The 102,183-nt window shown below is 46.6% G+C and carries 96 protein-coding genes, 1 other RNA gene and 2 pseudogenes (1 of these 99 only partly in view); 79 read left to right on the top strand and 20 right to left on the bottom strand.

The window, feature by feature from the left end:
- Window positions 1–152, bottom strand: a pseudogene (locus tag BUB43_RS11620) (IS982 family transposase); the annotation flags it as partial.
- Between the two features lie 127 nt (window positions 153–279).
- On the opposite strand from BUB43_RS11620, the gene BUB43_RS07640 reads away from it, so the two are divergent.
- The 3 genes from BUB43_RS07640 to BUB43_RS07630 all read left to right on the top strand — a co-directional run bounded on the left by BUB43_RS07640 (window position 280) and on the right by BUB43_RS07630 (window position 3,354).
- Window positions 280–684, top strand: coding sequence for a hypothetical protein (locus BUB43_RS07640; RefSeq protein WP_143154069.1), 405 nt, complete (start codon window positions 280–282; stop codon window positions 682–684).
- Window positions 685–1,171: 487 nt separating this feature from the next.
- Entirely contained in the window at window positions 1,172–1,411 is a 240-nt protein-coding gene (locus BUB43_RS07635; protein WP_073179847.1) for a hypothetical protein, read from the top strand.
- 566 nt (window positions 1,412–1,977) lie between these two features.
- Window positions 1,978–3,354: a trigger factor gene (locus BUB43_RS07630; protein WP_073179845.1), complete on the top strand. Its 1,377-nt coding sequence runs from the start codon at window positions 1,978–1,980 to the stop codon at window positions 3,352–3,354.
- 48 nt (window positions 3,355–3,402) lie between these two features.
- Here the strand turns inward: BUB43_RS07630 and aceA are convergent, their stop codons facing one another.
- Entirely contained in the window at window positions 3,403–4,689 is a 1,287-nt protein-coding gene (gene aceA, locus BUB43_RS07625; protein WP_073179837.1) for an isocitrate lyase, read from the bottom strand.
- A gap of 34 nt (window positions 4,690–4,723) precedes the next feature.
- Window positions 4,724–6,292, bottom strand: a complete 1,569-nt coding sequence (gene aceB, locus BUB43_RS07620; protein ID WP_073179830.1) for a malate synthase A — start codon at window positions 6,290–6,292, stop codon at window positions 4,724–4,726.
- Window positions 6,293–6,398: 106 nt separating this feature from the next.
- Between aceB and BUB43_RS07615 the strand changes: the two genes are divergently transcribed.
- Window positions 6,399–7,865, top strand: coding sequence for a helix-turn-helix domain-containing protein (locus BUB43_RS07615; RefSeq protein ID WP_073179828.1), 1,467 nt, complete (start codon window positions 6,399–6,401; stop codon window positions 7,863–7,865).
- Here BUB43_RS07615 and BUB43_RS07610 read toward each other — a convergent pair.
- Window positions 7,862–8,452 carry a DUF3109 family protein gene (locus BUB43_RS07610; RefSeq protein ID WP_073179826.1) on the bottom strand — a complete coding sequence of 197 codons (591 nt, stop codon included), beginning with the start codon at window positions 8,450–8,452 and terminating at the stop codon, window positions 7,862–7,864. The two genes, BUB43_RS07615 and BUB43_RS07610, sit on opposite strands and share 4 nt — an antisense overlap.
- Window positions 8,449–9,360 carry a DUF6427 family protein gene (locus BUB43_RS07605; protein WP_073179825.1) on the bottom strand — a complete coding sequence of 304 codons (912 nt, stop codon included), beginning with the start codon at window positions 9,358–9,360 and terminating at the stop codon, window positions 8,449–8,451. Before BUB43_RS07605 ends, BUB43_RS07610 begins: the two co-directional genes overlap by 4 nt.
- Window positions 9,361–9,402: 42 nt before the next feature.
- On the opposite strand from BUB43_RS07605, the gene BUB43_RS07600 reads away from it, so the two are divergent.
- Window positions 9,403–9,633: a hypothetical protein gene (locus BUB43_RS07600; protein WP_073179823.1), complete on the top strand. Its 231-nt coding sequence runs from the start codon at window positions 9,403–9,405 to the stop codon at window positions 9,631–9,633.
- A gap of 55 nt (window positions 9,634–9,688) precedes the next feature.
- Here the strand turns inward: BUB43_RS07600 and BUB43_RS07595 are convergent, their stop codons facing one another.
- The 6 genes from BUB43_RS07595 to BUB43_RS07570 all read right to left on the bottom strand — a co-directional run bounded on the left by BUB43_RS07595 (window position 9,689) and on the right by BUB43_RS07570 (window position 14,144).
- Window positions 9,689–10,126, bottom strand: a complete 438-nt coding sequence (locus tag BUB43_RS07595) for a universal stress protein (RefSeq protein ID WP_073179822.1) — start codon at window positions 10,124–10,126, stop codon at window positions 9,689–9,691.
- A gap of 42 nt (window positions 10,127–10,168) precedes the next feature.
- A complete protein-coding gene (locus tag BUB43_RS07590; RefSeq protein ID WP_073179820.1) occupies window positions 10,169–10,774 on the bottom strand; it encodes a fumarylacetoacetate hydrolase family protein in 606 nt (201 codons plus the stop codon).
- 72 nt (window positions 10,775–10,846) lie between these two features.
- Complete coding sequence (locus BUB43_RS07585; RefSeq protein ID WP_073179818.1) at window positions 10,847–11,611, bottom strand: 3'-5' exonuclease; 765 nt, start codon at window positions 11,609–11,611, stop codon at window positions 10,847–10,849.
- Window positions 11,612–11,639: 28 nt separating this feature from the next.
- Complete coding sequence (locus tag BUB43_RS07580; protein ID WP_073179816.1) at window positions 11,640–12,350, bottom strand: CDP-alcohol phosphatidyltransferase family protein; 711 nt, start codon at window positions 12,348–12,350, stop codon at window positions 11,640–11,642.
- Entirely contained in the window at window positions 12,350–13,210 is an 861-nt protein-coding gene (locus tag BUB43_RS07575) for a lysylphosphatidylglycerol synthase transmembrane domain-containing protein (protein ID WP_073179814.1), read from the bottom strand. Before BUB43_RS07575 ends, BUB43_RS07580 begins: the two co-directional genes overlap by 1 nt.
- On the bottom strand, window positions 13,191–14,144 hold the full coding sequence (locus BUB43_RS07570; protein WP_073179812.1) for a glycosyltransferase family 2 protein: 954 nt from the start codon (window positions 14,142–14,144) through the stop codon (window positions 13,191–13,193). Before BUB43_RS07570 ends, BUB43_RS07575 begins: the two co-directional genes overlap by 20 nt.
- A gap of 38 nt (window positions 14,145–14,182) precedes the next feature.
- Here BUB43_RS07570 and BUB43_RS07565 point away from each other — a divergent pair, with 38 nt between their 5' ends.
- The 9 genes from BUB43_RS07565 (at window position 14,183) to BUB43_RS07525 (ending at window position 24,289) form a co-directional block, all read left to right on the top strand.
- Entirely contained in the window at window positions 14,183–15,808 is a 1,626-nt protein-coding gene (locus BUB43_RS07565) for an ArnT family glycosyltransferase (protein WP_083541211.1), read from the top strand.
- Between the two features lie 110 nt (window positions 15,809–15,918).
- Window positions 15,919–16,335 (top strand): DUF2147 domain-containing protein, encoded by a 417-nt coding sequence (locus tag BUB43_RS07560; protein WP_073179810.1) that lies wholly within the window; start codon window positions 15,919–15,921, stop codon window positions 16,333–16,335.
- A 109-nt stretch (window positions 16,336–16,444) separates the two neighbouring features.
- A complete protein-coding gene (locus BUB43_RS07555; protein WP_073179808.1) occupies window positions 16,445–17,428 on the top strand; it encodes a pyruvate dehydrogenase complex E1 component subunit beta in 984 nt (327 codons plus the stop codon).
- 93 nt (window positions 17,429–17,521) lie between these two features.
- Window positions 17,522–19,501, top strand: coding sequence for a KUP/HAK/KT family potassium transporter (locus BUB43_RS07550; RefSeq protein ID WP_073179806.1), 1,980 nt, complete (start codon window positions 17,522–17,524; stop codon window positions 19,499–19,501).
- A gap of 56 nt (window positions 19,502–19,557) precedes the next feature.
- The gene (locus tag BUB43_RS07545; protein WP_073179805.1) at window positions 19,558–20,028 is read left to right on the top strand and encodes a Fur family transcriptional regulator; all 471 of its coding nucleotides are present in this window, start codon (window positions 19,558–19,560) and stop codon (window positions 20,026–20,028) included.
- Window positions 20,028–21,746 (top strand): OstA-like protein, encoded by a 1,719-nt coding sequence (locus tag BUB43_RS07540; protein ID WP_073179803.1) that lies wholly within the window; start codon window positions 20,028–20,030, stop codon window positions 21,744–21,746. The genes BUB43_RS07545 and BUB43_RS07540 overlap by 1 nt, the downstream gene beginning before the upstream one ends.
- 2 nt (window positions 21,747–21,748) lie before the next feature.
- Entirely contained in the window at window positions 21,749–22,930 is a 1,182-nt protein-coding gene (locus tag BUB43_RS07535; RefSeq protein ID WP_073179801.1) for an aspartate aminotransferase family protein, read from the top strand.
- A gap of 105 nt (window positions 22,931–23,035) precedes the next feature.
- On the top strand, window positions 23,036–23,422 hold the full coding sequence (locus BUB43_RS07530) for an START-like domain-containing protein (protein WP_073179799.1): 387 nt from the start codon (window positions 23,036–23,038) through the stop codon (window positions 23,420–23,422).
- A gap of 60 nt (window positions 23,423–23,482) precedes the next feature.
- Window positions 23,483–24,289 (top strand): aminotransferase class IV, encoded by an 807-nt coding sequence (locus BUB43_RS07525; protein WP_073179797.1) that lies wholly within the window; start codon window positions 23,483–23,485, stop codon window positions 24,287–24,289.
- Here BUB43_RS07525 and BUB43_RS07520 read toward each other — a convergent pair.
- Window positions 24,286–24,834, bottom strand: coding sequence for a YqgE/AlgH family protein (locus BUB43_RS07520; RefSeq protein ID WP_073179795.1), 549 nt, complete (start codon window positions 24,832–24,834; stop codon window positions 24,286–24,288). The two genes, BUB43_RS07525 and BUB43_RS07520, sit on opposite strands and share 4 nt — an antisense overlap.
- Before the next feature lie 27 nt (window positions 24,835–24,861).
- On the opposite strand from BUB43_RS07520, the gene pdxH reads away from it, so the two are divergent.
- Window positions 24,862–25,503, top strand: coding sequence for a pyridoxamine 5'-phosphate oxidase (gene pdxH, locus BUB43_RS07515; protein WP_073179793.1), 642 nt, complete (start codon window positions 24,862–24,864; stop codon window positions 25,501–25,503).
- A 39-nt stretch (window positions 25,504–25,542) separates the two neighbouring features.
- Here the strand turns inward: pdxH and BUB43_RS07510 are convergent, their stop codons facing one another.
- Window positions 25,543–25,854: an HU family DNA-binding protein gene (locus BUB43_RS07510; RefSeq protein ID WP_073179791.1), complete on the bottom strand. Its 312-nt coding sequence runs from the start codon at window positions 25,852–25,854 to the stop codon at window positions 25,543–25,545.
- 114 nt (window positions 25,855–25,968) lie between these two features.
- The gene (locus BUB43_RS07505; protein WP_073179790.1) at window positions 25,969–26,940 is read right to left on the bottom strand and encodes a two-component regulator propeller domain-containing protein; all 972 of its coding nucleotides are present in this window, start codon (window positions 26,938–26,940) and stop codon (window positions 25,969–25,971) included.
- A gap of 200 nt (window positions 26,941–27,140) precedes the next feature.
- Between BUB43_RS07505 and BUB43_RS07500 the strand changes: the two genes are divergently transcribed.
- From BUB43_RS07500 to BUB43_RS07490, 3 genes are all read left to right on the top strand, one after another.
- Entirely contained in the window at window positions 27,141–29,201 is a 2,061-nt protein-coding gene (locus BUB43_RS07500; protein WP_083541210.1) for an alkaline phosphatase, read from the top strand.
- A 207-nt stretch (window positions 29,202–29,408) separates the two neighbouring features.
- The gene (panD, locus tag BUB43_RS07495) at window positions 29,409–29,759 is read left to right on the top strand and encodes an aspartate 1-decarboxylase (RefSeq protein ID WP_073179786.1); all 351 of its coding nucleotides are present in this window, start codon (window positions 29,409–29,411) and stop codon (window positions 29,757–29,759) included.
- Window positions 29,759–30,784 carry a lysylphosphatidylglycerol synthase transmembrane domain-containing protein gene (locus tag BUB43_RS07490; RefSeq protein WP_073179784.1) on the top strand — a complete coding sequence of 342 codons (1,026 nt, stop codon included), beginning with the start codon at window positions 29,759–29,761 and terminating at the stop codon, window positions 30,782–30,784. Before panD ends, BUB43_RS07490 begins: the two co-directional genes overlap by 1 nt.
- A 106-nt stretch (window positions 30,785–30,890) precedes the next feature.
- Here BUB43_RS07490 and BUB43_RS07485 read toward each other — a convergent pair whose 3' ends face one another.
- Window positions 30,891–32,915, bottom strand: a complete 2,025-nt coding sequence (locus tag BUB43_RS07485; RefSeq protein ID WP_073179782.1) for a M3 family metallopeptidase — start codon at window positions 32,913–32,915, stop codon at window positions 30,891–30,893.
- Window positions 32,916–33,029: 114 nt separating this feature from the next.
- Here BUB43_RS07485 and BUB43_RS07480 point away from each other — a divergent pair, with 114 nt between their 5' ends.
- The 5 genes and pseudogenes from BUB43_RS07480 to rnpB all read left to right on the top strand — a co-directional run bounded on the left by BUB43_RS07480 (window position 33,030) and on the right by rnpB (window position 37,069).
- Window positions 33,030–34,625 (top strand): Na+/H+ antiporter, encoded by a 1,596-nt coding sequence (locus BUB43_RS07480; RefSeq protein ID WP_073179780.1) that lies wholly within the window; start codon window positions 33,030–33,032, stop codon window positions 34,623–34,625.
- Between the two features lie 3 nt (window positions 34,626–34,628).
- Window positions 34,629–35,078 carry a hypothetical protein gene (locus tag BUB43_RS07475; protein WP_073179778.1) on the top strand — a complete coding sequence of 150 codons (450 nt, stop codon included), beginning with the start codon at window positions 34,629–34,631 and terminating at the stop codon, window positions 35,076–35,078.
- Between the two features lie 176 nt (window positions 35,079–35,254).
- Window positions 35,255–35,818: pseudogene (locus BUB43_RS07470) on the top strand (30S ribosomal protein S16); the annotation flags it as partial.
- Window positions 35,819–36,146: 328 nt separating this feature from the next.
- On the top strand, window positions 36,147–36,665 hold the full coding sequence (rimM, locus tag BUB43_RS07465; protein ID WP_073179774.1) for a ribosome maturation factor RimM: 519 nt from the start codon (window positions 36,147–36,149) through the stop codon (window positions 36,663–36,665).
- Window positions 36,666–36,754: 89 nt separating this feature from the next.
- An RNA gene (gene rnpB / locus BUB43_RS07460) (RNase P RNA component class A) lies at window positions 36,755–37,069 on the top strand.
- Window position 37,070: 1 nt separating this feature from the next.
- Here rnpB and BUB43_RS07455 read toward each other — a convergent pair.
- Window positions 37,071–37,943 (bottom strand): PPK2 family polyphosphate kinase, encoded by an 873-nt coding sequence (locus BUB43_RS07455; protein WP_073179773.1) that lies wholly within the window; start codon window positions 37,941–37,943, stop codon window positions 37,071–37,073.
- 61 nt (window positions 37,944–38,004) lie between these two features.
- Entirely contained in the window at window positions 38,005–38,484 is a 480-nt protein-coding gene (locus tag BUB43_RS07450) for a DUF1573 domain-containing protein (RefSeq protein ID WP_073179771.1), read from the bottom strand.
- A gap of 126 nt (window positions 38,485–38,610) precedes the next feature.
- On the opposite strand from BUB43_RS07450, the gene BUB43_RS07445 reads away from it, so the two are divergent.
- The 12 genes from BUB43_RS07445 to BUB43_RS07390 all read left to right on the top strand — a co-directional run bounded on the left by BUB43_RS07445 (window position 38,611) and on the right by BUB43_RS07390 (window position 50,497).
- The gene (locus BUB43_RS07445) at window positions 38,611–41,229 is read left to right on the top strand and encodes a valine--tRNA ligase (protein ID WP_073179769.1); all 2,619 of its coding nucleotides are present in this window, start codon (window positions 38,611–38,613) and stop codon (window positions 41,227–41,229) included.
- Between the two features lie 26 nt (window positions 41,230–41,255).
- Complete coding sequence (locus tag BUB43_RS07440; RefSeq protein WP_073179767.1) at window positions 41,256–42,164, top strand: PfkB family carbohydrate kinase; 909 nt, start codon at window positions 41,256–41,258, stop codon at window positions 42,162–42,164.
- Window positions 42,152–43,009 carry an alpha/beta hydrolase family protein gene (locus BUB43_RS07435; RefSeq protein ID WP_073179765.1) on the top strand — a complete coding sequence of 286 codons (858 nt, stop codon included), beginning with the start codon at window positions 42,152–42,154 and terminating at the stop codon, window positions 43,007–43,009. Before BUB43_RS07440 ends, BUB43_RS07435 begins: the two co-directional genes overlap by 13 nt.
- Window positions 43,010–43,021: 12 nt before the next feature.
- Entirely contained in the window at window positions 43,022–43,609 is a 588-nt protein-coding gene (locus BUB43_RS07430) for a hypothetical protein (RefSeq protein WP_073179763.1), read from the top strand.
- 184 nt (window positions 43,610–43,793) lie between these two features.
- Window positions 43,794–44,768 (top strand): ribonucleotide-diphosphate reductase subunit beta, encoded by a 975-nt coding sequence (locus BUB43_RS07425; RefSeq protein WP_073179762.1) that lies wholly within the window; start codon window positions 43,794–43,796, stop codon window positions 44,766–44,768.
- A gap of 36 nt (window positions 44,769–44,804) precedes the next feature.
- On the top strand, window positions 44,805–45,008 hold the full coding sequence (locus BUB43_RS07420; protein ID WP_073179760.1) for a hypothetical protein: 204 nt from the start codon (window positions 44,805–44,807) through the stop codon (window positions 45,006–45,008).
- On the top strand, window positions 45,005–45,427 hold the full coding sequence (locus BUB43_RS07415; protein ID WP_159430235.1) for a PIN domain-containing protein: 423 nt from the start codon (window positions 45,005–45,007) through the stop codon (window positions 45,425–45,427). Before BUB43_RS07420 ends, BUB43_RS07415 begins: the two co-directional genes overlap by 4 nt.
- 2 nt (window positions 45,428–45,429) lie before the next feature.
- Entirely contained in the window at window positions 45,430–47,088 is a 1,659-nt protein-coding gene (locus BUB43_RS07410; protein WP_073179757.1) for a ribonucleoside-diphosphate reductase subunit alpha, read from the top strand.
- 83 nt (window positions 47,089–47,171) lie between these two features.
- Window positions 47,172–48,056, top strand: a complete 885-nt coding sequence (locus BUB43_RS07405; protein WP_073179755.1) for a DUF72 domain-containing protein — start codon at window positions 47,172–47,174, stop codon at window positions 48,054–48,056.
- A gap of 274 nt (window positions 48,057–48,330) precedes the next feature.
- Complete coding sequence (gene glyA, locus BUB43_RS07400) at window positions 48,331–49,599, top strand: serine hydroxymethyltransferase (RefSeq protein WP_073179753.1); 1,269 nt, start codon at window positions 48,331–48,333, stop codon at window positions 49,597–49,599.
- 42 nt (window positions 49,600–49,641) lie between these two features.
- A complete protein-coding gene (locus BUB43_RS07395) occupies window positions 49,642–50,007 on the top strand; it encodes a four helix bundle protein (RefSeq protein ID WP_073179752.1) in 366 nt (121 codons plus the stop codon).
- A 76-nt stretch (window positions 50,008–50,083) separates the two neighbouring features.
- A complete protein-coding gene (locus BUB43_RS07390; protein ID WP_073179869.1) occupies window positions 50,084–50,497 on the top strand; it encodes a regulatory protein RecX in 414 nt (137 codons plus the stop codon).
- A 68-nt stretch (window positions 50,498–50,565) separates the two neighbouring features.
- Here BUB43_RS07390 and BUB43_RS07385 read toward each other — a convergent pair whose 3' ends face one another.
- Window positions 50,566–50,820: a hypothetical protein gene (locus BUB43_RS07385; protein WP_143154068.1), complete on the bottom strand. Its 255-nt coding sequence runs from the start codon at window positions 50,818–50,820 to the stop codon at window positions 50,566–50,568.
- 4 nt (window positions 50,821–50,824) lie between these two features.
- Window positions 50,825–52,435, bottom strand: a complete 1,611-nt coding sequence (locus BUB43_RS07380; protein ID WP_143154067.1) for a hypothetical protein — start codon at window positions 52,433–52,435, stop codon at window positions 50,825–50,827.
- Window positions 52,436–52,891: 456 nt separating this feature from the next.
- On the opposite strand from BUB43_RS07380, the gene BUB43_RS07375 reads away from it, so the two are divergent.
- The 25 genes from BUB43_RS07375 to BUB43_RS07255 all read left to right on the top strand — a co-directional run bounded on the left by BUB43_RS07375 (window position 52,892) and on the right by BUB43_RS07255 (window position 81,610).
- Complete coding sequence (locus BUB43_RS07375; protein WP_073179746.1) at window positions 52,892–56,431, top strand: putative Ig domain-containing protein; 3,540 nt, start codon at window positions 52,892–52,894, stop codon at window positions 56,429–56,431.
- A gap of 17 nt (window positions 56,432–56,448) precedes the next feature.
- On the top strand, window positions 56,449–56,691 hold the full coding sequence (locus BUB43_RS07370; protein WP_073179744.1) for a hypothetical protein: 243 nt from the start codon (window positions 56,449–56,451) through the stop codon (window positions 56,689–56,691).
- A gap of 195 nt (window positions 56,692–56,886) precedes the next feature.
- Window positions 56,887–57,960, top strand: a complete 1,074-nt coding sequence (locus tag BUB43_RS07365; protein WP_073179742.1) for a Gfo/Idh/MocA family protein — start codon at window positions 56,887–56,889, stop codon at window positions 57,958–57,960.
- Complete coding sequence (locus tag BUB43_RS07360) at window positions 57,950–59,086, top strand: DegT/DnrJ/EryC1/StrS family aminotransferase (protein WP_143154065.1); 1,137 nt, start codon at window positions 57,950–57,952, stop codon at window positions 59,084–59,086. Before BUB43_RS07365 ends, BUB43_RS07360 begins: the two co-directional genes overlap by 11 nt.
- 32 nt (window positions 59,087–59,118) lie before the next feature.
- Window positions 59,119–61,053, top strand: a complete 1,935-nt coding sequence (locus BUB43_RS07355) for a polysaccharide biosynthesis protein (protein WP_073179741.1) — start codon at window positions 59,119–59,121, stop codon at window positions 61,051–61,053.
- A gap of 31 nt (window positions 61,054–61,084) precedes the next feature.
- A complete protein-coding gene (locus tag BUB43_RS07350) occupies window positions 61,085–61,891 on the top strand; it encodes a polysaccharide biosynthesis/export family protein (protein WP_073179739.1) in 807 nt (268 codons plus the stop codon).
- 6 nt (window positions 61,892–61,897) lie between these two features.
- Window positions 61,898–64,276, top strand: a complete 2,379-nt coding sequence (locus BUB43_RS07345) for a GumC family protein (protein ID WP_260200529.1) — start codon at window positions 61,898–61,900, stop codon at window positions 64,274–64,276.
- Window positions 64,276–64,617 carry a phosphomannose isomerase type II C-terminal cupin domain gene (locus tag BUB43_RS07340; RefSeq protein ID WP_073179737.1) on the top strand — a complete coding sequence of 114 codons (342 nt, stop codon included), beginning with the start codon at window positions 64,276–64,278 and terminating at the stop codon, window positions 64,615–64,617. The genes BUB43_RS07345 and BUB43_RS07340 overlap by 1 nt, the downstream gene beginning before the upstream one ends.
- A gap of 22 nt (window positions 64,618–64,639) precedes the next feature.
- A complete protein-coding gene (locus BUB43_RS07335) occupies window positions 64,640–65,629 on the top strand; it encodes a glycosyltransferase family protein (protein ID WP_143154064.1) in 990 nt (329 codons plus the stop codon).
- 7 nt (window positions 65,630–65,636) lie between these two features.
- Window positions 65,637–66,044, top strand: a complete 408-nt coding sequence (locus BUB43_RS07330; protein WP_073179734.1) for a sugar 3,4-ketoisomerase — start codon at window positions 65,637–65,639, stop codon at window positions 66,042–66,044.
- Complete coding sequence (locus BUB43_RS07325) at window positions 66,037–66,495, top strand: acyltransferase (RefSeq protein ID WP_073179732.1); 459 nt, start codon at window positions 66,037–66,039, stop codon at window positions 66,493–66,495. Before BUB43_RS07330 ends, BUB43_RS07325 begins: the two co-directional genes overlap by 8 nt.
- 4 nt (window positions 66,496–66,499) lie before the next feature.
- A complete protein-coding gene (locus tag BUB43_RS07320; protein ID WP_073179730.1) occupies window positions 66,500–67,600 on the top strand; it encodes a DegT/DnrJ/EryC1/StrS family aminotransferase in 1,101 nt (366 codons plus the stop codon).
- On the top strand, window positions 67,601–69,082 hold the full coding sequence (locus BUB43_RS07315) for an O-antigen translocase (RefSeq protein WP_073179728.1): 1,482 nt from the start codon (window positions 67,601–67,603) through the stop codon (window positions 69,080–69,082). It begins immediately after the preceding gene.
- 18 nt (window positions 69,083–69,100) lie between these two features.
- Window positions 69,101–70,030, top strand: a complete 930-nt coding sequence (locus BUB43_RS07310; protein WP_073179727.1) for a glycosyltransferase — start codon at window positions 69,101–69,103, stop codon at window positions 70,028–70,030.
- Window positions 70,027–71,112 carry a glycosyltransferase family 4 protein gene (locus tag BUB43_RS07305; protein ID WP_083541208.1) on the top strand — a complete coding sequence of 362 codons (1,086 nt, stop codon included), beginning with the start codon at window positions 70,027–70,029 and terminating at the stop codon, window positions 71,110–71,112. The genes BUB43_RS07310 and BUB43_RS07305 overlap by 4 nt, the downstream gene beginning before the upstream one ends.
- 22 nt (window positions 71,113–71,134) lie before the next feature.
- Complete coding sequence (locus tag BUB43_RS07300; RefSeq protein WP_073179723.1) at window positions 71,135–72,349, top strand: glycosyltransferase family 4 protein; 1,215 nt, start codon at window positions 71,135–71,137, stop codon at window positions 72,347–72,349.
- 3 nt (window positions 72,350–72,352) lie between these two features.
- Window positions 72,353–73,618, top strand: a complete 1,266-nt coding sequence (locus BUB43_RS07295; RefSeq protein WP_073179721.1) for an O-antigen polysaccharide polymerase Wzy — start codon at window positions 72,353–72,355, stop codon at window positions 73,616–73,618.
- Window positions 73,566–74,696: a glycosyltransferase family 4 protein gene (locus BUB43_RS07290; RefSeq protein ID WP_073179719.1), complete on the top strand. Its 1,131-nt coding sequence runs from the start codon at window positions 73,566–73,568 to the stop codon at window positions 74,694–74,696. The genes BUB43_RS07295 and BUB43_RS07290 overlap by 53 nt, the downstream gene beginning before the upstream one ends.
- Window positions 74,696–75,820, top strand: coding sequence for a glycosyltransferase (locus BUB43_RS07285; RefSeq protein ID WP_073179718.1), 1,125 nt, complete (start codon window positions 74,696–74,698; stop codon window positions 75,818–75,820). The genes BUB43_RS07290 and BUB43_RS07285 overlap by 1 nt, the downstream gene beginning before the upstream one ends.
- Window positions 75,801–76,838, top strand: a complete 1,038-nt coding sequence (locus BUB43_RS07280; protein WP_073179716.1) for a polysaccharide biosynthesis protein — start codon at window positions 75,801–75,803, stop codon at window positions 76,836–76,838. Before BUB43_RS07285 ends, BUB43_RS07280 begins: the two co-directional genes overlap by 20 nt.
- A gap of 18 nt (window positions 76,839–76,856) precedes the next feature.
- Window positions 76,857–77,972, top strand: a complete 1,116-nt coding sequence (locus BUB43_RS07275) for a polysaccharide biosynthesis C-terminal domain-containing protein (RefSeq protein ID WP_073179714.1) — start codon at window positions 76,857–76,859, stop codon at window positions 77,970–77,972.
- A gap of 20 nt (window positions 77,973–77,992) precedes the next feature.
- Entirely contained in the window at window positions 77,993–79,150 is a 1,158-nt protein-coding gene (gene wecB, locus BUB43_RS07270) for a non-hydrolyzing UDP-N-acetylglucosamine 2-epimerase (RefSeq protein ID WP_073179712.1), read from the top strand.
- A gap of 17 nt (window positions 79,151–79,167) precedes the next feature.
- Window positions 79,168–80,367: a glycosyltransferase family 4 protein gene (locus BUB43_RS07265; protein ID WP_073179710.1), complete on the top strand. Its 1,200-nt coding sequence runs from the start codon at window positions 79,168–79,170 to the stop codon at window positions 80,365–80,367.
- Window positions 80,368–80,408: 41 nt separating this feature from the next.
- A complete protein-coding gene (locus BUB43_RS07260; RefSeq protein WP_073179708.1) occupies window positions 80,409–81,017 on the top strand; it encodes a sugar transferase in 609 nt (202 codons plus the stop codon).
- Window positions 81,017–81,610, top strand: coding sequence for an acetyltransferase (locus tag BUB43_RS07255; RefSeq protein WP_073179707.1), 594 nt, complete (start codon window positions 81,017–81,019; stop codon window positions 81,608–81,610). The genes BUB43_RS07260 and BUB43_RS07255 overlap by 1 nt, the downstream gene beginning before the upstream one ends.
- Window positions 81,611–81,618: 8 nt before the next feature.
- Here the strand turns inward: BUB43_RS07255 and BUB43_RS07250 are convergent, their stop codons facing one another.
- The gene (locus tag BUB43_RS07250) at window positions 81,619–82,428 is read right to left on the bottom strand and encodes a polysaccharide biosynthesis/export family protein (RefSeq protein WP_073179705.1); all 810 of its coding nucleotides are present in this window, start codon (window positions 82,426–82,428) and stop codon (window positions 81,619–81,621) included.
- Between the two features lie 155 nt (window positions 82,429–82,583).
- Between BUB43_RS07250 and BUB43_RS07245 the strand changes: the two genes are divergently transcribed.
- The 19 genes from BUB43_RS07245 to BUB43_RS07155 all read left to right on the top strand — a co-directional run.
- Complete coding sequence (locus BUB43_RS07245) at window positions 82,584–84,959, top strand: GumC family protein (RefSeq protein WP_073179864.1); 2,376 nt, start codon at window positions 82,584–82,586, stop codon at window positions 84,957–84,959.
- 42 nt (window positions 84,960–85,001) lie between these two features.
- Complete coding sequence (locus BUB43_RS07240) at window positions 85,002–85,349, top strand: phosphomannose isomerase type II C-terminal cupin domain (protein WP_073179703.1); 348 nt, start codon at window positions 85,002–85,004, stop codon at window positions 85,347–85,349.
- Window positions 85,346–86,455 (top strand): GDP-mannose 4,6-dehydratase, encoded by a 1,110-nt coding sequence (gene gmd / locus BUB43_RS07235; RefSeq protein WP_073179701.1) that lies wholly within the window; start codon window positions 85,346–85,348, stop codon window positions 86,453–86,455. The genes BUB43_RS07240 and gmd overlap by 4 nt, the downstream gene beginning before the upstream one ends.
- On the top strand, window positions 86,439–87,509 hold the full coding sequence (locus BUB43_RS07230; RefSeq protein ID WP_073179699.1) for a GDP-L-fucose synthase family protein: 1,071 nt from the start codon (window positions 86,439–86,441) through the stop codon (window positions 87,507–87,509). Before gmd ends, BUB43_RS07230 begins: the two co-directional genes overlap by 17 nt.
- Window positions 87,510–87,543: 34 nt before the next feature.
- A complete protein-coding gene (locus tag BUB43_RS07225; RefSeq protein WP_073179698.1) occupies window positions 87,544–88,908 on the top strand; it encodes a hypothetical protein in 1,365 nt (454 codons plus the stop codon).
- Window positions 88,880–90,163, top strand: coding sequence for an oligosaccharide flippase family protein (locus BUB43_RS07220; protein ID WP_143154062.1), 1,284 nt, complete (start codon window positions 88,880–88,882; stop codon window positions 90,161–90,163). The genes BUB43_RS07225 and BUB43_RS07220 overlap by 29 nt, the downstream gene beginning before the upstream one ends.
- Window positions 90,144–91,355 (top strand): glycosyltransferase, encoded by a 1,212-nt coding sequence (locus tag BUB43_RS07215; protein WP_073179694.1) that lies wholly within the window; start codon window positions 90,144–90,146, stop codon window positions 91,353–91,355. Before BUB43_RS07220 ends, BUB43_RS07215 begins: the two co-directional genes overlap by 20 nt.
- A gap of 9 nt (window positions 91,356–91,364) precedes the next feature.
- Window positions 91,365–93,305, top strand: a complete 1,941-nt coding sequence (locus tag BUB43_RS07210; RefSeq protein WP_083541204.1) for a right-handed parallel beta-helix repeat-containing protein — start codon at window positions 91,365–91,367, stop codon at window positions 93,303–93,305.
- A 15-nt stretch (window positions 93,306–93,320) separates the two neighbouring features.
- The gene (locus BUB43_RS07205) at window positions 93,321–94,097 is read left to right on the top strand and encodes a glycosyltransferase family 2 protein (protein ID WP_073179690.1); all 777 of its coding nucleotides are present in this window, start codon (window positions 93,321–93,323) and stop codon (window positions 94,095–94,097) included.
- A 60-nt stretch (window positions 94,098–94,157) separates the two neighbouring features.
- Window positions 94,158–95,528, top strand: coding sequence for an exopolysaccharide biosynthesis polyprenyl glycosylphosphotransferase (locus tag BUB43_RS07200; RefSeq protein ID WP_073179680.1), 1,371 nt, complete (start codon window positions 94,158–94,160; stop codon window positions 95,526–95,528).
- Window positions 95,529–95,598: 70 nt separating this feature from the next.
- Window positions 95,599–96,051, top strand: a complete 453-nt coding sequence (locus tag BUB43_RS07195) for an adenylyltransferase/cytidyltransferase family protein (RefSeq protein ID WP_073179678.1) — start codon at window positions 95,599–95,601, stop codon at window positions 96,049–96,051.
- Between the two features lie 10 nt (window positions 96,052–96,061).
- Complete coding sequence (rfbC, locus tag BUB43_RS07190; RefSeq protein ID WP_073179677.1) at window positions 96,062–96,607, top strand: dTDP-4-dehydrorhamnose 3,5-epimerase; 546 nt, start codon at window positions 96,062–96,064, stop codon at window positions 96,605–96,607.
- A 105-nt stretch (window positions 96,608–96,712) separates the two neighbouring features.
- Window positions 96,713–97,807 carry a dTDP-glucose 4,6-dehydratase gene (gene rfbB / locus BUB43_RS07185; protein WP_073179675.1) on the top strand — a complete coding sequence of 365 codons (1,095 nt, stop codon included), beginning with the start codon at window positions 96,713–96,715 and terminating at the stop codon, window positions 97,805–97,807.
- Window positions 97,808–97,868: 61 nt separating this feature from the next.
- Window positions 97,869–98,732 (top strand): glucose-1-phosphate thymidylyltransferase RfbA, encoded by an 864-nt coding sequence (rfbA, locus tag BUB43_RS07180; protein WP_073179673.1) that lies wholly within the window; start codon window positions 97,869–97,871, stop codon window positions 98,730–98,732.
- 40 nt (window positions 98,733–98,772) lie between these two features.
- Window positions 98,773–99,939, top strand: coding sequence for a thioredoxin family protein (locus BUB43_RS07175; protein ID WP_073179671.1), 1,167 nt, complete (start codon window positions 98,773–98,775; stop codon window positions 99,937–99,939).
- Window positions 99,929–100,555: a DUF3575 domain-containing protein gene (locus tag BUB43_RS07170; protein ID WP_083541201.1), complete on the top strand. Its 627-nt coding sequence runs from the start codon at window positions 99,929–99,931 to the stop codon at window positions 100,553–100,555. Before BUB43_RS07175 ends, BUB43_RS07170 begins: the two co-directional genes overlap by 11 nt.
- 1 nt (window position 100,556) lies before the next feature.
- Window positions 100,557–100,760: a hypothetical protein gene (locus BUB43_RS07165; protein ID WP_073179669.1), complete on the top strand. Its 204-nt coding sequence runs from the start codon at window positions 100,557–100,559 to the stop codon at window positions 100,758–100,760.
- Between the two features lie 12 nt (window positions 100,761–100,772).
- The gene (locus tag BUB43_RS07160; RefSeq protein ID WP_073179667.1) at window positions 100,773–102,002 is read left to right on the top strand and encodes an ABC transporter permease; all 1,230 of its coding nucleotides are present in this window, start codon (window positions 100,773–100,775) and stop codon (window positions 102,000–102,002) included.
- Between the two features lie 37 nt (window positions 102,003–102,039).
- Window positions 102,040–102,183, top strand: partial view of a PLP-dependent cysteine synthase family protein gene (locus BUB43_RS07155; RefSeq protein ID WP_073179666.1) — the beginning only. The gene runs 837 nt beyond the window's last position; only the first 144 of its 981 coding nucleotides appear in the window; it begins with the start codon at window positions 102,040–102,042; its stop codon lies beyond the right edge, outside the window.

The raw sequence follows: 102,183 nt of genomic DNA, 5'->3' as shown, positions 1-102,183 counted from the left end.
TCAATGGACTTAAATTCAGCCAAAATAATCAAGCCAATCAACTCTATATCAGATAGTTTTGGTTTTATAGGTTTAAAATAAAAATCTTCAGTTTCGGAAATGTCTCTTAAATTATTTAAAATTAAGTTGTAACTTGCCTCAAGGTTGCTCATAATTGTATTTGATTGGTAGTCAATACAATATACTAATTTTTAGTCACTTGAGCAACCTATTTTATAATGCACTACGGGTTTTACATTTAACATTTATGGTGAAAGTGGTTGCTAAGCATTAAATTCTTTGAAAAAACTACTTGTCATTTGCATTTTGGTATGCTCATCTGCTCAGGCACAATACACCAAATATTCAATACGTAATATCGGAACTATAACTATTTCCAACGATCTGGAACCAAGAGGTGGTTCCTACAAAAAATTTTTGGATGAGGTTTCTAAGCAAATAGTTGTCAAACAGGATGCTGACAGGGTGGTGTTTCAGCAGAAAGGCTTGAATGAATTTACCGAAAAAGGTTTCTCGGAATATGTGAGAGTTATTATTGAAACAGAATATGGCAGACCTGGCGATTTCGAGAAAAGCACCAGAACCGCAGCACTTCCATCAAGTGAATTGACCGTGCTAAATAATGAAACCCGAAATTATATCAGTCAATCCTTCCGTGGCACTGGACTGAAACTTTTGAAATGAAAAGGTGCATCTGCAATCAAAATTAATGGTGTTTTCGCTCTGAAAATATCATATCTCAGGCAGCTGAATGATAATCCGCCGGTTACTGTAAATATGTATCACTTTCCTAACAACGACAGGGCGTACACCATCACATTGTCCTTCCGTCAAAATAAAGCAGCAGTATGGTAGTCAAAAATGAATAATATGATCAGCAGCTTTGTGCTGACAAATGTGCGTTAAAGATTATAAAATAAACAATTTTGCTTACTTTTACAGGTATGGAAGCGGCAAAATTAAAGGGAATTCCTGCGCACGTATTTCTTAAGAGAGAAATGAAGAGAAGGGGGTTTAGCCAAAGGAATCTGGCATTGATAGTAAACGAACATCCGCAAACACTTAACTCCATTCTGAAAGGTAGGTGAAGAATTCCGGTTAGTTTAGCTCTGAAAGTCGAAAGGGCAATCGGCATAGAAGAGGGCGCTCTATCCGTCCTGCAAACATTGATTTGTTCAGCGATGTACCGTATGGCACAATAGATTTTGTTGAGATAAACAATTATTTAGAGGAGGTATTCTCTTATGTGGATCCCCACCAGATTGCGGCGGCTTTAGGAAAATTGTACCGGATAGGAAATTCCTGGGATGAATCCGTGAAGCTGGATATTTTTTATACCGATGACTTCATTTTTGAACGGTGGAAATTGATGGAATTAGAATGGCATCAGTTAAAGAGATTGCCGCAATGAAGATGGAGGTAGTGCAGAAGCGGAAGAGAAAAGGATTTCTGGGATTTGCATAAAATTTTGGAGGAGGTGCCCTTAAAAAATCTAATTGCACTGCACGAAAAAAGGTACCCTTACCATCATGATAAGAGTTTGCTGGTTAAAAGCTTTCAAACTTTACAATTGCAGACAACGAACCAGATCCCATATGCCTTGAAGGAAAATATAGAGAACTGATAAAGCTGGATTTGCCGGAAGTAGCTAAAAATGTTTGAGCTGTGGCTGGAATTTCCTTCATTTTTCATCTCCATCTCTTCCCCACCATTGTAATCATTGGTGCTTTTAAATGATAGCTGATGACAACTTTAAATTTATTAATTGATTGATTTCAGCCATTTACTTATATTAGGTTTTCATAATAGATCATTCGTCTCTCCCTGTGGGTCTACTCAATCACTCGCAACGCCTTGATTTTCAGGGCGTTTTTATTTATTTCACTAGCAGAATTTTATTATCTGATATCCGATTGATATTTTTGAAGAAAGATAATTGAAAAAATCATTATTTTTGCAAACTAAAATTTTGAACATATGAATGTTACAGCTACTAATCATGACGATGTCAGCGCTAAGTTGACCGTGACGATTGATAACGCAGATTATAAAGATAAAGTTGAAAAGCAGCTCCATAACTATGCGAAAAATGCACAGGTCCCTGGTTTCCGCAAAGGAAAGGTGCCGATGAGTATGGTGCGCCGCCAGTTTGAGGCTAATGCGGCGCTGGAAGAAATCAACAAGCTGGTTTCCGAAGCTGTAAATAACTATATTTCTGAGAATAATCTGCGGCTCGTAGGCCAGCCGGTCCCCAATCCTGTGGAAGATTTTGATTACAAAAAGGATCAGCTGAGCGTTGAATTTGAAGTTGGTTTTGAACCGAACATCACGATAGACCTTGCAAAATATGAGGCGCCGTATTTCAAGGTGGAAGCTTCTGATAAGGAGATCAATACCTCGATAGAAAATATGCAGAAGCGCTTCGCGGAGCAGGTTCCGCAGGAAGAAATAGGCGAGGAATCTTTCGTCAACCTAGAAATTCAGCAGGTGGTGGAAGATGATGCGGAGGGAGAGCATCACCACGCTCCAAAAAACGCCACGATAAATGCGCAGACTAAAGAGGCTTTTGAGCTGGTAAAAGGTAAAAAGATGGATGAGGTTTTCCGGATTTCAAAAGAAGAATTGGTTAACAATGAAGATCTTGCGAAGCAGCTGGGTTTCAGCAAAAATGAGGTTGATCATCTACATCATAATGAGCTGGAAATCAAAATTAAAGATTTTTACGGCCTGAAAGATCACGAGCTGAATCAGGAACTTTTCGATAAGGTTTATGGTGAGGGCAACATTGCGTCCGAAGAAGCTTTGAGGGAAAAAGTAAAATCCGAGCTGGATGAGTATTTCCAGCAGAATGCCGATGTGCATTTCGTGAACAAAATTCTTGAGCAAATTGTAAAAACAGAAGAAATACAGCTGCCTGAAAATTTCCTTGTGAAGCATCTGATGTTTACCAACCAAAATGTAACCTCCGAGCAACAGGCACGCGAAATTCTTGAAAGGGAAAAAGACCAGCTGAAATATCAGATCATCGAGGGTAAGCTGATGAATGATAATGAGGTAAAGATCGATTACAGCGATGTTCTGGAGCAAGCGGAGCAGTTGGTGAGAAACCAGATGGCGATGTATGGCATTCACAACCTGGCGGATGAAGAAGTTCAGAAATACGCAGTGGAGATCTTGAAAGATCAGAACCAGCTGCAGCAGATTTCCAGCGAGGTGGCGATGGCCAAGCTAAAAGATGTAATTCTTGAAAAGGCAAAAAAAAATGAAAAAGCCATCTCCCACGATGAGTTCCTAGAAGAGATAAAAAATAAAGTGGAGGATACAGCTGACAATGCTGAAACTTCAGGAAACTAAAAAAACCGCCTCAAAAGAGGCGGTTTTCATTTTGAAAAGAGGCAGTTTTTAGTGGAACTGCTCGGTTTCAGTGGAGCCTGCCATCGCCTTTACCGACGACTGACCTGCAGTGACCACAGTCTGGATTTCATCAAAGAAAGATGTACCCACGAAGTTTTGGTGTTTTACGGCGCGGAACCCTTTTTCCTGAAGTTTGAATTCTCTCTCCTGCAGTTCGCTGTAGCCTGCCATTCCGCGGTTTTTGTAGGATAGGGCCAGCTCAAACATTGAGGTGTTCAGCGCGTGGAAACCGGCAAGCGTGATGAACTGGAATTTATAGCCCATTTTAGCAAGTTCCTCGCGGAATGTTTCCATCTCCGGAACGGAAAGCTTTGCCGCCCAGTTGAAAGAAGGCGAACAGTTGTAAGCAAGCATCTTCCCAGGGAATTTTGCGTGGATACCTTCAGCAAATCTGCGTGCCTGCTCTAGGTCCGGGTTGGAGGTTTCCATCCAGAGCAGGTCGGCATACGGCGCATAAGACAGCCCGCGGTCGATGCCTTGCTCCACTCCGTTTTTCACGCGGTAAAAGCCTTCAGAAGTTCTTTCACCGGTGATAAATTTGTGGTCTCTCTCGTCGATGTCGGAGGTGAGGAGGTCGGCAGCATCCGCATCAGTCCTGGCGATTAGCACGGTTGGTACTCCGCAAACATCCGCGGCAAGCCTTGCAGCAATCAGCTTATTGATGGCCTCCTGAGTAGGTACAAGAACCTTCCCGCCGAGGTGTCCGCATTTTTTCGCAGAAGAAAGCTGGTCTTCAAAGTGAACGCCTGCAGCGCCGGACTCAATCATTTGCTTCATAAGCTCGTAGGCATTCAGGTTGCCGCCAAAGCCGGCTTCAGCATCCGCAACGATTGGAACGAGGTATTCTTTCCGCTGGTCCTCGCTTACCCCGTTTACGCTTTGTATTTGATCAGCACGGAGCAATGCGTTGTTAATTCTTTTCACTACTGCAGGTACGGAATTAGCAGGGTAGAGCGACTGGTCCGGATACATCTCACCGGAAAGGTTGGCATCTGCCGCTACCTGCCACCCGGACAGGTATATCGCCTCGAGCCCGGCATCCACTTCCTGAACCGCCTGGTTGCCTGTAAGCGCTCCCAGGCCAGCTACGAAGTCTTTCGAATTTAGCTTGCTCCAAAGCGTTTCAGACATTTTGGTGGCAATGGTGTAGTCCAGCTTATAGGAGCCTCTAAGTTTCAGCACATCCTCCGCGCTGTACGGTCTTTCCACGCCTTTCCATCTCGGGCTCTCGTTCCATTCCTGCTGCAGTTTTGCAGCTTCATCCTTGTTGGTCATTTTATAAATTATTTTATGTTAAAATATGGTTGATTTAAATATATTGGTAGGCTTTAGTGGTGAGGAATTCCTCAAAATCATCATCCAGAACCAGCTCGTTAAAAAGCTCAGTGGCGAGTTGGAATCTGCCGTTTTCGAAGCGCGATTCACCAACATAATCCTTTATTTTTTCTAATTCCTCATTTTCCCATTCTTTCACTATTTCAGGGCTAAGGATTCTTCCATCGTCCAGCTTGGCATTGTTTTTCAGCCATTGCCACACCTGGGTGCGGGAAATTTCGGCTGTGGCAGCATCCTCCATGAGGTTGTAGATTGCTGCGGCGCCGGCTCCCATAAGCCAGGATTCGATGTAGAGGATGCCTACATTGATGTTTTCGCGAACGCCCTTCTCGGTGATGGTTCCTTGAGGAATTTCCAGCAATTGCTCCTCGGTGATTTCTTCCTGAGAAATAGGCCTGTCGATCTGGTTTTTTTCTGGCATCTTGTCATTAAAAACTTCCATTGCTACCTGCACGAGCGCCGGGTGGGCTACCCAGGTACCGTCGTGCCCGTTATTTGCTTCGCGCTCCTTGTCTGCCCGCACCTTGGCGAAGGCGGCATCGTTCGCTGCATCATCACCTTTTACGGGGATCTGTGCTGCCATACCGCCCATAGCGTGTACGCCGCGTTTGTGGCAGGTCTGTACCACAAGCCTGGAGTATGCGCTCATAAATGGGGCAGTCATCGTTACCTGGCTGCGGTCCGGAACAATGAACTCCGGCTGATTGCGGAATTTTTTGATGTAAGAAAAAATGTAATCCCAGCGCCCGCAGTTCAGGCCGGCACTGTGCTCCTTCAGCGCGTGGAGGATCTCGTTCATCTGGAAGGCGGCGGTAATGGTTTCAATAAGCACGGTGGCTTTTATGCTGCCCTGGGGCACTCCGAGGTAATCCTGCGCGAAAACGAAAACATCATTCCACCACTGCGCCTCTGCGTAATGCTCCAGCTTGGGGAGGTAAAAGTAAATGCCTCCGCTGTCTTCTATGGCTTTTTTGGCATTTCTAAAGAAATAAATTCCGAAATCTACCAGCGAGCCGGAAGCGATTTTCCCGTCTATCTCGATATGCTTTTCGTTTAGATGCAGCCCGCGCGGTCTTACGAGCAGGGTGGCGGTTTTTTCGGAGAGTTCGTATTTTTTTCCTTTTTCGTTTTCGAAAGAAATCGTTTTTGCAACCGCGTCGGACAGGTTTTTCTGGCCCACCATACAATTTTCCCAGGTAGGGGAGTTGCTGTCCTCAAAATCTGCCATAAAGCAGCTGGCCCCGGAGTTCAGCGCGTTGATGATCATCTTTCTGTCCACCGGTCCGGTGATTTCCACGCGGCGGTCCTGCAGGTTTTCCGGAACTGGGGCGCACTTCCAGTCGCCGCTGCGGATGCTTTCGGTTTCGGGGAGGAAGGTAGGTTTTTTTCCGGCATCAAATTCTTTTTGCTTTTCTTCTCTTGCCCCGAGGAGCTCGAGGCGTCTTCCGTCAAACTTTCTGTGTAGCTCCGTGATAAAATTTGAAAGCTCTTCGGTGAAAATCTCGCTGTATTTTGCATCAGCCAGAATTCTAAAATCAGACATAGGATTAAAATTTTGAATGCGACAAATGTAGTTAAAAATATTCACAAACAGCGAATGTTCGCTAAATTTTATAAAAAGTTTTTTGGTACATTTGCATCTTGCATTTATGACAGATAGCGAGTTTATAAGAATTGTCTTCGGGCTGAAAGTACGGCAGTACAGGCAGAAGCTGGGACTTTCGCAACAGCAGCTAGCAGGCGGTACGGGGCTTTCCAAATCTTACATTAATGAGATAGAGAGCGGGAAAAAATATCCAAAGCACGAAAAAATTGTCCAGATCGCGGATGCCCTAGCAGTATCATACGACCAGCTGGTATCCACGAAGCTGGATAAGAGCCTGGAGCCCCTGGCGGAAATCCTCCGCTCAGATTTCTTCAAGCAGATACCGCTGGAGCTTTTCGGTATCAATAAAATCAACCTTATCTCCATCGTGAGCGAGGCGCCGAAGGATGTCACGGCTTTCATCAACACCATTATTGAGATATCGCAGAATTACAACCTCAGCAGGGAAGATTTTTATTTCGCCGTGATGCGTAGCTATCAGGAGCTGCACGAAAATTATTTCCCCGAGATAGAAGAAAAAGCATCGGCTTTCTTTGCAGAAAACCAGCTCCCTTCAAAGCCTTCCGCGGAAAAGCTTAGGGAAATTTTAACTGAAAAATTTCATTACAAGATCACGGATCAGGATTTCCAGAAATTCGGCGCTACGGGCAAGCTGCGGTCGCTCTATTTCCCCGACAATAAGCTGCTGATGATGAACGAACTTCTGGATGAAAACCAGAAGGCCTTCATCCTCGCGAAGGAAATCGGATACAATGTCCTGGGCATCTCCGCGCGGCCGAGCACCTACTCCTGGCTGGATTTTTCCAGCTTTGATGAGCTGCTGGGTAATTTTTTCTCCTCCTATTTTGCGGGCTGCTTGCTGATTTCCAAAAGTGATGTACTGCCGGAGCTATCCGCCTTTTTTGAGGAAAAGCAATGGGATGCTCGGAAGTTTTCTTCGATGATGGCAAGATTCACGGATTCCCCGGAGACTTTTTATTACAGGCTTACCAATCTATTGCCGCAGGAGTTTGGGTTTAAGGATATTTTTTACCTCTGTTTTACGAAGAAAAAAAAATCTGATAATGTGAAGATTATCAAAGAAATGCATTTGAACAGGAAGCAGTCTCCCCGCTCCAGCGCGGTGAACGAGCATTACTGCAGGAGGTGGGTGGCGGTGAAGAACCTGGGCAGTTTGCAGCGCCGCGGACAGTATTCGGACATCCAGATATCCAATTATGCGGAAAGCGGCAGGCGCTATCTCGTGATCTCCACCTCGGAGCAGAATCCCTTCTCAGACGGTACCAACCGCAGCTACTGTATCGGGATCCTTATCAACCCTGCGGTGCAGAAAAAAATCCGGTTCCTGAAAGAAGTCCCCGAGGTAAGCGTAGGCACCACCTGCGAATACTGCCCGATCCAGAATTGCGAAGTGCGGCAGGTGCCGGCGGTACGCCTGGAGAAGGAAAAATTTAATGAGGAGCTGAAATCTGCGATCGAAAAAATTAAAGAGACTGCAGATCCGGATTAATTTTTCTTTCCGAACTCCCGGTGCCATTCTTCTGCGGCATCGCTTAGTGTTTGGAAAAAATCCTCCCCGTATTTCCTGATTATCGGCGTTTTCAGGAATTTGTAAACTGGCACCTTCAGTTCCCTTCCCAGGGTGCAGGCATCGCTGCAGATAGGCCATTCGTGATAGTTCAAAGCGGTAAAAGTGCGGTATTCTGTCACGCGGATCGGGTATAGGTGGCAGGAAATCGGCTTCTGCCAGCCGACAGCGCCGTCTTCAAAGGCCTTCTCGATACCGCATTTCGTGATGCCATTCTCATCAAAAGTCACATACGCGCACTCTCTGCCCTCTACCATCGGCGTTACAAAATCGCCATCCACAGGGTCGGTAGTCCAGGTGCCCTGAGCCTCCAGCGCCTCAATTCCTGCGGGGGTGAGGTAGGGTTTTATCTTTTCGAAAATGTTCTCTAAAATTTCGGATTCCTCCTTCTGCAGCGGGGCTCCCACATCGCCCTCCACACAGCAGGCGCCTTTGCATTTGTGCAAATTGCAGACGAATTCTTCGCTGAAAATCTCTTCAGAAATCAGTTTGTCATCAATCTGGATCATATGATCTTTATTAATTTGTAAGTTTCTGCTCTAAAAATTACTAAACTCAAAACAATCAGCCAGAGGCAGGCTTCTTTCATCCAATATTTCGGTAGGAACCACAGCATCCGGCTGAGAATTATGGAAAACGGCAGCGCAAGCAGAAGCAGCAGCTCAAAATGATAGCCCATGTACAAGAAGATGCTCACAAGCTGCGCCCCAGTGAAGGTGAGAAGGAAAGTGTATTTGTAGCGGCTGGAGGGGCTCTTTTCGCTGTAGTGCCGGAAGTGATCCAGCAGGGCGTAGATGCCCATCAACAGCAGGGGCGCGAGGCAGGCGATCGGGCGGAAGTCAGAGATAAAATTTTGCTCCGGGATTGGGAAATAGTCGTAATTTATTTCATTTAAACCAAAAAAATAGGCGATGCAGAAGTAGCTGCCCAGCGTGAGCGCGATCCCGAAAAAAAGCCTCAGCAGATTGAGCCCTATCCGGCGCGAAGTGGCGACAATGTGGATGACGAGGAACAGGAGCATCGGCCACGCGGCAGGCAGGAAAAGGTAGCCAAGGCACTGAACTACCCCCGCCAGCACATAATTTTTCCGGCTGATGTTGTCATCCGGATTGGTGAGCATCAGCAGCAAAAATGAGTTGGTGAATAGCGCTGCGGAGATACCGATATCCAGCCCGGGACTATAGAATGCGAAGATGAAAAATGTGTACAGAAACAGCGGCAGATGCGTACTGTAAGTAAGGTTCATCTGAAAAAAAACATAATACCCCAGCGATGCACCGCATAATGCGATGATGGAGGATGTGAGGTTTAAGTAATTGAAATCCAGTATGTTGAACCCGATGAGCATCAGCAGCAAAAAACCGATGTAAAAGGGAATTGAAAAAATTGTTGACTCTTTAGAGAGCAGTTTAAACATTTATTTCTAAATTTGTGCAAAGTTAATTCAAAACCTAAAAAAATGACTTCATTCTGGCTTGCTCTGAGCAATTTCTTTAAGTGGACCTTCGGATTTTTCGACTTTGCCGGTTATGTGTTGAACTGGATTCTTTTCCTCGCGGCATCCGCAATCTTCATCTACTGGTGCTACACGCTGGTTGTAACTTTGGGTAACAACAAAGACAAGGAATATTTTTCGCCAACTGAAGGGAAGCACCCATACTACGATCCTGAAATTTATAAGAAAAATTAATCCAAAAAAATAACGCCACATCCCAAGATGTGGCGTTCAGGTTTCAATACTCTGGTTAACTGTGCATCGGGATTACCAGCACAGGAATTTTGGAATCCCTCGTCAAAGATTTTGTAAGGCTGCCCACGAAAACATCGTACATATTGCTTCTGCCGTGGCTTCCCATCACTATGTAGCTCGCCGATTTTTCTGCGGCGTATTCCAGGATGATGTCTTTCGCAATGCCCTGCTTCAGAAGGTGCTCGCAATCCACGCCAAAACCTTTGATTCTCTGCTCAATATCGCTCAGCATCTTCAGTTCTTCGCGAACTTCCATCTGCTCAATTTCCGGGAAATACTGAAATCCCATATCGCCGATTGCAAAGCCGATGTCTGACGGCGTTACATGAATCAGGCAAATTTTTCCGTTGATATCCTTCGCGAAATTCACGCAACTTTCAACGAGCAAATCGGTTTTTGCGCCGAAATCGATGGGCAAGATGATGTTTTTCATAGCACTGAATTTTGGTTAAAATTAATGAAATTCCGCCAAAAATCAAAATATCCGAATGTCCAAAACCTTCTCATTTTCCAGAAATCCTTGGAGCATATCGCCTTCGGAAATTTTCCCAACACCTTTCGGTGTGCCGGTAAATATCAGGTCGCCGGCTTTCAGCGTGAAAAATTTTGAAGCAAATTCAATGATGTCTTCCGGCTGAAACATCATCAGCGATGTGCTTCCCTGCTGCACGGTTTCACCGTTTTTCAGCAATGAAAAGTTTAGGTTTTTCAGGTTTAAATTTTCCTTCGGAAAAAATTGGGAAACTACCGCACTTCCGTCGAAAGCCTTCGCTAATTCCCAAGGTAAACGCTTGGTTTTCAGTTGGTTCTGAAAATCTCTCGCCGTGAAATCTATTCCCAGACCTATCTCGTCGAAATGCTTTGCCGCGTTTTCTTTCAGGATGTATTTTCCGCTTTTGGAAATTTTCAGCACCACTTCCAGCTCGTAATGGATTTCCTGCGAAAATTCTGGGATGTAGAAATCATTTCCCTTTAAAACCGCGGTATCAGGCTTGATGAAAATCACCGGGTCTTCCGGAATTTCATTGCCCAGTTCCTTTGCGTGATCGGCGTAATTTCTGCCAATGCAGATGATTTTCATTTTCTTCGTATGATTAAAGATTAATAATTTAAGAATTGAAAATTAAAAATATCCAACTCTGTTTCCTTTTTCTCAAAACTTGCTTCGCAGCTGAATTTTGGTGAAAATCTTCTTAGTATATAGCGGGAAATCAGCGTTTTGCAGCCAGCCAAAATAGCCCGGGTCTTTCGTGAAAATATCCTTCACCCTCATCCCTTTGTATTTCCCGAACGCAAAAATTTCCTGCCCAGCTTTGTCGAAATGTATCATTCCGGCAAGGTCGGCAAATTTCTGATGGTGCGAGAATTCGCTGAGCGCATTCACATCCTTCGGCAGATCAGGATAATGCCCAACCTGTGCATCCAGGATTTCGAAAGTTGCCTGCACATCGGCTTCCGCAGAGTGTGCGTTTACCAGCTCTTTTCCACAGTAAAACCGGAATGCCGCCGAAAGATTTCGCGGTTCCATTTTGTGAAAAATCGTTTGTGCATCCACCAGTCTATGCTTGCTCAAATCGAAATCATAGCCTGCGCGAAGCAATTCTTCCGCAAGAAGCGGCACATCAAACCTGTTGGAATTGAAGCCTGCCAAATCGCTGCCGGAAATCATCTCCACAATCTTCGGCGCAATTTCGCGAAAAGTCGGTGCATCCTTCACATCGTCGTTCGTAATGCCGTGAATTTCAGTAGCTTCCGCAGGAATATACATTTCCGGATTTACCCGCCAGGTTTTCATTTCGCGTGAACTGTCCGGGTTTACTTTCAGGATGCAGATTTCCACAATGCGGTCTTTGCCGATGTTGTTTCCGGTAGTTTCCAAATCGAAGGTGCACAGCGGCCTGTGGAGTTTTAGGTTCATTAAGGTTTAAAGTTTAAGGTTCAAAATCTCAAATTTGGTTTTGGTAAAGCAGCGATGTGAAGATGTAAAACACGATGACGAGCGGAATTCCCGTGATGCCGAAAAGTGCGAGAAGAAGGATGGCGCCAGTTGCTAAAACAATTTTCGAGACATTATCCCGAATTTTCATCGACTTGAATTTCAGCGAAAGCATCTTCACCGGGCTAACTAAGAGCCAACTGCTGAGTAAGGTAAGCAGCAGTAAAAGTGCAGGGTTTTCCGTTAAAAACCGAAAGCTTCCGGATTCTTGATTGGCAAGGTAAATTCCGAAAATTAAAAGCGTGTTGCTGGGCGTGTTCAGGCCTTTGAAGTGAAATTTCTGCTCGTCATCCAGGTTGAAAATCGCAAGCCTTAAACACGAGAAAAGCGTGATGAAGAAGCCGAGATATTTGATTTCAAAACCGGCATTCATCCCAAAAAAATCGCTGCCGAAAGGCTCCAGCATTTTGTACATAGTGAGTCCCGGTAAAAAGCCGAAAGTTACCATATCTGCCAAAGAATCTAATTGCACACCAAGCTCAGAATTGGCCTTCATTGCCCTTGCCACAAAGCCGTCGAAAAAATCCAGAATCAATGAAATGGCGATGCAAAGCGCCGCCGTTCTATAATCGCCGCCGAAAAGGTGAACAGCACCGATGCAGCCGGAAAAAAGATTTCCCAGCGTGAAAGCGTTGGCAAGATTTTTTCGGATGAAGTTCATCAATCGGATTTCAGCTGTAAATTTAATTTTTTTGCCTGAAAGTAAACGCCAAAAAGCGAGAAGAATGCCGTAATAATGGTGAAAAGCAGCGATGCGGAAACCGAAAATTCCGGCGAGAATTCGAAGAGTTTGGATGCCTGGAGAAACAGCATTTCGCGAATTCCAAGCCCGGCAAAAGAAATCAAACTCAGCACCGAGCTCAGAAGGAAAACCAGCGAATAAACGCCGTATCCATCGGAAACGCCGAGGCTTTTTAGCAAAAGTGCAAAGCAGATTAACTGGCAAGCTTGAACGCCGGCGGAATACAGTAGGCCTGACCAAAAATTGACGCTGAGAATCGGGAAAAGTTTTTTGATGAAAAACCAGGAAATTGCCAGGCCGATGAGGAAAAGCAACACTTCATAAATCCAAAATTTCGGCAGAAAAAAAATTGCTAAAATGCAGATAATCAGGCAGATGCAGATTAAGCCAATTAACCTGTCGATGAAGATTGCGGCGGTCAATCTTTTGGCATTCCAGCCAAATTTTTTGTTCAGGGCAAAAACTTTGTAGGCATCACCACCAATTCCACCTGGTATGAAAAAATTGTAGAACATTCCTACGAAATACAGTTTCAGATTGCTGTGGAAACTCAGCGGAAAATCGGCGGTTTCAAAGAATTTCTGCAACCTGAGCGCTGAAATGATTTGCGAAATCAAAAATAAAATGGCCGCAGGAATCAGGTAAAAAAAATTCACCTGCCGCCAAAGATCCGTGATGTCTTTCAGCGGGATTTTGCGAAAAACGAAGAACAACAAAGCCAGGCTCACAAGGATTTTCACGGCATTCAGCGCCGATTTTTTAATGCGCTGCTTTGCCAAAATCTGTGATTTTCCGGATGTTAAACGGCCGTTTGTTCTGGGATTCGTAGTAAGTTTTCATCAGCATATCCACGATGATACCCGTCGTGAAAAACTGAATGCCGATGAACACGAGCAAAACGCCGAGAATCAGCATCGGTCTTCCGCCGATTTGTTCACCTAAAATCTTGAGAATCAGCAGGTAAAGGTTGATGAGCATACCCAGCGAAAACGCAAGAAGCCCGATGTTCCCGAAAAGGTAAATCGGTTTCGAAAGGTATTTCTGATTGAAAAGCACCAGCAGTAAATCGTTGATTACCTTGAAGGTACGGTTCATTCCGTATTTCGAAACGCCGTGCTGCCTTGCGTGGTGCTTCACGGGCATTTCCGCAATTTTCGCGCCGTTCAGGTGGGCCATCAGGCTTATGAAGCGGTGGTTCTCGCCGTATAGGTTCAGTTCTTTTGCCGTTTCCCGCGTGAAAACTTTCAGCGCGCAGCCTTGGTCAGAAATGTTCAGCTTCGTCGTATTTTTGATGATGAAATTCGCAATTCTCGACGGGATGGTGCGCACCGAAGAATCCTGCCGGTTAGCCCGTTTTCCCACCACCAAATCGTAGTTGCCGCGCTCAAGCAGGTCCACCATTGCAGGAATATCGCTCGGGTCGTTCTGCAGATCGCCATCCAGGGTGATGATGTAATCGCCCGTTGCAAAATCGAAGCCAGCCATCATTGCGGAGCTTTGGCCGTAGTTTTTCTTCAGCTCGATGAGCACCAGGTTTTCATCCGCCGCATCACGGATTTCCTGCACCGTACCATCGGTGGAGGCATCGTCTATCAGGATGAGTTCGTAGCGCAAGCCCTGCATCGCTTCGCGGATTTTCCGGATGAGCGGCGCAGCATTGCCCTGTTCGTTGTACATCGGGATTACGAGCGAATACGATTTCATCAAGTCCATAATCAGTAAATTTGTGGCAGCCCTGCAAAAATAAGACTTTGGAACAAAAAATTCTTTCGCGGCGCAGCATCGCGCTTTTTTACGCTGGCTTTTTAGCGGTTTACCTTTGCGGAATGCTCGTTCCGCTGATGCAGAACGATTCGGCGCAGCACGCTTCAATGGCGATGAGAATGGCTTTGAGTGGCGATTTTCTGAACATTTACAAGGGCGAAAACCCGTACCTGGATAAGCCGCACCTTCATTTTTGGCTCGCTGCCATTTCGATGAAATTTTTCGGGATAAATCATTTCGCTTACCGGATTCCTGCGGTGCTTTGCCTTTTTATGGCGGCATTTTCCACAAAGAAGCTGGCAGATTTACTTTATCGAAACGAAAATCTAAGCCATTGTGCCGCGCTGATTTTTCTTTCGGCGCAAACCATCATTCTTTCTGCGCACGATGTACGCACCGATGCGGTTCTCACAGGTTTTATCGCCTTTGCAATCTGGCAGTTTGTGAAGTTCATCCAGACGCAGAAAATTTCTTCAGCAACTTTGGCAGGATTTTCAACGGCGATGGCTTTTTCGACGAAAGGCCAAATGGCAGTGGTAATCATCGGGCTGTGCATTTTCTCGTATCTGCTTTATTCAAGGGAATGGCGGCGATTTTTCAATGCTAAAATTTTCTTTTCTGCCGCTGCATTTTTGGTTGGAATTTTCCCCGTAGTTTTCGCTTACAATCATCAGTTCGGTTTAGAAGGCGTGAAATTTATTTTGTTCAACCAGAGCTTGAATCGCCTTACAGCAAGCGGTTTTACGGAAACTTCGCCGGATTATTTTTTCTTTTTCCACACTTTGCTGTGGGCATTTCTGCCGTTTTCGCTGCTTTTTTACTGCGGCGTTTTTCAGCGCACTTTTTGGTTTTTCAAAAATAAATTCCAAAAAACGGAAGGCGCGGAATTTCTTACGCTCGGTGGATTTTGGCTGGTGATGCTGCTCTTCAGTTTTTCCAAATTCAAGCTGCCGCATTATCTCAACGGACTGATTCCCGTGATTTCGGTTTTTACTGCGGCTTATTTATTTTTAATCCGAAAAGAAAACCGGCAAAGATTGATAAAAGTTTTGTGGAAAATTCAATTGGTTGTGATATTTTCAGGAATAGTCGGAATTTTTATATTAACCGAAATTTTTACTGGAATTCCAAAGCCTATATTATATATGGTGTCGGTTTTTGTGCTGATGATTTTGCTGAACCGAATTTTCGTGAAGGAAAATTTATTCTCAAAATATCTGAAGGCATCGCTGCTTTTTTCCATCGGGATGAATTTGTTTTTGAACTCGCAGTTTTATCCGGTTTTAACGCAATTTCAAGGGCCATTGAAACAGGCAGAATTTGTGAATTCCCAAAGTTTACCCAAGGAAAAAATCTTTATGCTGAAGGATGATGAATCCTGGGCGTTTGATTTCTACACGAAAAGAAATACGCCGCGCATTATACCTGAAAATCTTCGGTATGGTGATTATCTTTTAACTGATGAAGTTCACCTGGAGGATATCAACCGACATTATAAAATAATCAATTCAGAGAAAGATTTCCGCATCACAAGGCTATCCCTTAAGTTTCTGAATCCACAGCGGCGAGAATCTCAATTGGGAAAAAAAATATTGATTCAAATAACTGACTGATTTATGTCGCGAAGATGAATCAATAAAAAAATGAAGGTGTTTAATTTATGTTTAAATTTTTTTCCTACATTTACCGCCAGGAAACTTTTTAACAATTAACATCATACATTATGAAAAAATCAGTATTTGCATTCTCAGCAATGCTCATCTCAGCACTTTCATTTGCGCAAATCGAAGGTAAGTGGCAAACCGTAGACGATGAAACCGGCAAGCCGAAAGCAATTGTCGAAGTTTTTAAAAAGACTGACGGGAAGTATTACGCTAAAATCGAGAAACTGCTGGTGAAGCCTGCCAACAACAACTGCGTAAACTGTACGGATGACCGAAAAAACAAGCCGCTGGAAGGGATGGAAATCATCCGTGGGCTGAAGAAGGAAGGAGATAAATTTACCGGGGGAAGCATTGTAGATCCGCAAAACGGCAAGACTTACAAGTGCGCCGTATCCCGCGATGGTAATAAACTTAATGTTCGCGGCTATTTGGGAGTTGCGGCACTGGGCCGTACGCAGGTTTGGAATAAGCTGTAAATATCCCTGCCATCATATTTTAAACTGATAAATCTTATATTTTTTAATCTTCTCGTCCATTATTTTCCAAGATTAAAATCTTAAATTTGTATTCAAAATTAAAAGACTGATGGCTGAATATACTTTCCGGGAAGTGATCGCGCAGGCGATGAGCGAGGAAATGCGCAAGGACGAGTCCATATACTTGATGGGCGAAGAAGTGGCGGAGTACAACGGTGCTTACAAGGCGTCCAAAGGGATGCTGGATGAATTCGGGCCGAAGCGTATAATCGATACGCCGATTTCTGAGCTCGGTTTTGCGGGAATTTCCGTGGGCGCTGCAATGAACGGCAATAGGCCGATTGTGGAATTTATGACCTTCAACTTCTCGCTTGTCGGCATCGATCAAATAATCAACAATGCCGCGAAAATCCGCCAAATGAGCGGCGGACAGTGGAGCTGCCCTATTGTTTTCCGCGGGCCTACGGCTTCTGCCGGCCAGCTTGGCGCCACGCACTCTCAGGCGCTGGAAAGCTGGTACGCCAATTGTCCCGGGCTGAAGGTTGTAGTGCCTTCCAACCCTTATGATGCGAAAGGCCTTCTGAAAACCGCCATTCAGGATAATGACCCCGTGATCTTTATGGAATCGGAGCAGATGTACGGCGATAAGATGGAAATTCCGGAGGAAGAATATTACATACCGCTTGGAAAGGCGGACATCAAGAAGGAAGGTAGCGATGTAACTTTAGTATCCTTTGGCAAAATAATGAAGGTGGCGATGCAGGCAGCAGAAGACCTGGAAAAAGAGGGGATTTCTGTAGAAGTTGTGGACCTTCGCACCGTTCGCCCTTTGGATTACGACACCGTTCTGGAATCGGTGAAGAAAACCAACCGGCTTGTAGTCCTGGAAGAAGCCTGGCCTTTTGCAAGCGTATCTGCCGAGATCGCCTATATGGTACAGCAAAAAGCGTTTGATTATCTGGATGCGCCTATCAAGAGAATTACAACGGCAGATGCTCCTGCGCCTTACTCCGCGCCGCTTTTCGAGGAATGGTTCCCTAAGGTAGAGAAGGTAAAAGAGGAAATCAAAAAAGCGATGTACCTCCCTGCTTAGGGCTACTTATTAACTATTTTCCCGGCACTTCGCCGGGTTTTTTCGTTTGGGCTACTCCGGAAATTCGCTTAATTTTGCACATATTTTTTTGCTATGTCCCCATCCTCGAAACACCTGGATATCACCCGGCTCTCCGCCCTTGGCGTGCTCGTCTCTCTCGGTATAGTTTTCGGGGATATCGGTACTTCCCCGCTATATGTGATGAAGGCGATTGTAAATTCCCGCCAGGAAAGCGCAAGCCTCCCGTTTAATGAATACATTGAGGGAGCTCTATCCTGCATCATCTGGACGCTCACGCTGCAGACTACTGTAAAGTATGTCCTCATCGCGCTCCGGGCGGATAACCGCGGAGAAGGTGGGATACTCGCGCTTTTCTCCTTGGTGAAAAATCTAAAAAAACGCTGGCTCTATCTGATTGCCATCATCGGAGCATCGGCACTCATTGCAGACGGGGTAATAACGCCCAGCCTTACCGTAATGTCCGCCATAGAGGGGCTAAAAATCTATAACCCCCACACGCCGGTGGTGCCCATCACCATCGGGATACTCATCGGGATATTCGTGGTGCAACAGTTCGGGACATCGTTCATCGGTAAGTTTTTCGGCCCGGTGATGATGTTGTGGTTCCTGATGTTGGGCGTCCTCGGATATATTCATATGATAGAAAATTTTGAAATCCTGAAGGCTTTCAACCCGTATTATGCCTACAAACTCATCGTAAATTCCCCGAGTGCCATCCTGATTCTGGGGGCGGTTTTCCTTTGTACGACGGGCGCGGAGGCGCTGTATTCGGACCTGGGACACTGCGGCGTGAAAAACATCCGCGTCAGCTGGTTTTTTGTAAAAACAATGCTGATATTGAACTACCTGGGGCAGGGCGCGTGGGTTTTGGCAAATCCTGATGCCGTGCTCGGTACCGGGCTCAATCCCTTCTTCGGCATAATGCCGGAGTGGATGCTCATTCCCGGCGTGGTGCTGGCTACTGCGGCGGCTATTATTGCCTCGCAAGCCCTCATCACGGGCTCTTTCACGCTTTTTTCCGAAGCGATGTCGCTGAGCTTCTGGCCCAATCAGAAAATCAACTATCCCTCCGGTGTGAAGGGGCAGATGTACATCCCGAAAATAAATTGGGGGCTGCTGGTATCCTGCATTTTTGTGGTGTTATATTTCAAAGAATCCGGCAGAATGGAGGCGGCGTACGGGCTTTCCATCACCGTTACTATGTTTATGACCACCATACTGCTGACCTTCTGGCTGCTGAAGCGCCGTGTGAACAACCTACTGGTACTGCTGTTTTTCCTTTTGTACAGCGCCATAGAGCTGGGCTTTTTCGGCGCCAATATTATAAAGTTCTTTGACGGGGGATGGATCTCGGTAATCCTCGCCGGCTCTATCGCGCTGGCGATGTATGCCTGGTACAACGGGCGCAGAATCAAGATGAAGTTCATCAAATTCGTACCGCTGGCCAAATATATCACCATTATAAAAGATATGAAGCTGGACGAGACGATCCCGAAATACGCCACCAACCTTGCCTTCCTCAGCAATGCGAAAAAGGAGGGCGAGGTAGATGCGAAAATCATCTACTCCATCATCCGGAAGCAGCCGAAGCGTGCCGATCATTACTTTATTCTGAGCATAGTAAACCAGGAAGATCCGTACACTTTTGAATATACCGTGGATGAAATAATGCCGGGCACCATTTTTAAAGTCAATTTCCTCCTTGGGTTTAAAATAGACCGCAGAATTAACGATTATTTCGATGATGTGCTGAAAGACCTTATGGAGCAGGGCATCATACCGGCGCGCAGCAGCTACCCGTCGCTGCGGGTTCACAACATCCCGCCGGACCTTAAATATGTGGTGATAGATAATACCTATATCAGCGATGCGCTGCTGACGCTGAAGGAAAAGATAACCCTCAAGATCTACAACCTCGTGAAGGTAATAGGCAGCGACGACTTCAAGACCTGGGGCGTATCCCCGCACAATGTGGTGGTAGAATCTGCGCCCATCTGGGATCAGAATATAGTGGCCAAGAAAATCCGCCAGAGGGAGATTCACTCGGTATAAAATTTCGCCCTGCAGAAATTATTCTGAAAACAATAAATTTGTAGAAATATATTTTGATGAACCAAAATCAGAAGATTACGGATCAGGCGGTGATCAAAGAAGTGCTGCGGAAATACCTTCAGGAAAAGGGGCTGCGCAATACCCCGGAGCGCTACACCATTCTGGAGGAAATTTATAATATGGATCAGCACTTCAATGTGGACGACCTGTACCTGCTGATGCTGCAGAAAAAATATCATGTATCCAAGGCCACAATTTACAACACCATAGATATTTTCCTGGATGCGGGGCTGATAAGGAGGCACCAGTTTGGCGAAAAAGCTTCCACAAGCACCTACGAGAAATCTTATTTCGACCGTCAGCACGATCATTTAGTAATTTACAGGGATGAAGGCGCAAAGGAAATCCTGGAAATCATCGAGTTCTGCGACCCAAGAATCCAGGGGATTAAAGATTCCATAGCGGAGGCGTTCGGGGTGAATATCCACGCACACTCGCTCTACTTCTACGGTTCAAAAAAATCCTGATGAGCCGCATCCTGCTCATTATCCTACTGATTTGCAGCGGATTGCAGGCGCAGGTACGGCAAAATCCGCCTACCAAGGATCCCTTTTTCTCAAAACCGCCTCAGCCGAAAGAGAGTGAGAAGATCCAGCATATACATTCCGACCTCTTTGGCGTGGATCCTATGCAGTTTGAAGGCAATCCTTACTTCTCCGGCAATGTTCAGTTTTCGCATCAAGGATCAGATCTTTTTGCCGATCTGGTGGTGCTTTACAAAGATCAGAATTTCGTAAAAGCCATAGGGAATGTGCGCCTCCAAAATGCTGACGGCTCTGTGATTACCGCCAGCGAAATGGAGTACGACGGCAATTCCCAACGCGGCATCGCAAGAAAAAATGTAGTGCTGACCGACCCGAAACAGACCATAAAAACCGAAACCCTCTACTACGACCGTGCGGCGAATACCGCTTACTTCAATTCCGGAGGGACAATTTTCGCCAATAATGCTGTAACTTACACAAAATCAGCTACTTACTTTGTTGAGAGCCGCACCGTGGATCTTTCTGGAAATATCAATATAGATAATGGCCAGTACATCGTGGAGGGCAGCAACATCCGGCAGAACCAGAATACGAACATTGCCGATATTTTCGGGCCTACGACAATCATTAACAAGCAGAACCCGGCCAACCGCGTTTACACCGAAAGCGGGAAATACAATATGAATACCCGGGAGGTTTTTCTGAATAAAAATTCCACCATTTTCTACAACGGGAAAACTCTGAAGGGTGATAAAATGTTTTACAATCAGAACTCTGGCTACGGCCGCGCCACGGGCAATGTACTGCTGAACGATCCTGCAGAAAGGCGCTTCATCCGCGGGGGGTTCGGAGAGGTTTATGAACGAAAAGATTCAGCGGTTATTACCGAAAAACCTTATGCGGTGAAGGTTCTTGAAAAAGATTCCATCTATTTCTCCGCTCAGAAAATCATCGCCTACCAGAAACTTGCCCCCGAAGGGAAGAAAAGTTTCCTGCGCGCCTTCCGCCAGGCAAGATTTTTTAAATCTAATGCCCAGGCGAGGACCGACTCGCTATCCTTCAACGAGACTGATGGAATCCTGCACCTGCACGGCAGTCCGGTGCTCTGGAGCGGGGCGCGGCAGGTCACGGGTGAGGAGGTCCAGGCGTACTTCGATCTGGAGCGAGAATACCTCGATTCGGTGAAGGTCAGTGGGAACGCTTTCGCCATTGTAAAGGTGGATTCACTCAGTAAAAAAGATGAGTTTCATCAAATAAAGGGCAGGCTGATGACGCTGAAATTCATTCAGAACGAAATTCACACCGCGGCGGCTATTGGCAACGCACAGGCAATTACCTATGCCGACAATGAGGATTCTAAGACAAGGGAAATGGAGCGCATCGGCGTTGCAATTTCTGCGTGCGGCAACATCGAAGCACTGTTCCAGAGCAGGATTGTGCAAATCATCTCCTGCAACATCGGGGCTAGCACCGATATTTACCCGATGAGTTTCATCAGCAGAGAGCAGAGATTCTTCCCCGATTTCAGCTGGAATACCAGGGACCGCCTGCGCCGCTGGCAGGATATTTTTCTGGAAAGTCCCAACTATCCCGAAGAAATTTACATCTCTGATGATTCCCTATACGAGGCAGCTCAGGAGGAAATCCTGAAAGAGCAGGAAAAAAATAAGGCGAAGCAGCCGAAGCGCAACAAACGATAAAAATGAAGGAAGATTTTTTCAAATACCAGGCGCAAACCACACAATTTGCCTCCGCATTTGAAGTGGATAGGGCAGAAGGCAGCTACATCTACGGAAAGGATGGGGGGAGATATTTGGACTTCGTGGCAGGGGTATCCGCCAACACCCTTGGGCACTCCCATCCGAAAATCATCAACGCCATAAAATCTCAGGCAGAGCGCTACCTGCACACGATGGTGTATGGCGAGTATGCGATGGAGAAGCCGGTGGCGCTCTGCAGGCTGCTTGCGGAATCCACGCCCGCGCCGCTGGAGGTCACTTACCTCGTGAACTCCGGTGCCGAGGCAATAGACGGCGCGCTGAAGCTCGCGAAAAGATTTACCGGTAGGGAAGAGATCATTGCCTACAAAGACGCCTACCACGGGAATACGCAGGGCGCGCTGTCTGTAGCGGGCAACGAGGTGCATAAGCGAGAATTCCGCCCGCTGCTGCCGATGGTAAATTTTATTGAGTTTAATAAACTTTCTGATTTACAACACATTACCGAGAAAACTGCCTGCGTTATTGTAGAAACCATACAGGGAGCCGCAGGATTTATTTTACCAGAAGAAAATTATTTCCGAAAACTGAAGCAGCGCTGCGAGGAAGTGGGCGCCCTCCTGATTCTTGATGAAATCCAGCCGGGTTTCGGAAGAACGGGAAGGCTATTCGCATTCGAGCATTACGGCATAGTGCCGGACATCCTGGTGATGGGCAAAGGCATGGGCGGGGGCGTGCCTGTGGGCGCCTTTATGTCCTCCGCAGAGATTATGCAGTCCCTCTCGCACTCGCCGAAACTGGGGCACATCACCACATTTGGCGGCAACCCGCTGATCGCGGCTGCGTCCCTCGCCACGCTTACAGAAGTGCTGGAAAGCGGCCTGATGGATGAGGTAGGGCGTAAGGAAGCGCTTTTCCGCGAGATGCTCTTACATCCAAAAATAAAAAAAATCAACGGCAGGGGGCTGATGCTCGCCGTAGATCTCGGCACCCCGGAATTCACCCTAAATGTGGCGCAGCGATGTATGCAGAAGGGGCTCATCGTGTTTTGGCAGCTGTACCGAAACGAGTTTATGAGGATCTCGCCGCCGCTGACAATCAGCGAGGATGAGATACGGGAAGGCTGCCGTATCATACTGGAAGTACTAGATGAGGAATTTGTTTGAACCTCCGGGTGGCGAAGTTTAATTTAAAATTAAATTCCGCCTGAGCCTTGCGGAAAACAAAAAATTAATCTTTATATTGCGCCTCGAAAAAAATGACAGTCCAAAATGGCTAAGCAAAAAGTGCAGTACGAATTCCCGATGCGCTGCCAGTCTGAGATTCTTTACGAATATCTCGCCAGCGGGGAGGGGCTTTCCGAGTGGTTCGCAGATGAGGTGACGGAGAAGGGCGATGATTTTTATTTCAGCTGGAATGGCGGGCCCGAGGAAAAAGCGACGCTGATCCGCTACAAGCCGGAAAGTTTCGTGCGCTTCCGCTGGGAGGAGGACGAGGGCACCAAGAACTTTTTCGAGCTTTCCATTGTGATAGATGATATCACGGAGGATTTGGCTCTGATGGTTACAGATTTTGCAGAGGAGGGCGAAGAGGAAGAGAACCGCCTGTATTGGGAAAATCTTATTGAAAATCTGAGGATTAAGCTCGGTGCGGCTTAGTTTTTTTAAAAAAAATTAATCTTTGAGTGAGCGATTTTTTTTCGTTCATTTATTTTTACAATGCAGGGGCATTTTTATCCGGAAAATTTTGAGGCGGCAAACCGGGCGTTTCTCTTTGGGGATGCGGTAAAAGCTTATTTTTTCGTTCGTGAGGGCAGGCTGGTAATGCACGAGGAATGCTATTTCTTCCTGATGGCGAGTATGCGCAAGATGCGTATGAACATTCCGCTGGGCTTTACGCTGGAGTTTTTCGAAAATCTGTTTTCAGAGAAGATCATCGCCGGCGGTATTTCGGATGCCGTTATTACATTTCTCGCGTACCGCGCGGAGGGGGAGAAGCTCTGGAAGTCCGACATCCACTACTGGCTCCGCGCGGAGCCGGGGAATATTTTCGATCTTCGGCAGCCGGCAGAGCTGGATATTCTGAAGGAAATAAATGTAAACGCCGGCCTGCTGAGCAGCCTCCGTGTACACTGCCCGGAGAATATTTATGCAGAAATTTACGCGCGCGAAAATGATCTGGACGATGTAATACTTTTGAATCCCCATAAAAGGATCGCGCGAAGCATCTGGGGAAATCTCCTCTTCCTGGAGGGCAATGATGTAAAAATCCCAAAGCAGGCAGAGGGCGCCTACATTTCTCCGATGATGGAGAATTTCGTTACTTTTCTGCATAAAAAAAGCATAGCGCTGATTACTGAGGCTGAATTTAATCCGTTTGAATCGCAGAAGGCGGACGAAATTATTATTTTCTCGGATGAGCGCGGCATCACGCCCGTCCGGAAAATCAGAAGCAAGGAATTCCCGATGGAGAGGTTCCCCGAGATGATCCGCGAGTGGCAGTCCAGCTTTGCCGTTACGGATTAGTTCATCATTACATTTTCGGGAGCGTTGGCATAAAGCAGGAACTCTCCGCCGAGGTTCTGCATAATATGCTTCCAGAGCGTCTGGTCGTTCGGCGCGGTATAGTCCATATTGAAGACTTCTACCACCGTCCAGGCACGGCGCGCGATCTCGGATTCCAGCTGCATTGCTGCCCAGCCGCTGTATCCAGAGAAAATCTTCACATCCTCCGCATTCAGCCTCCCGCTGATTATTTCGGCTGCTATCGCCTCCACATCCTCGGTCAGGTAATAATTTTCGTCAACCTTCAGGAATGCTTCCGTAAGCGGTACGCCGCGGACGATAAAAAAAATCTTGTCATTCTCCATCGGGCCGCCCTCGTACACAGCGACATCGAAACCGAAAATCTGCCGCATATGCGCGCTGATCTCATCGTTGCGCCGGTTGAGAATCAGCCCGAACGCCCCTTGCTCATTGTGGTCAATCATCAGTACCACAGCCCTTGAAAAGATATCGCCGGAGAGATCCGGAGCGGAAATTAAAATTTTACCTTTGTAAGAAAATTCCATATTCCGAATTTACAAAAATTTGAATAGATGAAAAACCTGCACGACAAAAGACAAGTTTACGAAAAATTTGAGCTAAAAGAAGATGAAATCCTTCCTGATCCTATGGCGCAGTTTGCCGCCTGGTACGGGGAGGCGGAGCGGGATTCCGGCATTGCCGAAGCCAATGCGATGTGCCTCTCCACCCTGGATGCGGATGGGTGCCCGCGCACGCGGGTAGTTTTGCTTAAGTCTTTTGACCAGAGCGGGCTGGTATTTTTTACCAATTATCAATCGAAGAAGGGGAGGTCCCTGGCAGAGGCGCCCCTCGCTTGTTTAAGTTTTTTCTGGCCAGATATGGAGCGGCAGGTGATTTTTAAAGCTCGTCTGGAAAAAGTTTCGCCCGCGGAGAGCGATCGGTACTTCGGTGAGCGCCCCCGTGGCAGCCAGTTGGGCGCGTGGGCTTCTCCCCAAAGCACAGAAATCCCGAGCAGGGAATACCTGGAGGCTAGTTTAAAAAAATACGAGATTGAATTTGAGAATAGCGAAATCCCCCGGCCCGCCCACTGGGGCGGCTACATTGCCCGCCCGTACGAGGCAGAGTTTTGGCAGGGTAGGCCAAACCGGCTGCACGACAGGATTTTGTATAGCTTGGGGGGCACTTCCTGGAAAGTGCACCGCCTGGCACCTTAAAATAAAATCCCGCAAATAATGCGGGATTTTATTTATTATTTATTTCTTTTTCTTGGAAGTGCTTTTTTTCTTCATAGAATCTACAGCTTCAGCGAGCTCTGCGCCAGGCTTGAATTTCGCTACCATTTTAGCAGGAATTTCAATTGGCTGCTTTGTAGATGGGTTGATGCCCTGTCTCGCAGCTCTTTCGGATACGGAGAAAGTTCCGAAACCTACCAATGACACTTTGCCGTTTTCCTGGGAAAGAGTCTCCGTCACATGCTTGATGAAAGATTCAAGCGCGGATTTAGCAGCTGCTTTTGTGATTTCTGCATCCTGTGCAATCGCTTCGATTAGTTCAGATTTGTTCATAATATGTTTGTTTTAAATGGTTTCTGTAGCGACAAATTTAAGATTTAATTTTAAATGTGCAATATAGGGAATGAATTTTAGCACGATTTCAAATAATATCCACATTCACGATATTTATTTTCCAGATAATTTCCCGGATTTTGGTATTTCAGGGATATTTACTGCCCACAGGCTGGTGCCGTTAAAAAGATATAGTTTATTTTTATGAATGGCGCCATTCAGGATGCTTGCAGTTCGCTCGCCCTTCGGCGTTCCCAGTTTATCGGCACTTAGGCGAAAAGCCGGGGAGTTTTCCTGATTGAAGACCTCGCCGCCCTGGTGCTCGTGCGCGAGGGAAGCCTCGGGAAATAAAAGTACGCCCTCCCGCGTGATGAAAAGAAATGCTGAGCGGCCGGTATTCAGAATGTTGTAGATTTCGTTCTCCTTACTGCCTACAAAGGCGAAAGACGGCATTTCGCCCATCATTTGGCCGCTTTTGCGAAACGCGATATTATCGGGCATAATGATCCAAAGGTTGGACTGATGGTCTGAAAAAAGTTTTTCCACATAATTATCCGGCAGCCCGTAGCCGCTGTGTGCTTCCTCCGCATAGCGGATGAAGGTATTGTCCGGTCTGATGCTGTAAAGGCCGAGATTGGTGCCCGCATTCACCAAGCCATCCGGCGTGGCACATACCACATACCCTGCGCCTGCGCTCAGCACTTGGGTAAAGTCATTTTTTTCCGATTGTTTATATATTCCGCTGAATTTGGTGGACGCCCAGATTTTTCCGTTGGAATCCTTTGTCAGCGATGTCACATCCAAGTCGCTCAGCAGCTGCGATACTGCCTTGCCATCGGCTAAACTGTAGGTTATGATGCCCCTCTCGGTAGCTGTCCAAAGCAAGTTGTCCTGGATAATTGCGTCATTAGCGGGGCTTCCAAAATCTGCAATCTTATCAAGTTTACCCTTTTTATTTATGAACAGTGCCTGCTCGGTAGCTGCATACTCCTTTTTCCCGTTAAAAAGGATTTTACTGAAAGACTGGGCAGAAACCGGAAACAAGCCTAAAAGTGCCAGCGAGATGCTTATTAGTGCTTTCCTCATTTTTTTAAAATTTTACTCCGCAAAACAAAGAATTTATTTTTAAATATCACATAGTTTAAAAACAAAAAACCGATAGCTTATACCTATAAATATGGGAGTTACATTTAACAAAAATTTAATATTAGGCTGTTTTCACACTCTGGCTTTTAGGTTAAATTTGTCAGTGTAATTGATAAACTTAACCCCCTAAAACTATATTTATGAAAACAAAATTATTTTGCGTGGCAGCATCTATGGCAGCAGCCGTAGCATTTGCACAGAAGCCAAAGCAAGTGATCATGTACATCGGCGATGGCTACGGTACATCCTCCAAAGTAGCGGCAAGGATGGCGATGGGCCAGGGTACTGAAGGCAAGCGCGTAACCAGCGATGCAAACTTTCATGTACTGGCTATTGACAAATTAAAATATCAGGGCTCCCTTACCACCCACTCGCTAAACTCTTGGATTACGGACTCCGGACCTGGCGCATCTTGCTATGCCGCCGGCGAGGCTGGTAAGCTGGATAACGAGGCCATCTCCTTCAATGTAGGAAAGGGAGAATCCGTACAGACTATTCTTGAAAAAGCAAAAAAAGCCGGCTATGCCGTGGGGCTTATCACCACTACGCGTATCACCCACGCTACTCCGGCTACCTTCGGATCCCATATCTGGTTCCGCGACCTTGAGGATTACATCGCTGCTCAATATATTTCCACCACCCAGCAGGAGTATGAGGACATTTTTAACAACTCCGCAATCAAGCCTTACAACGAAGGCAGAGACTGGATCCTCCCAGAGCCGAAAAAAGGCGTGGAGATAGATGTACTGCTGGGGGGCGGAGCAAGGCACTTCCTTCCGAAAGGCTACAGCGACCCGTACCTAGATTCCAAAGGAAATCCGATTATGGATAAAAACGGAAAAGCCGTGGCTCAGGCAGGCCGCAGGGTGGATAATGTAAACCTCGTGGAAGTGGCGAAACAGCGCGGATATTCTTATGTAAACAGCCGCGACGCCCTGATGAACCTGGATCTTTCAAAGTTTAAATCTGATAACAACGCGAAACTTCTCGGCCTCTTCAATGCATCCCATGTAAACTACGAACAGGATCGCCAGATGAACGCCGATTGGGAACCATCCCTTCCTGAAATGACAGAAATGGCGATCAAAGTTTTGCAGGCGAAAGGCGGTAAAAAAGGCTTCTTCCTGATGGTGGAAGGCGGAAGAATAGACCACCTGGAGCACGCCAACAGCGGCGGTATCTCCGTAATTTCTGATAACGGGAAAAATGTATACACCGTAGATGCCAACAAACCATCCTACATGGGCGGTGGCGAGGCTGTATACAGAGCCACGCCGGATACTCCGCGCCATACGGATGTTTTCGGATCAGACTATATGATCAAAGAAGTTCTCGCCTTCGATTATGCTATTGCGCAAGGCAGAAAGCTACTCGCAGATAACACAGCAGAAACGCTAATCTTCTCATCTTCAGACCATGAGTGCGGCGGTGTAGCGATCGTAGGTCTGAACGATGCCGCAAATGCACAGAACAACGGCACCTACATCCGTACCTACGCTATGGGGCCACGCCAGAACGGCGCCAAAGCATCCTCTGGCGGAGCCGCTACAGCAACTACCGTAGCAAACCCGGCCGGTGTAAAGCGTGGGGACATAGACTTCGGCACCACGAGCCCGAACGGCTGGTACCCGAACTATACGAACTATATATTCCAGAACAGAACCGAAGAGCCGTGGCCGAAAGTAGACATAAACGGCAGAAGGATCGTCATCGCCTATGCATCCAACCCAATAACCAACGGCAATGGAAACCTAGCCGGCGGAACTCCGGGTAACCACACCCCGATGGATGTATTCGTAGGCGCAGAAGACAATGTGCAGGGAGATTTCGCAAGAAGAATCACCGGAAAAGGGCAGCTCGACAATACCTACCTTACCCAGATCATGGCAGATTTCCTTCAGGTAGGCGCCCTATCCGCAAAAGAGGCGAAGGCAGAATCTCCGGACGCTGCAGGCAAGGTATCCGTATACCCCAATCCTGCAACCTCCAGCGCCACTCTGGACATCAACCTTAAAAAACCCTCCACGGTAGTGGTAAGCGTGTACGATATGTCCGGCAAGCTCGTAACCACCGCTGCAGAAGGCAAAAACGCCCAGTCCCACAAGATCGAAATCAGCACCCAGGCGCTCACCTCCGGCTCCTATGTTGTCAATGTAAAGTGCGACGCGGGCAGCTTCTCCACGAAACTAATCAAAAAATAACCAACCCTTTAAAATTCTGAAAAGGCCGGCACCCCGCCGGTCTTTTTTTTTGGCGGCAATTCCCGCTATCCGCTACTACTCCTCGCTTCGGCGCTCCGCTTCGCTCCGCGCCCTCGCTGCGGGGTATCCGCTACTATCGGGGCCGCAAGGGATTCCCCAAAATTCTCGCCTCAGAAAAATCAAAACCAAAAAGCTTAATTTTGCCCCATGCTAATAGAAGTCTTTAAATCCAAAATACACCGGGTGCGTGTTACCGAATCCGACCTGAACTATATCGGCAGCATCACAATAGACGAGGACCTGATAGACGCCGCCGGCCTCATCCCGGGCGAAAAAGTACAAATCGTAAATGTGAACAACGGCGAGCGATTCGATACCTATGTCATCCGAGGGCGAAGGAAGTCGGGAGAAATCTGCCTAAACGGCCCCGCGGCACGCAGGGTACAGCGCGGGGATGTCATCATCATCATCGCCTATGCGCTGCTCACGCCGGAAGAAGCCAAAGACTTTCAGCCCAAAATCATCTTCCCGAACGAAGAAACCAACCTGCTCTTCTGATGCCCGCCTCTGGAAAAACCAACCTGCTGAAAACGGTCCTTACCATTGTGCTCTCCATCGCCGTGGCGGCATTCTTTATGTGGCTTGCCTTCCGCGATCTGGATTTTCGGGAGATTGCGGAATATTTTCGCCGCGCAGATTACCGCTGGGTGGGCATATCCGCTGTATTTGGTTTGCTTGCCTATTGGTTCCGCGCGGTGCGCTGGAATCTCCTTTTCGAGCCGCTTGGCTACCGCATCACCACAAAAGCCTCCCTATGGTCGCTGTCTTTCGGCTATCTTATGAACCTTACCATTCCGCGCAGCGGGGAGCTCGCCAGGGCTACGGCACTCTACGGCGTGGAGCAGGTACCTGCAGACAAGTCTTTCGGAACCGTCATCCTCGAGCGCATCGTCGATCTCTGCTGCCTGCTCTTATTTTTGCTGCTCACCATTATTTTTAAATACGACGCCATCCTGTCCTTTGGCAGATACATTAGCGAAAAGCGCGCATCCGGCGAAGGTGGCGGCTGGTTTCGCTGGGTCATCGGCGGTATAGTTTTATTGTTTATTTTAATTTTCGCTTTCCGGCAGAAATTAGCACAATATTCATTTTTCAACAAAATTTTCAATATCGCGCGGGGGCTGGGGCAGGGCATTACCTCCATATTCCGCCTGAAACAGCCCGGGAAATTCCTAATTTATACAATCTTAATCTGGCTCTGTTATTACCTTGCTTCATATTTGATAATTTTTGCTTTGCCGGAGACCTCCACCCTTTCTCCGGCGGACGGGCTGTACATCATTGTAGTAGGCACGCTCGGGATGATTATTCCCGCATCGGGGGGCATCGGGGCATTTCACTATGCACTGAAGATCGGCATCGGGGCGCTTTTCCTCTCTATGGGCCTTGCGCTGGAAGACGGGGAGAAGGCCGGCCTTGCATATGCCTTCATTTCGCACACAATGCAGCTTGTCCTCATCGTGGTGCTGGGCTTTATATCGATCCCCGTGCTGGCTTCGATGCGCAAAAGCCAGGTTTCATAAAATTATTTCATTGTGATAGTCGGTATCGGGCATCTTATTGTCACCGCTGGTCGCTGTCCGCCATCATAAAGTAAAAAACGCAAGCCTCCTATGCCTGCGTTTTTCATCATCCGAAAGCCCGTTTCAGCAGGCTGTCAATTTTAGGTTCGTCCCCCCGAAATTCCTTATAAAGCTCCATCGGATCTTTTGTGCCGCCTTGCGAGAGAAGGTGCTTAAACTTGTTTGCGATATTTTCATTAAAAATACCGTTTTCTTTAAAATAATAAAATGCATCGGCATCCAACACCTCAGCCCACTTATAGGAATAATAGCCTGCTGCATAGCCGCCCTGGAAAATATGAGAGAAGGTAGGGCTCATAGCCGTATCGGGATTTTCAGGATAAAGGCTTAGATCCCTAAGTATCTCATTCTCAAATGCTTTGATGTCTTCCACTTGCTCTGCCCTGGTATGGTATGCCAAATCTAACAATGCGAAACCTACCTGCCGCATAGTTTGGTATCCTTCCATAAAATTCTTGGAAGCTGAGAGTTTTTCAATTTTTTCATCGGGAAGGGTTTCGCCAGTTTGATAATGTTTAGCAAAAGTCTTCACGAATTCCGGTTCGTAGCAGTAGTTTTCTAGGAATTGACTTGGCAATTCCACAAAATCCCATTCTACGGATGTGCCGGAAAGGCCGGGATACTGCGTGTTTGCCAATATGCCGTGCAGGGCATGACCAAACTCGTGGAAAAGCGTGGTGACCTCCTGAAATGTCAGCAGGCTAGGGCGCTCGGCGGTTGGCTTCGTAAAATTGCAGACAATGGAAATATGCGGCCGGGAATTTTCTCCATCCTTCTGCCACTGGTCTTTATAGTTCGTCATCCAGGCGCCGGCCTGCTTACCTTCCCGCGGAAAATAATCTGTATAAAGGATAGCCACCAACTCGGTATCGTCCCTTTCATCATAGACTTCAAATACCTGAATATCAGGGTGATACTTTTGATATCCGCTGCTTTGTTTAAACTTAAGGCCGAAAAGTGTCCCCGCAAGTCCGAAGACTGCCTCCTGCACACTTTCCAGCTCAAAATACGGGCGCAGCTCCTCGTCGTCTATATCAAATTTTTCTTTGCGAAGTTTCTCCGCAAAGTAAGCATGATCGTAGCTTTGCATTTCGCTGATGCCTTCGGCGGCTGCCATTTTCTTTAGTTCGGCGATTTCCTTTTCTGCAAATGGCCTTGCTTTTTCGAGTAATTCATTAAGAAATTCATAAACTTTTGCCGTGCTTTTTGCCATTCTTTCTTCGAGAATGAAATCAGCGTAATTATCATATCCTAAAAGCTGAGCTTCATTATTTCTCAATGTGATAATTTCGCGGATCAGTTTCTGATTATCCCTTTCCGAATTATCAAAGGCGCGTCTTCCGCTCGCCAGGGCTATTTCTTTGCGGAGCTGGCGGTTTTTGGCATATGTCATCAGCGGGAGGTAGCTTGGCGATTTCAGCGTGATTACAAAGCCATCCAGCCCGCGCCGCTGCGCCTCCTCGGCATATTGCTGCATTATGCTCTCGGGGATGCCTTCCAGCTCACTTTTTTCCGTGATATGCCGAAAATAGGCGTTGGTAGCCGCCAGCACATTCTGCCCAAACTGGAGGGTTTTGGTGGAGAGTTCCTTGTCGATGTCCTCAAGTTTTTTCTTGCCCTCTTCGTCCAGGAGGGCTCCGCTGCGAACGAAGCCCAGGTAGGTGTCTTCCAGCAGCATCTCCTGCTCGCCCGAAAGTTTTAAGCTCGCCCTATTGTCATAAACGGATTTAATTCTGCTGAAAAGCTCTTCATTTTGGGAAATTTTGGAGGAAAACTCTGAAAGCATCGGGGATACTTCCTGGGCTATTTCCTCAATTTCGTCGCTGGTCTCTGCGGAGCTCAGGTTGAAGAACAGGCTGGATACCCTGTCCAGCTGCTGCCCGGAGTAGGCCAGTGCCTCTATGGTGTTGGCAAATGTGGGCGGCTCCGGGTTGCCCGCGATTTGCTGAATCTCCCCCTCAGATATTTTAATTAAATGCCGGAATGCAGGCAGGAAATCAGAGGTTTTTACCTCCTCGAAGGGCGCGGTTTCATATTTTGTTTTAAATGGCGCTGTCAGAATATTTTCCATCAAAAATTTTTTGTGCAGATGGTGGCAAAATTTGTTCCGTGAAAAATTTAGCGGACAAATTTGCAGGCCGTAATTTTTTTTGCCAAATAAATCTCAAATCTTGAAATTTGCCGCATGCAAACTGAAAGCCTTACAGAATACCTCCCGCTGATTCTCGTGCTGCTTGTGCTCATCATCGTGCTGGTGCTTTTGGCACAGCGCATCCGTGTGGCATATCCCATCTTACTTGTGCTTGCAGGCCTTGGGCTCAGCTTTATCCCGAATCTTCCCAGGCTGCATATAGATCCGGATATCATATTTTTTATGGTGCTGCCGCCGCTACTTTTTGAGGCGGCCTGGGCCATCTCCCAGAAAGAATTGTGGAGGTGGAGGAAGATTATCCTCTCCTTCGCCTTTTTGGTGGTGTTCTTTACCGCTACCGTGGTAGCCTTTGTGGCGGAGCGCTTCATCCCGGGTTTCTCCCTGGCGCTCGGTTTCCTGCTGGGCGGCATCGTCTCGCCACCGGATGCGGTAAGTATGGGTGCTATTTTGAAATTTGTAAAGGTGCCCAAGGCTACATCCTCCATCCTGGAAGGGGAGAGCCTGATGAACGATGCCTCGTCATTAATCATCATCAAATTTGCGCTGATAGCTATCGGCACCGGGCACCTGGTATGGGGCGAGGTAGCCGCCAGCTTTAGCTGTATGGTGATAGGCGGGCCATTGGTGGGGATAATCCTGGCGTATCTGTTTCTTATTGTTCACAAATTTCTTCCGAATGACAAGAGTGCCGATATTTTGCTCCTGTTCATACAGCCATATTTAATGTATCTGCTTGCTGAAGAGGTGGGCAGCTCCGGAGTACTGGCAGTGGTGTCGGGAGGCTTGCTGCTCTCGCGCAAGCAGTATCGCAGCCTTACGGCATCTACCAGGGTGGGCCTGGGAAATGTCTGGGAAAGTTTCTCGTTCCTTCTTAATGGGGTGGTTTTCATGGTGATAGGTCTGGATCTCCCGGAAATAATTGAAGGACTGAAGGAGGACGGCGTCTCCATAAGCAAGGCCATAGGCTTCGGCGTGTTAATTACTGTAATCCTGATATTGGTGAGGATTGTAAGTTACTATATTTCAATGCTTTCCGCGTTATTTATGCGGAGGAAGAAAATTACCAAAGGTATGCTGAACGGCTGGCAGTTCTTCCCAATCGTAATGGGCTGGACGGGGATGCGCGGCGTGATCTCCCTTGCAGCGGCGCTCGCCATCCCGAACTTTATCGGCGGTAATGAGTTTCCCCACCGAAGCCTTATAATTTTCATTTCATTCACAGTAATTGTATTAACCCTCGTGGTTCAGGGGCTTACCCTTCCGTATATGATTAAAGCCTTCAGATGGCCCGAGCCGGAGATTTCCGATGAGGATCTTTCCATAGAGATCGAGCGGGAGAAACTTAAATTCTCCATCGCTCGCGTGAGGGAAAAGTATGGCAGCGAGATAGAGAACAACCCAACACTCAGCCGAGTTCTTTCAGATTGGGAAAAAAGGATTGCCCTGCCCGACGAGAGATTTATGGACCAGGAAAAAATCAACTTTTTCCTCCGCCTCTACGATGCCCAGCGGCAATTCCTCCTAAGGGTAAATGCAGAAAACCCGAATATGAACGAAGATATAATCCGCGAAAAATTATATGTCATTGATCTTGAAGAGGAAAGGATTCGGCACTTTAAAGTCGATTGATATATGCTGAATGCCGATTATGACAAATCCGAAATCCGGAACTATATCCTGGAAATGCTTTCCGGCAAGGTGAAGACGCTGGATTTCTACCGCAATTTTACGCTGGAAGCAAGCCGCGATATTAAGAAAACGCCGAAGTACGACAGCTTCCGCGAAGAAATGCAGCAAGAGATTTATCACCTTGATAAACAGCGGTTTGCCTTGGCAACGATGCAAAAGGAAATGACGAAAGTTCTGAACTTCCCGGCGAAAACTGCAGGAACAGGTGCGCTCGTCATCACGAACAAGGCGCGGTTCTACATTTCCGTAGCGCTCGGTGAGTTTTTCTTCAAAGGCGACAGATTCTACGCGATTTCGCCGGAAAGCCCGATGGCAAAGATTATGGAAGGGAAAACCGCCGGCGATGAATTTACGCTGAATGGGATTCATCAGAGGATAGAGAAGGTGCTTTAGTTCTTATTTTAAGGTCAAGTCATGAAGTTTAAGGTTGCTTAAACGAGCTTGAAAATTTGTTAAAAATTCACAGCTGGAAAAAACTTTGATCTTCAAATTTTAAACTTTGAACTAAAAGTGTTATCTTTGCACGCTTAAAATTACTAATCGGGACGAGTTCCCAAAATTTAACATTTATGGTAAAAATCAGATTGCAAAGGCACGGGAAAAAAGGCAAGCCCTTCTATCACATCGTAGTGGCAGATTCCCGCGCGAAAAGAGACGGCCGCTTCATCGAGAAGCTGGGCACTTACAACCCAATCACAAATCCGGCAACCATCGAACTCAATGTGGATTCTGCCGTGCAGTGGCTGAACAACGGTGCGCAGCCTACCGATACAGCAAGGGCGATTCTCTCCTACAAAGGTGCGCTTTACAAAAAACACCTTTTGGGCGGTGTAGCTAAAGGTGCTTTCGATGAGGCTGAGGCAGAGAAGAGATTCAACGCTTGGCTTGAGGAAAAGGAAGGAAAAATCAAAGGTAAAACCGAAGGCCTGGCAAAGGCGAAGGCTGATGCCAAAGCTGCAGCGCTGGAAGCCGAGCAGAAAGTAAACAGCGACAGAAAGGCTGCTCAGGATGCGGTTCGTGCAGAAGCTGAGGCAGCGAAAAAAGCGGAAGAAGAAGCGGCGAGAGCTGAAGAGGAGGCCGCTAAGAAAGCTGAAGAGGCTGCTGAGGCAGAATCTTCAGAAGAAAAAACTGAGGAAACTGCTGCTGAAGAAGCGCCACAAGCTGAAGATAAAGCAGAAGAGCCAAAGGCAGAGGAAGAGCCTGCTAAGGAAGAAGCAGCGGAAGAACCGAAAGCTGAGGTTGAAACTGAGGAGAAATCTACAGTGGAGAAAATCGCGGAGGGCATAGGAAGTGCAGCTGCAGCGGTAACTAAAGCGGTAGAGAATGTGGTGGACGCTGTAACCGGCGGAAACGACGAGGAGAAGGCAGAAGGAGAGGAGAAAAAAGAGGAAGCCTAAATTCTGTATAAAAAAATTAATTTTGCAGAGGCGCAGTATTGCGTCTCTGTTTGTTTCTGAAGAAATGCACAAGGATTATTATTTTCTCGGGAAAATCACGAGGACGCACGGTCTGGCGGGCAATGTGATTTTAAAACTTGATACAGATCAGCCGGATTTTTACGAAAAACTGGAATCTTTTTTCGTGGAAATCAACGGGCTTTTGGTTCCGTTTTTTGTGGAAAGGCAGCAATGGACGAAGGATAATTCGAAAATCATCACCTTTAAAAATGCTTCGCTGCAAATGGCGGAACAAACCGTGGGAAAGGATGTGTACCTGCCACTTTCCACTTTACCGGAACTCACTGGGAATCAGTTCTATTACCACGAAGTTCTGGGATTTCAGGTTTTGGATGATGAGGGAAAGGAAATCGGCAGCATTCAACAAATCAACGATCAGACTTCGCAGCATCTGTTCATCGTGGATTCAGGCAAAAAGGAAATCATCATCCCAATCATCAAAGACTGGATTGCCGAGGTGAACCGCGAAAAGCGTTTCATCAAAATGAATCTTCCGGAAGGATTGGTGGAAGTGTTTGGGTAAGAGCCAAGACACAAGACTTGAGAACCAAGATTAAGGCAAATTGCTAACGGCTAAAAGCCATCAGCAATTTGCTATCTTTGCATTTTCCACGAGAATTTCGGCCTGCCGAACTTTTTCCAAAAAAGTTAGGAAAGTCCGGACACCAAAGAGCGGCATAGCGGGTAATGCCCGTCCACAGCGATGTGAGGACCAGTGCAACAGAAAGCAGGTACAGGTAAGGCTGTAGTGAAATCCGGTAAACTCTATGCGGTGCAATGCCAAGTATATCATCTGCTAAGGCCTGCTCGGCCAAAGATGAGGGGTAGGCAGCTAAAGCCGCGCAGCAATGCACGGCTCAGATAAATGGCAGGCACAGGTTTTATTTTTTTCCTGTACAGAATCCGGCTTACAGATTTTCTCGTGGTTTTATTTTTCGCTGAGCAGCCGCTGCTTCGCTTCCTGTAATTTTAGCGTAACATCCTGAGAAACAGCGGGATACTTCGGGTTCATACTTTCCAAAGCGTTGATGATAATTTGGATGGCTGCCACTCTTGCGAACCATTTGTCATCGGCTGGAAGCACGAACCACGGCGCAAAATCCCTGGAGGTTTCATTGATGGCTCTTTCGTAAGCCGCCATATAATCGTCCCAAAGTGCGCGCTCTTCCAAATCGCCAAACTCAAATTTCCAGTTTTTCTCCTGCTCATCTATCCTGCTCAGGAAGCGCTCCTTCTGCACTTCTTTGGAAACATTCAGGAAGATTTTCACGATTTTCGTTCCGTTCAGGGAAATGTGCCTCTCAAAATTCCGGATGCTTTCGTAGCGGTTTCCCCAAAATTTCTCGTCAAACTGCTCTACCGAATTCCAGGTTTTTTCGTTAAGATTAAACTGCGGATGAACCTTCGTCACCAAGACGCTTTCGTAATGAGAGCGGTTGAAAATCCCGATGTAGCCTTTTTTCGGCAAAGCCAGATAATGCCGCCAGAGAAAATCGTGGCTGTATTCCAAAGTGGATGGCCGCTTGAAACTCGTGACATTGCAACCCTGCGGATTTACGCCGCTGAACACATGCTCAATTAGCGAATCTTTTCCGGCGGCATCCATCGCCTGAAGCACGATGAGAAGTGCCTGGCTTCCGTCTGCATACAGTCTTTCCTGCAAGTCGTAAAGTTTTTCCTTCTCTTCGGCAAGCATTTTTTTGCCGGCAGATTTATCGAGATTTCCACGGTATTTCGTGGGCCAGTCTTTGATGGAAAATTTTTCTTTTACTAAAAAATCATCGGTGAAATCTAAATCCATTTCTGAAATTTTTAACAAAAAAACCGCTCGTGAAAGCGGTTTCAGTCAGTGAAGAACTCAATTATTTTCTTGTGCGTGAAACTTTTGTTGTGGTAGTTGTGCGCACAGCCTTGGCATCCGCCTTTGTTTCGGCAGCCTTTGTAGGCGCTGCAGTGGCAGCTTCCGGTGCATTAGGGTCAATTTTCCCGGTGATGTAAACCGTAGCCCTGCCGTTCTGCGGGTCGTTGGAAAATACCTCGATGATTTTGCGGAAACCGTTCGGATCCACGATGTTCGTATCGTAGCCCACCTTGATTTTCGCCGATTTACCCGGCTGAATCGCTTCTGTAGGCCAAACCGGTGTGGTGCATCCGCAGGAAGCCTTCACATTGGTAATGTTCAGCGGCTTATCACCAGTATTCGTCACGGTGAAATAGCGCTGGCCATCAGAGCCCGGTTTAATCGTTCCGTAATCGATAATCGTTTTATCGAAAGTAATGGTTTGTGCCGTTCCAAGCACGAAAGCGCCAAGCAACGCAGCGCCTGCAAACAATTTTTTCATAATATAAATTTTTTGCAAAAATGCTATAGTTTGATACAAATTCAACGCCAAAGTTAAAAACATTTTTACAAATCGCTTTCAATTGAAATTCCGTTCCATTATTTTTGCAAAAGTTATTTCAGATTTATGCAGATTTCAGACAAATACAACCCGCAGGATACAGAGCGGAAGTGGTACCAGTACTGGTCGGAAAACGGCTTCTTTCGTTCCGTGCCTGATGACAGGCCGCCTTACACGATCGTAATTCCGCCGCCGAATGTTACGGGAATTCTTCATATGGGCCATATGCTGAACAACACGATTCAGGATGTGCTGGTGAGAAGAGCGCGAATGACGGGCAACAATGCCTGCTGGGTTCCCGGTACGGACCACGCTTCCATCGCCACCGAAGCTAAAGTGGTGGCAAAGCTGAAGTCAGAAGGCATCAGCAAAAATGATATTTCGCGTGAAGAATTTATGAAGCACGCCTGGGAATGGAAGGAGAAGTACGGCGGTACAATCCTGGAGCAGCTGAAAAAATTAGGTTGCTCGTGCGACTGGAGTAGAACGCGCTTTACGATGGAGCCAGAAATGTCTGCACAGGTGATTAAATCCTTCGTGGAGCTATTTAATAAAGGTTTAATCTACCGAGGATACCGGATGATTAATTGGGATCCTGAAGCTAAAACCAATATTTCTGACGAAGAAGTGATCTTCAAAGAGCAAAATGGCAAATTGTATTATCTTAAATATAAAATAGAAAATTCTGAGGATTTCATAATTGTGGCCACTACAAGGCCAGAGACGATTTTCGGTGATGTGGCGGTTTGTGTAAATCCAAATGATGAGCGCTACCTTCATCTGCACGGAAAAAAGGTTACAGTGCCTATTGTAGGCAGGGAAATCCCAGTAATTGCGGATGAATATGTGGATGCAGAATTTGGAACCGGAGCGCTGAAAATCACGCCGGCACAAGATGTGGCGGATTATGAAATCGGCAGCCGGCACAATCTGCAAATCATTGATTGTCTGGATGATGATGCAAATTTGAATCATCACGGATTGCATTACGAAGGCAAAAACCGTTTCGAAGTTCGGAAGGCAATTGCCAAAGAATTGGAAGAAAAAGGCCTGCTGGAAAAGGCGGAAGATTATGTAAATAAAGTAGGCACATCTGAGCGGACGGGCGCTGTAATTGAGCCGAAAATTTCTCAGCAGTGGTTCCTGAAAATGGATGAAATTGCGAAGCCTGCGCTGGATGTGGTGATGAACGATGAGATAAAATTTCATCCCGAAAGATTCAAAAACACCTATAGGCACTGGATGGAGAACATCCGAGATTGGAATATTTCGCGGCAGCTTTGGTGGGGGCAGCAAATTCCGGCGTATTATTATGGTGATGGGGAAGATGATTTTGTGGTGGCGGAAAATGCGGACGAAGCCTTGGCATTAGCCAAAGAAAAATCCGGCAATGTGGAATTGAAACCTGAAAATCTGAAGCAGGATGAAGATGTGCTGGATACTTGGTTCTCATCGTGGCTTTGGCCGATTTCAGTTTTTAATGGCTTGATTGATGCTGAAAATCAGGATGTTAGATATTATTATCCGACTACTGATTTGGTGACAGGGCCAGATATTATTTTTTTCTGGGTGGCAAGAATGATAATGGCAGGGCTGGAATTCCGCAATGAAATTCCGTTCCGAAATGTGTATTTTACGGGAATTGTGCGGGACAAACAGCGGCGGAAAATGTCCAAATCTCTCGGGAATTCGCCGGATCCTATTGAGCTGATCGATAAGTACGGCGCAGATTCCGTTCGTGTCGGCATTTTGCTGAGTTCGTCGGCAGGAAATGATTTGCTTTTCGATGAAGATTTGATGCTTCAGGGTAGGAATTTCGCCACGAAAATCTGGAATGCATATAAATTAATTCAGGGCTGGGAAAAAGCGGATAAAGGGCCAAGAAATGCAGAGCTGCAGGCTATTCAATGGTTTGAAAATCAGATGAATAAGAGCATCGCAGGAATTCAGGAGCAGTTTGAAAAATTCCGGATTTCTGATGCGTTGCACATTGTTTACAAGCTGATTTGGGACGATTTCTGCAGCTGGTATCTGGAAGCCGTCAAGCCTGATTTTGGCGAACCGGTTTCCCAAAAGGTTTACGAAAAAACTATCGGGTTTTTCGGTGAGCTGCTGAAAATTCTGCATCCATTTATGCCGTTTTTAACGGAGGAACTTTGGCAAAATTTAGCAGAAAGAAAAGTGGATGAAGCCCTAATCATCGCTCAGCAAAAGCCGGCGGGAAATTTCAACGAAGAATTGATTTCCAAATTTGAAACTACGAAGGAAATTATTTCGGGTGTGAGAAATTACCGGCAAAGCAAAGGCATTTCGCCGAGAGAATCAGTGGAATTTTATACCGGCTCGTCAAATTTTGTCAATGAAGATTTGATAAAAAAACTGGCGAATGTTTCCGAAATTTATTTCTCCGAGAAAACGGAAAAACCAAGCTTTTCGTTTTTAGTTGGTGCGTCGGAAATTTCAATTCCGCTGAGCGAAAACTTGGATTTGCAAGCAGAAAAAGAAAAAACGGAAGAAGAGCTGATTTACCTGAAAGGCTTTTTGGCTTCGGTGGAAAAGAAGCTTTCCAACGAGAAATTCGTGGCGAATGCCAAGCCTGAAATCGTAGAGAACGAACGCAAAAAGCAGCGTGATGCCCAGGAAAAAATTGCGCATCTCGAGGCAAAACTGAAGTCTCTTGGCTGAGAATTTTTTTTGCTAAATTAGCAGTAATGAATTTAAGAAATCCACATCCTAAAATCATCGTGGTGGGCAGCTGCTCTATCGACCTTGTCTTAAATACTGAAGATTTTCCCGGCACGGGGGAGACGGTTCTTGCCACGCGATCCGAGAATTTTTTTGGCGGAAAGGGCGCCAACCAGGCAGTAGCCGCTGCGCGCCTTGGGGCTACCGCATATTTTGTGGGTGCTGTCGGTATGGATCCCAAGGGCCAGCAGGTGCTGCGGCATCTGGTAGAGGAGGGCGTGAATGTAGGCTTTGTGGCAGAAAAAGAAAGCGTGCCTACGGGCGCTGCTTATGTGGCGGCGGCAGGAGGCCAGAATACCATCATAGTGGTGCCTTCAGCCAATCACCAGGTAAGACCAGAGCAGATAGATTTTGCAGAAAAACATTTTGCAAGCTGCGATATGGTGCTTCTTCAGCTGGAGATCCCGATTGCGGTGGCAGAAAAGGCAGCAGCTTCTGCCCTTTATCACGGAAAGAAACTCGGAATATATGCCTCCCCGGGGATTGCTCTGCCTCAGCAAATGATAGATGCTGCCACCTTCATCGTAGTAAAACAAAAGGATGTCCCAAAAGTTTTCGGTATGGAGACGGAGGAAGCCCTGCGCCGCTATCCAAACAAAATATTCATCCGCGAAGATGCGCTCACCATAAAATATTCTGATGGTTTGGAGGTGCAAAGGGAGGACGGGGAAAGACCGGATCCGGTGCACGCTATGGGGGCAGGGGATGCCTTCACCGCCGGACTGGGTGTGGCGCTGTGCCATGGCAGCTCGGTGGCAGACGGCGTAAAATTCGGTCTCGCGGTAGCGTCGCGCGCAGCTGCAAAACGCGGGTCGCAGGCTGGTTTACCTTTTTTAAAAGAATTGAAAAACGCCGACGGAATATGGAAGAACTGAAAATAAGATCTGCAAATGGCTGTAGGCTCTCGGTACACCTCTTCGAGCCGGAGCGGGCTCGGGGTAGGCTGCTCCTCATCAATTCTGCTACGGGTGTGCGGCAGCAGGTTTATTTTAAGTTTGCCCGTTTTTTTGCAGAGAAAGGCTATACAGTTTTAACTTATGATTATGAGGGTATCGGGAATTCCAAGCCGGAAAATCTGAAAAACTGCACAGCCTCGATGAGGAGCTGGGGGACAGAAGATTTTGCCTCCCTGCTCAGCTTTATTAATGAAAAGTATCCTGACCACCGAAAATTCTGCCTCGGGCACTCGGTGGGTGCGCTGATAATGGGGATGGCAGACTCCCGGATGTTCGAAAAGTTCGTGTTTACCGCCACTCAGGACAGCTGGTACCGCAACCTTCCTAATAATGTAAAACCTATGGCATTGATATGTTTCGGACTGCTGGTGCCGCTTCTTACCGCGCTTTTGGGATATTTTCCGGCGCATCGTTTTGGTCTTGGCGAGAGCTTGCCTGCCGGTTCGGCGATGGATTGGCGCACGCTCATCCTTAAGCAAAAAAGTACTTTTGAATTATATTTAAAAATAGGGAAAAATTTTGCCAAATCCTTAACTCATGAAACACTGATGCTGAGTGCGGAAGACGATGCGTGGGTGACGAGGGCGGGGATGGAGAACCTCTTGAAGCATGTGTACCCAAACCTCCGGCCGGAATGGCACCAGCTAAAAAAATCCGAGTCGCCTATGAACGACATCGGGCATATAAACTTTTTCCGTAGCTACAACAAGCCGCTGTGGGAAGTGCCATTGCGGTGGCTGGAAAGTTCAGATAGCATTCGTTAACGGCGGGTATCAATGGGATATATTCTTTTTACAATTTTCGTTCTGCTTTCCCTTTCGCTGCTGCTTTCGTTTTTTAAGGAAGGGAGGCGGGCGAGGATTTTCAGGATTATCCGTTGGGCAGTAGTTTCTCTTACCATACTTTTTTTTGCCTGGAAGTTCGCCGAGGATTTTTTTAAACAGCCCAGTAATGAGGATGTTTCTGTACAGGTTATCAACAGCCTCCCTCAGCCGCTAGACTTTTACCTGATCAGCCGCGATACTGTAGGGGCGGGGCCAGTCATACACCTGGGAAAAATAAGACCCGACCATTACAGAATGGAGTATCTCCGCTTCGAAAGCGGTGGAGAACTATGGCTTGCAGGCTTTTTAGGGAATAAAAATATGGTGTATCTTTCCCGGCATCCGATGGTAAGCCGAAATCTCGACCCTATTATCGAGGTCCGCAGCTACGAGGACCTGGGTCAGGTGTTACACGCCCGTGCTGAAAAAGAGATTGGTTGGTACCGTACGCAGGCTACCCGGAGGGCGGTGCTTGCCGTTCTGTGCCTGTTGCTGCTATTTGTGAATGTTATTTCGCTATGGCGCAAAAGCAGTGTTTAATTTTAAGTTACTGTAAACCAGATAGTTGAGAACTTGGTTTAATTCAAAATTTCATTTTAGGGCTCTTAGAAGTCTTAATATTTTATAAGTCGCTAAGAATTAAGCACTTACAGTTCCTTGTGGATAACTCCTTTTTCTCAATCGGAGTATCTTGGTTACTTTTGTTCACATTCATCTGAAAACTATGGGAATTTTTGACAAAAGAATCAGCTACAAGCCGTTTGAATATCCGGAAGTTCTGAAGTTTGTGGAGGCGATAAATAAATCCTTCTGGGTGCATTCCGAAGTGGATTTCACTGCAGATGTGCAGGATTTTCACTCGCAGCTTCAGCCGCACGAAAAGAATGCCGTGAAGCACGCTTTGCTTGCCATCGCACAAATCGAGGTTTCCGTGAAAACCTTCTGGGGAAATCTGTACAACCACCTGCCAAAGCCAGAGCTGAACGGCCTTGGCGCAACTTTCGCAGAATGCGAATTCCGCCATTCCGAAGCGTATAGCCGCTTGCTGGAAGTGCTGGGCTACAACGAAGAATTCCTGAAAGTGGTGGAAATACCGGCCATTAAAAAACGCATAGACTTCCTGAGCAATGCGCTTCGCCACGCCAATTCCACAACGCCGAAGGAATATGTATCATCCCTGCTGCTGTTCTCCATCTTGATTGAAAATGTATCGCTGTTCTCGCAGTTTGCCATCATTCTGTCATTCACAAGGTTTCAGGGCTATATGAAAAATGTAAGCAACATTATTGCGTGGACTTCCGTGGATGAGCAAATCCACGCCAATGCAGGCATTTACCTTATCAACAAAATTCGGGAAGAGCAGCCGGAATTGCTTTCTGAATCGGACATTGAGGATATCTATACGCTGATAGACCATTCTATTGATGTGGAAGGGGAAATCCTGGACTGGATTTTTGAAATGGGAGAGATTGAGAATTTGACGAAGGAAAATCTTCTGAACTTTATGAAATTCCGGGTAGATGATTCCCTGAAGAAAATCGGGCTGCAGCCACGCTACGAAGTTTCGCCGGAAGAATACAGGCCAATGAAGTGGTTCGAGGAAGAAGTTTTCGCCAACTCGCTGGACGATTTCTTCGCGAAAAGACCTGTGGACTACACGAAGCACGACAAGAGCATCACTGCGTTTGATTTGTTTTGAGTAAATTGCAGAAAGTTCAACTAAAAAACTTTAAAAATGACAATCGAAAGGGCTAATGGTGAAATTCTGCTGAAAGTCTCTGATAATGTTGATGTTATGAGTTTGCAGAAGGTTGTAAATTTTTTGAAATATAGGGAAACACTGAAAAAAAGTAAAGCTTCTGAAACTGAAGTGAATGAGCTGGCTGACGAACTGAAACGGCACTGGTGGCAGGAAAACCGTGAAAGATTTCTGCAGTGAATCTAGTTGTAGATGCCAATATCATTTTCAGCGCGCTTCTGAATCCATCATCGGATATTGGCACGATGCTGCTGAGTTTTGATGCTGAGTATCGGCTTTTTGCACCAGAGTTCATCAGAACTGAACTCAGCAGATATTCGGAAAAAATCAGAAAGTATTCTAAACTGGATGATGACGAACTGCAATTAATCTGCCGTGAAGTTTTCAGCACGGTGAATTTAATTTCAGAAGACCTAATAAGCTTGGAGAGCTGGAAAAGGGCGCACCATTTATTAAAAGAAATTGATGAGGATGATACGCCGTTTTTAGCTCTGGCATTAGAACTAAATACAAAAATTTGGACAGGAGATAAGAGACTTCTAACAGAATTGCAAGACCATACGGTTTCAAGCAGGGAGCTTTTATCTGGAAAATTTTAACTATGGAAGAACAAAACACAGATATTTGGTGGCTCAATGATGAGTCTGAGCAGATGCTGAACCGTGGCTATCTGCTGAAGGGTGAAACCGTGAAAGGTGCGATAGAGCGCATCACAACTGCCGCGGCGAAAAGGCTCTACAAACCGGAGCTTCAGCCAGCCTTTGAAGAGATGATTACCAAGGGCTGGATCTCCTTTTCGTCGCCGGTTTGGGCAAATATGGGTACGCAGCGTGGCCTGCCGATTTCCTGCTTCAATGTGCATGTTCCGGACAGCATCGAAGGCATTACGCACAAGCTCGGCGAAGTGATTATGCAGACGAAAATCGGCGGCGGAACTTCCGGGTATTTCGGTGAACTTCGGCACCGCGGAACAGCGGTGACGGACAACGGAAAATCTTCCGGCGCCGTATCGTTCATGAAACTTTTCGATACTTCTATGGATGTAGTTTCGCAGGGCGGCGTTCGGCGCGGCGCTTTCGCAGCTTACCTGGATATCGATCACGGTGATATCGAAGAATTCCTGAGCATCAAAGACATCGGAAGCCCGATACAGAACCTGTTCATCGGCGTTTGCGTTCCGGATTACTGGATGCAGGATATGATTGATGGCGATATCGAAAAGCGCAAAATCTGGGCGAGAGTTCTGGAAAGCCGTCAGCAAAAAGGCTTGCCGTACATCTTCTTCACAGACAATGTGAACCGAAATAAACCGCAGGTTTACAAGGACTTAGGCCTTACGGTAAACGCTTCCAACCTTTGCTCAGAAATTATGCTGCCGTCCACTCCGGAAGAATCCTTCATTTGCTGCCTCTCATCGATGAACCTGGAGCTTTTCGATGAATGGAAGGATACCAACGCCGTGAAACTTGCGATATATTTCCTGGATGCCGTGCTTTCGGAATTCATCGAAAAAACGGAGGGCAACTATTATCTGCAGGGCGCCAGGAATTTCGCAATGCGCCACAGAGCGCTTGGGCTCGGCGTTTTGGGATATCACTCTTACCTTCAACGCAATATGATTCCGTTCGAAAGTTTCGAAGCCACGCAATTCAACGCTCGGGCTTTCCGTCACATTCGTGAACAGGCTGAGCAGGCTTCGGCAGAACTGGCCAACATCTACGGTGAGCCGGAACTTCTGAAGGGCTACGGAAAGCGCAATACCACGCTGCTTGCCGTGGCGCCAACTACTTCCAGCTCAGCGATTTTAGGGCAAACTTCGCCTGGAATTGAGCCTTTCGCCTCCAACTATTACAAGGCTGGCCTTGCGAAAGGAAACTTTATGCGGAAGAATAAGTACCTCGCCAAACTGCTTCAGGAAAAAGGTCTGGATAATGAAGATACCTGGCGGGAAGTGATGCTGAACCACGGTTCCGTGATGAAAGTCCAGGGATTGACTGATGAAGAAAAGGCGGTTTTTAAAACCTTCCAGGAAATTTCTCCGATGGAGATTATTTCTCAGGCAGCGCAGCGGCAGCAGTACATCGATCAGGCACAATCGCTAAACCTGATGATACCGAGCACGATGCCTGTGAAGGATGTAAATTACCTCTACATCGAAGCCTGGAAGAAAGGCGTAAAAACGCTGTATTACCAGAGAAGTTCATCCGTTTCCAAAGAACTGATGGTGAATTTCGTGACTTGCACCAGCTGTGAAGCGTAATATTTAGAATAAAGACACAAGAGCCAAGGCAAAAGTAAAAAGTAAGTTAGCGAAGGTTTAAATTAAGTTTTAGCTTAAACAAGATGAAATTCGGACAAGTAGAAAATCCTTCAGAGATAGATTTCAGTTTGCCAAAAGATGATAAGCGGACTGCGGAAATCCTGAAGCAGAATAAAGAGCCGCTGGAAACCATTTCCGTAGGCTGCGCAAAATGGAACAAGGCTGATTTGAAAGGCTTTTATCCGCGCGGCACGAAGGATGAGCTGGCATACTACTCCACGCAGTTCAATTCTGTGGAGCTGAATGCTACATTTTACAAAATGCCTTCGCCTGAGCAGGTAAAAGAGTGGAAGGATAAGACGCCGGGCGATTTTAAATTCTTCCCGAAGGTTAATCAGAGTGTGTCGCATTACCGCAGGCTGAAGGATGTGGAAGAGCCTGTAACGCGCTTTACCACGGCGGTTTTGAATTTCGGTGAAAAATTAGGGATGAGTTTTCTGCAGCTGCACGATAATTACAAGCCGAAAGATTTCGACCGGCTGGAAAGCTTCGTGAAAGATTGGCCGCAGGAAATTCCGCTGGCTGTGGAGCTTCGCAATCAGGAGTGGTTTGATGACAGGCAGGTTTTCGAGGAAACGATGTCGCTTTTCGAAGCGCACAACATTACCAACATCATCGTGGATACGGCTGGAAGACGCGATATGCTGCATATGCGTCTTACGACGCCCAATGCGTTCATACGCTATGTAGGCGCCAATGCGGAAAGCGATTATACGAGGCTGGATGATTGGCTGGAAAGGCTGACGGAATGGAAGGATGCCGGCCTGCAGAACCTGTATTTCTTCGTGCACCAGAATGTGGAAAAAGCATCACCGCTGCTTTCCGCCTACTTCATCGAGAAAATGAACAAGGCCTGGAACACTGACCTGAAAATTCCCAAAATGGCAGAGGTGAAGGAGAGGTTTTAGGGACAAGGTTTAGATTTAGGTTGAGGGATTCTCGTTTATGAATAATGGCTCTTTTGTCCTTCATTTTTTGTCTTGGTTCTTGGCTCTTGATTCTTGTGTCTAAGTCTGCGCCCCGGATAGAAGCGGCTACCCCGCAGTTTTTGCCGCGGAGCGAAGCGGAGCGGCAAAACGAGGAGTAATAGCGGATAGCCGGAAAAGGCGCCCAAAATATCTGCACAGAAATGCTGCGCTGAAGTTTCTTTTTGCTAATTTTGAGGGATAGAATTTTTTTGTGATGAATGACCAAATCTTTGAGCTGATTGAGAAGGAAAGACAACGGCAAACGCACGGGCTGGAACTGATAGCATCGGAAAATTTCGTGTCCGATAATGTGATGAAGGCGATGGGCAGCGTGCTGACGAATAAGTATGCCGAGGGCTACCCAGGAAGGCGCTACTACGGTGGCTGCGAAGTGGTGGACGAGGTGGAAAACCTGGCGATAGAGCGCGCCAAAAAACTCTTCGGCGTGGAGTACGCAAATGTTCAGCCGCATTCAGGCTCTCAGGCGAATGCCGCGGTGTACCTTGCCGTGCTGAAGCCCGGCGATAAGGTGATGGGTATGGATCTTTCGATGGGTGGGCATCTTACGCACGGCTCATCGGTGAATTTTTCAGGAATACAATACGAAATCTGCTCGTACGGGCTGAGCAGGGAAACCGGCCTGATTGACTATGAGCAGATGCACGAAACGGCGCTGCGCGAAAAACCGAAAATGATAATCGCCGGGTATTCCGCGTATTCAAGGGATTTGGATTACCAAAAATTCCGCGAGGTTGCGGATGAAATAGGCGCTACACTTTGGGCGGATATTGCGCACCCTGCAGGGTTGATTGCGAAAGGTCTTTTGAACTCACCGTTTGAACATTGCCACATCGTGACTACCACCACGCACAAAACTTTGCGCGGACCAAGAGGCGGAATGATAATGCTGGGCAAGGACTACGAAAACCCATACGGCCATAAAACGCCGAAGGGCGAAGTGAAAATGATGAGCGCAGTGATGGACAGTGCAGTATTCCCAGGAACGCAGGGCGGTCCGCTGGAGCATGTGATTGCTGCAAAAGCCGTGGCTTTCGGCGAAGCGATTGACGGAAAATTTGAAACATACGCCAGGCAAGTGATTGCCAACGCACAGGCTCTGGCGAAAGCAATGGTGGATTTAGGCTTCGACATTGTGAGCGGTGGAACAGATAACCACCTGATGCTCATTGACTTACGCAATAAAAATGTGAACGGCAAGGAAACGGAAAAAGCGCTGGTAAAGGCAGACATTACCTGCAATAAAAATATGGTGCCGTTCGATGATAAGTCGGCGTTTTTGACTTCCGGAATTCGTTTGGGAACGGCGGCAATTACAACGAGAGGCCTTAAGGAAAATGATATGCCGAAGATTGCCGAGCTGATTTCTGAGGTGGTGGACAATATTAAGGATGATGCCGCAATTTCCGGCGTGAAAAAGAAGGTGAATGAGATGATGGAAGAATGCGTGCTTTTTGAAGGCTAAGGCTGAGTTTGATATTCAGGTATTAAAATTTCAAATCAAAATATGTACACCGATTTTACGCAGATGCCAGTCTGGCAAAAGGCGATGGAAATCGGTGTGCGTGTTTTTTTCCTAAGCAATGAACTTCCAAAAAAGGAGGATTACGCACTCACCGCTCAAATCAGACGCAGTGGAGAAAGCATTTCAGCAAATATAGCAGAGGGATTCGGCAGAAGCAGCACCAAAGATAAGGCGCAATTTTACCGAATTGCACGAGGCTCAGCTTTTGAAACGAAAAGTCATTTAATTTATGGAAATTTAGTAGGGTATTTCAATAAAGAAGATATTGACGAAATTATTAGAAATATCCACGAACTTCTGCGGCAAATCAATAGCATCTTAAAATATCTGAAATCATCAGCAATTTAAGTGTTAATCTCAACCTCAACCTTAACCTTAACCTCAACCTTTGAAATCTTACCCCTTCAACGAAATCAAGCAGAAAATGGCGAACTACTGTGCGTATCAGGACAGGTGCCATAGCGAAGTGGAGCAGAAGATGCGGGAATTCGTGCTGATTCCGGAAGCGAAGGAGGAAATTCTGCTTTACTTGATTCGGGAAAATTATCTGAATGAGGAGAGGTTTACGCGAAGCTTTATCCGTGGAAAATTTTACCAGAAACAGTGGGGCAGAAACAAAATCCGGCAGCATCTGAAAATGAAGGGCATCACGGAAAAGCTGATGAACAGTTGCTTTGATGAAATTGATGAAGAAGATTATTTAGAAACGGCAAAGAAAGAGTGGGAGAAATATCACGGCAAGCTGAAGGGCCTGCAGGATTATCAGAAGAACATTAAAACTACGCGGTATTTGATGGGCCGTGGTTTTGAGTGGGAGGTTTTACAGGAAATCTTCTAATTCTACTGCATAAAAAAACTCCTGCAATCCGCAGGAGTTTTTTCAATTACTCAATAGTAAATTTATAATTATGCTTTTGCGCTCTGTTTTCTACCCATATAAGCTGCAAGGGCAACACCCGCAATTATTAGAACCGGCAGGTAATCATTAATCGGGGAAGGCGGTACATTTGGCTCCGGATCATCATCTCCAAAGAATACACCATCATGCCCAGGGTTAATACTGTTTGCCCTTTCTGTGTTATTTTCATAAATATTCGGCTCTCCGGCATAGGAGCTTCCCAAGCCTGCCACGAGCATCAGAGTTGCTAAAATCTTTTTCATATTCTTATAGTTTTATTTTTTTGTTAACCTTATTTCCGTCAGCAAGTTCTACATTTACCAGTACAAGTTTGCTGCCATTCACTCTTACTTCAGCTTTTTTAGCATTTACATTCTGAGAAGTCAATAGTCTGCCGCTAAGGTCATACACGCTGATCTTCGCAATTGTCTCCGCTGAAGTTACATTCACTTTCCCTGCGTTGCTGTAAATCTGGATGCCGGCTTTCGCTGCTTCCCCAGTTGCCAGTTTTGCATTATCATAGTATACGGTAAAGCGGCCAGGGTTAGATTTCTCTGCAGTAAAGCTATACTCTCCAGCTGAAAGTTCAGCGGTTGCGCCTGTTTCATTATCGCGGAGGTAGATTTTCTGGATATCAAAAGCACCTTCTTTCTTCACTAGGGACAGCTGATAAGTACCCGCCTGCTCCACATCTACTCCAAGAGTGATGGCATCAGCTGCATCGAAGGATCCTCTGCCGTCGATGATGAGTTTCTTACCCTCCACGCTGCTGTAGATATCGGCACCTCCGGAAGGGATCAGCTCAGCATCGTACCCTCCCTCGTAGTTTTTGCTGCCGCCTTTGTAGCCTACCAACAGGTTTTTCGTTAGCCCTGCATCATTCTTTATGTTCAGCCAGAAGCGGTCCGCAGTCTTGGCACCTCTGTTGAAAAATTCATAATCAATCAAGCGCATATCGTTGGTGAAATTCACCGACTTTACGCCCTCCTGGCGGGCTACAAGGAAGCCTTGTGCCGGCGGTACAAGCTCATTCCCGGTGATTTCGGTAGAGCCTGTAATGGTGTATGCGAAGTACAGCTGCTCCATCGGGGTTTGGCCTGCTGCCACATTGTTAGCCTCCACGCTGTTCCAGATGTAGGTCGCGTTGATCTTAGGATTTGCCGTCAGGAAGGCATCCAGGTCCAGAGTACTTGGGTATGGGTTTCCTACGAAGGCATAGGTACCTTCTACAAAGTATAGGCTGCCGTTGATATTCCCGTTGTTCGGATTGGATCCTTCGAATCTGCCAGTAAATACTGCCGTCTCTGGTGCCGTAGGGAAATCGTTCGGTACGCGGATCAGGTAGCCCCTTCCCACTCCGAACTTAGTCCTGTGGGCATCTACTGGCTCAAACCTACCGTTGTTATAGTGATAAAATCTCCCATCTACCGTTTTTGGCGAGAAGTCTTTAAGCGTAATATTGCTCACCACTGGGGTGGACCAAGCAGCATACTGTAGGCGGGATAGAGGCTTAGTATTCTGCTCATATACAAAGACACCTTCAGAGTAGTTGTCATCCGTACCTTCTTCGTTGGTGTTCCTCTGCACGAAGCTCGCGCCATCCTTTACCACTATGGTACCGAAGTTCTGCAGCGCGCCTTTCATCTCCATAGAGCGGTTGATGGTAAGGCTCACGCCCGGCTCTACGATGATGTCCTTCGCCCTGCTGAAGCCAGCCTCAAGGTCAGATTTTACCACGATGGTGTTCCTAAAGGAGCTGGCAGGCTCCCGCGGGGTCCATTGACCGTTTTCGTAAGTATAGGTAGTCTGTGCAAAGGCACCCGTGAAGGCAAGTACTGCAGCCGCCGCCGCAGCTTTTCTTGTCTGTTGTAGTTTCATCTTCATATTATATTATGTTTGAGTTCGCAAAAGTAAGGAAATTTAATAAATTATCAGCTATGACAAAAATTTTTATTAAATATTTAATGTGCTCTGCATATTATGCTTGCAGATCTTATAAGCAAAGTGCATACCACAGCCGCCCGATACGCGGATTATAAAAATGTTACCAGAATCTCAAGAGCTTTTTACCGGCAAAATTTTATCTAAGTCCAATACAAAGTCCAATACAAGTCCAATACAGATGCAATAAAATATTGGAGTTGTAATGCAGTTGTACTACTGAAATAATGGAGTTTCTCAGAATATAGGGCGGGAAATGATGCGCGCAATGGCCGTGGCGGTGGACACTAATTTTTAGAAAATATGAACAAAAGTTAACATGCTGTTAATATTAAGTTAACATACGCGTGCGGGGATAAAAGTATTTTTGGCATGTAAAAAACTGTAAAACTGATGATTACAATTCTATCCCAAACACGGAACGCTGCGGTGGCGGCATTCCTAGTGACCTCGGCGAGTATGTTCTCGCAAACCGTGATTTTTGAACAAGACGGAAAAAATGTACCTAACGATTGGAAGGCAATTAATAATGTATCCACCCAACCTATCAGCCAAACTGGTGGTAATGGGTACTGGTTGTTGGAAACTAAATCTGCTACGGAAAAGGATGAGCTTACCAGCAGTATGTATAATTTGTCATCCTATGCAACTGCTACTATTACCTTAGAAGTAGCCACATATGGCAACGGCGATAACAACTCTGCCAAGGTTGAAATCTCCAAGGATGGCGGTACTACCTGGTCTGAAAGTGTGTTGTCAAAAACGCCGACATCATCTAAATATATTGATGGCGGAACATTTAATATTTCGAACCCCGGTAATTTCGTAGTTCGCCTTACCAATAACGGTGACAAAGGTAAGGGTGTAAGGATTCAGAATTTTAAAATCACAGCAACGGGACAGGGCACCACTACCCCAGCAGCACCGGTGCTTACGGCGCCTGCCGCTCCGCAGCAAGGTACGGTAGGGCAGGAGTTCTCCTATGAGCTGGATGCGTCGGACGATGCCGTATCTTTCCAGGTAGTGGCAGGCAGCAGCCTTCCCGCAGGCCTATCCCTAAATGCTGAAAGCGGGGAAATCAGCGGTACGCCTACTGCTGCGGGCACTTTTACAACCAAGTTCGTAGCGGCTAATGCGGGCGGGCAGAAATCCAACACCATTGATGTTACCTTCATCATAAAAGAAGAAGATACCACCACCCCGCCTGAAAACCCTATGCCGGTGGGCGGCACCATCTTCAAGCAGGGCGAGCTGTTCTTCGTAGGCTTTGATGGGAAATATGAAACGAAAGGTCCGGCGGACAGGTTTCTGATCGCCACGCTGGTGGACATAGCGCCGGGTACGCACTTCGGCATCGCCAATTCTCGCTACGAAGCCGGCGCAGCAGCGAATGTAAGAACGGACAGGTGGGGTGGCCCAGGTGATAAGCCACACACTGAGCCCGGCCTTATCACCTTTAAATATACGGGTGACACCCCAATAAAGAAGGGCACCGTGATGGTATTTGATCTGAATGGTACTTCCAACGGATTTAATAAGATTCATTTCGTAAGCCCGCAACAAACGGTAAGCACTGAAAGTAGAAACTTCTCATTCGAAGTTGTAAAATCCAATAAACCTAATATTAGCAACGACGATCCGGATCAGATGTATCTTATCCAGGGCGGTTTTGAGCTGGATCAAAAAACGCCTACAACTGGCGCTGCGCGCTACATACTGAGAGGTAAGCTGCTGCACGGCTTTACCAACGGTAATGACTGGGTGCCATTAACCCAGGCAAACAGCGGTGCAGATACTACTAACGGAAATAAAACTGAGAAAAAGAAAAGGTCTTCCCGCCTTCCTGCCGCTCTGGAATGCCTGAACTTTGCCTTGCCTAACGGTCAGGGAGCGGCATACTACAAAAACAGCGAAACGCACGAGGGTAGCTTCAGAAACATCCTAAGCTCCGTAAACACGCCAAGCAAATGGACTATTGGTAAACCTACTATAAAACCTACCGTAGCTAATGCGGATGCAAAAGCCTTCACAGAGAACGGCACCGTGCAGCCGGGAACCTGGCTGGGTTCCAACGGTACCAACTGGTTCTACTGCGAAAACTGGGAGAACTATCAGGTGCCGGATAAGACTACGGATGTCATCATCCCAGCCACCGCTGTTAACAAGCCTGTGGTAAAGGCTGACGATGCCAATGCAGCGAAGTATAAGAACACCGCTACCTTCAACAATATCACTATTCAGGAGGGCGCTAAGCTTACGATGAACGGCACCACGGAAATCGAGATGCACGGCAACTGGAATAATGAGGGAACTTTCGAGATGGGCAACAGCACCATTACCTTTGCAGGAACAGGTACGCAGGTAATCAACGGCAACGATACTGCGAAGGCAGAAACCTTCTACAATGTAAACCTTGCGAACAACTTCAACACCCAAGAATCCAACAACCTGATTGCCAAGGGCAAGCTTAGCGTACAGCCGGGCTATAAGGTAACCGCTGCAGACGGGCGCTACATCTCCGCAGGAAACTTCGAAAACCAGGGAGACGGCAGCAACTTCATCGTGGAGAAGGACGGCAGCTTCGTAATTGATAATGCGGCGGCAAGCGTAAGCGGGCAGATCACCGTACAGCGCGAAACGAAGAACTCTGACGGCGAGCAGTACAACTTCCTTTCTGCGCCGGTGAAGGGTCTGAACATCAAGGCTTCTACAGGTTCTCCAAGAGTGCAGGCATACGAGGAAGCTACGGATTTCTTCCAAGATTCCGAAGGGGAATATATAGTGGGCAAAGGCTACGCTGTGAAGGATGCTGCGGCTGAGAATCTTTACAACTTCCAAGGAGAGGTGGTACACGGCAACCAAACCTACGCAATGGAGAAAAGCGGCGAAGGCTACAACCTTCTGGGCAACCCATACGCTGCGAAGTTTAGCCTTGAAAACTTCTTCGTGGTAAACAATAATCTAGATACTACATTCTATCTGTGGGATAGCGCGGTAAACAAGGAGGTGCAGCAGTACGGCGGTGCATACAACGGTAACTCCTACGCTACCTACAATGTGGATAACTCTACCGGTGCGAGAGCAACCGGAGGGGTAGCACAATCCAACGCGCAAGCGGAAACAGCGAATGATAAAGTACCGAACGGCATCCTGAAAGTAGGGCAGGGCTTTATTGCCAAAGCTACTACGGCAGGCAATGCTACATTTACCAACGAAATGATGGTGAAGGAAGGCGGTGTGGCATTCTTCGGAAATACCGCTAAGAAGCAGGATAAAGACCGCTACTGGCTAAGCCTGGACACACCGACTGGCGTAAACAACCAGATAGCCGTGGTATACTACGGCGGCGGCTCCAACGCATTCGGCAAGGATGATTCCGAGGATATCAGCAATGCTTCCGACCTGCTTTATACCGTGGCAGACGGGAAGAAGCTTATCATCCACGGTAGAGCGCCTTTCAGTGCAGAGGATTTGGTAAAGCTTGGCGCTAATGCCTTCGCAGACGGTACATATAAAATCAAGGTGGACAGGGCTGAAGGAATATTTGCCGGTGCCCAGGGCATCTACCTGAGAGACAAAGCAACCGGCGCGGTAGTAAACCTTTCGGAGAAGCCTTACAGCTTCCGCGCAGAGGCAGGCTCGCTTGCAGACAGGTTCGAGATCGCATATACCGACGCCAGATTCCTCGCTGCTGCAGAAGCTGCTGTGGCAGATCAGGTGAGCGTTTATGAAGACAACGGCGGCTTTGTGGTTGCTGCTCCTGAGAAGATCTCGGAGATCAGGGTGTACGACGCGGCAGGCAAGCTGGTACAAGTTTCCCGCCCTGCAGAAAGGAAGGCAGCGGTTTCCGCATCTGCCTGGGCAAAAGGGGTATACCACTTTGTAATCAGCGCGGGACAGACTACCGCAACTAAGAAAGTTCTTAAGAAATAACCGAAACTCAGAATAAAATGAAAAAGTTGATAATCCTACTTTCCTTGGCTGCCCTGTCGCAGGCATACGCTCAGGAAGCATCCGCGAACAGATTTATCTATGAGGTGCCAGAGGCGGAATACGCCCAGGAAGAAACCGAAAGGGGACCGGGCAACCCGGGGAACCTTCCTACCAGCCCGATAGATCAGTACATACCGTTCCTTGCGGCGGCAGGGTTGGCAGCTGCAGCCTACGGCGCAAAAAAAATGAGAAAGGCATAAGGTTTTTTTATAAAGCTGTTCTACAAGGTAGTTGAAGTGCCGCCCCGACGGGGCGGCACTTTTTTAGTTTGTTTTTTTTCATAAAGAATAGGACGCAGAGCGGTAAATATATTTGTTAATTTACTACATTTGTAGCCGTTTGTACAGCTATTAAATATAGCATACTGCGGAGCGAAATACCCTCCGCAGAACATTATGACTAATAAGATTAAGTTTGCGGTATTAGGCTGCGGCCACATCGGCAGGAGGCATTTGGAGATGATAATTTCCCACCCGGACTGCGAGCTCCAGAGCATCGCGGATGTCCGGGAGGAGGTTTCGGAAATTGCGCAGTCCTACGGAGCAGCTTTCTTTTCCTCCCTGGAGGATCTGCTTGCGGGCGGATCTCTGCCCGATGTGGTATGCATCGCCACGCCAAACGGATGCCACTACCGGCACGCAAAAAAACTTATAAATGCAGGGTGCCACATAGTGCTGGAGAAGCCTATGGCGCTGCACACCTGGCAGGCGGATGAGCTGCTGTCCCTGGCAGAGCAAAAGGGAGTAAAACTGTTTATGGTAATGCAGAACAGGTTTTCGCCGCCGGCGGTGTGGCTGAAATCCATTGTGGAGAGCGGGATGCTGGGTAGAATATTCATGCTGCAGCTGAACTGCTTCTGGAACCGCGACGCGCGGTATTACCAGGCAAACGGCTGGCGGGGCACCGCTGATCTGGATGGGGGGACTCTCTTCACTCAGTTTTCCCATTTTATTGATATAATGTACTGGATGTTCGGCAGCATCAGCGACATCACTGCGCGGATGGAGAGCTTTAATCATAAAGGGCTTACCTGCTTCGAAGATTCTGGGATGGTGAACTTCCGCCTTCGGGACGGGGGAATGGGGTGCCTGAACTTTACCACAAGCGTATGGGACTGCAATATGGAAAGCTCTATGACGGTGATTGCGGAGAAAGGCTCCGTGAAGATCGGCGGGCAGTATATGGACAGGGTAGATTACTGCCACATAGAGAACTACCGGATGCCGATACTGGCGGATACGCCAGCCTCCAACGACTACGGGAGCTACAAGGGATCTGCCGCCAATCATCACTTCATCATCCAGAATGTGGTGGATGTCCTGAAGGACGGCGCAGAAGTGGCAGTATCCGCGGAGGACGGCAGAGAGGTGACGAACATAATAGAAAACATCTATGCCGCGGCAGGAGCGGCACGCCAGAATAATAAAACTGCCGCATCACTTACTGAAAATACACTCTATGGAAAATAAACCGAAGATATGGCTCTCGTCTCCGCATATGGGCGGCGGCGAGCTGAAATACATCCACGAAGCCTTTGATGAAAACTGGGTGGCGCCCCTAGGCCCCAATGTGAATGAGTTTGAAAACAGCCTTTCGGACTTTCTCGGCGGAGATATGAGGGTGGCGGCACTGAGTGCCGGAACGGCAGCCCTGCACCTGGCGCTTATCATCCTCGGTGTAGGCTATGGTGATGAGGTGATCTGCCAGAGTATGACCTTCTCCGCTTCTGCAAATCCTATCACCTATGTAGGAGCGAAGCCCGTGTTTATAGACAGTGAGCCGGAGACCTGGAATATGTGCCCCGAAGCCCTGCGGGAAGCGGTAGAGTCCGGCATCCGGCGCGGCAGGAAGCCGAAGGCCATTATCCCAGTTCATCTTTACGGTATGCCCGCGAAGATGGACGAGATTCTGGCGGTGGCGGCAGAATATGAGATACCGGTGATAGAGGATGCGGCAGAGGCGCTGGGCAGCGTGTATAAGGAGAAAAAATGCGGCACGCTTGGCGATATGGCTATCCTGAGTTTTAACGGGAATAAAATCATCACTACCTCCGGGGGCGGCGCACTTGCCTGCAGTACGGAGGAGCAGAAGCAGAAGGCGATATTCCTCTCCACGCAGGCGAGGGACCAGGCTCCGCACTACCAGCATTCGGAGATCGGGTACAACTACCGGATGAGCAACATAGTTGCCGGCATAGGCAGGGGGCAGATGGAGGTGCTGCAGGAGAGAGTGGAGGCACGCAGGCGCAACCATAGCTTTTATGAGGAGATATTCCGCGGGTGGGGCGGCGTGAGCCTTCTTACCGAGCCGTCGGATGCTTTTTACTCCAACCACTGGCTCTCTGCGATAGTAATTGATTCTGAAAAAACGGGCTTCACAAGGGAAGACCTCAGGCTGAAATTTCTAGAGGATAACATAGAATCCAGACCATTGTGGAAGCCTATGCATATGCAGCCGGTGTTTTCGGATGCGGCATTCTTCGGTGGAGGCACTGCGGAGCAACTGTTCCGCGACGGGCTGTGCCTGCCGTCTGGATCTAACCTGACAGAGGATGACCGGGGAAGGATCCGGGAGGTGCTTGAAAACTTCAGATAAGCAATAAAATAAATTCGACAAGGAGCAGCAGGATGAAACGGATGAAATCTGCCTTTTCGCACATCTACAAAGGCGATAATATGATAAAGATATCAGAAATGCGGTATATGCCCCGTTGGGCAGTACTTCTGTTCGATATCCTGCTCTCCTTGTTGGCGCTGCTGATTTCTTCTGAGATCATCCTCCGGCTGAATGTCATTCCCCCGGATTATATTTCCCACGAGATGAAGGGTGCCATCATCATCGGCACCACGGTAGTGTATATGTTCGTGTTCCGGACCTATGCGGGGATCATCCGCCACTCTAATTTTTTTGACCTGTTCAAGATCCTGCTTGCCTGTTTCTGTACTTCGGCTACGCTGCTGGCGCTGAATTATGCGGTCTATTTTACCACCCGCCAGAAGCTCTACCTTACCACTGTACCGCTGGTCTATATGCTGGTGCTGGTCATTTTGCTTTTCCTTTTCCGCATCGTCATTAAGCAGGTTTTTCATTTCCTCAATGAGTTTAAGCGTGCCTCGTCCAAGAAGAGGGTGCTGGTACTGGGGATTGGCGAGTCCTCCGTGGCGGTGGCAAATGCGATACTGGACAATCCTGTGGTGCCCTACGAGCTTGCGGGCTTTATTACTGCACGAACGGATCATAAGCGGGCGCAGCTTTTGGGAAGGAGGATCTATTCCAAAGAAATTCTGAATAAGGAGAATGCCGGGGAGAAATTTGATGCGGTGGTAATAATAAAAGAGCTGATGTCCCCGGAAGAGCTGGAGGAGTGGACCAACCTAGCCCTGGGGGCAGGCCTACAGGTACTGAAGGCCCCCGTGGTGCAGGATATGCGCGCCGCCGACCCGGCTGCGGGAATCCGGCAGCTGCAGATTGAGGACCTGCTGAACCGCAAGCCCATCTCCATAGAAAATGAAGAAGTAAAGAAACGGCACTACGGGAAGGCGGTACTGGTAACCGGCGGTGCGGGCTCCATCGGCAGCGAGATAGTGCGGCAGGTGGCGGGCTTCCGGCCGTCGCTGGTAGTGGTGCTGGATCAGGCGGAGACGCCTCTTTACGATGTTGAGCTTGAGATGAGCAGCAAGTTTCCGGATGTGAATTTTAAGTTCATCCTTGCAGATATATCCAACAGGGAGCGTCTGGAGCCCATTTTCCAGCAGTACGATATCTCGATGGTGTATCACGCGGCTGCCTACAAGCATGTGCCGCTGATAGAGGAAAACCCGCACGAAGGCGTGCTGGTGAACATCCTGGGTACCAAGAATCTTGCAGACCTAGCCTGCAGGTACAACATCAACCGTTTTGTAATGGTATCAACGGATAAAGCCGTGAACCCTACCAATGTAATGGGTGCTACGAAGCGCGCCGCGGAGCTCTATGTGCAGGCGCTGCAGAAGCATACGGCGGCGCGTACCAAATTTATCACCACGAGATTCGGGAATGTGCTTGGCTCCAACGGGTCTGTAATCCCTCATTTCAAGAGGCAGATAGAGGCGGGGGGGCCAGTAACCATCACCCACCCGGAAATAGTGCGCTACTTTATGACCATACCTGAGGCTTGCGAGCTGGTGCTGCAGGCAGGGACCATGGGGCAGGGCGGGGAGATCTATGTCTTCGATATGGGGGAGCCGGTGAAGATTATCGATCTCGCCCGGAGGATGATCCGGCTTTCCGGAATGATACCGGAGGTGGATATACCTATCACCATCACAGGTTTGCGCCCGGGTGAGAAGCTATATGAAGAGCTGCTGAGCGACAATGCCAAAACGATGCCTACGCACCACGAGAAAATAATGATTTCCAAGGGCCCCGGAGTGCCTTACGAACGCATAGATTTACTTTACCAAGAAATTATAACCGCTGCAGGGCAGGAGGACAGAACGGAGGTGGTAAAAGTTCTCAAGGCTATGGTGCCGGAGTTCATCAGCAGAAATTCGGAATTTGAAATGCTTGATGTGGCGAAATAAATATTTATCTTTGACCGCAGAATACATAAGGATGAGTAAAGTTTTTAAGCTGATATTGCCGCTTATCGCCTTGATATTTGCAGTACTATCGTGTAGGCCGCAGAATGATATAAATTATATGCAGGACATCGAAAGTATTGCGGTGGAGGCGTCGGTGAAGAATACGGTAAACACCATTCAGCCCGGCGATCAGCTGGTAATCTTTGTAAGTGCCAAGGATATGGATGTGGTGCGGCCTTTCAATCAAACCTACTCCTCCAGCGGAAGCGTGGCGCAGTATTCCCAGAGCAGATCCGGGGCGCAGGCGGCATCTACCTCCGGGCCGGGGACTGTATATACGGTAGATACGGACGGATATATTAACTATCCTGTGATAGGAAAAATCAGCACTACGGGGCTTAATCAGGAACAGTTCCGCGAAAAGCTCACACTGCTGCTTACGGAATATGTGAAAAACCCCGTGGTAGATCTGCGTACGAACAATTTTAAAGTTACCGTACTGGGCGAGGTGGCCAACCCAGGCACTTATAATATCCCAGACGGTTCGGCTACAGTACTCAGCGCGCTTGGCCTGGCGGGCGACCTCACGATCTACGGAGTCCGCACGAATGTACTCGTGGTAAGAAATAACGACGGCGAGATCACGCGGCAGCGGCTGAATCTTACCTCTGCGGAATTTATCAATTCTCCGTATTATTACCTGAAACAGAATGATGTAATCTATGTGGAAGCAAATACCACAAAGCAGAATACCGCCAGAACCAACCCCAACATCGGGCTGTACCTCTCCGGCGCGTCCCTGCTGATTACATTAGTAGCTATTATTTTAAGAAAATAACAAATTTTGGAGAACAGCTTACCAGCGCCTCAGCTTATTGCGGAAGAGGATAAAAGAAAAAACTTCAGGGAGGTACTCAGGCCTTATCTGCACAGATGGCCTTGGATCGCCCTCAGCCTTCTGATAGCCCTTACCATTGCCTGGCTGAAACTGCGCTACAGCAGTACCGTATACAGGACGGAATCTACCGTGCTCATCAAGGAAGCCAACAAATCTGTGGGGAGCGGGCCGGAGCTTTCTGTGGCGAACCAGATTGGCGCTATCTCGGGTATGGGTACGAATTCCGTGGATAACGAAATTGAAATATTCCGCTCCAGGAAGCTGATGTTGTCGGTGGTGCGGGAGCTTGGCCTGGAAACCGTGATATATAAGCCAGGCAAATTCAAGCGTACAGAGCTGTACAAAAGCAGCGCACCGTTTACCGTGAGGGTACTGCAGGAGATGCCGAAAGCCGCGTATCCAGGGCTTGTGAAAGCTACCGTAACCAACAGCAATATCACGCTACATTCCGAGTACTTCAAGGGAGGAAAGATCACGGCGCCTCTCAACAGGGCTGTAAAGCTGCCGTTCGGGGTGTATATGTTCCAGGCCAATGGTGATTATAAAGGCAATGACGACCGCAATACGGTGTATGAGCTAGAGTTTATGTCCGGGATGAACCGCGCAAGGCAGTTTCTCGGGCGTCTCAGCGCATACCTTACGGATTTAAATACCACCGTAATAGTACTAAGTATGCAGTCCGAACTGCCTGAGAAAGCTGAGGATATCCTCAATAGGCTTGCAGTAGATTATAACAGGGATGCCATCCTTGACAAAAATTCTGAAGCGCAGAAAACGGCTGATTTCATCGATGAACGCGTGCGGATCATAGGGCAGGAACTCGGTGATGTGGAAAATCAGAAGGAAAGCTTCAAAAGAAACAACAATATTGCTGATATCGAGACGGAGGCAAACCTCTCGCTGCAGAGCGGCGCAGCAGCAAAGCAGAGAGAGATGGAGAACGAGGCACAGCTTCAGCTTACCGACGGACTTCTGGGCTACCTTAACAGGCAGGGGAGCTATCAGGTGCTCCCACTCAATATAGGGCTGCAGGACAATGCCATAGCTGCAAATATTGCTACCTATAACCAGCTCATAATAGAGCGGAACCGTTTGCTGGAGAACTCCACGCCGGCAAACCCCGTAGTTCAGGATGTTACCAAGCAGATCAACTCTATGCGTACGGCGATCCAGCAAAGCCTGCAGAAGAGCAGGCAGGCACTGGTGGTAGAGCGCAATGCCCTAGCGCAGGAGCAAAGCAGACTTGCCGGAAGGATATCGAAGATCCCGCAGCAGGAGAAGCTTTTCCGCAGCATCGAGCGGCAGCAGACTATTAAGGAGCAACTGTACCTGCTTCTCCTTCAAAAAAGGGAGGAGGCTGCCATTGCCCTAAAGATCGCAGCACCGAAAGCCCGCATTGTAGATGATGCTCTTACCACGGGTATCGTGGCACCCAAACGCAATGTATACTATGCTGTGGCTATGGCCCTGGGGCTTCTAGTTCCGCTTGCGCTCATCTATCTTTCGGAACTGCTTAACAATAAGATTAAGACCCGTGCCGATCTGGAGCGGCTGGTACACGGCATCCCTGTGGTAGGGGAAATTCCTTCCGTACCTTCGGGGCAGAAAGACCTTGTTTCCGCGAACGACCTTTCTCCGCTGGCGGAAGCCTTCAGGATATTGGCAACCAACTTAAACTTTATGCTGCCGCAATCTGGAGAGGGCAGGGTGGTGATGGTGACCTCCTCCGTGAAAGGGGAGGGAAAAACCTTTACAGCCGTCAACCTCGCGCTTATCCTCGCCAGCGCATCGCGCAAGGTATTGCTGATCGGGTCGGACATCAGAAATCCGCAGCTATCGAGATATGAGTCGGGACAACTGGGGAAGGGACTTACAGAATTTCTTTACGACCCCTCAGTAACGCCCGCGGAAATTATCAACACAAGCAGAAATAACTCTTTTCTGAAAGTGATTTTTTCCGGAGCCATCCCTCCAAATCCTGCGGAGCTCCTCGCCAACGGGAGGTATGCCCAGTTGGTGGAAGCGCTGAAAAGGGACTACGATTATATAATACTGGATACAGCGCCGCTGATGCTTGTTTCGGATTCCTTTGAAATTGCCCCGCTTGCGGATGCCACGGTGTATCTTACCAGATCGGGCTATACAACGAACGACCTCATAGAGTTTGCGGAGTACAATATCAGGAGCAAGAAAATCAAGAATACAGCCTTTGTAATTAATGACCTGAATAAGCGATATTTCGGCTATGGCGGTAAGTATGGCTACGGCTATAAATATGGCCAGTCAAGGCAGAATTTCTGGGAAAAAATAAAAGCTAAATTTTAATGGAACACGATCTTAGACCGTGGGGCGAGTATTGGGTGCTAGAAGATGCATCCACGCACAAAGTAAAGAAAATAAGAGTAGCGCCGGGCGGAAGGCTTTCCCTGCAGTACCATAAGCACAGGGCCGAAGTCTGGACCATCATCACCGGTGTGGGTACCGTAACGCTGAATGATGAGGTAAAACAATACCTGCCGGGGGAGGTGGTCCGCATTCCCCGCGGTGCCAATCACCGTATAGAAAATGCCGGCAGCGAAGATCTGTTCTTTATAGAGGTGCAGTACGGCGACTACTTCGGCGAAGATGATATTGTAAGAATCGAAGACGATTACAGCAGGGCGTAACAACAAAGCTAACAGCTGAGTAATGGATATTTTTATAAAAAGCTTCAACCGACCCTATTTGCTGGATAAATGCCTGAGGACTGTCACAGAAAATATTTCAGGCTACGACCGAATAATAATTCTGGACGACGGGACACCCGAGAGATACCTTGCCCGTCTCCTGAAATCTTATCCTGACATAATTATCAGGAAATCTGAATATTACGAGCAGAAATCTGCAATGATTGAAAGCGGGAATATTGTAAAGTCTGAGTTGAAGTTTCCCGGAGATTTCTGGTACCGGGAAATATCTCAGACAGATAAGCCTTTTTTTCTTCTTCTGGAGGATGATATGTACATTACCAATAAGGTAGATTTGGAGGAGGTGAGAGAATTTATGGAAATGCACGGGCTTTTAATTTATAAAATGCTCTGGTTAGGATCACCGCTACTGCTTCAGGGGGACATCCGCTCTTTCGGAAATCACGAGATATTAACGCCACTGACATCTGTGAACCTAAAGAATCTGCGGCTCCTGACGGAATCTCCGGGAAAGTACTTTTACTATATTCTGATAAAACTTGGATTTATTAAAAATTTAATTGTCGAGAAACTGTCTAAATTTTATGCTGTATACACAGTAGCCGGAGCAGTATTTAGCACAAATTATTTTAAAGAATTGTGGCGGGGCATCCATACACTTGATGAGAACGAACAGATCCTGCGCACGCTTACATATTACCGCGACAATCAAATCCCTTTGCAGGCAGGGAAAAGCGCCGAAGAGCTGGTGAAAACTACCTTCAGCAGCTCCGCAACCAACGAATTTGAAGAAGTGGATTTCTCGATCTTTGGTTTTAACAGCAATCTCAACGAATTGTGGTACTCAGGTAAGATGGATATGAATACCGAAAGTTTTGTTTTTAAGGATTTTATTGAAAAGCACTTCAGCCGGGAGGATTTTCGGAACTGGCAGGAGTGGAAAACAAAGTTTACGGGAGGATACAAACTACTAAATTGCGAATTAGACTGACCATAAGATGAAGCAAACCCCTCAGTATATCGATCTTTCAAAAATCGGTAATCCAAGCTTAGGCTATATCACCATCGCAGAATCTTTGAAGAATGTACCCTTTGAAGTGAAGAGGGTATACTGGACTTACTACACGCCACAGGATGTGGTGCGGGGTGGGCACGCCCACAGGGAACTGCAGCAGCTAATTTTTGCAGTATCCGGCACCATTACTTTCAACACCGAGGATCTGGACGGAAACCGCGATAGCTTCGTGCTGGATCATCCTTCCAAGGGCCTGTACCTCCCCAGGCTGATATGGCGGGATATACATTTCACGCACAGCGCCGTATTGCTTTGCCTCGCCTCTGAATATTACGATGAAGCAGATTATTTCAGAGATTACGAAGAATTCAAAAGTTTTAAGAATGATTAAAATTCACCCTACCTCAGATGTGCAGACGCGGAACATAGGCGAGGGCACTATGATATGGCAATACTGTGTGGTGCTGGGCGGGGCGGAAATCGGGGAAGCCTGCAATATAAACTGCCAGGTATTCATTGAAAACGATGTGAAGATCGGCAACCGCGTTACTATAAAGCCCGGCGTGCAGCTATGGGATGGCGTGACCGTGGAGGACGATGTGTTCATAGGCCCTAATGTCACCTTTACAAACGACCTGATGCCGCGATCCGGAAACAGAGATTTTAAGCTGGAAAAAACTGTTATAAAAAAGGGTGCCTCCATCGGTGCGAATGCGACAATAATTGCAGGGAATACCATCGGCGAAAATGCTCTCGTGGGAGCAGGGAGCGTGGTGACCAAAGATGTGCCGGCTAACGAAATCTGGATTGGGAACCCGGCAAGATTTTATAAAAAAATATAGACAGATGATAAAATTCCTGGATCTTCAAAAAATAAATTTAGCTCATCATCCCGAAATAGAGGAGCGGCTTCTTCAGACATTCAGAAGCGGGTGGTACCTCCTCGGCAAAGAGACGGAGACTTTCGAAAAAAACCTTGCAGGCTTTATCAACGCCCCGCACGCCATCGGCGTAGCCAACGGCCTGGATGCCCTTCGCCTGATCTTCCGCGGCTATATTGAGCTGGGGATAATGCAGCCCGGCGATGAGGTCATTGTCCCGGCAAACACCTATATCGCCTCCGTGCTGGCAATATCTGATAACGGGCTCGTGCCCGTTTTTGCTGAGCCCGATCCGAAGACCTTCAATATTGATCTGAATAAGATTGAAGAAAAACTGACGAGCCGCACAAAGGCTGTAATGATAGTACACCTATACGGCAGGGCGGTATTTTCTGACCATCTGCGGAAGCTCGCCGAAAAATACCAATTAAAAATCATTGAGGATAATGCCCAGGCAATAGGCGCGGAATGGCAGGGAGTAAGAACGGGCAATCTTGGCGACGCTGCGGGCTTCAGTTTCTATCCCGGCAAGAACCTCGGCGCGCTGGGCGATGGCGGCGCTGTGACTACCGGAGACAGCGAGCTTGCCACAGCAATCCGCGCGCTGGCGAATTATGGCTCCAACCAGAAGTATGTGAATATTTACAAGGGGCTGAACTCCCGCCTGGACGAGATTCAGGCTGCCGTGCTGGATGTAAAGCTGAAATACATAGACGAGGAAAACGCGCACCGCAGACGCATTGCGGAGCGCTATGCCGCAGAAATAAAAAATGACAGAATTATTTTACCAGAAATTCCCACAAGCGGTACCGAGCATGTCTACCATCTGTTCGTAATAAGGGCAGAACAGCGTGATGCGCTGCAGAAGCATCTCACGGATAGCGGCATTCAGACGCTGATACATTACCCAATCCCGCCGCACAAGCAGCAAGCCTATGGCGAGTACAGCGATCTGAGCTTCCCCATTACGGAGAAGATGAGCGGCGAAGTTTTAAGCCTACCGATCAGCCCGGTAATGGATGAAAGTGAAGTTGAGGAAGTCATCAGCGCGGTAAACAGATTTTAGTTGGAAAAGAACCAATCATCCTCCTATCGCCAAATTTTTAAAGGTACCTCGCTGTTTGGCGGGGTGCAGGTTATTACCATACTTATCTCCATCGTAAAATCTAAGTTTGTAGCGGTTCTTCTGGGGCCATCCGGTATGGGGATAATGGGGCTACTTAGCAGCAACTTGAGCCTGGTGGGAGAGCTCACGCATTTCGGGCTGGGTACCAGCTCTGTAAAGTTTATATCTGAAGCGGATGCGAGCGGAGACTCCCGCCGGCTGTCCCGTGTGGTGAAGGTTCTTCGCCGTCTGGTGTGGATCACCGGCCTCCTTGGGTTTGTCGGGGTATTTTTTCTGAGCCGTGAGCTTAGTGTTTACACTTTTGGTAATGATGACTATACCACAGCCTTCCGGTGGCTTGCTGTCACGCTTTTTATAGATCAGCTGGCATTAGGGCAGAAGGCAGTGCTACAGGGTACGCGCAAGCTCCGTTTGCTTGCCCGCGCCAATATTATTGGCAGTTTATTGGGCTTGCTGGTCTCTGTCCCGTTGTATTATCTGTACGGTGAGCGGGGGATTGTCCCTTCACTGTTGTTTACTTCTGTCTCTGCAATGCTTATCGCCTGGTCTCTGTCTCGCCGGGTACCGCTGCAGCAGGTAGAGATCAGCAGGGAGGATATCAGGAGCGTAGGCGCCGAAATGCTGAAACTCGGTTTCTTTTTAAGCCTAACCTCCCTGATAGGTGCAGTGGTCAATTACCTTATCCGGACCTATATATCCCGCGAGGGGGGTGTGCAGGATGTTGGCCTGTACAATGCAGGTTTTACAATTATTAACAGCTATGTGGGTATTGTTTTCACGGCTATGGCTACAGACTACTTTCCCCGCCTTTCCGGTATCGCCCGAGACAATAAGGAATCCAGCAGTTTAATTACTCAGCAGTCCGAGGTGGCCCTGCTTATTCTGGGGCCTATCCTTTTTCTGTTTATACTGATGGTAGGGGTTGTGATTACGCTGCTCTACTCAGCAGAGTTCACCTCTATTACCGATATGGTGGCCTGGTCTGCCCTCGCGATGTATTTCCGCGCGGTGTCCTGGCCGGTAGCATACATCATTATGGCTCGTGGGGAAAGCAAGATATATCTGCTTACGGAGACCTTCGGAAACCTTCTGATGTTGGTATGTAACTATCTTGGGTATAAATATTACGGCATTACAGGCGTAGGAATTTCATTCTTTATTTTCTATATAATTTACACAGTCGTGATTTTCCCATTTTGCTCGTGGAAATATAATTTAAACCTTCGTGGAGATATTTTAAAGCTCCTCATACTGGAGCTGAGTACGGGGCTGGTGGCCTTCGCACTGGTAAAGTATGCGCCGCCCCTGCTTCGCTATATTTTAGGATTTCTTATCTTCGGCGGTATTCTGTATTACTCTGTAAGATTGCTAAGCAGAAAAATGAATGTAAATATTTTAGAGAAGCTAAAACTCCGAAAGTAAACTACAAGCCTAAAAGTAATGGAGCCCTTAATATCCGTAGTCGTAATAACCTATAATTCTTCAGAATATGTTCTGGAAACGCTGGAGAGCATAAAAAACCAGACCTACGGCAATTGTGAGCTGATAGTAACCGATGACGGTTCCTCGGACGATACAGTAGCCCTGGTAAAAGAATGGCTGGGCAGCCACCGGCAATCTTTCGTCCGCGCCGAGGTGCTTACAGTGCCAAAAAACACAGGCATACCTGCCAACTGCAACCGTGGCATACGCGCTGCAAATGGAGAGTGGATAAAGCTTATAGCGGGAGACGATCTCCTGGAGCCGGACTGCCTGGAAAGCTTTATTGCCTACTCAATAAAAAACCCCGATGCTAATATAATGGCGGGGAGAATGCAGTATTTCTCTAAATCAGGGAAGGAAAATCGGATCGCTCCGCAGCAGCATAACCTTCCTTTTTTCTATTTGAAAGCCAAGGAGCAGTACAAGTGGCTTTTGAGAAAAGGAGCCAATTTTGCGCCGGCGGCGTTTTATAAAAAAGATTTGGTAGAGCGCGCCGGCTGGTTCAACGAGAGATACCGCTATTTTGAGGACTTGCCGTTCTGGCTTGCCGTCACCGCCCTGGGTGAAAAGATTCATTTTGTAGACCATATTGTAGTGCGGTACAGGGTTGGGGGAGATTCTGCGGTTAATAATACCTCAAGAAGCTATAATATTGGCTTTATGGAGTGCTATTATCAGTTTAAAAAAGATGTTATATACAAAGAAGTTCCATTTTATGATATTGTTTTCTATCAGCATGAATTCGTGGAGTTTCTTTCTTATTATATTATAACAAATTTTTTTGGCAATAGGAAATCTCCTGAAACTACTATGATTGGCGGGATTTTACACAGGCTTAGTTTTAAATATTATCTAAATTTAATACAGAAAAAATTAGCGGAAAGATGAAAGTACTCCTCTGCTCGGGCAGGTTCCATATGGGCGGCATAGAAAAATATGTGCAGGATCTGGCTATGCAGCTACAGCAGCGGGGCTATGATGTGAGGATACTTGTATTCTTCTATACCGTGCCCGACGCCATTGCGCCGCTTAAGGAGGCAGGGATACAGGTATCCGCACTGAACGGAAAGAACGGCAGGGATCCCCTGATGCTCCTGAAGTTCTGGAAAGCGCTTCGTGACTTCCGGCCGGATATAGTCCATATGAACTATCTGCCGCTGCTCGCAGCACCCATACTCCGGCTTTCTTCTGCCGTGGTGCTGTACACCGTGCACCAGATGGATTATATCAAGGCTTTCAGCACGATGTATAAAAATACCGTAAATGGCGTGATAGCCGTGAGCAATGCCGTGAAGGAATACCTTACCTCAAAGAACTTCCTGCCAAAAAGCGAGTGGCGCGTAATCCACAACGGGATAGAGCTGAAGCCCGGCAGGAAAACCGCGGAATACCGCCCGGGAGAGCCCATCCGCCTGGTGATGGTAAGCCGCCTGGCGCAGGACAAGCAGCCGCACCTCGCCGTAGAAATACTGAACCTGCTGAAAACCAACAGCCCGCGCAGCTACCGCCTGACATTCATAGGATCGCCAGATAAAGACGATGCCGAATACATTGCCGGCATAAAGGCCAGGGTCGCAGAGCTGGGTCTGGAAGCAAGTGTGGAATTTGCCGGGATGCAGAAGGATGTATTCCCGTGGCTGCAGAGTGCGCAGGGCCTCCTGATGCTTTCCCGAAAAGAGGCTTGCCCGTACAATGTTCTGGAGGCGCTCTCCGTGGGCGTGCCAGTATTCAGCTTCAATGTGGAGGGCGGGTTACAGGATCTGCATCAGGATGGCGTCTCCGGAGTGATGACGCCCGGCAGCGATGCGGAGGAGCTCGCCCGAAGAATTGATGAGGTATTCGCAGAAAACCTGTGGGAAGGGCTGAGCCGCGGCGCGCTAAAGAATGCTGAAAAGTTTTCTGTGGAGAAAATGACTGAGAAAACGATGGGCTTCTACCGAGAGATTTTAAACAAAAAAAATTCCAGATAATGAAATACCTACTTGAAAAAAGATGGGAAAATACATTGTAGTACACGCCGGCAGGCGGGATGATTATCAGGTGGCGCTGGCCCTTGCGGAGCAGGGCTTGCTGGAGTGCCTGGTTACAGATTTCTACGCACCGTACGATCATCCGTTGCTCGGGAGGATGTTGCGATCCTTGCCGGCAACAATAAAATCCAGGCTGGATAAAAGGTACAAACCGGGGCTGCCGAGCACGCTGGTGAAGATATCGCTGATGTCCGTATTCTGGCAGATGCTGCTGAGCCTTACCAAAAATCTGAAATACAGCACAAAAAAAGACAATGCGCTGGGGTATGCCGCCAGGAGATACGCCCTGCGGAGGGGGATCCCGGTGCTGAGTATGAATACCTATGCGAAGGCGGCTTTTACCGATAACCCCATACGCCCGAAGGTGCTGTTTCAGTTTCATCCGCATACTACTTTCGTGAAAAATATTCTGGAGGAAGAGATGGCGCTCAACCCTGCCTCGGTAAAATCCCTTTCGCAGGAGTACGAGTTTTCTGTACCGGAGGAAGACCTTAAAAATCTTACGGAGGAAATCCACCTTGCCGATAATATTATCTGCGCAAGCAGCGTAACTGCCAACTCGGTGGCTGCCGAGGGCGTACCCCGTGAGAAGATTGCCGTAATCCCCTATGGTGTGGATGCGGCTAAATTTCCTTACAAAGCCCGCGAACCCTGGGACGGTAGGGAGCCATTCCGCATTGTGTTCATCGGCAGCCTCAATCAGCGCAAGGGCATCACCTATCTGCTGGATGCTCTGCAGGATATGCCCGATACCGAGCTGCACATCATCGGCAGGGGTATTTTTGATGAAGAAATGCTCGGCAGGTACAATCTTGATATAAAAATCCATAGGAATATACCGCTGGAGGAGATGGTGTCGCTTCTGCACGGGTCTCATTGCTTTGTGCTGCCCTCCGTGGTGGAAGGCTTCGGGCAGGTGATACTGGAGGCGATGTCCACAGGCATCCCGGTAATAGCTTCAGAAAATACCGTGGCGGCGGATATCATCCGCGATGGGGAGAACGGCTTCGTTGTACCCATCCGCGATGCGGCGGCCATCCGCAGCAGGCTGGAACTTCTGAGGAAAGAGCCGGAGAAAACCCGGGGGATCGGCGATGCCGGCAGGCGCACTGCGCAGCGCCTCAGCTGGGAGCAGTTCCGGAAAGAAATCGTAAATTACCTCTCCAAATTAAATTAAATCTTGCTCTACCTCTTAGGTTTGATTCTTCTCTCGGGGATAGTATTTGCGCTGCAGGACTTTCGGCGGCACTTTCTTTTATTATTCCTGCTTATCAATTATTTTATCTATTTCTTCCTCGGTCCGCTGAATTCCATCAACCGAAATATGTGGACGCACCTGAAGGCAGACTTCCGCGGAGGTTTTGAAGATACGGTAATGATATATACCATAGGCATTGCCAGTATGCTCTTGGGCTATCTTTTTATGTATGTTTTTACAGATGCGAAGAGAAGGAACAGGGCAGTTTATACGCTGAATCCGAAGTATCCGTTTTATATGTGGTTTTTCTTCCTCTCCCTCGTGCTGATGATTTTCCGGAATGTCTCAGAGGGGGTCTACGGCGGAGGGTTTTATAACTACCTCGTATTTCTCGGAGACTCGCTGATTCTTGCCTTTATCATTCTTATTTATGAAAAGAAATTCAACCGCCCCTGGCATTGGTTTATCCTCGGGGCGGCGATTTTCTGCTATCTCATCCTGGGCTTCCGCTACCGTATTCTCCTTCTCATCATCGGGGTGCTTTACCACTTTCTGGTGACGAACAGGCTGTCCCTGGCTTCGCTCGTGCGGTGGGTGGTAATAGGGATCTCCATTGCTTATACCATTAACTTTATCACCGTAAACCGCGAGGCGCTCAGTACGCTGAATTTTAATGAGGTGACTTTCGAATCGGATACCTACGGCAACCTCTCGCCTTACCAGCTGATGCTGCACCAGACAGACAACTACAAGACGGAGATGATGGTGATGCAATATATGAACCGCAACCATATAGAATACGATTATGGGGAATCTATGTTTCTGCATATCTTCATCAGAATTATCCCTGCTTCTTTTTTCGAAGGGGGGGTAAAGCCGAGCATCCCGCAGCTGGAAATTATCAAAAACTCTTTTGGTACCAAGGCGGGCTATTTCGCAGGAGCCGCGGTTTCCAATGTTACGGAATACTATATAGCATTCGGTAAGGCGGGCGTGGTATTTTTTATGCTGCTGCTGGGCGGCGGGCTGGGATACATCTCGAAAAGGACCGACCTGGAGGTGCCGCGGGACAGGGTGGTGATCGTGATGATAGCCATGGTGCTTTTCCAGGAATCTACGCGGGGCTACCTGCCGCAGAATGTTACGCTGCTGGTATTCCTGCTGATAACGCTTCAACTCTTTTACAGAAAGAAATATGTTAGTTACCGTTACCAATATCCCCACGCCGTACAGGACCGCATTCTTTAATGTACTCCAACAAGAGCTGGCGAAAATCGGCGAAAGCCTGCATGTGCTGTACTGTGCGGAGACAGAGCCGGACCGCCACTGGCAGTTTAAGCCGGAAGAAAACATTTATGACTATACCTTTCTCAAAGGGCTGCATTTCGAAATCGGGGGGGTGTACCCGCATATAAATTTTGGACTGGTAAGAAAACTAAAAAAGCTAAACCCGCGGTGGATCCTGCTCGCCGGAAGCTGGATTGCGCCGGCGACCTTCAGCATCCTTGCCCGAAAATCTTCCCTGGGCGCACCCGTTATCTTCTGGAGCGAGGGCCACGCCGATGCGCAAAGTAGATCTGGGGGGTTAGTAGAATTTATGAGAAGAAAGACATTTGAGTCGATCGACTACTTTGTTGTGCCAAACAGCAGATCTGCTCACTATGTTCAGTCTTACCACTTCGGAGCGAAAACATCATTTCTGCCCAATACTATAGATGAAGAATTTTTCTCTAAAAATATTGGGGATAAAGCGGAAATTAGAAAGATGCTTAATATACCGTCAGACAAAACAGTTATTATATTAGTTTCAACCTTGAATGCTAATAAATCAGTATTAGAATTTTATGAAGCTTTTAAAAAACTTAAAGCAGAAAATCTTTACGCAGTTCAAATAGGACAAGGACCATACTACGAAGAACTGAAGGCCAGGATAGCCCGCGACGATATGGGCGGGCGCTACCGGCTTGCCGGCCAGCAGGAGAGGGATGCCGTGCGAAGCTACCTCGCCGCGGCAGATGTGTTCGCCCTGCCCACAAAATCCGATGCAAACCCGTTGAGCCCCATAGAAGCAGCGTTTCAGAAGAATGCCTTGCTGCTGTCTTCCAAAGCGGGGAATGTGGGCGAGCTGATACCGAGCGGAGGAAACGGCTGGGTAATCAGCGAGATTACTGAGGAGAATATTCTGAATGCGCTGGCAGAAGTAGCCGCAGCAGACAGGGGAGAAATTGAGCAAATGGGGGAGGAATCCTATAAAATAGTCTCGGAAAACTTCACAAGGGAAAAAGCGGCGGCAGGGCTGATCCGCTTCTTGGAAAAGATAAACTGATGAAATTATTAATTGACAACTCGAACCTCTTTGCTGGCGGCGGGCTGCAGGTGGCGGCGTCCTTTCTCCGGGATCTGAAGCGGCTTCCTACCGATGATGAGTTTGTGGTGGTAAATTCTGTGAAGTGTACGGAGAGCCTGGGCAATGAGGATTTTCCACGGAATTTCAAATTCTACAGGCTGACCAAGGCGGAGGAAACTTTTAAAAAGAAACGCATCAGGAAAGTCCTTGAGATCGAAAATGAGGAACAGCCGGATATTATTTTTACACTGTTCGGCCCGTCTTATCACAAAAGCGGGCGGACAAAAGTGGTAGGTTTGGCGATTCCTTATATCATTTATCCCAAATCTCCGTTCCTTAAGAATATTTCTCTGAAAGAAAAAATCTACTACAAGCTCCTGGCACTGCTGAAAACCTACAGTTTTAAAAGGAATTCGGATGCACTGATATTCGAAACGGAAAGCGCCCGCAGGATTTTTACAGAGAAATATAACTACAGCAAGCCCACCTATACGGTAGGGAATACTTTGAACGAAATCTTCGGCTCCCCGCAGCAGTGGGAAGAGATGGAGGGCATCCCGGAATCTGCGGTGAATATACTTTTCCTTACGGCGAACTATCCTCATAAGAATATGAAGATCCTGCCGGAAATGATCAGCATCCTGAAAAATGAGTACGGCCTGCAGGATTTCCAAATACTCCTTACCCTACAGCCTGAGGATGTGAATTTTCCTGAGGAGACCAACGCACACATCACCTACCTCGGCAGAGTGCCGCTGCAGAAAATACCGTCGCTGTACCGGCAGTCCCATCTGGTGCTGATACCTACGCTGCTGGAGATATTTTCTACCACCTACCTGGAAGCGATGTTTATGAAAAAACCGATAATAGCATCCGATATGCCGTTTGCAAGAGATATTTGCGGAAATTCTGCGTACTTTTGTGCAGCCACAGATCCGGCAAGCTACGCGGAAGCGGTGGTAAAACTCCACCGAGATGCAGAGCTCCGCAAAAGGCTTACCGATATAGGAACAGAGAATTTAAAACGCTTCGGCAGCAGCATGGACAGAACAAAGGCTTACCTGAAAATTACTAATCAAATCTATGAATCAAATTCAAAATAAAACCCTGCTCATCACAGGTGGTACTGGCTCGTTCGGAACTGCCGTGCTAAGGAGGTTTCTGAATACGGAACACTTCAGCGAAATCCGGATTTTTTCTCGGGATGAGAAAAAGCAGGACGATATGAGAAATCAGTTTAAAAATGACAAACTGAAATTCTACATCGGCGATGTACGCGATTTTTCAAGCATCGAAAGAGCAATGCGCGGAGTGGATTTCGTGTTCCACGCTGCCGCGCTGAAGCAGGTGCCTTCCTGTGAATTTTTCCCGATGCAGGCGGTGCAGACCAATGTAATAGGCACGCAGAATGTGATAGACGCAGCCATCAAAAATAATGTGAAAAAAGTCATCTGCCTGAGCACGGACAAAGCAGCCTACCCAATAAACGCGATGGGAATTTCCAAAGCGATGATGGAAAAAGTAGCGGTGGCAGCCTCCCGAAACGCCGGCGAAACCGTGGTTTGCCTTACAAGGTACGGCAATGTGATGGCCTCGCGCGGTTCGGTAATTCCGCTTTTCGTGAAGCAGATCAAGGCTGGCGAAGCATTGACAGTAACTGATCCTAAAATGACGCGATTCCTGATGTCGCTCGAAGAAGCGGTGGAGCTCGTGCTGTTTGCATTTGAGCACGGCAATCCGGGCGATTTGTTCGTGAACAAGGCTCCGGCAGGAACCATCGGTGATTTGGCGCAGGCCCTGAAAGAAATGTACAATGCCGATAATGAAATTAAAATCATCGGCACCAGGCACGGCGAAAAACTTTACGAAACACTCTGCACCAGAGAAGAAATGGAAAAGGCGGAAGATATGGGCGATTTCTACAGAATTCCGGCGGATAACCGCGATTTGAATTATGCCAAATATTTTTCCGAAGGTGATGCAGATACTTCGGAAATTGAAGACTACCACTCCCACAACACGGAGCAGCAGGATGTGGAAGGAATGAAACAGCTGCTGATGAAACTGCCGCTCATCAGGAAAGATATTATGGGTGAAGATGTGATGCAGTACCCGGATTAATTTTTAAACAAAGCAAAAATGAAAATCGGAATTACCGGGCAGAACGGCTTTATCGGCTCGCACCTTTACAGAACGCTTGGGCTTTTCCCGGAAGAATTTCAGCGGGTAGATTTCCGCAATGAATTTTTCGAAGATGAGAAAACGCTGGATGAATTCGTGCAGCAGTGCGATGCCATCGTTCATCTTGCCGCTGTAAACCGCCACGAAAGCGAAGAAGCCTTGTACGAAACCAATGTGGCATTAGCACAGAAGTTGGCTGATGCGCTGAGCAGGACGAAATCGCCGGCGCACATTCTGTTCTCCTCGTCTTCGCAGGAAGAGCGCGAAAACCTTTACGGAAAATCGAAAAGGGAAGGGCGCAGAATTCTGGCGAAAGCAGCAAGAGAAAACGGCGGGAGATTTACAGGGCTGATAATCCCTAATGTTTTCGGGCCTTTCGGTATCCCGAACTACAATTCCTTCATCGCCACTTTTTGCCATAAACTGACGCACGGCGAAGAGCCTACCATCTTGAATGATGGCGAAGTGAAGCTGATCTATGTGGGAGAACTGGTGAATTTGATTCTTGAAAAAATTCGGGAAGGCGAAACCGAAGAAGAATTCGTGGTGCCGCACACTTCCACGAATAAGGTTTCCGAAGTTTTGCAAAAGCTCAACAATTTTAAAAAACTGTATTTTGAAAACGGCGAAATTCCGGCCTTGGAATCATCGTTCGATTTGAACCTGTTCAACACATTCCGTTCCTACATTGATTTGCAGGACTATTTCCCGAAGAAATTCGTGCAGCATACGGATAACCGCGGTGCTTTTGTGGAAGTTATAAGGTTAGGAATTGGCGGGCAGTGCTCATTCTCTACCACGGTGCCTGGAATTACGCGTGGCAACCATTATCACACAAGGAAAATCGAGAGATTTGCCGTGATAAAGGGCAGAGCGAAAATTCAGCTGCGGAAAATCGGGACGGATGAAGTGCTGGATTTCCATCTGGATGGCGCCGAGCCTGCCTATGTGGATATGCCGATTTGGTACACGCACAACATCACCAACACCGGTGATGAAGAACTTTACACGATTTTCTGGATTAACGAGCCGTACAATCCTGCCGATGCGGACACTTATTTTGAAGAGGTTTGATATAATAATAAATCAGAGTAATGAAAGATAATAATCAACTCACAAAGAAACTCAAAGTAATGACGGTGGTTGGCACCCGTCCGGAAATCATCAGGCTATCCAGAGTGCTGGCAGCGTTGGACAGCTCTGACGCCGTAGAGCACATCATCGTACACACCGGCCAGAATTACGATTACGAGCTCAACCAAATTTTCTTTGAAGATTTGGGACTGAGAAAACCCGATTATTTCCTAGAAGCTGCCGGGAAAACCGCCACCGAAACCGTAGGAAACATCCTGATAAAAATCGATCCTTTGCTTGAAGAATTAAAGCCGGAAGCCTTCCTGGTTCTGGGCGATACGAATTCCTGCCTGTGCGCTATTCCAGCAAAGAAACGCCATATCCCTATTTTCCATATGGAAGCAGGGAACCGCTGCTTTGACCAAAGAGTGCCGGAAGAAACCAACCGCAAAATCGTGGATCACACTGCGGATGTTAATTTGACATATTCCGATATTGCACGGGAATATTTGCTGCGCGAAGGCTTGCCGGCAGACAGAATCATCAAGACCGGTTCGCCGATGTTTGAAGTGCTGAACCATTATCTGCCGCAGATTGAAGCATCGGATGTTCTGCAAAGGCTGAACCTTGAAAAGGGAAAATATTTCGTGGTAAGCTCTCACCGTGAAGAAAACATTAATTCCGAGAAAAATTTCCGCGGATTGATCGACAGCTTGAATGCCGTGGCAGAGAAATTTGGCTATCCCATCATCGTCTCCACCCACCCAAGAACGCGGAATATGATTGAGAAAATGAAGGTAGAGGTCCGCGAAGAAGTGCAGTTCCTCAAACCGCTCGGCTTCCACGATTACAACGCGTTGCAGATGCACAGCTATGCCGTGCTTTCCGATTCGGGCACGATTTCCGAAGAATCATCCATCCTGAATTTCCGCGCGCTGAACATCCGTGAAGCGCACGAAAGACCGGAAGCGATGGAGGAAGCAAGCGTGATGATGGTAGGGCTTTCGCCGGAAAGGATAATGCAGGGCCTTACGCAGCTGCAGCGGCAGGAAGTTGGCGAAAGCCGAAATTTCCGCAGGGTGGCAGATTACTCGATGCCGAATGTTTCGGAGAAAATGGTGCGCATCATCATCAGCTACACCGATTATGTAAAACGCGTGGTTTGGAGCGAGAGGTAAGTTTTAAATAAAAGATTTTGAATATACTTTTTCTCACATTGGTGGAAATCAGTTCCGTGGAAGAGCGTGGAATCTATCAGGATTTGCTGCGGAAATTCCGTGATGAAGGGCATTGTGTTACTATAATTTCACCCGTGGAAAGGCGCAGGAAAATTCCATCCAACCTTAAAAATGAAAACGGTGTGAATATTCTGCAGGTGAGAACCTTGAATATTCAAAAAACGAACATCATTGAAAAAGGCATCGGCACCTTGCTGATTGAATGGCAGTTTTTGCGCGGCGTAAGAAGGTTTCTGTCTGATATAAAATTTGATTTGGTTTTGTATTCCACGCCACCTGTCACTTTTGCAAATGTTATTTCCTTTGTGAAAAAAAGGGACGGTGCAAAATCTTACCTTTTGCTGAAAGACATTTTCCCTCAAAATGCGGTGGATATGAATCTGATGAAAAAAGGCAGTCTCATACACCGTTTTTTTCAGAAAAAAGAAAAGCAACTGTACAGAATTTCTGACAGAATTGGCTGTATGTCTCCTGCTAATGTACAGTTTCTCCTGAGGCATAATTCAGATCTGAGTTCCGGAAAAGTGGAAGAAAATCCCAATACGATAGAGCCCATAAGCATTAACTATTCGGATTCAGAGAAACAAAGCATCAGGAAAAAATACGGAATACCTGCCGATAAAACCGTATTTATTTACGGCGGAAATTTGGGCAAACCGCAGGGTCTCGATTTCCTGCTAGAAACAATCTCTGCCACCAATAATAGCCGTGCTTTCTTCCTGATCGTGGGCGATGGGACGGAATATTCCAAAGTCGAAAACTGGTTTAAAAATCACCAGCCGAATAATGCAGCGTTGCTGAACAAACTGCCAAAAGACGATTACGACAGGCTTCTTGCCTCGGCAGATGTAGGATTGATTTTCTTGCATAAGGATTTCTTGATACCTAATTTTCCTTCACGGCTTTTATCCTATTTGGAAATGGAAATGCCCGTAATTTCTGCTACGGATCCTAATACAGATATCGGCGATATTATTGAGGAAGCAGCATGCGGATTCAAAGTTTTAGCAGGCAATCAGCAGCAGATGCAGCAGGCAATTGAGAAACTGCTTTCCTCGGATTTGAAAAAAATGGGAAAAAATGGCAGAAAACTTTTGGAAGAAAGATACACGGTGGGAAAATCCTACCGACTGATTTCAGACTTTATGGCTGAGTAAGATTTGCTGGGAAATTTTAAATTTGCAAAAACTTAGAGGGTTTGCTTTACAAAAATCTTTTAAAACCAGTATTAGACTTCGCTCTGGCGCTCGTCGGCTTCGTCGTTTTATCGCCGCTGTTTGTGCTGGTTACGGTGGCTTTATTCTTTGCCAACGCAGGCAAGCCCTTCTTTTTCCAGCTTCGCCCGGGGAAGGACGGAGAGATTTTCCGCATCATAAAATTCAAAACGATGAACGACCAGAAAGATGCGGAAGGAAACCTGCTCCCGGATGCCGACAGGCTCACGAAGGTGGGCGCCTTTGTACGCAAAACCTCTCTGGACGAAATTCCGCAGCTTATCAATGTCCTCAAAGGGGACATGTCTTTAGTTGGGCCAAGGCCTCTGCTGCCATCTTACCTGCCGCTTTACAACGATTTCCAGCGGAGAAGAAACGAAGTAAAGCCGGGAATAACAGGCTGGGCGCAGGTGAACGGCAGAAATGCGATAAGCTGGGAGCGTAAATTTGAGCTGGATGTCTGGTATGTAGATCACATCAGCTTCTGGCTTGATTTTAAAATACTATTACTTACCGTGAAAAAGGTTTTCGTTCGGGAAGGCATCACGCAGGAAGGCCACGCAACTTCTGAAGAGTTTAAAGGGAATAAATAATGGTACTTTTCGGAGCCAGTGGCCACGCTAAGCCTATCATTGATATTGCACTCTTAAGAGGGGAGGAGGTAGAGTTAATCTATGATGATAACCCAAAGTGCAGTCATATTTTTGGCATCCCTGTGGAGAAATGTAACGGAATATTCCCATTGCATAAAAAATGTGTGATTTCTATCGGAAATAATCATGTCAGGCGCAAGATTGTTGAGCGTCTCAATTTCAATTACATATCATTAATTCATCCGAATGCAGTGATTTCATGCTATTCAGAGGTGGGGGTAGGAACAGTTATAATGGCAAACGCTATTGTAAATCCTGCCGCTCAAATCGGAAGGCACTGCATTATCAATACAGCGGCTGTTGTTGAGCACGATTGCATTATTGATGACTATGTTCATATCTCACCAAATGCAGCCCTAGCAGGTGGTGTAAAAATTGGTGAGAATACCCACATTGGAATAGGAGCATGCATTATCCAGGGTGTAAAAGTGGGTAAAAACTGCATCGTGGGAGCAGGTACTGTCATCATCCGCGATGTACCGGATAATTGCACCGTGGTGGGGAATCCTGCCCGGATTATCCGTTCAGAATAAGATGATACTTACTTAATCAGCGCCACGATAAGCCCAAGGATACCTACGGATACGGAGGCTACGGAAAGCCAGATCGGCAGGTTGGGGTTCTGCTTTGCCACTATTTCCCGCGTCTCGTTCGGGGATACATAGATCACATCGCCCTGCTTCAGGTTATAAAAAGGAGAGCTGATGAATGAAGCATCCGTAAGGTCGATGCGCTGGCGGATCAGCTGCCCATCCTCATTGCGGATTACCAGCACATCATCCCTTTTACCGTAGATGGTGAGGTCCCCCGCCATACCCAGGGCGCGCAGGAGCGTGGTATGCCCGTCCGCTACGGTGTACTCCCCGGGCCTTGCCACCTCGCCCAGCACCGTAACCTTGAAGTTGATGTTCCGCATCGTGATGGTGGGGTTGATGATGTACCGGGATACCTCCGCCCTTACCTCATCCTTGAATTTTTCTATGGTTTTCCCTGTGGTATTCAGCCTTCCGATGATCGGCATATCGATATTCCCGTCATTATCTACCAGGTAGGTAGGGCCGGATACGGGTGCCACGGTGGGGCTTAGGTTGCCCCCCGCCTGCACATTCTGGAGCATCTGGCTGGAGCTCCAGTTCTGGTTGAAAGGTTTTACCACATCCAGGTCCTTCCCGGATACCACTATCATCAGCTGGTCACCCGGCTGTATGGTGCTGTAGGAGTACCTCATCGCAGTTTCCTCTGCCACCTGCTCTATGTTTTTCATATAATCAAGGCGGGATTCCTGCGGCTTTCGGGACTGGCAGGAGAGTAGGGTAAGGGCTGCAACCAATGTGTACCAAAAATTCTTCATTCTGTATCGCTGTAGGTTTGCAAATATAAATTATTACATTTAAGCGCAAAAGCCTTTGCAGAAAAACTCCTCATAAACATTAAAAAATCTGCGGAGGAAATAATTTGCAGGCTTGTAATTTCGTTGTATATTTGGCAACTATTATAGAATTTCAGATGGAGAAAAGCCAGGTGGCAGAAGTCAGTTCAGAAAATGAAGTAAATATTCAGGAAGTTCTCAATCCTTATCTCCGGCGGTGGCCGTGGTTTCTGCTCAGTGCCTTGGGCGCGCTGGCACTTGCCTGGATTGCTTTAAAATTTGTAGCGCCAGCTTATAAAATAACATCTACCGTACTGATAAAAGACGCCAAAAAAAGCGGCGGCGGGATGGGCGATATCAGCGATATTGTAGATATATCATCACTTACGGGGATGAACACCAACAGCGTGGAGAACGAGGTGGAGGTTTTCAAGACCAAAAAACTGATGCGCGATGTGGTGAGGAGCCGCAATATGGAAACAGTAATAAAGAATGATGATGATATTCAGAAAAAAGAGCTTTATGGGAAAAACTCGCCGATTTTGGTAAATGTATTAAGCGAGAAGGACACGCTGAATTACCCAAAAAAGCCATTCAAGCTAAACATCAGCGGATCGAGGATCAGGCTGTCTTCCACAGAATTTGATAAGGAAATAGTAGGAGATTTCAACAGGGTTATTAGCCTGCCGTTTGCAAACATCGTGATAAGGAGGAACCCCGAGTTTGTACCTCCAAAAGAAAAAATAGAGAATATCCGCCTAGAATTTTCCCCGATGGAAATGCGTGTTTCTGAACTGATGGAAGCCCTGTCCGTAGATCTCGTAAATAAGGATGCCACCGTAATAGCCCTGGAGCTTAATTATCCGGATGTAAACAAAGGCAAGCAGATTGTGAACGGACTGGTGCAGGCATACAATAAGGACGCTATAGATGATAAGAACTCCGAATTTAAAAAATCTCTGGACTTTATCGACAACAGAATCGGGATCATCTCCGGAGAGCTGGGGGATGTGGAGAACCAGAAGGAGCGGTTCAAATCCCAGAATAATATTTCCGACATCCCGACCGAAGCAAAAATAAATCTCGAAAGCTCTGCCGAAGCGCGTGCCAAGCAACTGGAGGTAGGCGCGCAGCTGGAGCTTACCAACGCCCTTCTTTCCTATATGAAGCGCGGGGACAACGCATCTGTTCTCCCATCCAATGTAGGATTAGGCAGTACGGAAGCGGCAGGAAATATAGCTGCGTATAACCGCCTGGTAATGGAGCGAAACAGAATTCTGGAAAGTGCAACGCCGGAGCACCCCGCAGCGAGGGAGCTGGCATCGCAGATTGCCTCCATGCGGCAGTCGGTAGTGCAGAGCCTTGAAAAAAACCGCCAAGGATTGCAGCTCGCTGTAAATGCCTTCCAGAATGAGCAGAATGTAATGGCGGGCAAGATTTCCCGCCTGCCGGCGCTGGAGAAGATGTTCCGTACCATAGAGCGGCAGCAGCAAATAAAAGAAAACCTCTACTTATTGCTTCTTCAGAAGCGCGAAGAAACCGCCATATCTCTGGCGGTAACGGCGCCTAAGGCAAGAATCTTGGATTCTGCATACCCGAGTGCCAAGCCCGTTTCTCCAAAAAAGGCACTGATCTATCCGGTTGCTCTGTTACTTGGTCTTCTGTTGCCTTTTACAAGCATATATCTACAACAGCTGCTTGATAACAAGATAAAGACGAAAGAAGATCTCAGCAAGGCTGTGGGTGGAAGAACCATACTTGCAGAAATACCGAAGGTAAGCAGCCGGCAGTCAGAAATTATTCAGACAAACGACCTTTCCCCGCTTTCCGAATCCTTTAAGATCCTCGTCACCAATCTTAATTTTATGCTTCCTAAATGGACGGAAGGCAAGGTGATATTTGTGACATCCACTGTGAAGGGAGAAGGCAAAACCTTTGTATCCTTTAATCTTGCCCTTTCCCTGGCTCGGCCGAACAGGCGCGTCATCGTTATCGGGTCGGATATCCGCAACCCTCAGCTTCAGAGGTTCAACCCTGAAAACAAAGGGGTAAAAGGACTCTCGGAGTACCTCTATGATCCCGAGGTAAAGCCAGAGGAAATCACCCACCATTCCACCTATAACCCTAATCTGGATGTTATCTATTCCGGAACCATACCGCCCAATCCTACCGATCTGCTCGCCAGCCCGAGATACGGGGAGCTGCTGGAAACTCTTCGGCGAAGATATGATTACATCATACTGGATACCGCGCCGCTGCTCCTTGTTACGGATTCATTTATCATCTCCCATCTTGCTGATGCTACGGTATATGTGACGCGTTCTGGCTTTACCGAGAAAAATCTTACAAAATTTGCCGTGGATACCATCTCGAGCGACAAAATAAAAAATGTAGGCTTCGTTCTGAATGATGTAGACAGGAACAATTTCAGCTACGGCAATAAATATGGCTACGGGTATGGCAGGAACGAACAGACTTTCTGGCAAAGATTTAAAAATAATTTTAGGAATTGATAAACACCATTCTTCAAAAAATTAAAATTATCAGCTGGTAGTATGGAACACGACATAAGACCTTGGGGAGAATATTGGGTACTGGAAGATGCACCAACTCATAAAGTAAAGAAAATTCTTGTGAAGCCGCAAGGCAGACTTTCTTTGCAATATCACAAGCACAGAGCGGAAGTCTGGACGATTATCACCGGAAAGGCTACCGTGACGCTGAATGACGAGGTAAAGGATTATCTTCCCGGTGAAGTTGTGCGCATTCCAAGAGGTGCCAACCACCGCATTGCAAACTATGGTGAAGATGATTTGTACTTCATCGAAGTGCAGTATGGGGATTATTTTGGTGAGGATGATATCGTAAGAATCGAGGATGACTATAATAGAGATAATATATGAGCAAAGTCGCTTTAATTACAGGTATTACCGGGCAGGATGGATCTTATCTTGCTGAATTGCTCCTAGAAAAAGGATATAAAGTCCACGGCGTAAAACGCAGGGCTTCTTCATTCAACACCCAGAGAATCGACCATTTATATATCGATCAGCACGAAAAAGATGTAAACTTCAAGCTGCATTACGGGGATCTTACCGATTCCACGAATTTAATCCGCATCATTCAAGAAGTCCAGCCGGATGAGATCTATAACTTGGGGGCAATGTCCCATGTGAAGGTCTCCTTTGATTCGCCGGAGTATGTGGCAAATGTGGATGGCATCGGCACGCTTCGTCTTTTGGAGGCAGTTAGGATTTTGGGGTTGACAGAGAAAACGAAGATTTACCAGGCATCCACATCTGAACTTTACGGAGGATTGGAGGAGAATAAAAACGAGAACGGTTTTTACGATGAAAGCTCGCCCTTCTATCCGAGGTCGCCCTATGGCGTAGCGAAAATTTACGGCTTCTGGATTACGAAAAATTACAGAGAAGCCTACAATATGTTTGCCTGCAACGGAATTCTCTTCAACCACGAATCTCCGAGAAGAGGCGAAACCTTCGTGACGAGGAAAATTACAATGGCGGTAGCTGCTATAGTTACCGGGAAGCAAGATTGCCTTTACCTTGGGAACCTCGATGCACAAAGAGATTGGGGGCACGCTAAAGACTATGTGGAAGCAATGTGGCTGATGCTGCAGCAGGATAAGCCTGATGATTATGTGATAGCCACAGGAGTTACAACTTATATTCGGGACTTCGTAAAGATGGCTTTTGCCGAGGTGGGCATTGAGCTGGATTTTGAAGGTTCAGCCGAAAATGAGGTGGCCAAAGTAAAATCCTGCAGCCATCCTGATTATCAGCTTGAAATCGGGAAAGTGGTAGTGCGGGTAGATCCTCAGTACTACAGGCCTACGGAGGTGGATTTGCTGATTGGCGATCCTTCTAAAGCTAAGAACGAATTGGGTTGGCAGCCAAAGTATGATTTGAATGCTTTGGTAAAAGATATGATCTCTTCCGACCTGGAATTGGCAAAAAAAGATTTGATAAACAATGGATTCCACCAGTAAAATATATGTGGCGGGGCACCGCGGCTTAGTAGGATCCGCTATTTGGAAAAACCTGCAGGCAAAGGGCTATTCTAACTTGGTTGGGAAAACTTCGGCAGAATTGGATTTGACGGATTCAGCAGCTACCGAGCACTTCTTTAAGAATGAGCAGCCGGAGTATGTATTCCTTGCCGCCGCTTTTGTGGGAGGAATCCACGCCAATAATACTTACAGGGCGGATTTCATCCTCAGAAATTTGCAAATCCAAAACAATGTAATTTCAAGTGCCTACAAACACGGTGTGAAAAAGTTGCTTTTCCTGGGCAGCACCTGCATTTATCCGAGAGAGGCCAGGCAGCCGATTTCCGAAGATGAGCTCCTCACGGCACCTTTGGAGTACACGAATGAACCCTACGCCATTGCTAAAATCGCCGGAATAAAATTATGTGAAAGTTTCAACCTTCAGTACGGTACGAATTTCATTTCCGTAATGCCGACCAACCTGTATGGCCCGAATGATAATTTTGATTTGGAGAATAGCCATGTGCTTCCTGCAATGGTGCGGAAGATTTTGCTTTCAAAGGCGCTTGGTGAAAGCGATTGGAGCTTCATACGGCAAGATTTGAAAAAGAGACCGGTGAGCGTGATTGCTGCCGATGCAAGTGACGAGCAGATAAGGCAGGGACTGAGCCAATTTGGAATATTTGATAACAGGGTGGAGCTTTGGGGCACAGGAATGCCAATGCGCGAATTCCTTTGGAGCGAAGATATGGCCGATGCCTGCGTTTATATTATGGAGCGGGTGGATTTCCCTCAGCTGGCGGAAGGAAAGCGCGAGGTGCGGAATACGCATATTAATATCGGGACGGGAACCGATATCACCATCAAAAATCTTTCCCAGTTGATTGCGGAAAATACCGATTATCAGGGTGAAATCTTATTTGACAGCGGCAAGCCAGACGGTACAATGAAGAAACTTACCGATGTATCCAAGCTGCATTCATTAGGCTGGGGGCACAGTGTTGAGTTAAAAGAAGGCGTTCAGAAAATCATTGAGTGGTACATCACCCATTGATTGTACAGGTTATTGCTAAATCCTGCAAATTTTTGTGAAAAGAGGGATTTTTACATTTCTTACATCAATTATTATTCTTGCAATTTTCTTGCAGGATGGTGATTATTTTAATGCCGGTGTTGCTTTTACATCTTTTGCAATATCAATTTGGTCTGTAATAGCGATTTTTAACAGCCGCAACCTATCCTTCAGCCTGTACAAAATGTTCCATACATTTTCTCTGCTTTTTTTCGGGATTTCGCCTTATTTGCAATACATAAATGGAGTGAAATTCTGGAAGGTAGGTTCTGGCTTTACTGCAGAGGATTACTTAATCACCAATCTTATCCTGCTGTTTTGTTTATTGATTTTTGAAGTCGTTTACAAATGGGGGTACGGCACCAGAACCCTGACCCCGGAAACCAGCAAAAAGGTGCTCTACACCACCAAAATTTCACTTCCACTTACTACTAAGCTTTTATTGCTCGTTTTATCAGCCGTTTCAGTGCTGACAACGCTGATAAGTTATGATTTTAATTTATTAAAATTATTCTTGCGAGGCTCAGATCTGTTTGAATCTCCGGACGAAGTCACGCCTTTAGATCATATTGTTACAAACTTTTTCCGGCCGCTATCTATTTTTGTTTTTACCATTTACTTCTATTATACGAGGTCTTGGGATTTTTTTTCAATCATATTTTTACTAGTAGGTCTATTCTGTAATTTTCCGACAGGTCTTGCAAGATATAATGTTGCGGCGTTGTACATACCAATGTTTTTGGCAGTGATCCCATCTTTAAGGTATGGTTTCAGGTTCAATGTGATAATGATTTTGGGTTTCCTTGTTGTTTTTCCATTATTAAATACATTCCGAACCTTTTCCAAGTCTCAAGCTGTCAAAATAGGTTTTGATTTTGAAATGTTTACAGAAGGGCATTTTGATTCCTACTCCAGTTTGCTAAGGGTTATAAAATATAATATGATCACCTATGGGGATCAATTGTTAGGGGTCATATTTTTTTGGGTGCCAAGAAAGTTTTGGCCAGAAAAAGCCAGGGGGTCGGGGGCATATATGGCTAAAGAATTAAATTTATATTATGATAACCTTGCTATGAACTATTACGCTGAAGGTTACTTAAATTTCGGGATTTACGGGCTGATTCTTTTTGCGGTGGCCCTTCCTGCGGCATTTGCATTTTTTGATCGTAAGTTCATAGAAAATCTTAATACCACACGAGATTTTTCTATACTTTATTTTACGCTTGTCGGCTTTTCCATTTTTTTGCTTCGAGGGGATTTGCAAAGTTCCACAGCATATTTGCTTGGATTTCTGTGTATGGTATTTTTCTTAATGCTTGTAATTAGGCTTGGTAATAAAAAATTTACCGCTGATGGAGTTTCTGCGAAAGTTAAGGAATAATCCGCTGTTGCGTAATTCGCTATTTGCCGTTTTGGGCTCTGGCTTCGCTAAAACGGCCGTTCTTTTTTCGGGGATTTTGGTAGCCAAGATGTTGGGTGCGGCAGATTTTGGCGGCTATAATATGATCAAAAATTTTGTTTACTCATTAGCTATTTTTTCAACTTTCGGCTTAGGCTATACAGCAACCAAATTTATTGCAGAAAATAATGCGAATCCAGCAGTTTATCGTGCCATAATGCGGAATTGCAACCTTATTACAATGTTTATATCGGGAATATTGTCGGTACTCATACTACTTTTCCCGCATTCTGTTTCGATCCATTTGTTCAAGAGGGAAGATTATTGGATAGCTACGATGCTTATGGCCTTCTGGATATTTTTTCAAGCAATAGTTACCTTGCAAAATGCCTATTTGGCAGGTCTTGATAAATTTGGTTTCATTGCAAAGATTAACATCATATCCGGCCTCCTGACGATCTCCTTAAGTGTTGTACTTACCTATTATTATAATTTAGACGGAGCTGTAGCCGCACTTCTGCTGGTTCAGTTTTTTACCGCTTTTGTAAATTATATTTTTCTGCGCAAAGGCAAGGAAACTACTTTGCGTGCGGAAACAGCAGGAAAACATTACAATATTTTTTCAATGCTGAAGTTCAATTGGCCTATTGCACTTTACGATTTATCAATTGCCGTATTTACTTCTGCATTTTCCTATTTAATGGTGTTGTGGTACGGCTACGAAGAACTGGGTAATTTCTCGGCTGCAATGCAATGGTTCTATATCATTATTTTTATTCCCAATATTTTGAGAAATGTTCTTCTTAGCGCCTTGTCTTCAGGAAACAACTCCGGCACTATGAAGAAAGTAGTGGTAATGAATATGGTGATTACCATCCTTATATCTACGCTTATTATCGGGTTCTATCCTTTAATAATGAGGTTTTACGGAAATACTTATTACAGTGGAAGGCTCATTATATCCCTACTGTCTGTGGCAGCGGTATGCACTGGCATCATAAATATCCTGTTGCAGTCCTTTATCTCATCAGGGAATAATGTAATAATCCTGGTACAGCGGATTCTTGCCGATGCAGGCTGCATATTTATATTTTTTTTTCTTTCCCATTGGAAGAAAGATTGGCCTGGTTCTATTAATCTGTCAATAGGATTTTTTATTTCCAATTTGCTATTGCTATTAATTACCGTCATATCATACAAAAGGTATATCGTTGCTAATGAGAATCGTACAAATTAACACCTTCCAGAATTCCAGGGCACCTGGAAGAATTGCAGAAAGCATCGGTAAACTGGTTCTGGCAGAAGGATGGCAGAGCTATTTTGCCGCAGGGCCAAGGCACCGCAACCCTACAGCCTCCCAGGAAATAAAAATGGGAGGATTGGCAGATACGCTTTTACACGGTGCGGGAAGCGTTTTGGCAGATGCACACGGGCTTTTCTCAAAATCCGCCACAGAAAGATTGGTAGAGAAGTTGGAAGAAATAAAGCCAGATCTCATACACCTGCATAATCTCCACGGCTATTATCTGAATATCAGCATACTTTTTTCATATTTACAGAAAAAAAACCTGCCGGTAGTTTGGACGCTTCACGACTGCTGGGCATATACCGGCCACTGCGTCTATTATTCCTTTGCGGGATGTGAGAAGTGGCAGACGGAATGCAACAATTGCCCGCAAACCTTTACCTATCCTAAAAGTATTACGGACAAATCCCGAAGGAATTTCCTGCTGAAAAAAGAATTGCTAAGCAAAATTGATAATCTCACAATCTGTACGCCCTCACAATGGCTAGCCGATGAGGTGAAGAAATCCTTTTTGGGAAGTAAAGAAATCAGGGTTATTCGGAACGGTATCAACTTAAATGTTTTCAAGCCAGAGGCTAGCGAGCAGGTTATAGCAAAGTATAATCTGCAAGGCAAGAAAATAATTCTTGGCGTGGCCTCCACCTGGTCCAAGCGGAAAGGCCTGAATGATTTTATACAGCTTGCAAATATGCTGGATAATAATCACTTCCAAATCGTCTTGGTAGGGGTGGATAGGAAGCAAGGAAAGACATTGCCAGAAAATATTAAAACGATTCCGAGGACTGAAAGCCAGCAGGAGCTTGCGCAAATCTACAGTGCAGCAGAGTTTTTCTTCAATCCAACCTATGAAGATAATTATCCAACAACAAACTTGGAAGCTTTAGCCTGCGGAACCCCGGTGGTTACTTATAGGACAGGTGGTTCGCCTGAATCGTTGCAATGCGGCGGTGGTTTTGTTGTGGAACAGGGCGATATTAAGGGAGCGGTGGAAGTCTTTCTTTCAAATGAAAAAAAATTTTTAAGCTCTGAGTGTCGTGAAATAGCCAGTAAATTTTTCGATGAGGAGAAACTTTATAAGAAATACATAGATTTGTATCAGGAGCAATTGATTTCTAAACAATAAATTTAAATTATGCTAAAGTTTTCTCCCGTGCATTTTCGATACATCATATTATGTGTATTTTTTCTGAGTTCAAATCTACTGGCTCAGAAGAAAATATTTGTTTCTACCGATGGGGACGACGCTGCACCGGGCACATCGCAGAAACCGGTGAAATCTCTACAAAAAGCTCTCGATTTAGCAAAAAGTTATTCCCAGGACTCGGTTAGGATTATTGTGGGCTCCGGTGATTACTATCTTTCCCAACCAATCCTGCTTGATAAATCTTTTGCAAGAACGGAAAAAAACAGGATTGTAATAATGGGCAACGAAAGTAATCCTCCAACTTTTTACGGCGGACAAAAACTAAAAGCCCGACTGGATAAAAAATCCGGATACTGGATTATAAGCCGGACCGGAAGCAAATCCTTCACCCAAATGCTTTCCAGGAATGGCAAGCAGAAACTGATTTCCTCGCTACCGAGCCAGGGTTATTTCAAGATTATTAATCCAGAGCGCACTGAAACATTCATCAGTACTAAGGCAGAGAAAGAACTCGCAAAAAAAATCGAATCTTTCAGCCCTGCCGAAATGGCTAATATTTACGGTGTGTTCAATATCCAATGGAGCAACATCATAAGGTTGCTGTCCCATTATGATGCGAAAAACCGCAGATTACAATTCAACGGGCCAAACTTCGGACCCTGGTACAGCCTGAAGGATAAACAAACGGAGTACCGATTGATAAATGTGCCGGTTTTGGATGAGGGTAGATGGTACAATGCCGATCATCAAACCGTGATATACAGGCCGGAAAAAGGTGAAACGATTGAGAATTCAACTTTTATTGTTCCGGAAGTTGATAAATTAATAGAATTTACCGGAGATACTTCTACCAAAATTACAAATATTACGCTCAGCAATATCTGTATAGAGCAATTTGGCAAAGCTTTAGGCAGGCAGGGCTTCGAGCCTTCGCAATCTGCAGTTTCGGTGGATGCAGTGCTTACCTTAGAAAACGCGTCAAAAATATCGCTGAAAAATCTGGTAGTACAAAACATTCAGACCCACGCCGTTTGGATAAAAGACAACTGCGACTATATTTCGATTTCTAATAACAATTTTAATTCCTTGGCTGCAGGCGCTATAAAGGTAGGCAATGAGCAGGCGCCTCCTAAAAATATGGCATCCAGCAATATCCTTATTACTGATAATGTCATAAAAAATGGCGGCTTATTTTATACTTGCGCTGCAGCGGTAAATCTTCTTAATGCCAGAGATTGCAGAGTACTTCATAACGATATTTCGGATTTTTTCTATACCGGAATTTCTGTTGGCTGGGTATGGGGCTACGGTGAGAGTGTCACGAAGAATAATGAGATAGCGTACAATCATATTTACCATCTTGGTAAGGGTGTTTTGGACGATTTGGCGGGGGTCTATACATTAGGCATTTCCGATGGCACGGTAATTCATCACAATATTGTGCACGATATCAACTCCAAAGAGTACGGCGGTTGGGGTTTCTATACGGATGAAGGCTCCAGCAATATACGCATTATTAACAATCTGGCATACAATTGTTCCGATGCAGGTTTTCACCAGCATTACGGAAGAAACAATTTAATTGAAAATAATATTTTTGCCTGGAACGGAAAGGCTGCGGTAGAAGCGAGCAGAGTGGAGGACCATAATTCGTTCAATTTCAATAATAATATTCTCGTAATGAGGAATAACGACTTTACCGGAAGGAATTGGCAGCATATTAAAAAGAAGATGAAAGGAAATGTTTACTTCTCCTCACAGATTAAAAGCTTAGAAGGTAGCAGGTTTTCGAGCGGAGATGCTAACTCCGTTATTATGGATCCCAAATTGAGGGCTGATGGCTTCGTATTGCAGCCAGCGAATACGGAAATTTTCAGCGCCACAGATTTTAAACCGATTGACTTCAGAAATGTGGGTACACGCAAATAATTTAGAATAAGCAGAATGAAAATCTCCGTCATTACGGCCTGCTACAACAGGGCGACCACCATCCAGAGCGCGATAGACAGCCTCCGTGCGCAAACTTACCGCAATATCGAATACATCGTTGTAGATGGCGCTTCGAACGATGGCACAGTGGATATTTTAAAAAAGAATACTGATGCGATTGATGTTCTGATAAGCGAGCCAGACAGCGGTATGTACAATGCTATAAACAAGGGGATAAAAAAGGCTTCGGGAGATATTGTAGGGGTGCTGCATTCAGATGATTTCTATTATGATGATGAAACTCTTGCAAAAATTGCTGAAGTATTCCGAGAAACGAATGCAGATTTGGTGTATGCCAACGGGATTTATGTGGATGAAAATAATCTTTCCAAGGTAAGAAGAATCTATGGCTCCTCGTTATTCCGGCCGTTGAGGCTTTACTTCGGCTGGATTCCGCTGCATACCACGATTTATGTAAAAAGAAATGTGTTTGAAAAATACGGCCTTTATAGAGAAGAATTTAAAATCGCTTCCGATTACGATATTTCCCTAAGATGGTTTCAAAACAGAAATATCAAAAAAGTATTCTATGATGACTATGTAGTAAAAATGAGAATCGGCGGGAAAAGCACCGACTTGTCTCAGCAGGGAAAAAAGTCTTCCGAGGATTTGAAAATAATCAAAGACCATAAACTATTAGGATATTTCACCTTGTTTTTTAAGATTTTGCGTAAAGTTCCCCAATATATTTTGCCTAAATTTTTCCACCAACAATTTGCACAAAAAATTTAAAGGCTAATGTTTGCGATTTCTTTTGCTATATTTGCTTTTTAATGCTCTGCCACAATGCGAATGCGGAAATTATACAATGATTTTGCAACGCTTTTAAAAATTTGTGATGCGCTGTCCATCATCATTGCGTTTTTGGCGATTATTTTTTTTGGGCATTTTACTAAGCCGTTTGATGAGCTTTTCTTCATTGCTGTTTTTCTTTTAATTGCCTGGTTTTCAGTGAGTTGGTTCACTCAACTTTACGCTAATGCATTTACGAAGGAGGCGCAGAAGCATTTCGGCGAACTGGCAAAAACATTTTTCATTTTTACCGCGCTGAATTTCAGCATCTTATATTTTTTTCCTACACTTAATTTCGGACGAAATTCAGCGTTTTGGTCGGTGGTCATTTTCGCATTTATCATAGGTTTGGCGAGAATCGCTGCGCTGCTCTACCGCAAAAATTACCGTGTTTACCTGAACCGTAAACTTTCGAGCGTTCTGGTGGGACGCAATGTGGATATAGAAGAATTTTTACAGAATAAAAGCTTCCGCCAAGGTTTGGGTGTGAAGGGATTTTATACTGTGACTGAGGGTGTTGGCATTAAAAAGGGAAAATATCTCGGAACTTTGGACGATTTGCTTCGCGATTTGAATGGTGAGAAGATTGACAATATCATCATTTGTGACAGCGGTGATGTGGAGGAAATTTATCGTCCTATTTTGAAAAAGGCTGAAAATCAGATGGTTAGGATTTTCTTTCTACCTGGGTTTTCAAGTTTTCTACCGGCTACTTCGCTGAAAGTGGTGGGCGATGTTCCCTTGTTCAAACTAATGCCAGAACCCTTGCAGATTCCCGAAAAAGCCTTCGTAAAAAGGGCGTTCGATATTTTATTTTCGCTGTTTGTCATTATTTTCATTCTTTCATGGCTTACGCCGATTATCGCCATCATCATCAGGGCAGAAAGTAAGGGCCCAGTGTTTTTCACGCAGCTCCGTTCCGGTTTGGATAATAAGCCGTTCAACTGCATTAAATTCCGCAGTATGACTATAAACAAAGACGCGGATTTAAAAGTCGCTACTAAAAATGACAGGCGGGTTACCAATTTCGGGGCCTTTATGAGGAAAACGAGTATCGATGAATTGCCGCAGTTTTTTAATGTCCTCGTAGGGGATATGTCCGTCGTAGGGCCGCGCCCGCATATGTTGTCCCAAACTGAAATTTATTCAGAAATTACCGACAGGTATATGCTGCGCCATATGGTGAAGCCCGGCATCACAGGTTGGGCGCAGGTTACAGGTGCCCGTGGAGAAATTTTCAGCGAGAAAGATATGCAGCGCCGCGTCGAAAAAGATGTGTGGTACATCCAGAACTGGTCTTTCTTCCTGGATCTGAAAATTATTTTCCTTACCGTTTATAATATTTTCCGCGGTGATGAGCAGGCTTACTAATAACCGATGGCGGCTTTAATTATTTGTTCATTTTGCATATTTGCCTTTTCTTTGTGGCAATTATAATATTATGAAAGATAAAAAAGTTGGAATCACATTCTCCGCGTTCGATTTGCTGCATGCCGGGCACATAAAAATGCTGGAGGAAGCTAAAACAGTTTGCGATTATTTAATTGTAGGTCTCCAAATAGACCCCTCAATGGAGAGGGCGCATAAAAATAAGCCGACGCAGACCATCGTGGAGCGCTACATCCAGTTGAAAGCCTGCAAGGATGTGGACGAAATTGTACCCTATGTTACCGAGCAGGATCTGGAGGACATCCTGCGCTCTTTCATAATTGATATCCGCATCATTGGTGACGATTATAGAGACAAGGAATTCACAGGGAAAAAATACTGCGAGGAAAAAGGCATTGAAATTTACTATAACAAACGCGACCACCGGTTTTCCAGTTCCGGACTGAAGAAAGCCGTTTACGAACAGGAAGCCGAAAAACTAAAAAAACAGGATGCCAGCAAATAGTTAAAATCGTATGAAGCTGATTGAGACACCTTTAAAAGACTGCTACATCATCGAGCCCACAATTTTCGAGGATGATAGAGGCTATTTTTACGAAAAGTTCAACGAGAAAAAGTTCGAGGAGCTGACAAGATTGAACGGCCACTTTGTTCAGGATAATATTTCAAAATCCTGCTACGGCGTTTTGCGCGGCATCCATCTGCAGAAAGGTGAAAATGCCCAGGCAAAATTAGTTTCCTGCCTGGAAGGGAAAGTTTTCGATGTGGCTGTGGATTTGCGAAAAGATTCGCCGACTTTCGGTAAATGGTACGGCGTGGAACTTTCCGCGGAGAACAAGCTGCAGTTCTATGTGCCAAGAGGTTTCGGCCACGGATTTTCGGTGCTGAGCGAAACGGCGATTTTCGCTTACAAATGTGATAATTTCTACAACAAAGAATCGGAAGGCGGCGTGCTTTGGAACGATGCCGATTTGAATATCGACTGGAAACTTCCGGCTTCTGACATCATTCTTTCAGAAAAAGACAAGGTTCAGGCAAAATTCTCGGAGGGGAATTTTTGAGATTAGATGTTGCCATGATGCAAGACATAAGACTTGTCATACAAACAACAATAGACAGTAAAAATCTTTTAATCGTTAATTTGAATTTTTTAATCCTAAAATAGAATGCAGTCCATCATTATCACCGGAGGAGCCGGTTTCATAGGTTCGCATGTTGTGCGGGAATTCGTGAAAAACCTTCCCGATACGAAAATCATCAATCTGGATGCGCTCACATACGCCGGAAATCTGGAAAACCTGAAGGATATTGAGAACGAGCCTAACTATATTTTTGAAAGGGCGGACATTACCAAAACCGAAGAACTGCGCCGCGTTTTTGAAAAGCACAAGCCTGATGCCGTGGTGCACCTTGCCGCAGAAAGCCATGTGGATAGGAGCATTTCCAATCCGAATGCCTTCATCAATACCAATGTTTTCGGCACGGCAAATCTGCTGAATCTTTGCCGCGAATTCTGGGAGCTGAACCCTGAGCATACGCACGGAAATTTCCCGGATGAGAGACGCAAAAACCTGTTCTACCACATTTCCACGGATGAGGTTTACGGTGCCTTGGGAGAAACCGGATTCTTCACGGAGGAAACTGCCTACGATCCGAAATCGCCGTATTCCGCAAGCAAGGCAGCTTCCGATCATCTGGTGAGGGCCTACGGCAATACCTACGGCCTGCCGTTCATCGTGTCCAACTGCTCGAATAATTACGGCCCGAACCATTTTCCGGAAAAGCTGATTCCGCTTTGCATCCATAACATCCTGAACGAGAAGCCTTTACCAATTTATGGCGATGGAAAATATACCAGGGACTGGCTTTTCGTGATTGACCACGCTAAAGCTATTTTCCAAATTTTCCACGAAGCGAAAACCGGCGAAACCTACAACATCGGTGGCTGGAATGAGTGGCAGAATATTGACTTGGTAAAGGAATTAATCCGCCAGGTTGATGAGAAAACCGGCAAGCCTGCAGGCTATTCCGAAAAGCTGATAACCTTCGTGAAAGACAGGCCAGGCCACGATAAGCGCTACGCAATAGACGCTACGAAACTTCACAAAGACTTAGGCTGGAAGCCTTCCGTAACCTTTGAGGAAGGCCTTTCCCAAACCATCGATTGGTTCCTTGAAAATCAGGAATGGCTGGAAAATGTGACCAGCGGAGATTATCAGAAATATTATAGTGAGCAATATGCTGAAAGCGGTAAGCTGTAAGCATCAAAATTAAAAATAAAAGGTGAAAAGCTTCCTGCCTAAAGCCTAAAGCAGTTTTAAAATGAAAGGAATTATTCTCGCCGGGGGATCCGGCACAAGACTTTATCCGCTGACCATCGCTGTTTCCAAGCAGCTGATGCCGGTGTACGACAAGCCGATGATTTACTATCCGCTTTCCACGCTGCTTTTGGCGGGAATCCGTGAAATATTGGTCATCACCACGCCGCACGATCAGCAAGGCTTTAAAAAACTTTTGGGCGATGGTTCGCAAATCGGCTGCCAGATTGAGTATGTGGTGCAGCATTCGCCAGACGGCTTGGCGCAGGCGTTTATTTTGGGTGCAGATTTTATCGGGAATGATTCCGCAGCACTGGTTCTTGGCGATAATATTTTCTACGGCTATGGTATGGGCCAGCTGCTGAAGGAGAAAACCAATCCTGATGGCGGCGTAGTTTTCGCCTACCATGTCGCCGATCCGGAAAGGTACGGCGTTGTGGAATTTGATGAGAATTTCAGAGCGGTATCCATTGAGGAAAAACCGCAGCACCCAAAATCCAACTATGCAGTTCCCGGGCTTTATTTTTACGATAATGAGGTGGTGGAAATTGCGAGAAACATCAAGCCTTCGGCTCGTGGCGAACTGGAAATTACCGATGTGAACAATGTCTATCTTCAAAAAGGCAAGCTGGAGGTCGGCGTTTTGGACAGAGGCACAGCCTGGCTGGATACTGGCACTTTCGATTCCCTACACGATGCATCGGAATTTGTGCGCGTCATAGAAAAGCGGCAGGGCTACAAAATAGGCTGCATCGAGGAGATTGCGTGGCGCAATAAATTCATCACCGACGAAAAACTCCTGGAAACCGCCGATAAATACGGCAAGAGTGGGTATGGGAATTATCTGAAGAAGCTCGTGAGCGAATAGTACAAAAAAAGATATTTATATTTGTAGCCAAACTTCGCGGATGAAATTCTATATCACAGCGGCGAGCCTTTTTGCCGCGTCCTTCTTCTCAGCGCAGTCCATCAAATTTGAAGAACTGCCAATGAGTGAAATACTCGCAAAAGCAGGCAGGGAGGGCAAGCCCGTATTCCTAGATGCCTACGCAAGCTGGTGCGGACCTTGTAAAATGATGGAGCGGAATGTATTTGTAAAGAAGGAAGTTGCAGATTTTTATAATGAAAATTTTATAAACGCCCACCTGGATATGGAAAAGGGCGAGGGCAGGGAAATTGCCCGAAAGTATCAGGTATACTCCTATCCCACCTATCTTTTTTTAAATGCTAATGGCGAGGTGCTTTATCGCGGCGGCGGATATCTTGAGCCTGATGATTTTATCAGCCTGGGTAGGAGGGTGGCAAACCCGCTTGTAAAAGAAGGAAACGCAAAAGAGCGCTTCGAAAAGGGTGAAAAAGATCCGGAATTCCTGAAATCTGCCGTACAGCTCTTTGCGGCTACTGATCCGGAATTTGCCAAAAAGGTAAGCGAGCGCTATTTTGCCAATAAAAAAGACCGCCAGCTAAGCAGGGAAGAATTATCGATGCTTTTGTCTTACATACGGTCAACGAACGACGCTAATTATAAATATTTCTTTGAAAACAAGGCAGAAATCACGAAGTTGCTCCCGGAGGAAGTGTACCGCCAATTCAATGAGCAAATCTTAATAAGCGATGCGCTGGCGAAGGCCATCAACACCAGCGATGGCAGCATAAATGCCGGGGTATACCTCAAGGAAATAGCAGGGAAAGTACCGGCGGACGAGGCTGAAGCAGGCTTAGCAAGGTATGAGATGAATTTCTACCTCACCTCAGGTAATTTTGAGAAATTTGAAGAAACAGCCTTGGCATTTTTTAAAGATGGAAATGGCTTTGATCCTGCTGATCTTGTGCAGCCGGCAATGCTCATCTCCGAACACAGCAATGATGCCCGGTCGCTAAAAACTGCCTCCGCCTGGCTGGAAAAATCTGTGATGTCGCGCGAAACCGTGCAGAATACCTATGCCTTGGCAAAGATTTATCTGAAAACAGGAAAAAAACAGGAGGCCAGGATGTTTGCCGAGCGCGCGCTGCAGCTTGCGGAAAGCGGAAACCTCGATACCAACCCCGTGAAAGAGCTGCTCAATGAACTTTAGAATCTGGGTAAGTTTTTTTGTTGTTTGGAGTGGAATTCTTTTTTCCCAGCAAGCAGAGGAGCGGCAGGTTTTCGTAAAGGGGAATGCCCTACTGCTGCCGGTCGGCATTATTAATGCGGCAGCGGAGTTTCAGTTAGCGCCAAAAATCACCCTGCAGGGTGATGCCACACTTTCTCCCTGGAAGTCTTTTGCGGGGCACAATGCCCGCTTTATGATCGCAGGGGTGGACGGGAGATATTACTTTAAAGAAGCCTTTAGCGGCTGGTATGTAGGTGCTAATGTCTCGGGTGCCGCATTCAACATATCAAAGTGGAACTACTGGAACAATGAATTCTACAAAAACAAACAAGGCGAGATTACCCCGTACATCAACTCAAATCTTTACCAGAAGGGCTACAGTTTTATAATCGGTGCTGTCGGTGGCTATCAGTTTAGCTGGAAAGAGCGGTGGAATCTGGATGTGTTTCTTGCATTCGGGAACGCGCAGGATAGATATAAAGGCTACGACAAGCTGAGTGGCGACCGCTACGATACAGACCACGGGGACGGCTGGAACCGCAGCGGAGAGTGGCTCCCGTACCGAGGCGGCATTATGGTTTCCTATAAAATTAAGTAAAATGAAACTCTTTGGCAGAAATCATATCGTAGTGTCAGTGCTTACATTTATCATCGTATTTTTGATGAATTACCTCGGTAGTGAAGCTCCCGACCGCCTTCCGAGGGCGTTGTTGAATGCCGTAGCCGGCGTGTTGGGCCTCAGCATAGGGCTTTTTATACTTTATAAAAACAGAGACTCCGGCAGGGGACCAGATTTTGATTAAATTTCCTGGATTTTGAGTTTTCCACTTTATTACGCCAATAAAATTGCTTTAGCGAAAAGTTCTAAAAATAACCTTTCGCGGGTTATCATCTTTATCGGGAGGCTTTCCGTAGCGTTGGGCGTCATCGTCTCCCTCATTACAGTATCTACGGGGCTTGGTTCCAAATACGCTATCAGGGACCGGCTGGCGGATTTCACCGGCGAGCTTATGCTGAAATCTACCCGGTCTAATACCTCGTACAACTCTTCCGCCCTCAGTACGGAGGCATTGAATCTTCCTGAAATAAAACGGCTGCAGGGGGTGGAAGGAATGCAGAAGTTTGTAACCGCAAGCGGGATCCTGCGCACGAAAGACAATTTTGCCGGGATTATTTTCAAGGGAGTCGGTAAAGATTTTGACCACGCACGGTTCAAAAAATTCTTGGTAGCGGGGGAGACTCCTCAGGTCACAGAAGATGGATTCAACGGGAATATCGTGCTTTCGCAAAAAATTGCTGTGGATTTAGGCAAAAAAGTGGGCGACAGCGTGGTCGCGATTTTCTCGAAAGAAGACCAGAAGCCGCTGTACCGAAAATTCCGTATCTCTGGGATTTACAGCACCGACATCAAAATGATTGATGATCTCTACATCATTGGAGGTATTAATCACGCCAGAAAAATTACAGGTTTGGGCAATGACGATGTTGGTGGTTACGACATTTTCCTGGACAACCGCTCCGGGACAGACAGACTTGCAGCGGAGATCCAGCAATTGGCTGGCTACAAAAATTATGTTGAAAAAGTCACAGACAATTACCCGCAGATAGTGGACTGGATCAGTATTTTTGATGTCAATATAGCGCTGATCATCGGGATAATGCTTGCGGTGGTAATAATCAACATTATAATGGTGCTTTTGATTCTCATTATCGAGCGCACCAACAGCATCGGGATCCTAAAAACTTTGGGCGCAAATAACCGCTGCATACGGCAGATTTTTATTTATTACACACTTATCATCATGCTGCCTGGGCTGCTTTTCGGAAATCTCATCGGGATTGGCTTGCTTCTGCTTCAGAAATATTTTGGCATAATAAAGCTCAATCCGGAAAATTATTATGTCAGCGAAGTTCCTGTGGACTTAAATCCGATACTTATCCTTTCCATTTCGCTCGGGATGCTGATTATATCGGCTCTTACACTGATTTTGCCCAGCTATCTCATCAGCAAAATCTCACCCGTACGCTCAATTCGCTACAGTTAATTTTAAAGCGATAACTTTGCGGCTTTAAATTTTCCGAATGAATTACGCAAATAATATTCTTGAAACCATTGGGAATACGCCACTTGTAAAGCTTAACCGAGTTTTGGGCGATGATTTTCCTGCGCTTGTTTTGGCAAAAATCGAAACTTTTAATCCTGGAAATTCTGTGAAGGATAGGATG

The organism is Cruoricaptor ignavus (genome assembly GCF_900141665.1).
GTDB lineage: Bacteria > Bacteroidota > Bacteroidia > Flavobacteriales > Weeksellaceae > Cruoricaptor > Cruoricaptor ignavus.
The sequence above is the reverse complement of the archived record's forward strand: the minus strand, read 5'-3'. Positions and strand labels throughout refer to the sequence as shown.

Excerpts from the sequence above, each read along its gene's own strand:
- BUB43_RS07630 (WP_073179845.1), top strand. The coding sequence starts at position 1,978 with ATGAATGTTACAGCTACTAATCATGACGATGTCAGCGCTAAGTTGACC.
- aceA (WP_073179837.1), bottom strand. The coding sequence starts at position 4,689 with ATGACCAACAAGGATGAAGCTGCAAAACTGCAGCAGGAATGGAACGAG.
- aceB (WP_073179830.1), bottom strand. The coding sequence starts at position 6,292 with ATGTCTGATTTTAGAATTCTGGCTGATGCAAAATACAGCGAGATTTTC.
- BUB43_RS07615 (WP_073179828.1), top strand. The coding sequence starts at position 6,399 with ATGACAGATAGCGAGTTTATAAGAATTGTCTTCGGGCTGAAAGTACGG.
- BUB43_RS07610 (WP_073179826.1), bottom strand. The coding sequence starts at position 8,452 with ATGATCCAGATTGATGACAAACTGATTTCTGAAGAGATTTTCAGCGAA.
- BUB43_RS07605 (WP_073179825.1), bottom strand. The coding sequence starts at position 9,360 with ATGTTTAAACTGCTCTCTAAAGAGTCAACAATTTTTTCAATTCCCTTT.
- BUB43_RS07600 (WP_073179823.1), top strand. The coding sequence starts at position 9,403 with ATGACTTCATTCTGGCTTGCTCTGAGCAATTTCTTTAAGTGGACCTTC.
- BUB43_RS07595 (WP_073179822.1), bottom strand. The coding sequence starts at position 10,126 with ATGAAAAACATCATCTTGCCCATCGATTTCGGCGCAAAAACCGATTTG.
- BUB43_RS07590 (WP_073179820.1), bottom strand. The coding sequence starts at position 10,774 with ATGAAAATCATCTGCATTGGCAGAAATTACGCCGATCACGCAAAGGAA.
- BUB43_RS07585 (WP_073179818.1), bottom strand. The coding sequence starts at position 11,611 with ATGAACCTAAAACTCCACAGGCCGCTGTGCACCTTCGATTTGGAAACT.
- BUB43_RS07580 (WP_073179816.1), bottom strand. The coding sequence starts at position 12,350 with ATGAACTTCATCCGAAAAAATCTTGCCAACGCTTTCACGCTGGGAAAT.
- BUB43_RS07570 (WP_073179812.1), bottom strand. The coding sequence starts at position 14,144 with ATGGACTTGATGAAATCGTATTCGCTCGTAATCCCGATGTACAACGAA.
- BUB43_RS07560 (WP_073179810.1), top strand. The coding sequence starts at position 15,919 with ATGAAAAAATCAGTATTTGCATTCTCAGCAATGCTCATCTCAGCACTT.
- BUB43_RS07555 (WP_073179808.1), top strand. The coding sequence starts at position 16,445 with ATGGCTGAATATACTTTCCGGGAAGTGATCGCGCAGGCGATGAGCGAG.
- BUB43_RS07550 (WP_073179806.1), top strand. The coding sequence starts at position 17,522 with ATGTCCCCATCCTCGAAACACCTGGATATCACCCGGCTCTCCGCCCTT.
- BUB43_RS07545 (WP_073179805.1), top strand. The coding sequence starts at position 19,558 with ATGAACCAAAATCAGAAGATTACGGATCAGGCGGTGATCAAAGAAGTG.
- BUB43_RS07540 (WP_073179803.1), top strand. The coding sequence starts at position 20,028 with ATGAGCCGCATCCTGCTCATTATCCTACTGATTTGCAGCGGATTGCAG.
- BUB43_RS07535 (WP_073179801.1), top strand. The coding sequence starts at position 21,749 with ATGAAGGAAGATTTTTTCAAATACCAGGCGCAAACCACACAATTTGCC.
- BUB43_RS07530 (WP_073179799.1), top strand. The coding sequence starts at position 23,036 with ATGGCTAAGCAAAAAGTGCAGTACGAATTCCCGATGCGCTGCCAGTCT.
- BUB43_RS07525 (WP_073179797.1), top strand. The coding sequence starts at position 23,483 with ATGCAGGGGCATTTTTATCCGGAAAATTTTGAGGCGGCAAACCGGGCG.
- BUB43_RS07520 (WP_073179795.1), bottom strand. The coding sequence starts at position 24,834 with ATGGAATTTTCTTACAAAGGTAAAATTTTAATTTCCGCTCCGGATCTC.
- pdxH (WP_073179793.1), top strand. The coding sequence starts at position 24,862 with ATGAAAAACCTGCACGACAAAAGACAAGTTTACGAAAAATTTGAGCTA.
- BUB43_RS07510 (WP_073179791.1), bottom strand. The coding sequence starts at position 25,854 with ATGAACAAATCTGAACTAATCGAAGCGATTGCACAGGATGCAGAAATC.
- BUB43_RS07505 (WP_073179790.1), bottom strand. The coding sequence starts at position 26,940 with ATGAGGAAAGCACTAATAAGCATCTCGCTGGCACTTTTAGGCTTGTTT.
- BUB43_RS07500 (WP_083541210.1), top strand. The coding sequence starts at position 27,141 with ATGAAAACAAAATTATTTTGCGTGGCAGCATCTATGGCAGCAGCCGTA.
- panD (WP_073179786.1), top strand. The coding sequence starts at position 29,409 with ATGCTAATAGAAGTCTTTAAATCCAAAATACACCGGGTGCGTGTTACC.
- BUB43_RS07490 (WP_073179784.1), top strand. The coding sequence starts at position 29,759 with ATGCCCGCCTCTGGAAAAACCAACCTGCTGAAAACGGTCCTTACCATT.
- BUB43_RS07485 (WP_073179782.1), bottom strand. The coding sequence starts at position 32,915 with ATGGAAAATATTCTGACAGCGCCATTTAAAACAAAATATGAAACCGCG.
- BUB43_RS07480 (WP_073179780.1), top strand. The coding sequence starts at position 33,030 with ATGCAAACTGAAAGCCTTACAGAATACCTCCCGCTGATTCTCGTGCTG.
- BUB43_RS07475 (WP_073179778.1), top strand. The coding sequence starts at position 34,629 with ATGCTGAATGCCGATTATGACAAATCCGAAATCCGGAACTATATCCTG.
- rimM (WP_073179774.1), top strand. The coding sequence starts at position 36,147 with ATGCACAAGGATTATTATTTTCTCGGGAAAATCACGAGGACGCACGGT.
- BUB43_RS07455 (WP_073179773.1), bottom strand. The coding sequence starts at position 37,943 with ATGGATTTAGATTTCACCGATGATTTTTTAGTAAAAGAAAAATTTTCC.
- BUB43_RS07450 (WP_073179771.1), bottom strand. The coding sequence starts at position 38,484 with ATGAAAAAATTGTTTGCAGGCGCTGCGTTGCTTGGCGCTTTCGTGCTT.
- BUB43_RS07445 (WP_073179769.1), top strand. The coding sequence starts at position 38,611 with ATGCAGATTTCAGACAAATACAACCCGCAGGATACAGAGCGGAAGTGG.
- BUB43_RS07440 (WP_073179767.1), top strand. The coding sequence starts at position 41,256 with ATGAATTTAAGAAATCCACATCCTAAAATCATCGTGGTGGGCAGCTGC.
- BUB43_RS07435 (WP_073179765.1), top strand. The coding sequence starts at position 42,152 with ATGGAAGAACTGAAAATAAGATCTGCAAATGGCTGTAGGCTCTCGGTA.
- BUB43_RS07430 (WP_073179763.1), top strand. The coding sequence starts at position 43,022 with ATGGGATATATTCTTTTTACAATTTTCGTTCTGCTTTCCCTTTCGCTG.
- BUB43_RS07425 (WP_073179762.1), top strand. The coding sequence starts at position 43,794 with ATGGGAATTTTTGACAAAAGAATCAGCTACAAGCCGTTTGAATATCCG.
- BUB43_RS07420 (WP_073179760.1), top strand. The coding sequence starts at position 44,805 with ATGACAATCGAAAGGGCTAATGGTGAAATTCTGCTGAAAGTCTCTGAT.
- BUB43_RS07410 (WP_073179757.1), top strand. The coding sequence starts at position 45,430 with ATGGAAGAACAAAACACAGATATTTGGTGGCTCAATGATGAGTCTGAG.
- BUB43_RS07405 (WP_073179755.1), top strand. The coding sequence starts at position 47,172 with ATGAAATTCGGACAAGTAGAAAATCCTTCAGAGATAGATTTCAGTTTG.
- glyA (WP_073179753.1), top strand. The coding sequence starts at position 48,331 with ATGAATGACCAAATCTTTGAGCTGATTGAGAAGGAAAGACAACGGCAA.
- BUB43_RS07395 (WP_073179752.1), top strand. The coding sequence starts at position 49,642 with ATGTACACCGATTTTACGCAGATGCCAGTCTGGCAAAAGGCGATGGAA.
- BUB43_RS07390 (WP_073179869.1), top strand. The coding sequence starts at position 50,084 with ATGGCGAACTACTGTGCGTATCAGGACAGGTGCCATAGCGAAGTGGAG.
- BUB43_RS07385 (WP_143154068.1), bottom strand. The coding sequence starts at position 50,820 with ATGAAAAAGATTTTAGCAACTCTGATGCTCGTGGCAGGCTTGGGAAGC.
- BUB43_RS07380 (WP_143154067.1), bottom strand. The coding sequence starts at position 52,435 with ATGAAACTACAACAGACAAGAAAAGCTGCGGCGGCGGCTGCAGTACTT.
- BUB43_RS07375 (WP_073179746.1), top strand. The coding sequence starts at position 52,892 with ATGATTACAATTCTATCCCAAACACGGAACGCTGCGGTGGCGGCATTC.
- BUB43_RS07370 (WP_073179744.1), top strand. The coding sequence starts at position 56,449 with ATGAAAAAGTTGATAATCCTACTTTCCTTGGCTGCCCTGTCGCAGGCA.
- BUB43_RS07365 (WP_073179742.1), top strand. The coding sequence starts at position 56,887 with ATGACTAATAAGATTAAGTTTGCGGTATTAGGCTGCGGCCACATCGGC.
- BUB43_RS07360 (WP_143154065.1), top strand. The coding sequence starts at position 57,950 with ATGGAAAATAAACCGAAGATATGGCTCTCGTCTCCGCATATGGGCGGC.
- BUB43_RS07355 (WP_073179741.1), top strand. The coding sequence starts at position 59,119 with ATGAAACGGATGAAATCTGCCTTTTCGCACATCTACAAAGGCGATAAT.
- BUB43_RS07350 (WP_073179739.1), top strand. The coding sequence starts at position 61,085 with ATGAGTAAAGTTTTTAAGCTGATATTGCCGCTTATCGCCTTGATATTT.
- BUB43_RS07340 (WP_073179737.1), top strand. The coding sequence starts at position 64,276 with ATGGAACACGATCTTAGACCGTGGGGCGAGTATTGGGTGCTAGAAGAT.
- BUB43_RS07335 (WP_143154064.1), top strand. The coding sequence starts at position 64,640 with ATGGATATTTTTATAAAAAGCTTCAACCGACCCTATTTGCTGGATAAA.
- BUB43_RS07330 (WP_073179734.1), top strand. The coding sequence starts at position 65,637 with ATGAAGCAAACCCCTCAGTATATCGATCTTTCAAAAATCGGTAATCCA.
- BUB43_RS07325 (WP_073179732.1), top strand. The coding sequence starts at position 66,037 with ATGATTAAAATTCACCCTACCTCAGATGTGCAGACGCGGAACATAGGC.
- BUB43_RS07320 (WP_073179730.1), top strand. The coding sequence starts at position 66,500 with ATGATAAAATTCCTGGATCTTCAAAAAATAAATTTAGCTCATCATCCC.
- BUB43_RS07310 (WP_073179727.1), top strand. The coding sequence starts at position 69,101 with ATGGAGCCCTTAATATCCGTAGTCGTAATAACCTATAATTCTTCAGAA.
- BUB43_RS07305 (WP_083541208.1), top strand. The coding sequence starts at position 70,027 with ATGAAAGTACTCCTCTGCTCGGGCAGGTTCCATATGGGCGGCATAGAA.
- BUB43_RS07300 (WP_073179723.1), top strand. The coding sequence starts at position 71,135 with ATGGGAAAATACATTGTAGTACACGCCGGCAGGCGGGATGATTATCAG.
- BUB43_RS07290 (WP_073179719.1), top strand. The coding sequence starts at position 73,566 with ATGTTAGTTACCGTTACCAATATCCCCACGCCGTACAGGACCGCATTC.
- BUB43_RS07285 (WP_073179718.1), top strand. The coding sequence starts at position 74,696 with ATGAAATTATTAATTGACAACTCGAACCTCTTTGCTGGCGGCGGGCTG.
- BUB43_RS07280 (WP_073179716.1), top strand. The coding sequence starts at position 75,801 with ATGAATCAAATTCAAAATAAAACCCTGCTCATCACAGGTGGTACTGGC.
- BUB43_RS07275 (WP_073179714.1), top strand. The coding sequence starts at position 76,857 with ATGAAAATCGGAATTACCGGGCAGAACGGCTTTATCGGCTCGCACCTT.
- wecB (WP_073179712.1), top strand. The coding sequence starts at position 77,993 with ATGAAAGATAATAATCAACTCACAAAGAAACTCAAAGTAATGACGGTG.
- BUB43_RS07255 (WP_073179707.1), top strand. The coding sequence starts at position 81,017 with ATGGTACTTTTCGGAGCCAGTGGCCACGCTAAGCCTATCATTGATATT.
- BUB43_RS07250 (WP_073179705.1), bottom strand. The coding sequence starts at position 82,428 with ATGAAGAATTTTTGGTACACATTGGTTGCAGCCCTTACCCTACTCTCC.
- BUB43_RS07245 (WP_073179864.1), top strand. The coding sequence starts at position 82,584 with ATGGAGAAAAGCCAGGTGGCAGAAGTCAGTTCAGAAAATGAAGTAAAT.
- BUB43_RS07240 (WP_073179703.1), top strand. The coding sequence starts at position 85,002 with ATGGAACACGACATAAGACCTTGGGGAGAATATTGGGTACTGGAAGAT.
- gmd (WP_073179701.1), top strand. The coding sequence starts at position 85,346 with ATGAGCAAAGTCGCTTTAATTACAGGTATTACCGGGCAGGATGGATCT.
- BUB43_RS07230 (WP_073179699.1), top strand. The coding sequence starts at position 86,439 with ATGGATTCCACCAGTAAAATATATGTGGCGGGGCACCGCGGCTTAGTA.
- BUB43_RS07220 (WP_143154062.1), top strand. The coding sequence starts at position 88,880 with ATGGAGTTTCTGCGAAAGTTAAGGAATAATCCGCTGTTGCGTAATTCG.
- BUB43_RS07215 (WP_073179694.1), top strand. The coding sequence starts at position 90,144 with ATGAGAATCGTACAAATTAACACCTTCCAGAATTCCAGGGCACCTGGA.
- BUB43_RS07210 (WP_083541204.1), top strand. The coding sequence starts at position 91,365 with ATGCTAAAGTTTTCTCCCGTGCATTTTCGATACATCATATTATGTGTA.
- BUB43_RS07205 (WP_073179690.1), top strand. The coding sequence starts at position 93,321 with ATGAAAATCTCCGTCATTACGGCCTGCTACAACAGGGCGACCACCATC.
- BUB43_RS07200 (WP_073179680.1), top strand. The coding sequence starts at position 94,158 with ATGCGGAAATTATACAATGATTTTGCAACGCTTTTAAAAATTTGTGAT.
- BUB43_RS07195 (WP_073179678.1), top strand. The coding sequence starts at position 95,599 with ATGAAAGATAAAAAAGTTGGAATCACATTCTCCGCGTTCGATTTGCTG.
- rfbC (WP_073179677.1), top strand. The coding sequence starts at position 96,062 with ATGAAGCTGATTGAGACACCTTTAAAAGACTGCTACATCATCGAGCCC.
- rfbB (WP_073179675.1), top strand. The coding sequence starts at position 96,713 with ATGCAGTCCATCATTATCACCGGAGGAGCCGGTTTCATAGGTTCGCAT.
- rfbA (WP_073179673.1), top strand. The coding sequence starts at position 97,869 with ATGAAAGGAATTATTCTCGCCGGGGGATCCGGCACAAGACTTTATCCG.
- BUB43_RS07175 (WP_073179671.1), top strand. The coding sequence starts at position 98,773 with ATGAAATTCTATATCACAGCGGCGAGCCTTTTTGCCGCGTCCTTCTTC.
- BUB43_RS07170 (WP_083541201.1), top strand. The coding sequence starts at position 99,929 with ATGAACTTTAGAATCTGGGTAAGTTTTTTTGTTGTTTGGAGTGGAATT.
- BUB43_RS07165 (WP_073179669.1), top strand. The coding sequence starts at position 100,557 with ATGAAACTCTTTGGCAGAAATCATATCGTAGTGTCAGTGCTTACATTT.